The sequence below is a fragment of the Streptomyces sp. JL2001 genome (genome assembly GCF_050917515.1).
In the GTDB taxonomy this organism is placed as follows: Bacteria; Actinomycetota; Actinomycetes; order Streptomycetales; family Streptomycetaceae; genus Streptomyces.
The window spans coordinates 2,323,666-2,437,980 of record NZ_CP169421.1; the positions used below are offsets into that span (position 1 = coordinate 2,323,666).

General features: G+C 72.3%; 100 protein-coding genes, 1 pseudogene and 1 riboswitch (2 of these 102 cut by a window edge). Of the genes and pseudogenes, 27 read left to right on the forward strand and 74 right to left on the reverse strand.

Going from position 1 to position 114,315, the window contains the following annotated elements; translation table 11 throughout:
• The 6 genes from ACE1OA_RS10090 to ACE1OA_RS10115 all read left to right on the forward strand — a co-directional run.
• Positions 1-27, forward strand: the 3' portion of a protein-coding gene (locus ACE1OA_RS10090) for a DUF742 domain-containing protein (RefSeq protein WP_147979834.1). The gene continues 381 nt to the left of window position 1, outside the view; the window shows 27 of its 408 coding nt (coding positions 382-408); the start codon falls outside the window, past its left edge; it ends in the stop codon at positions 25-27.
• Positions 8-598 (forward strand): GTP-binding protein, encoded by a 591-nt coding sequence (locus ACE1OA_RS10095; RefSeq protein ID WP_147979833.1) that lies wholly within the window; start codon positions 8-10, stop codon positions 596-598. The genes ACE1OA_RS10090 and ACE1OA_RS10095 overlap by 20 nt, the downstream gene beginning before the upstream one ends.
• 341 nt (positions 599-939) lie before the next feature.
• Positions 940-4,158 (forward strand): nitrate- and nitrite sensing domain-containing protein, encoded by a 3,219-nt coding sequence (locus tag ACE1OA_RS10100; protein ID WP_432752657.1) that lies wholly within the window; start codon positions 940-942, stop codon positions 4,156-4,158.
• A 7-nt stretch (positions 4,159-4,165) separates the two neighbouring features.
• Positions 4,166-4,579, forward strand: coding sequence for a roadblock/LC7 domain-containing protein (locus tag ACE1OA_RS10105; protein ID WP_147980024.1), 414 nt, complete (start codon positions 4,166-4,168; stop codon positions 4,577-4,579).
• A 93-nt stretch (positions 4,580-4,672) separates the two neighbouring features.
• A complete protein-coding gene (locus tag ACE1OA_RS10110; RefSeq protein ID WP_356775332.1) occupies positions 4,673-5,212 on the forward strand; it encodes a DUF742 domain-containing protein in 540 nt (179 codons plus the stop codon).
• Entirely contained in the window at positions 5,193-5,774 is a 582-nt protein-coding gene (locus ACE1OA_RS10115) for a GTP-binding protein (protein ID WP_017235983.1), read from the forward strand. Before ACE1OA_RS10110 ends, ACE1OA_RS10115 begins: the two co-directional genes overlap by 20 nt.
• Positions 5,775-5,979: 205 nt before the next feature.
• Here the strand turns inward: ACE1OA_RS10115 and ACE1OA_RS10120 are convergent, their stop codons facing one another.
• From ACE1OA_RS10120 to ACE1OA_RS10135, 4 genes are all read right to left on the reverse strand, one after another.
• Entirely contained in the window at positions 5,980-6,177 is a 198-nt protein-coding gene (locus ACE1OA_RS10120) for an acyl-CoA carboxylase subunit epsilon (RefSeq protein WP_356604595.1), read from the reverse strand.
• Positions 6,178-6,191: 14 nt separating this feature from the next.
• Positions 6,192-7,775 carry an acyl-CoA carboxylase subunit beta gene (locus tag ACE1OA_RS10125; RefSeq protein ID WP_147979829.1) on the reverse strand — a complete coding sequence of 528 codons (1,584 nt, stop codon included), beginning with the start codon at positions 7,773-7,775 and terminating at the stop codon, positions 6,192-6,194.
• 143 nt (positions 7,776-7,918) lie between these two features.
• The gene (locus tag ACE1OA_RS10130; RefSeq protein ID WP_384868452.1) at positions 7,919-10,261 is read right to left on the reverse strand and encodes a polysaccharide lyase 8 family protein; all 2,343 of its coding nucleotides are present in this window, start codon (positions 10,259-10,261) and stop codon (positions 7,919-7,921) included.
• 130 nt (positions 10,262-10,391) lie between these two features.
• Positions 10,392-14,249, reverse strand: coding sequence for an endo-alpha-N-acetylgalactosaminidase family protein (locus tag ACE1OA_RS10135; protein WP_386546295.1), 3,858 nt, complete (start codon positions 14,247-14,249; stop codon positions 10,392-10,394).
• A 351-nt stretch (positions 14,250-14,600) separates the two neighbouring features.
• Between ACE1OA_RS10135 and ACE1OA_RS10140 the strand changes: the two genes are divergently transcribed.
• Complete coding sequence (locus ACE1OA_RS10140) at positions 14,601-15,218, forward strand: YceI family protein (RefSeq protein WP_356604601.1); 618 nt, start codon at positions 14,601-14,603, stop codon at positions 15,216-15,218.
• A gap of 374 nt (positions 15,219-15,592) precedes the next feature.
• The gene (locus ACE1OA_RS10145) at positions 15,593-16,258 is read left to right on the forward strand and encodes a hypothetical protein (RefSeq protein WP_432752658.1); all 666 of its coding nucleotides are present in this window, start codon (positions 15,593-15,595) and stop codon (positions 16,256-16,258) included.
• Between the two features lie 51 nt (positions 16,259-16,309).
• Here the strand turns inward: ACE1OA_RS10145 and ACE1OA_RS10150 are convergent, their stop codons facing one another.
• From ACE1OA_RS10150 to ureA, 9 genes and pseudogenes are all read right to left on the reverse strand, one after another.
• Positions 16,310-17,644: a hypothetical protein gene (locus ACE1OA_RS10150; RefSeq protein WP_432752659.1), complete on the reverse strand. Its 1,335-nt coding sequence runs from the start codon at positions 17,642-17,644 to the stop codon at positions 16,310-16,312.
• A gap of 76 nt (positions 17,645-17,720) precedes the next feature.
• Positions 17,721-20,048 (reverse strand): annotated as a pseudogene (locus tag ACE1OA_RS10155) (glycoside hydrolase family 3 protein); the annotation flags it as partial.
• Between the two features lie 50 nt (positions 20,049-20,098).
• On the reverse strand, positions 20,099-21,715 hold the full coding sequence (cimA, locus tag ACE1OA_RS10160) for a citramalate synthase (RefSeq protein ID WP_356608081.1): 1,617 nt from the start codon (positions 21,713-21,715) through the stop codon (positions 20,099-20,101).
• Between the two features lie 396 nt (positions 21,716-22,111).
• The gene (locus ACE1OA_RS10165; RefSeq protein WP_386542997.1) at positions 22,112-23,446 is read right to left on the reverse strand and encodes an MFS transporter; all 1,335 of its coding nucleotides are present in this window, start codon (positions 23,444-23,446) and stop codon (positions 22,112-22,114) included.
• Between the two features lie 75 nt (positions 23,447-23,521).
• Positions 23,522-24,067, reverse strand: a complete 546-nt coding sequence (locus ACE1OA_RS10170) for a TetR/AcrR family transcriptional regulator (RefSeq protein ID WP_356608173.1) — start codon at positions 24,065-24,067, stop codon at positions 23,522-23,524.
• Positions 24,068-24,298: 231 nt separating this feature from the next.
• Positions 24,299-24,988, reverse strand: coding sequence for an HAD family hydrolase (locus tag ACE1OA_RS10175; protein ID WP_432752660.1), 690 nt, complete (start codon positions 24,986-24,988; stop codon positions 24,299-24,301).
• Positions 24,989-25,075: 87 nt separating this feature from the next.
• On the reverse strand, positions 25,076-26,092 hold the full coding sequence (locus tag ACE1OA_RS10180; protein WP_356608087.1) for an agmatine deiminase family protein: 1,017 nt from the start codon (positions 26,090-26,092) through the stop codon (positions 25,076-25,078).
• Between the two features lie 10 nt (positions 26,093-26,102).
• Positions 26,103-27,785 carry an urease subunit alpha gene (locus ACE1OA_RS10185; RefSeq protein WP_432752661.1) on the reverse strand — a complete coding sequence of 561 codons (1,683 nt, stop codon included), beginning with the start codon at positions 27,783-27,785 and terminating at the stop codon, positions 26,103-26,105.
• A complete protein-coding gene (gene ureA / locus ACE1OA_RS10190) occupies positions 27,785-28,483 on the reverse strand; it encodes an urease subunit gamma (protein WP_356608091.1) in 699 nt (232 codons plus the stop codon). The genes ACE1OA_RS10185 and ureA overlap by 1 nt, the downstream gene beginning before the upstream one ends.
• 137 nt (positions 28,484-28,620) lie before the next feature.
• Between ureA and ACE1OA_RS10195 the strand changes: the two genes are divergently transcribed.
• Complete coding sequence (locus ACE1OA_RS10195) at positions 28,621-30,078, forward strand: cytosine permease (protein WP_432752662.1); 1,458 nt, start codon at positions 28,621-28,623, stop codon at positions 30,076-30,078.
• A 102-nt stretch (positions 30,079-30,180) separates the two neighbouring features.
• Here ACE1OA_RS10195 and ACE1OA_RS10200 read toward each other — a convergent pair whose 3' ends face one another.
• The 4 genes from ACE1OA_RS10200 to ACE1OA_RS10215 all read right to left on the reverse strand — a co-directional run bounded on the left by ACE1OA_RS10200 (position 30,181) and on the right by ACE1OA_RS10215 (position 34,319).
• Positions 30,181-31,269, reverse strand: a complete 1,089-nt coding sequence (locus ACE1OA_RS10200) for a branched-chain amino acid aminotransferase (protein WP_356608095.1) — start codon at positions 31,267-31,269, stop codon at positions 30,181-30,183.
• A 241-nt stretch (positions 31,270-31,510) separates the two neighbouring features.
• Entirely contained in the window at positions 31,511-32,551 is a 1,041-nt protein-coding gene (locus tag ACE1OA_RS10205) for a 3-isopropylmalate dehydrogenase (RefSeq protein WP_147979816.1), read from the reverse strand.
• Positions 32,552-33,084: 533 nt separating this feature from the next.
• Positions 33,085-33,216 carry a hypothetical protein gene (locus ACE1OA_RS10210; protein ID WP_261992307.1) on the reverse strand — a complete coding sequence of 44 codons (132 nt, stop codon included), beginning with the start codon at positions 33,214-33,216 and terminating at the stop codon, positions 33,085-33,087.
• A 221-nt stretch (positions 33,217-33,437) separates the two neighbouring features.
• On the reverse strand, positions 33,438-34,319 hold the full coding sequence (locus tag ACE1OA_RS10215) for a LysR family transcriptional regulator (protein ID WP_432752663.1): 882 nt from the start codon (positions 34,317-34,319) through the stop codon (positions 33,438-33,440).
• Positions 34,320-34,421: 102 nt separating this feature from the next.
• Here ACE1OA_RS10215 and ACE1OA_RS10220 point away from each other — a divergent pair, with 102 nt between their 5' ends.
• Genes ACE1OA_RS10220 through ACE1OA_RS10230 form a run of 3 tightly spaced genes read left to right on the forward strand, consistent with a single transcriptional unit; the run spans position 34,422 to position 36,550 of the window.
• The gene (locus tag ACE1OA_RS10220; protein WP_432752664.1) at positions 34,422-35,438 is read left to right on the forward strand and encodes a zinc-binding dehydrogenase; all 1,017 of its coding nucleotides are present in this window, start codon (positions 34,422-34,424) and stop codon (positions 35,436-35,438) included.
• A gap of 36 nt (positions 35,439-35,474) precedes the next feature.
• A complete protein-coding gene (locus ACE1OA_RS10225) occupies positions 35,475-35,816 on the forward strand; it encodes a PadR family transcriptional regulator (RefSeq protein WP_356608102.1) in 342 nt (113 codons plus the stop codon).
• Positions 35,813-36,550, forward strand: a complete 738-nt coding sequence (locus ACE1OA_RS10230) for a hypothetical protein (RefSeq protein ID WP_432752665.1) — start codon at positions 35,813-35,815, stop codon at positions 36,548-36,550. Before ACE1OA_RS10225 ends, ACE1OA_RS10230 begins: the two co-directional genes overlap by 4 nt.
• Positions 36,551-36,659: 109 nt before the next feature.
• Here the strand turns inward: ACE1OA_RS10230 and ACE1OA_RS10235 are convergent, their stop codons facing one another.
• Positions 36,660-37,196 carry a GNAT family N-acetyltransferase gene (locus ACE1OA_RS10235; RefSeq protein ID WP_356608106.1) on the reverse strand — a complete coding sequence of 179 codons (537 nt, stop codon included), beginning with the start codon at positions 37,194-37,196 and terminating at the stop codon, positions 36,660-36,662.
• Positions 37,197-37,309: 113 nt separating this feature from the next.
• Here ACE1OA_RS10235 and ACE1OA_RS10240 point away from each other — a divergent pair, with 113 nt between their 5' ends.
• Entirely contained in the window at positions 37,310-38,200 is an 891-nt protein-coding gene (locus ACE1OA_RS10240) for an alpha/beta fold hydrolase (protein WP_356608108.1), read from the forward strand.
• A gap of 104 nt (positions 38,201-38,304) precedes the next feature.
• Here ACE1OA_RS10240 and ACE1OA_RS10245 read toward each other — a convergent pair whose 3' ends face one another.
• The 3 genes from ACE1OA_RS10245 to ACE1OA_RS10255 form a co-directional block, all read right to left on the reverse strand.
• Complete coding sequence (locus ACE1OA_RS10245; RefSeq protein WP_356608110.1) at positions 38,305-38,541, reverse strand: hypothetical protein; 237 nt, start codon at positions 38,539-38,541, stop codon at positions 38,305-38,307.
• A gap of 135 nt (positions 38,542-38,676) precedes the next feature.
• Positions 38,677-40,317, reverse strand: coding sequence for an L-glutamate gamma-semialdehyde dehydrogenase (gene pruA, locus ACE1OA_RS10250; RefSeq protein WP_147979808.1), 1,641 nt, complete (start codon positions 40,315-40,317; stop codon positions 38,677-38,679).
• A 30-nt stretch (positions 40,318-40,347) separates the two neighbouring features.
• Entirely contained in the window at positions 40,348-41,274 is a 927-nt protein-coding gene (locus ACE1OA_RS10255; protein ID WP_356608113.1) for a proline dehydrogenase family protein, read from the reverse strand.
• 196 nt (positions 41,275-41,470) lie between these two features.
• On the opposite strand from ACE1OA_RS10255, the gene ACE1OA_RS10260 reads away from it, so the two are divergent.
• On the forward strand, positions 41,471-42,586 hold the full coding sequence (locus ACE1OA_RS10260; protein WP_356608115.1) for a PucR family transcriptional regulator: 1,116 nt from the start codon (positions 41,471-41,473) through the stop codon (positions 42,584-42,586).
• Positions 42,587-42,613: 27 nt separating this feature from the next.
• On the opposite strand, the gene ACE1OA_RS10265 is transcribed toward ACE1OA_RS10260, so the two are convergent.
• The 7 genes from ACE1OA_RS10265 to ACE1OA_RS10295 form a co-directional block, all read right to left on the reverse strand.
• Entirely contained in the window at positions 42,614-43,198 is a 585-nt protein-coding gene (locus ACE1OA_RS10265) for a TetR/AcrR family transcriptional regulator (protein WP_356608117.1), read from the reverse strand.
• 85 nt (positions 43,199-43,283) lie between these two features.
• Positions 43,284-44,873, reverse strand: coding sequence for a phosphoglycerate dehydrogenase (serA, locus tag ACE1OA_RS10270; protein ID WP_356608119.1), 1,590 nt, complete (start codon positions 44,871-44,873; stop codon positions 43,284-43,286).
• Positions 44,874-45,143: 270 nt separating this feature from the next.
• Positions 45,144-46,145: a ketol-acid reductoisomerase gene (gene ilvC / locus ACE1OA_RS10275; RefSeq protein ID WP_147979803.1), complete on the reverse strand. Its 1,002-nt coding sequence runs from the start codon at positions 46,143-46,145 to the stop codon at positions 45,144-45,146.
• A 125-nt stretch (positions 46,146-46,270) separates the two neighbouring features.
• Complete coding sequence (ilvN, locus tag ACE1OA_RS10280; RefSeq protein WP_147979802.1) at positions 46,271-46,795, reverse strand: acetolactate synthase small subunit; 525 nt, start codon at positions 46,793-46,795, stop codon at positions 46,271-46,273.
• Between the two features lie 32 nt (positions 46,796-46,827).
• Positions 46,828-48,684 (reverse strand): acetolactate synthase large subunit, encoded by a 1,857-nt coding sequence (locus ACE1OA_RS10285; protein WP_356608122.1) that lies wholly within the window; start codon positions 48,682-48,684, stop codon positions 46,828-46,830.
• 205 nt (positions 48,685-48,889) lie between these two features.
• A complete protein-coding gene (locus ACE1OA_RS10290) occupies positions 48,890-52,114 on the reverse strand; it encodes a putative bifunctional diguanylate cyclase/phosphodiesterase (RefSeq protein WP_432752666.1) in 3,225 nt (1,074 codons plus the stop codon).
• A gap of 204 nt (positions 52,115-52,318) precedes the next feature.
• A complete protein-coding gene (locus ACE1OA_RS10295; protein ID WP_356775368.1) occupies positions 52,319-53,281 on the reverse strand; it encodes a 2-hydroxyacid dehydrogenase in 963 nt (320 codons plus the stop codon).
• Between the two features lie 75 nt (positions 53,282-53,356).
• On the opposite strand from ACE1OA_RS10295, the gene ACE1OA_RS10300 reads away from it, so the two are divergent.
• The gene (locus ACE1OA_RS10300; protein WP_432752667.1) at positions 53,357-54,355 is read left to right on the forward strand and encodes an aldo/keto reductase; all 999 of its coding nucleotides are present in this window, start codon (positions 53,357-53,359) and stop codon (positions 54,353-54,355) included.
• A gap of 47 nt (positions 54,356-54,402) precedes the next feature.
• On the opposite strand, the gene ACE1OA_RS10305 is transcribed toward ACE1OA_RS10300, so the two are convergent.
• A complete protein-coding gene (locus tag ACE1OA_RS10305; RefSeq protein ID WP_432752668.1) occupies positions 54,403-54,891 on the reverse strand; it encodes a MarR family transcriptional regulator in 489 nt (162 codons plus the stop codon).
• Between the two features lie 95 nt (positions 54,892-54,986).
• Between ACE1OA_RS10305 and ACE1OA_RS10310 the strand changes: the two genes are divergently transcribed.
• From ACE1OA_RS10310 to ACE1OA_RS10320, 3 genes are all read left to right on the forward strand, one after another.
• Complete coding sequence (locus tag ACE1OA_RS10310; protein WP_384870896.1) at positions 54,987-55,370, forward strand: hypothetical protein; 384 nt, start codon at positions 54,987-54,989, stop codon at positions 55,368-55,370.
• Between the two features lie 256 nt (positions 55,371-55,626).
• The gene (locus tag ACE1OA_RS10315) at positions 55,627-56,739 is read left to right on the forward strand and encodes a PQQ-dependent sugar dehydrogenase (protein ID WP_384870894.1); all 1,113 of its coding nucleotides are present in this window, start codon (positions 55,627-55,629) and stop codon (positions 56,737-56,739) included.
• Positions 56,740-56,761: 22 nt separating this feature from the next.
• Positions 56,762-57,013 carry a DUF6191 domain-containing protein gene (locus ACE1OA_RS10320; protein ID WP_384870892.1) on the forward strand — a complete coding sequence of 84 codons (252 nt, stop codon included), beginning with the start codon at positions 56,762-56,764 and terminating at the stop codon, positions 57,011-57,013.
• 61 nt (positions 57,014-57,074) lie between these two features.
• Here ACE1OA_RS10320 and ACE1OA_RS10325 read toward each other — a convergent pair whose 3' ends face one another.
• The 5 genes from ACE1OA_RS10325 to ACE1OA_RS10345 all read right to left on the reverse strand — a co-directional run bounded on the left by ACE1OA_RS10325 (position 57,075) and on the right by ACE1OA_RS10345 (position 64,064).
• Positions 57,075-60,131, reverse strand: a complete 3,057-nt coding sequence (locus ACE1OA_RS10325) for a helix-turn-helix transcriptional regulator (protein WP_432752669.1) — start codon at positions 60,129-60,131, stop codon at positions 57,075-57,077.
• A gap of 5 nt (positions 60,132-60,136) precedes the next feature.
• The gene (locus tag ACE1OA_RS10330; protein ID WP_361315407.1) at positions 60,137-60,322 is read right to left on the reverse strand and encodes a hypothetical protein; all 186 of its coding nucleotides are present in this window, start codon (positions 60,320-60,322) and stop codon (positions 60,137-60,139) included.
• A 164-nt stretch (positions 60,323-60,486) separates the two neighbouring features.
• Positions 60,487-61,065, reverse strand: a complete 579-nt coding sequence (locus tag ACE1OA_RS10335; protein ID WP_356608141.1) for a hypothetical protein — start codon at positions 61,063-61,065, stop codon at positions 60,487-60,489.
• A 139-nt stretch (positions 61,066-61,204) separates the two neighbouring features.
• The gene (locus tag ACE1OA_RS10340) at positions 61,205-61,759 is read right to left on the reverse strand and encodes a GNAT family N-acetyltransferase (protein WP_356608143.1); all 555 of its coding nucleotides are present in this window, start codon (positions 61,757-61,759) and stop codon (positions 61,205-61,207) included.
• On the reverse strand, positions 61,737-64,064 hold the full coding sequence (locus tag ACE1OA_RS10345; protein WP_384870888.1) for an MMPL family transporter: 2,328 nt from the start codon (positions 64,062-64,064) through the stop codon (positions 61,737-61,739). The genes ACE1OA_RS10340 and ACE1OA_RS10345 overlap by 23 nt, the downstream gene beginning before the upstream one ends.
• 445 nt (positions 64,065-64,509) lie before the next feature.
• Between ACE1OA_RS10345 and ACE1OA_RS10350 the strand changes: the two genes are divergently transcribed.
• On the forward strand, positions 64,510-64,980 hold the full coding sequence (locus tag ACE1OA_RS10350; RefSeq protein ID WP_386546331.1) for a DUF4265 domain-containing protein: 471 nt from the start codon (positions 64,510-64,512) through the stop codon (positions 64,978-64,980).
• 209 nt (positions 64,981-65,189) lie between these two features.
• Here ACE1OA_RS10350 and gatB read toward each other — a convergent pair whose 3' ends face one another.
• The 9 genes from gatB to ACE1OA_RS10395 all read right to left on the reverse strand — a co-directional run bounded on the left by gatB (position 65,190) and on the right by ACE1OA_RS10395 (position 75,882).
• Positions 65,190-66,701: an Asp-tRNA(Asn)/Glu-tRNA(Gln) amidotransferase subunit GatB gene (gatB, locus tag ACE1OA_RS10355; protein WP_147979786.1), complete on the reverse strand. Its 1,512-nt coding sequence runs from the start codon at positions 66,699-66,701 to the stop codon at positions 65,190-65,192.
• Positions 66,702-66,717: 16 nt separating this feature from the next.
• Positions 66,718-66,951, reverse strand: a complete 234-nt coding sequence (locus ACE1OA_RS10360; RefSeq protein WP_163013975.1) for a hypothetical protein — start codon at positions 66,949-66,951, stop codon at positions 66,718-66,720.
• Positions 66,952-66,956: 5 nt separating this feature from the next.
• Positions 66,957-68,456: an Asp-tRNA(Asn)/Glu-tRNA(Gln) amidotransferase subunit GatA gene (gene gatA, locus ACE1OA_RS10365; RefSeq protein WP_432752670.1), complete on the reverse strand. Its 1,500-nt coding sequence runs from the start codon at positions 68,454-68,456 to the stop codon at positions 66,957-66,959.
• 5 nt (positions 68,457-68,461) lie between these two features.
• Positions 68,462-68,758, reverse strand: coding sequence for an Asp-tRNA(Asn)/Glu-tRNA(Gln) amidotransferase subunit GatC (gene gatC, locus ACE1OA_RS10370; RefSeq protein WP_015036350.1), 297 nt, complete (start codon positions 68,756-68,758; stop codon positions 68,462-68,464).
• 163 nt (positions 68,759-68,921) lie between these two features.
• Positions 68,922-71,036 carry a putative bifunctional diguanylate cyclase/phosphodiesterase gene (locus ACE1OA_RS10375; protein ID WP_356608150.1) on the reverse strand — a complete coding sequence of 705 codons (2,115 nt, stop codon included), beginning with the start codon at positions 71,034-71,036 and terminating at the stop codon, positions 68,922-68,924.
• Positions 71,037-71,273: 237 nt separating this feature from the next.
• Positions 71,274-73,454: an NAD-dependent DNA ligase LigA gene (gene ligA / locus ACE1OA_RS10380; protein ID WP_386545555.1), complete on the reverse strand. Its 2,181-nt coding sequence runs from the start codon at positions 73,452-73,454 to the stop codon at positions 71,274-71,276.
• 34 nt (positions 73,455-73,488) lie between these two features.
• Positions 73,489-74,505, reverse strand: coding sequence for a methionine synthase (locus ACE1OA_RS10385; protein ID WP_356608154.1), 1,017 nt, complete (start codon positions 74,503-74,505; stop codon positions 73,489-73,491).
• Between the two features lie 28 nt (positions 74,506-74,533).
• A complete protein-coding gene (locus ACE1OA_RS10390) occupies positions 74,534-75,232 on the reverse strand; it encodes an SDR family oxidoreductase (RefSeq protein ID WP_356608156.1) in 699 nt (232 codons plus the stop codon).
• 110 nt (positions 75,233-75,342) lie between these two features.
• On the reverse strand, positions 75,343-75,882 hold the full coding sequence (locus ACE1OA_RS10395) for a TIGR00730 family Rossman fold protein (protein WP_384870881.1): 540 nt from the start codon (positions 75,880-75,882) through the stop codon (positions 75,343-75,345).
• A 136-nt stretch (positions 75,883-76,018) separates the two neighbouring features.
• Between ACE1OA_RS10395 and ACE1OA_RS10400 the strand changes: the two genes are divergently transcribed.
• Positions 76,019-76,828, forward strand: a complete 810-nt coding sequence (locus ACE1OA_RS10400) for an alpha/beta fold hydrolase (RefSeq protein ID WP_432752671.1) — start codon at positions 76,019-76,021, stop codon at positions 76,826-76,828.
• A gap of 64 nt (positions 76,829-76,892) precedes the next feature.
• On the opposite strand, the gene mnmA is transcribed toward ACE1OA_RS10400, so the two are convergent.
• Positions 76,893-78,020 carry a tRNA 2-thiouridine(34) synthase MnmA gene (mnmA, locus tag ACE1OA_RS10405; RefSeq protein ID WP_432752672.1) on the reverse strand — a complete coding sequence of 376 codons (1,128 nt, stop codon included), beginning with the start codon at positions 78,018-78,020 and terminating at the stop codon, positions 76,893-76,895.
• A gap of 61 nt (positions 78,021-78,081) precedes the next feature.
• Between mnmA and ACE1OA_RS10410 the strand changes: the two genes are divergently transcribed.
• The gene (locus ACE1OA_RS10410) at positions 78,082-78,735 is read left to right on the forward strand and encodes an N-acetylmuramoyl-L-alanine amidase (RefSeq protein WP_432752673.1); all 654 of its coding nucleotides are present in this window, start codon (positions 78,082-78,084) and stop codon (positions 78,733-78,735) included.
• Positions 78,736-78,897: 162 nt separating this feature from the next.
• Here ACE1OA_RS10410 and ACE1OA_RS10415 read toward each other — a convergent pair whose 3' ends face one another.
• The 11 genes from ACE1OA_RS10415 to ACE1OA_RS10465 all read right to left on the reverse strand — a co-directional run bounded on the left by ACE1OA_RS10415 (position 78,898) and on the right by ACE1OA_RS10465 (position 91,250).
• Positions 78,898-80,061: a cysteine desulfurase family protein gene (locus ACE1OA_RS10415; protein WP_356608165.1), complete on the reverse strand. Its 1,164-nt coding sequence runs from the start codon at positions 80,059-80,061 to the stop codon at positions 78,898-78,900.
• A gap of 185 nt (positions 80,062-80,246) precedes the next feature.
• Positions 80,247-81,086, reverse strand: a complete 840-nt coding sequence (locus ACE1OA_RS10420) for a thioesterase family protein (RefSeq protein WP_147979772.1) — start codon at positions 81,084-81,086, stop codon at positions 80,247-80,249.
• Between the two features lie 23 nt (positions 81,087-81,109).
• The gene (locus tag ACE1OA_RS10425; RefSeq protein ID WP_356608167.1) at positions 81,110-81,784 is read right to left on the reverse strand and encodes a trimeric intracellular cation channel family protein; all 675 of its coding nucleotides are present in this window, start codon (positions 81,782-81,784) and stop codon (positions 81,110-81,112) included.
• Between the two features lie 217 nt (positions 81,785-82,001).
• Positions 82,002-83,309, reverse strand: coding sequence for a dipeptide ABC transporter ATP-binding protein (locus ACE1OA_RS10430; protein ID WP_432752674.1), 1,308 nt, complete (start codon positions 83,307-83,309; stop codon positions 82,002-82,004).
• Positions 83,306-84,427, reverse strand: coding sequence for an ABC transporter ATP-binding protein (locus ACE1OA_RS10435; RefSeq protein WP_356608171.1), 1,122 nt, complete (start codon positions 84,425-84,427; stop codon positions 83,306-83,308). The genes ACE1OA_RS10430 and ACE1OA_RS10435 overlap by 4 nt, the downstream gene beginning before the upstream one ends.
• Positions 84,424-85,422, reverse strand: a complete 999-nt coding sequence (locus ACE1OA_RS10440) for an ABC transporter permease (protein WP_356608178.1) — start codon at positions 85,420-85,422, stop codon at positions 84,424-84,426. The genes ACE1OA_RS10435 and ACE1OA_RS10440 overlap by 4 nt, the downstream gene beginning before the upstream one ends.
• A gap of 122 nt (positions 85,423-85,544) precedes the next feature.
• Positions 85,545-87,314 carry an ABC transporter substrate-binding protein gene (locus ACE1OA_RS10445; RefSeq protein ID WP_356608518.1) on the reverse strand — a complete coding sequence of 590 codons (1,770 nt, stop codon included), beginning with the start codon at positions 87,312-87,314 and terminating at the stop codon, positions 85,545-85,547.
• A gap of 118 nt (positions 87,315-87,432) precedes the next feature.
• Positions 87,433-88,434, reverse strand: a complete 1,002-nt coding sequence (locus ACE1OA_RS10450) for an ABC transporter permease (RefSeq protein ID WP_356608520.1) — start codon at positions 88,432-88,434, stop codon at positions 87,433-87,435.
• 313 nt (positions 88,435-88,747) lie between these two features.
• Complete coding sequence (locus ACE1OA_RS10455; RefSeq protein WP_356775400.1) at positions 88,748-89,536, reverse strand: enhanced serine sensitivity protein SseB C-terminal domain-containing protein; 789 nt, start codon at positions 89,534-89,536, stop codon at positions 88,748-88,750.
• Positions 89,537-89,576: 40 nt separating this feature from the next.
• Positions 89,577-90,317: an enhanced serine sensitivity protein SseB gene (locus tag ACE1OA_RS10460; protein WP_356608524.1), complete on the reverse strand. Its 741-nt coding sequence runs from the start codon at positions 90,315-90,317 to the stop codon at positions 89,577-89,579.
• Between the two features lie 261 nt (positions 90,318-90,578).
• Entirely contained in the window at positions 90,579-91,250 is a 672-nt protein-coding gene (locus tag ACE1OA_RS10465; RefSeq protein ID WP_356608526.1) for an AAA family ATPase, read from the reverse strand.
• A gap of 141 nt (positions 91,251-91,391) precedes the next feature.
• Positions 91,392-91,503, forward strand: a riboswitch (glycine riboswitch).
• 169 nt (positions 91,504-91,672) lie between these two features.
• Between ACE1OA_RS10465 and gcvT the strand changes: the two genes are divergently transcribed.
• From gcvT to ACE1OA_RS10485, 4 genes are all read left to right on the forward strand, one after another.
• Positions 91,673-92,797, forward strand: a complete 1,125-nt coding sequence (gene gcvT, locus ACE1OA_RS10470) for a glycine cleavage system aminomethyltransferase GcvT (protein ID WP_356608528.1) — start codon at positions 91,673-91,675, stop codon at positions 92,795-92,797.
• A gap of 100 nt (positions 92,798-92,897) precedes the next feature.
• Positions 92,898-93,278, forward strand: a complete 381-nt coding sequence (gene gcvH / locus ACE1OA_RS10475) for a glycine cleavage system protein GcvH (RefSeq protein ID WP_147979761.1) — start codon at positions 92,898-92,900, stop codon at positions 93,276-93,278.
• Positions 93,279-93,299: 21 nt separating this feature from the next.
• A complete protein-coding gene (gene glyA / locus ACE1OA_RS10480; RefSeq protein ID WP_356608531.1) occupies positions 93,300-94,559 on the forward strand; it encodes a serine hydroxymethyltransferase in 1,260 nt (419 codons plus the stop codon).
• A 157-nt stretch (positions 94,560-94,716) separates the two neighbouring features.
• Positions 94,717-96,102 (forward strand): L-serine ammonia-lyase, encoded by a 1,386-nt coding sequence (locus ACE1OA_RS10485; RefSeq protein WP_356608533.1) that lies wholly within the window; start codon positions 94,717-94,719, stop codon positions 96,100-96,102.
• Positions 96,103-96,238: 136 nt separating this feature from the next.
• Here the strand turns inward: ACE1OA_RS10485 and ACE1OA_RS10490 are convergent, their stop codons facing one another.
• From ACE1OA_RS10490 to ACE1OA_RS10520, 7 genes are all read right to left on the reverse strand, one after another.
• Positions 96,239-96,652, reverse strand: coding sequence for a hypothetical protein (locus ACE1OA_RS10490; RefSeq protein ID WP_432752675.1), 414 nt, complete (start codon positions 96,650-96,652; stop codon positions 96,239-96,241).
• Between the two features lie 62 nt (positions 96,653-96,714).
• Positions 96,715-97,119 (reverse strand): Imm50 family immunity protein, encoded by a 405-nt coding sequence (locus tag ACE1OA_RS10495; protein WP_386542624.1) that lies wholly within the window; start codon positions 97,117-97,119, stop codon positions 96,715-96,717.
• Positions 97,116-97,487 carry a hypothetical protein gene (locus tag ACE1OA_RS10500; RefSeq protein WP_432752676.1) on the reverse strand — a complete coding sequence of 124 codons (372 nt, stop codon included), beginning with the start codon at positions 97,485-97,487 and terminating at the stop codon, positions 97,116-97,118. The genes ACE1OA_RS10495 and ACE1OA_RS10500 overlap by 4 nt, the downstream gene beginning before the upstream one ends.
• 255 nt (positions 97,488-97,742) lie before the next feature.
• Positions 97,743-98,156, reverse strand: a complete 414-nt coding sequence (locus ACE1OA_RS10505; RefSeq protein ID WP_356608537.1) for an RNHCP domain-containing protein — start codon at positions 98,154-98,156, stop codon at positions 97,743-97,745.
• Positions 98,156-98,518, reverse strand: a complete 363-nt coding sequence (locus tag ACE1OA_RS10510) for an RNHCP domain-containing protein (protein ID WP_356608539.1) — start codon at positions 98,516-98,518, stop codon at positions 98,156-98,158. The genes ACE1OA_RS10505 and ACE1OA_RS10510 overlap by 1 nt, the downstream gene beginning before the upstream one ends.
• 227 nt (positions 98,519-98,745) lie before the next feature.
• Positions 98,746-99,657 (reverse strand): CopD family protein, encoded by a 912-nt coding sequence (locus tag ACE1OA_RS10515; RefSeq protein ID WP_432752677.1) that lies wholly within the window; start codon positions 99,655-99,657, stop codon positions 98,746-98,748.
• Between the two features lie 82 nt (positions 99,658-99,739).
• Positions 99,740-99,955, reverse strand: coding sequence for an EF-hand domain-containing protein (locus ACE1OA_RS10520; RefSeq protein ID WP_356608543.1), 216 nt, complete (start codon positions 99,953-99,955; stop codon positions 99,740-99,742).
• Positions 99,956-100,049: 94 nt separating this feature from the next.
• Here ACE1OA_RS10520 and ACE1OA_RS10525 point away from each other — a divergent pair, with 94 nt between their 5' ends.
• Positions 100,050-100,688, forward strand: coding sequence for a GNAT family N-acetyltransferase (locus ACE1OA_RS10525; RefSeq protein WP_432752678.1), 639 nt, complete (start codon positions 100,050-100,052; stop codon positions 100,686-100,688).
• A 105-nt stretch (positions 100,689-100,793) separates the two neighbouring features.
• Here the strand turns inward: ACE1OA_RS10525 and ACE1OA_RS10530 are convergent, their stop codons facing one another.
• The 6 genes from ACE1OA_RS10530 to ACE1OA_RS10555 all read right to left on the reverse strand — a co-directional run bounded on the left by ACE1OA_RS10530 (position 100,794) and on the right by ACE1OA_RS10555 (position 107,470).
• Positions 100,794-101,984, reverse strand: coding sequence for a YncE family protein (locus ACE1OA_RS10530; RefSeq protein WP_356608547.1), 1,191 nt, complete (start codon positions 101,982-101,984; stop codon positions 100,794-100,796).
• Positions 101,984-102,772, reverse strand: a complete 789-nt coding sequence (locus ACE1OA_RS10535; protein WP_384870860.1) for a polysaccharide deacetylase family protein — start codon at positions 102,770-102,772, stop codon at positions 101,984-101,986. Before ACE1OA_RS10535 ends, ACE1OA_RS10530 begins: the two co-directional genes overlap by 1 nt.
• 472 nt (positions 102,773-103,244) lie before the next feature.
• A complete protein-coding gene (locus tag ACE1OA_RS10540; protein ID WP_356608551.1) occupies positions 103,245-103,748 on the reverse strand; it encodes an ATP-binding protein in 504 nt (167 codons plus the stop codon).
• Between the two features lie 166 nt (positions 103,749-103,914).
• Positions 103,915-104,682 (reverse strand): enoyl-CoA hydratase/isomerase family protein, encoded by a 768-nt coding sequence (locus tag ACE1OA_RS10545; RefSeq protein WP_361312972.1) that lies wholly within the window; start codon positions 104,680-104,682, stop codon positions 103,915-103,917.
• Positions 104,683-104,772: 90 nt separating this feature from the next.
• Positions 104,773-106,035, reverse strand: coding sequence for a L,D-transpeptidase (locus tag ACE1OA_RS10550; protein WP_432752679.1), 1,263 nt, complete (start codon positions 106,033-106,035; stop codon positions 104,773-104,775).
• A 184-nt stretch (positions 106,036-106,219) separates the two neighbouring features.
• Positions 106,220-107,470, reverse strand: a complete 1,251-nt coding sequence (locus ACE1OA_RS10555) for a L,D-transpeptidase (protein WP_356608557.1) — start codon at positions 107,468-107,470, stop codon at positions 106,220-106,222.
• Positions 107,471-107,638: 168 nt separating this feature from the next.
• Here ACE1OA_RS10555 and glgX point away from each other — a divergent pair, with 168 nt between their 5' ends.
• Complete coding sequence (glgX, locus tag ACE1OA_RS10560; protein WP_356608607.1) at positions 107,639-109,876, forward strand: glycogen debranching protein GlgX; 2,238 nt, start codon at positions 107,639-107,641, stop codon at positions 109,874-109,876.
• 6 nt (positions 109,877-109,882) lie between these two features.
• On the opposite strand, the gene ACE1OA_RS10565 is transcribed toward glgX, so the two are convergent.
• The 6 genes from ACE1OA_RS10565 to ACE1OA_RS10590 form a co-directional block, all read right to left on the reverse strand.
• Positions 109,883-110,017: a hypothetical protein gene (locus tag ACE1OA_RS10565; RefSeq protein ID WP_386542621.1), complete on the reverse strand. Its 135-nt coding sequence runs from the start codon at positions 110,015-110,017 to the stop codon at positions 109,883-109,885.
• A gap of 298 nt (positions 110,018-110,315) precedes the next feature.
• The gene (locus tag ACE1OA_RS10570) at positions 110,316-111,287 is read right to left on the reverse strand and encodes a helix-turn-helix domain-containing protein (RefSeq protein WP_386542620.1); all 972 of its coding nucleotides are present in this window, start codon (positions 111,285-111,287) and stop codon (positions 110,316-110,318) included.
• Positions 111,288-111,315: 28 nt separating this feature from the next.
• Positions 111,316-111,960 (reverse strand): response regulator transcription factor, encoded by a 645-nt coding sequence (locus ACE1OA_RS10575; RefSeq protein ID WP_356608563.1) that lies wholly within the window; start codon positions 111,958-111,960, stop codon positions 111,316-111,318.
• Positions 111,953-113,287: a sensor histidine kinase gene (locus tag ACE1OA_RS10580; RefSeq protein ID WP_432752680.1), complete on the reverse strand. Its 1,335-nt coding sequence runs from the start codon at positions 113,285-113,287 to the stop codon at positions 111,953-111,955. Before ACE1OA_RS10580 ends, ACE1OA_RS10575 begins: the two co-directional genes overlap by 8 nt.
• Before the next feature lie 24 nt (positions 113,288-113,311).
• Positions 113,312-114,058 carry an ABC transporter permease gene (locus tag ACE1OA_RS10585; RefSeq protein ID WP_386542619.1) on the reverse strand — a complete coding sequence of 249 codons (747 nt, stop codon included), beginning with the start codon at positions 114,056-114,058 and terminating at the stop codon, positions 113,312-113,314.
• Positions 114,055-114,315: the end of an ABC transporter ATP-binding protein gene (locus ACE1OA_RS10590; RefSeq protein ID WP_432752681.1), read on the reverse strand. It continues 645 nt past the right edge of the window; the window shows 261 of its 906 coding nt (coding positions 646-906); its start codon lies off the right edge, out of view; the stop codon is at positions 114,055-114,057. Before ACE1OA_RS10590 ends, ACE1OA_RS10585 begins: the two co-directional genes overlap by 4 nt.

Genomic DNA, 114,315 nt, shown 5'->3' on the forward strand with positions numbered 1-114,315 from the left:
GTGCTCAGTGGACTTCGCAAGCTCTAGCGGGGGTGCCGGCTCTCCGAGCCGGTCGACCACCAGCGCGAAGATCGTGGTGGCGGGTGGCTTCGGCGTGGGCAAGACCACGTTCGTCGGCGCCGTCTCGGAGATCAACCCGCTGCGTACCGAGGCGGTGATGACCTCGGCGTCGGCCGGGATCGACGACCTCACGCACACCGGCGGCAAGACGACGACGACCGTCGCCATGGACTTCGGCCGTATCACCCTGGACCAGGACCTGATCCTGTACCTCTTCGGTACGCCCGGTCAGGACCGCTTCTGGTTCATGTGGGACGACCTGGTCCGCGGCGCCATCGGCGCCGTCGTCCTGGTCGACACGCGCCGGCTCGCGGACTGCTTCCCGGCCGTCGACTACTTCGAGAACTCCGGCCTGCCGTTCGTCATCGCCCTCAACGGCTTCGACGGACACCAGCCCTACCAGCCCGAGGAAGTCCGCGAGGCCCTGCAGATCGGCCCGGACACCCCGATCATCGTCACCGATGCACGCCACCGCGCGGACGCCAAGAGCGCCCTCATCACGCTGGTGGAGCATGCGCTGATGGCACGACTCAAGTAGGCGGACGTCTACGGCAGTTGTCGTAGGCCCCTGCTGGGGGCGGCCTGTGTCCTTTGACACGGTCCGCCCCCGCCCTTCATAACGTTTCGAATGAGAATTGGGCGGTCCCGGACACCCGACGCATCCGCGCGGTGCCACTGCGCTCACATGAGCCCCGCCATTTGGCGGGGCTCGCTCTTTATGCCCGATTTATCTGCGGCCTGGACCACTGAAAACCGTCCCTTCCGGCTGTTTGGTAGGGACACCGTTCACGTGCTGCAATTCATGAACTCCCGAGTAGTACGGCCCTGAACGAAACACCGGCACAACGTAGGTGCCGACGCCGAGAGGTTGTTGGTCGAGTGAGGCGAAGCAAGGAAGGCTCCGCGGAGCAGCAGGCGCGAGGCAACTTCACGCCGGCACGCACGGCGGCGCCGCCCGTCGAGGTACCCGCGACGCCCCAGGCCGCGAGCGGCACGGGCAGTTCCAGCAGGTTGTCCCCGCGTAACTGGCGGGTGCCCACGAAGCTGAACGCGATCCTCCTCATACCCGTGCTGGTCGGCCTCGTCATGGGCGGCTTCCAGGTGAAGGGGTCGATCGACACCTGGCAGGAGGCGCAGAACGCCGAGAAGACGGCGCTGATCGTGCGCGCCGCCTCGGAGTACGGCCAGGCCCTCCTCAACGAGCGTGACCTGACCGCGGCGCCCCTGCTGACGGCCAGGACGGCCGAGGACCGGCAGAGCGACGCCGTCGCGCAGGCCTACGCCGCCACCGACGAGGCGAAGGTCAAGTTCGACGAGGCCGTCAAGAACATGCCCGAGGGCGAGGGCATGGAGCGCCGCCTGGGCCTCTTCCGCACGGCGGAGCCCAAGCTGAAGGACCTGCGCAAGGTCGCGTACTCCAAGTCGCTCGACCCGGTGTTCACCCAGACCCGGTACACCGACGTCCAGCACTACCTGATGGAGTTCTCCAACGAGCTCGGTCTGGGCACCGGCAACATCACCAGCTACGGCCGGACGGTCTACGCCATCCAGCTCGCCAAGGCGGCCGAGTCGCTCCAGCGCTCGATCGGCATGCAGCTCCTGGTGCGGCCCAGCGAGGACCCCAAGATCTTCGCCGCGCAGTCGGTGGCGTTCAACTCGTACAACTACCTGGAGCAGATCGCTCTCGGCGAGTACCAGTCCGGCGGCACCCAGGCCGACGTCGACCGCCTCAAGCAGGTCATGACGCAGAAGGCCACCGAGGGCGCCAAGCGGCTCACCGAGGCGCAGCTCAGCCCGCCGGTGAAGGGCGACCCGCCGTCGGTCTACGCGGGCCTGACGGACGCGATCGGCTCGGCCAAGGACGCCGACGCGATCAAGGACCTGCGCAAGGACGACGTCACCCCCGAGACCTGGATGGGTGCGGCCACGGCGAAGTTCGACGGCTACACCGAGGTCGAGAAGGAGCTCGTCGACAAGGCCGTGGCCGAGGCCGCCGAAATCTCCGACGACGCCAAGACGGACGCGTTCGTCAACGGTGGCATCGTCGTCATCGCGCTCCTCGCCGCCTTCATCGTGGCCGGCATCATGGCCCGCCAGATGAGCCGCTCGATGCAGCAGCTGCGCACCGCCGCCTTCGGCATCGCCGAGCAGCGTCTGCCGATGCTGGTCGACCAGCTGTCGCGTACCGAGCCCGGCCGCGTCGACACCCGGGTCCAGCCGATCCCCATCGACACCCAGGACGAGATCGGCGAAGTCGCCCGCGCCTTCGACCAGGTCCACCGCGAGGCCGTCCGGCTCGCCGCCGAGCAGGCCATGCTCCGGGGCAACGTCAACGCGATCTTCACCAACCTGTCGCGGCGCAACCAGTCGCTGATCGAGGGCCAGCTGACCCTGATCACCGACCTGGAGAACAACGAGGCCGACCCGGACCAGCTGGAGAACCTCTTCCGCCTGGACCACCTGGCCACCCGTATGCGCCGCAACGGCGAGAACCTCCTGGTCCTCGCCGGCGAGGAGCCCGGCCGCCGCTGGGACCAGCCGGTCCCGCTGGTCGACGTCATGCGCGCCGCCTCCTCCGAGGTGGAGCAGTACGAGCGCATCGAGCTGGCCGGTGTCCCGGAGGCCGAGATCCACGGCCAGGCCGTGACCGACCTCGTGCACCTGCTCGCCGAGCTCCTGGAGAACGCCACCACGTTCTCCTCCCCGCAGACCAAGGTCCGCGTGACCGCGACCCGGCTGCCCGACGGCCGCGTGATGGTCGAGATCCACGACAAGGGCATCGGTCTCACGGCCGAGGACTTCGCGGACATCAACCACAAGCTGGCCAACCCGCCGACCGTGGACGCCGCCGTCTCGCAGCGCATGGGCCTGTTCGTGGTCGGCCGACTGGCCGACCGGCACGGCGTCCGGGTCCAGCTCCGCCCCTCGGGCGAGCAGGCGGGCACGACCTCGCTGGTCATGCTCCCGGACGCGATCACCCACGGTGGTGGTGGCGAGTCGCTGCCCGAGAACGACTTCACGGTCTCCCAGATCATCCCGCAGCAGGGCCAGAACGCCTTCGACCCCAGCCCGCAGCAGCCGATGCGGACCGCGGCGGAGCTCGGCTTCGACGACTCCCGCTACGAGCAGCCGGGCGAGGAGCGCCAGCTCGACCCGGTGAACCGCTCGCTCCAGCGCGAGGAGCGCCGGGCGGCCCTGGAGGCCCAGGCACAGGGTGGCGAACGCCCGCTGTTCCGGGACGAGCTCGACCCGTCGCAGCAGGGCTACGTACAGCAGGAGCACGAGCAGGGCTACGCTCCCGAGCAGGAGTACGTACAGGAGTACGCATCCGACTTCGGGCACGCTCCGGAGCACGCCGGGTACGACGGCGGGCCGGCCCAGGACGGTGGCTACGGCCAGTCCACGCAGGGCTACGACGGGTACGGCCAGCCTTCCGGCGGCTACCCCGAGCCCACCTATGCGGAAGCCGCGTACCAGGGTCAGGACCAGGGCCAGGCGCAGTACGGCAACTCCTACGACCCGCAGGCCCAGCAGGGCGAGTGGGCTGGTCAGGGTGCGTACCAGGGTGAGTACGGTCAGCAGTACGGAGCAGAAACGGAATCTGCCCCGAGCGCTCCCGAACAGGCTCCTGAGCGCGTAGGCTTCGACCGTCCGGGTTCGACCCCGAACCCGACCCCGGATGCCCCGCACGCGCTGACCGACGCCGGTCTGCCGCGCCGTGGCGGCAACGCCGCGCAGGTGCCCCAGGCCGCGCAGCAGCAGCCGCCCGCACGGGCGGCCCAGCAGAACGAAGCCGCCGGTACCGACGACTGGCGCTCGGCCAACGACGAGCGCTGGGAGCGGGCCGAGAAGCTCCGCGAGCCGAAGGCGGGCGGGGTCACCCCCTCCGGTCTTCCTCGACGGGTCCCCAAGGCCAATCTGGTCGAGGGAACGGCGGAGCAGACCCCGCAGGGCGGCCCACAGGTCTCCCGCGCCCCCGAGGACGTGCGGGGCAGGTTGAGCAACCTGCGCCGTGGCGTTCAGCAGGGACGCAACGCGGGAACGGACACGAACGGATCGGGCCTCGGCCCGGGCAGTACCTACAACCAGGAGCGTTAGTGTGAGCATGAGCCAGGCGGCGCAGAATCTGAACTGGTTGATCACCAACTTCGTGGACAACACCCCTGGGGTGTCCCACACTGTGGTGGTCTCCGCCGACGGACTCCTGCTGGCGATGTCCGAGGGCTTCCCCCGGGACCGAGCCGACCAGCTGGCGGCCGTCGCCTCCGGACTGACCTCGCTGACCGCGGGCGCGTCCCGGATCTTCGAGGGCGGTGCGGTCAACCAGACCGTCGTGGAGATGGAGCGCGGCTTCCTCTTCATCATGTCGATCTCGGACGGCTCCTCGCTGGCCGTGCTCTCGCACCCGGAGGCGGACATCGGCCTCGTGGGCTACGAGATGGCGTTGCTGGTGGACCGCGCGGGCAGTGTTCTGACACCTGACCTCCGTGCGGAGCTTCAGGGAAGTCTTCTCAACTAACAGACAGACAGTGCGTTTCGCGCCACCGCACCGTAAGGTGCGGTGGCGCGGTTCCACAGGGACATGGACCGCGAGGCAGTCGGAGGAGGAGACGTGGGAACACCCCCGGGCGGAAGTCCGTTCAATGGTTTTGGTGGTCAGCAGCCGCACGGTGATGCCGGACAGAACCACTTCAACTTTCCTTCCGCGCCCAGCAGACAGGGTGTACAGCAGCCCTATCAGCAGCCCCAGGCCCAGCCGTCGCCCGTGGGCGCGCCCGGCGCCTCCCGCGGTGCGGGCGGTTCGGGTACGCACAACCCGCTGGTGCGTCCCTACGCGATGACCGGCGGCCGTACCCGGCCGCGCTACCAGCTCGCCATCGAGGCGCTGGTCAGTACGACGGCCGATCCGGCCCGGTTGCAGGGGCAGTTGCCCGAGCACCAGCGGATCTGCCGACTGTGCTTCGAGATCAAGTCGGTCGCCGAGATCTCGGCACTTCTCTCCATTCCCCTCGGCGTTGCCCGGATCCTCGTCGCCGACCTGGCGGAGGCCGGACTTGTCGCCATCCACCAGCCCGGCGGCGACGAAGCCGCCGGCGGTCAGCCAGACGTGACACTGCTCGAAAGGGTGCTCAGTGGACTTCGCAAGCTCTAGCGGCGGCGCGGCCCGTTCAACCACCAGCGCGAAGATCGTGGTGGCGGGTGGCTTCGGCGTGGGCAAGACCACGTTCGTCGGCGCCGTCTCGGAGATCAACCCGCTGCGTACCGAGGCCGTGATGACGTCTGCGTCCGCGGGCATCGACGACCTCACGCACACCGGCGACAAGACGACGACGACCGTCGCCATGGACTTCGGCCGTATCACCCTGGACCAGGACCTGATCCTGTACCTCTTCGGTACGCCCGGTCAGGACCGCTTCTGGTTCATGTGGGACGACCTGGTACGCGGCGCCATCGGCGCCGTCGTCCTGGTCGACACCCGCCGCCTCGCCGACTGCTTCCCGGCCGTCGACTACTTCGAGAACTCCGGCCTGCCGTTCGTCATCGCCCTCAACGGCTTCGACGGACACCAGCCCTACCAGCCCGAGGAAGTCCGCGAGGCCCTCCAGATCGGCCCGGACACCCCGATCATCACCACCGACGCCCGCCACCGCGCGGACGCCAAGAGCGCCCTCATCACGCTGGTGGAGCACGCCCTGATGGCACGTCTGCGGTAACCGTCCCCCCGGGTTCCGCGAGAGGCCCCCGCAGCCGTCCGGCTGCGGGGGCCTTCGCGTGTCCCGGCCGGTCGGCGCCGGCGGGCGCGTCCGGTGGGGGCGGGCCGGGGCGGCGGGGCGCCGCGGCGGATGTCCGGCATGCCGAAGGCCCCCGTCTCCCGGAGCGGGAGGCGGGGGCCTTCGGGTCTGCGCTGTCTCTGCGCTGTCAGCCCTGCCAGGAGTGGGAGGGGCGGAAGCCCGACTGGCGCTCCAGGCGGCGCCAGCCGGCCGTGGAGCGGGCGTGGGAGGACGTCTCGGCGGGCTGGGAGGCCGCCCGGGCGAGCAGCACCGCGGTGATCGCGGCGAGCTCCTCGGGGTCGGCGTGGCCCTTCTCGACGCGGAGAAGGTTGGCAGGCGTGGTCACGTCAGTGGCTCCTCTTACTGAGGCGGGTTGCCGTGCTTGCGGGACGGCAGGTCGGCGTGCTTGGTGCGGAGCATGGCGAGAGACCTGATCAGGACCTCACGCGTCTCGGCGGGGTCGATGACGTCGTCGACCAGACCGCGCTCCGCGGCGTAGTACGGGTGCATCAGCTCGGCCTTGTACTCCTTGACCATGCGGGCCCGCATGGCCTCGGAGTCCTCGGCCTCGGCGATCTGCTTGCGGAAGATGACGTTGGCGGCACCTTCGGCGCCCATCACCGCGATTTCGTTGGTGGGCCAGGCGTACGTCAGGTCGGCGCCGATGGACTGGGAGTCCATCACGATGTATGCGCCGCCGTACGCCTTGCGCAGGATCAGCGAGATCCGGGGCACGGTCGCGTTGCAGTACGCGTAGAGCAGCTTCGCGCCGTGGCGGATGATTCCACCGTGCTCCTGGTCGACGCCCGGAAGGAAGCCGGGGACGTCCAGAAGGGTGATGATCGGGATGTTGAAAGCATCGCACATCTGGACGAAGCGGGCGGCCTTCTCGGACGCCTCGATGTCCAGGACGCCGGCCAGCGACTGGGGCTGGTTGGCGACGATGCCGACGACCTGGCCGTCCAGCCGGGCCAGGGCGCAGATGATGTTGCGGGCCCAGCGCTCGTGGATCTCCAGGTAGTCGCCCTCGTCGACGAGCTCCTCGATGACCTTGTGCATGTCGTACGGACGGTTGCCGTCGGCCGGCACCAGGTCGAGCAGGACGTCCCCGCGGCGGTCCGCCGGGTCCTCCGAGGCGACGGTCGGCGGGTTCTCGCGGTTGTTCTGCGGCAGCATCGACAGGAGGTAGCGCACCTCGGCGATGCAGGTCTCCTCGTCGTCGTAGGCGAAGTGCGCGACGCCGCTGGTCTCGGCGTGCACGTCCGCGCCGCCCAGGCCGTTCTGGGTGATCTCCTCACCGGTGACCGCCTTGACGACGTCCGGTCCGGTGATGAACATCTGCGAGGTCTCGCGGACCATGAACACGAAGTCCGTGAGGGCGGGGCTGTAGGCGGCGCCGCCGGCGCACGGGCCGAGCATGACCGAGATCTGCGGGATGACGCCCGAGGCGCGGGTGTTGCGCTGGAAGATGCCGCCGTAGCCGGCGAGCGCCGAGACGCCCTCCTGGATACGGGCGCCGGCGCCGTCGTTCAGCGAGACGAGCGGGGCGCCGGCCGCGATGGCCATGTCCATGATCTTGTGGATCTTGGTGGCGTGGGCCTCGCCCAGCGCGCCTCCGAAGATCCGGAAGTCGTGCGCGTAGACGAAGACCGTGCGGCCCTCGACCGTGCCCCAGCCGGTGATGACACCGTCGGTGTACGGCTTGCGGGCCTCCAGGCCGAAGCCGGTGGCGCGGTGCCGGCGCAGCTGCTCGACCTCGTTGAAGGAACCAGGGTCGAGCAGCAGCTCGATGCGCTCGCGAGCGGTCAGCTTGCCCTTGGCGTGCTGGGCCTCGGTCGCCCGGTCGCTCGGCCCGCGGCGCGCCTCCTCACGGAGGGCGTGCAGTTCGGCAACGCGGCCACGGGCGTCGGTCGGCTCGCTCGGGATCTGGTCCACAACGGTCATGTACCGACCCTACGAAGTCGACCAAGGAAATCCCGCCGTCGACTCCGTACAGTCTCCCGCGCCGATTCCTGGTGGGGCTGGACAGAACCATGCCCCCACCCGGCCGAGTCGACAGCCAGACACCCCTGGCGTTTGTAGGATCCTTATACAAGCAGCGTGCACTGGTGGGTGGCTCCCGCGACACCCGGCGTGATCGTCAGCCGCAGGGACCGCCCGGTGGACCGGACCGACACCGAGGGGTCGTGGCCGATCACCCGGCGGGCCGGCCCGTCCCAGACGACCTCGAAGGGCTGCCCGGTGCGGGGCGGCTCGGAGATCCGGAGGTCGAGGACCGATCGGCGCCGGCGCGCCAGCACGCTCGCGGGGGCGGTGACCGTCAGGCGCCCCACGGTACCGGCCCGCCAGAAGTTGGCGGCCGTCAGCCCCAGGGAGGGGACGGCGATCGCCTGCCGGTCCGCGGTGTTGTCCAGGACCGTCAGCCAGCGGCTGTCGGCCGCCCGTGCGGCCAGGGTGCGGCGGGAGGCCCCGGGCATCAGCAGGTACGCGTACGAGGCGTCGACCGGGTCCGTGCCGTGGTCCAGCCAGAGCGTCTGGTAGCCGCGGGTGCGGCGCTCGGTGGAGCTGGTGGTGTTGATGTCGCTCCAGGCGCCGGTCCGTTCCTCGCGCAGGGTGCGCAGTCCGGCCGTGCCCTCGGGAAGGACCCAGCCGCCGTGGCCCTCCAGGTGCGCCCACCGGTCGCCGGTGGTGAGGGGCTGGGCGCGGTCCTCGACGAGGAGGCGGTTGTCGACGACGGTCTCCACCGGGACACCGTCGGCGGCGGTGATGCCGGCCCCGAGGCAGATGACCGTGTCGGCGGCGCAGAACCAGGACTTGCGGGCCTCCAGGGTGGAGCCGAGCCCCTTGACGTGCTGCCCGACGGCGGCGAACTCGCCGTCGGTGGCTCCGCCGACCCACTGCACGGCGGGCCGGTGCGCGCCCCACTCGCCGCCCGCGCGGTCGGCGAGCCGCCGGGTGGAGACGGTCGTGCCGGGCAGGCGGTAGGGGTCGACGGTGGGCCAGAACCAGTCGGTGTACTGGGCGTCGGACCCGGCGCCCGGGCCCCACCAGTAGAGCATCCCGGCCCCGGTGTGCCAGCCGCGCGGGTTCTCGCCGTTGCCGCACTCGTAGGAGGAGACGCGCTCCGAGGCCATGGAGATGTTGGCGGCCCAGCCGGGCCGGCGGTGCACGGCGCGGTCCATGGCGGCGAAGAGGGTGTGGCCGGTGGGTTCGGGAGCGGCCGGGACGGGTGCGGCGGCGACCGCGTGGAGCCGGGCGAGGTCGGCGACGCCGAACTGGCGGGCCGTGAGGACGGGGGCGACGGTGTCCCGTTCGATCCAGCCCTTCACGCGCGCGTGCCACCGGTCCCGTTCGGCGGCGCTCGCCCCGCCGGCCAGCAGGGCGATCGCGGCGATCAGGCCCTGGCCGTGGAAGTGGTCGGAGCGCATGATCCGCCGCTCGTCGCTCTTCAGGTAACCGCGGCTGACGGCACGGCCGTTGACGCTGTCCATCATCAGGCCGTTGTAGATCAGGGGCGCGTAGGCCTTCTCGACGCTGTCGAGGATGATCTGGCGGTTCGGGTCGGTGACGGCCCACGTGGAGCCGGCGAGCAGGGTGAAGAGCCGGCCGAGTCCGTCGAGCATGACCTGCCCGTACGTGCCCGAGTAGGCGACCCAGGTGTGCTGGATGAAGGAGCCGTCGGCGTACAGGCCGTCCCCGCGGGTGACGTAGGGGAAGACGGGCGAGAGCGCGTCGCGGGCCAGGGCGGTCTTGGCGGGGGCGGCGCCGAGGATGCCGCGGAGCGCGACCGAGCGGCAGAGGTCGACGCGGTTGGCGCCGGTCGAGGTGCCGCTGTAGTCGGTGAGCACGGCGTCGGGGATGAAGTGGTCGACGGCGGCGCAGGCGGCCTCGATCCGTTCGGCGCCGAGGTGGGGGTGGAGGACCGCGACGATGTCCATGAGCAGCCGGGGGCTGCCGATCTGCCACTCCCACCAGTTGCCGTAGCGGACGGTGGCGGCGTGGTAGATCCGGGCGGAGAGGTGGTCCAGGCCGCGGACGATGTCCGCGAGGAGCCCCGTGTCGCCGGTGAGACCCGTACCGGGCTGGGCGTACGCCTGCGTCATGGTCCACAGGCGGCTGTACGACTGGGTGATGCCCGACGGCGGGTCGAAGGAGTAGCCCGGCCACAGGGAGGTGTCCGTCGGGGCCATCGAGGCGCGGAAGGTGCGGGCGAGGGCGCCGGTCTCGGCGAGGCGGGTGGCGTACGGCTCGGCGCCGGCGTCGAAGCCGGAGCCGAGCTGGATGCCGACCCAGCGCTGCCGCAGCGTCTCGGACTCCTCGGCGAGCGAGGCCGGCTCGGCGGCGCGGGCGGGGAGGGGGACCGCGAGGGTGGCGGCGGTGGCGGAGGCGGTGAGGAGGAAGGTACGTCGGGACCAGGCGGGGACGGGCACGGGGAGCCTCCCGGGGGAAGTGGTGTAGACCGGTTGCGGCCGGTCTAACACCGGCACTCCGACGCAATCAATGAGCACCGCACGGCGGGGGGAAGCGCTTTCCGCCAACTCCCGCCCCGCCGCGTCCTGCTCAGCCGGAGCAGTGGAAGCGCGCGTTCCCCCAGTCCGCGTGGTCGTTGCCGTTCCCGTCGCCGCCGTCGCCGACGACCAGGTCGACGTAGGAGGCCCCGGTGACGTCGGCCGTGAGCGACCAGGCCGGGTCGGTGGCCCTGAGGACCGGTGACTTCACCTTCTCCGCGCCGTCGGCGAGGACGCTGAACTGCACGGTGCCGCGGGTGGACTGGACGTCGTCCACGCCGACCTCGGCGGTGAAGGACCGGCAGGAACCGCCCAGGTAGTAGCGCACCGTGGCCGGGGCGTGGGTGCCGAGCCCCTTGGCGTAGGCCACTCCCCCGATCCGCAGCGGGCCGCCGTCGCCGCTGCCGGTCTCGCCGTTGGACAGGTCGCGCTCGACCGGCCCCCAGCCGTTGGCCGACGACGTCCAGTCCAGGTCGCTCGCCCAGCTGTCGGTGGTGGGCGGCGGGGGCAGCGTGCGGACGGTGGTGGTCGCGGTCAGCTTCCGGGCCTGGCCGCCGACGGTGTACGTGACCGTGGCGTCGAGCGGGTAGCCGCGGTAGGCGGCGTCGACGGGCGGGGTGACCTTCCAGGTGGCGGTGGCCTCGGCCCCCGCCGCGACCGTTCCGACGGCGACCGGGGCGGCCGGCTCGGCGGTCCAGCCGGCGGGGAGCACGAGGGTCGCGGTGACGGCGTCGACCGCGCTCGCCTCGTCGTTGCCGAAGGTGGCGGTGACCTCGTTGGCGCGGCCCGGCTCCAGGGTGTCCGGCGCGGCGATGCCGAGGGTGCCGCAGGCGGCCCGCTCGGGGGCGGGGCCCAGGTCGGTGACCGTGAAGCCGTCGAGGACGAAGTCGGCGCCGTCGGGTGCGTCGCCGCGCTTGCGCAGACCGGTCCAGGTGTCGCCGCAGCCGGCGGTCACCGTCTGGGTGAAGTGGGCGGTGGTGCGCTGCTGCCCGATCGGGGTCCGGCGGGTCTCGACGGACGGCCCGTCGCCCCGGGTGCGGTCGTAGCCGGTGACCCACTCGTAGGCGCCGGCGTGGCTCGACTGGTAGTCGTACTCCACCCGGTAGGAGTGCCCGTCCTCCATCGGGACGGTCCAGGGCGCGGTCCGGTAGACCAGGCCGCTGTTCTCGTCGTGCGACTTCAGCGACTCGGCGCCGTCGACGACGTCGTCGACGAGCTTTCCGTTCCAGCCCGCCCGGGTGTACGGGGCGTGCAGCTGGGCGATGTGGGTGCGCGGGTCGGTCGTGCCGCCGGCGTCGCCCTTGAGGAACGGCCCCCAGCCCTGGTCGACGGCCTCGAAGTCCTCGTGGACGACGGCTCCGGGCCTGGCCGCGGGGGCACCGGCGACGATCCGGACGTCGTCGATCCGGACGGCGGCGGCGCTGCCGGCCGCCGCCTCGATCCGCAGCGCCGCCGTCCCGCCGCCCGGGGCGGTGAAGGTGACCTTGGCCCGCTGGAGCCGGGTGCCGTTCCAGTCGGAGGCGGCGACCCGGTCCTCGAGGGCGGACCGGGCGACGGTGACGGACCCGCCGCCGATCGACAGCGTGGTCGGCCGGGTCTTCCCGGGCTCGACCTCGACGAGGACGGAGGCCGTGTACCGCTTGCCGGGGACGAGTCCGGTGACCTGCTGGCGGACCGAGGCGGCGGCGGCGCCGGTGAGCCGGGCGCTGTTGCGGCCCTGGCCGTCGGTGTCGCGGGCGACCGTGCCGGTGGTGGTCCAGGCCGAGAGCCGGGCGTCGTTGAACCCGGGGTCCTGGACCGGGGTGCCCTCGCCCCAGCGCGGGTCGCGCGGCTCGGGGGCGCGGTCGGGGTAGAGGACGTAGGGCTGTCCGGCGGCCGCGTCGAGGGTGATCCGCCCGTCCACGGGCCGGACGGTCCCGGTCTTCACACGGCCGTTGTCGGTCAGCCGGTAGACGGTGTACGAGCCGGTGCCGGCGACGGCCCAACTGCTGCTGCCACCCGCCTTGTTGTAGTGGTAGAGCTTCTTGCCGCCGTCCCACGGCAGAAGGTAGGACTCGCCGTCCAGGACCTTGCGGCCGTGGTCGTAGAAGGTGCGGCGGCCGTTCTCGACGGTGCCGCGGACCTCGCCGGTGAAGGTGATGTCGTTGCCGTTCCAGCGGGTGATGCGCTGCTGCTGGAGGTACTTGGCGGGCAGGTTCTTCTGCCAGACGTTCGCGGTGAAGCGGTTCCAGTCGGTCTCGCCGGTCCAGCCCTCGAAGTCCACCAGGGCGGTCTGGCCGAGGACCGGGTGGGCGTTCCAGACGTCCTTCTCGCCGTTGCGGACGAAGCGGACGATCTGCGAGTTGAGGCCCTTGTTGGTGGCGCCGCCGTAGTCCAGGTCGTTGGCCCAGTGGGACCACAGGGAGGCCCGCTCGAACTTCTCCGACCACTCGGTGGCGACGTTCCAGCCCTGGGCCTGGACGGCCTGGACGGTCTTGTCGGCGATCCAGCCGTGGGTGTAGTAGACGTCGATGTAGAGCATCGACAGGTTCGGGTCGGTCTCGTCGCGCAGCTGCTGGAAGCGGCGGGCGAGGTCACCGCTGTTGATGTCCCGGCGCTGGTCGATGTAGTAGCTCTGGTTGAGCCAGTTCCAGCCCGGCTTGGTCTTGTCGACGAGGGTCTCGCTGAAGTTCCTCGCCTCGGGGTAGGCCTCGGTGGCGTTGACGTGGACGCCGAAGCCCGCGCCCCACTTCCTCCCCTCCTTCAGCAGCTTGTTGAGGTCGGCGAGGCCGCCGGCGCGCTTGTTGTAGTTGCCGCCGTAGTCGGGGTGGGCGGAGTCGTGGCCCTCCGAGCCGTACCCCTTGAGGAGGGCGAACTGGCCGAGGCCGTCGGTGGCGAGCGAGATCCGCTTGACGTCGTCGAGGGTGCGCAGGAAGGGGTGGGTGGCGTTGCTGGCGAAGTTGAACGGGATGTGGGCGATCACCCGGTCGGGGGTGGCGTCGCTGCCGGGGGCCTTGATCCCGATGCCGCGGAAGGCGATGGCGCCGTCCTGCCAGTCGGTCCGTCCGTCGGCGTTGGCGTCGGGGGTGACGACGACCTTGGCCCAGGGCAGGCCGGCACCGCTCTCGGGCCGCGGGGCACCCTCGCCGCGGTAGGTCCACTGGCCGGACCAGACGCCGACGCGGGTCTCGGTGCCGTTCCTGCGGGCCTGGTGCCAGAAGCGGGCTCCGTCGCGGGCGGAGGCGCCGGCGGGCTTGTCGTAGCTGGAGTTGGACTCGACGGCGGCGGCGAGGGAACCCGTGTTGACCAGGGCGTAGCTGGCCCCGACGGGGTTCGCCTCGGGGGCGGTGGTGTCGGTGACCGCCGCGAAGACGTCGGCGGTCCGGGTGGAGTCGGGGTCGAGGCGGGTGAAGGCGGTCTGCGCGCCGCCGTCGGCCGATCCGACGGAGACCAGGTCGTGGCCGGGTATGTCGAGGGTCCCGACACGGAAGGCGGCGGTGTCGCGGACCGCGGTGACCTTGAAGGTGGTCGTCCGGTCGGCGACGCCGAGACTCGCGTCGATCTCGACCCCGGGCAGGTCGGGGAAGGTCAGGGTGTACGCGGCGGCGGCCGCGGTCACGACCGGGGCGCCCTGGACGCGGACGGGGTACGCCGTGCCGTTGAGGACGACCTGTGCCACCGGGGCCGTGCTGCCGAGCAGGCGGGCACCGGTCGCCCTGTCCGTGTACGACAGGACCCGCGGGAAGTCCTCGGCGACGGCGACGGACAGCCGGTCGGAGCCGATGACCAGGGCGGCCCCGGCGGCGGCCTCCGCGGCCACCGGCGCCGCCGCCGGTTCGGCGAGCGCGGGCCCGGACAGGGCGAACACGGCGGATGAAGCGGCGGCGAGAGCGCAGGCCGCACGGACTCTTCGCGACTTGGGGAGGGACATGGGGACTAGTTGGCCCGGGCGGCACGGGACCGTCAACGAGATCGCGGCACGGCGGCCCCGGCAGTCCAAGAACCGCCGTCGCTTAGTCCAAGTCCGGCCGCGGGAGGCGGGTCGCCGCCCGGGATCGCGGGGCGCCGGACCGGACGGACGGCCGGTGGTTCCGCGGTCCGGGACCGGGGGGACGGCCGGTCCGGGACCAGGCGGTCAGGCGGTCCGGGACGGGGAAGCGGAAAGAAATCCAGAATATGTTGAACTTTGAACGGAATGGGTCTACAGTCAATCTCGTTGAAGGTTCAACCGAACCGAACACAAGTGCCGCCTCCCCCGCGCACCGTCCCCAAGGAGCACGTCATGGGCATCTTCAACCGCAAGAACGACACCGCCGCCACCGCCACCGCCGTCGCCACCCTCCCCGTCGACCCGGCCCTGGCCGCGCTGACCGGCGACTACACCATCGACCCGGCCCACAGCAGCATCGGCTTCACGGTCCGCCACGCGATGGTCACCAACGTGCGCGGCTCCTTCGGCGAGCACCAGGGCACGCTGTCGCTGGACGGCTCGAACCCGGGCGCCTCCGCCGCCTCGATCGACGTCACGATCGCCTCCATCGACACGGGCATCGCCGACCGCGACGGCCACCTGAAGAGCGGCGACTTCTTCGACGCCGAGCAGTTCCCGCTGATGAGCTTCCGCTCCACCGAGGCGGCGCAGCTGGGCGGCGACAAGTACCGCGTCACCGGCGACCTGACCATCAAGGACGTCACCCGCCCGCTCTCGATCGACCTGGAGTTCAACGGCACGGCCACGGACGTCTACGGCAACGAGCGCGTCGGCTTCGAGGGCTCGGCCGAGATCCTGCGCTCCGACTGGGGCCTGACCTGGAACGCGGCCCTGGAGACCGGCGGCGTGATGGTCAGCGACAAGGTGAAGCTGAACTTCGACATCTCCGCGATCAAGAACGCCGCCTGAGCCACGCGCCCCCGCGAGGGGGCCGAGTACCCGAGCGCGCCCGCCCTCCGCAGCAGCGGAAGGGCGGGCGCTCGGCGTTCCGCCGGCCGGTCCGTCCCGGCACCCGGCCCACCCGGGCACGGCAGGGCTCCCCCGCCGCGCGAGCCGGGGCGTTGTCAGTGGCGTTGGCTAAGGGCTGTCCCGTAATCCGCGGTGGGTTGGCGCACGGCGTCGGATGCGGTGCATCGCCAGGCGGAGGGCCGCTCTCATACTGGGCGTATTCGGGCGATCCGACAACGCAGCGTGGGGGCACCCCCAGCCGAAGGCTGGGGGAGGGCCGTAGCCGGCGTCGTGCGCCCGCCGGGGATTACGGGACAGCCCTTAGCGTCCGCGCCATGGAATTCCGTATCGACAGCAGTGCGTTGACCGAAGCCGTGGCCTGGGCGTCCCGCGTCCTGCCCGCCCGTTCGCCCGTACCCGTGCTGGGCGGGCTGCTCCTGGAGGCGGCGGACGGTGGGCTGAGGATCTCCGGCCGGGACTACGAGGCCTCGGCCCGCATCGAGCTGGCGGCGGACACCGAACGGGACGGCCGGGCCCTGGCCCTGGACGCCGGCTCGATCGGTTTCGAGAGCGCGCGCACCCGCACCACCACCCGCCTGCTCGACGGGCGCCTCCCCCGCCACGACATGCTCTTCGCGCTCGGGGAGCACGCGGTCGCCGAGACGGCCCTGGCGCCGCTGACGGAGGCGGTGGGCCGGGTCGCGGTGGTCGCCGAGGGCGACAGCCCGGTCCAGCTCCGCTTCACCGAGGACGCCGTCCACCTCCGGGCGGGGTGCGAGGACGACGTGGCCTCCCAGCGCCTGCCGGCCGTCCTGGAGGGCGGCGCGGAGTCCCTGACGGTCGCCGTCAACCCCGGGTACCTGCTGGACGCGCTGCACTCCTTCGCCTCGGACTCCGTCCGCTTCCGGCTCCTCGGCCCGGGACAGCGCGCCCTGCTCACCGACGCGTCGGGCACCGCCCACCGGCACCTGCTGATGTCGGTCCGGGCGCCGCTGCTCTGAGCGGCACGGGCCGCGGCCGGGACGATCCCCGGCCGCGGCCCGGTGCCGGCGTCAGAACCCGCCGCCGCCGTCGAAGCCGCCGCCACCGCCGAAGTCGCCGCCGCCGCCGAAATCACCCGACCCGAAGTCGCCGGAGCTGAAGTCGCCGCCCGAGAAGTCACCGCCCTGGAAGTCGCCTCCGCCGTACTCGGAGGCGTAGGCCGGGGTGGCGAGCATCGAGCCGAGCATCGTGCCGACGAGGAGGCCGGGGAGCATACCGCCGAAGTAGCCGCCCGCCCAGGGGCCGTAGGCCGGGCCCGCCTCCCAGTACGGGCGGCGGACGCCGTCGGCTTCGACGGTGCGGGTCATCGGGTCCCGGCCGTCGTCCAGGCGGGCCGCGTCGGCGGCGCAGACCGGGACTTCACGGGTGGCGCCGCCGGCCGGGGTCCAGACGCGGTCCTCGGTCGAGGGGCCGTGGCGCGGGTCGAAGAAGCACGGGGACCGGCGTTCGGGCAGGGGGCGGTCCTCCCGCCGTGCGGCCAGGACGGCCAGCGAGAACCGGCCGTCCTCCAGCTGCTCGGTCACCGGCCGGACGTCGTGCGGGCGGGTGGCGGAGCCCATCAGGGACTTGGCCTTGTCGTAGGCGTCGAGGGCGCGTTCGTAGTCGCCGCGCATGGCGTCGTCGGCGCCGGGCTCGGCCGGGTGGAAGTCCAGGTGCTCCAGCTCCTCGCCGAAGGCGGTGATGTCCTCGTCGACGACCACCCGGAGCTTGTCGAGGGCCGCGCGCTCCTCGGCCTCCTTGCGGAGGCGGTTGCGCCGGGTGATCGCGTAGGCGCCGGCGCCGCCCGCGACGACGACCGCGCCGAGGGTGATCAGCCCGCCGACCGGGACGCCGTCACTCGTGCCGCCGACGCCGCTCCAGGAGGCCGGGGCGGAGCCGCGCATGGTCGGCAGGGCCTGGTCGACGAAGTTGTTCAGCTCGGTGACGGCGTCCACGCCGGGCTGGCGCACCGACGTGACGAGGTTGTCGACGGCGGCGCGGGACATGACCGCGCGGTCGGCGCCGGCGTCGAAGCCGTCGCCGAGGCGAACCGCGTAGAGGCCGGTGACGCCGGTCTCGGTGCGCAGGTTCCGCAGCAGGTTGTCGGCGGGGAACTGGTTGTTCGCGGGAAGGACCGCCACGAACAGCGCCTTGTCCGCGTCCTTGATCTTCCGGGCGAGGGCGTCCGCCTGCGCCGCGGACATCTGGTCCGCCGCGCCGGGGTCGACGTAGACCGGGCCCTGCTTCAGCGCGTCGGCGGCGTCGGGGATCCCCGTGGCCCTGGCCCCCGCGGTCGGGGCCAGGACCAGGAGCAGGAGCATGAGCAGCCCGCCGACGGCCGACAGCATGGGAATCCTCGTCCTCATATCACCTGGATTACCCCTAAAGAGGCATATTCAGACCTGCTGACCGGACAGTGTGCGGTCAGCGCGCGACGGCCCTGGTGGTGAGACCCCATCCGTACGGGAACTGCGGGTCGTAGCCGCGGTCGCCGGCGTTCAGGGGCAGCTGTTCGGCGGAGCGCGGCCAGGTCAGCGGCAGGCGCCCGGAGAAGGCCCGCCGGCCGTAGAGCACGTCGGCGACGCCGTCGCCCTCGCTGCCCGGCAGCCAGGAGGCGACCAGCGCGTCGATCTCCCCGAGCCGGTCCCCGAGGAGCTGCGGACGTCCGGAGACGACCAGCACCGCGCACCGCATCGCCGCGCAGACCCGGTCGACGGCCTTCCCGTCGTCCTCGGACAGCTCCAGGTCGTGGCCGTTGACGCCGACGTCGCCGACCCCCTCCGCGTACGGCGTCTCGCCGACGACGACCACCCCCACGTCGTGCCCGGCGGTCGGCGCCGAGGCGTCCTGGGAGTAGGTGACCCGCGCCCGCGGATCCGCCCTGCGGATGCCGTCCAGGATGGTGGTGCCCTGGATCGCCCGGCCGCCGGCGCCCTGCCAGCCGACGGTCCAGCCGCCCGCCTGGTGGGCGAGGTCGTCGGCGTTGGAGCCGGCGACGTACACCCGCTGCCCGGTCCGCAGCGGCAGCAGGCTCCCGCCGTTCTTCAGGAGGACCTGCGAGCGGGCGACGGCCTCCCGGGCCGCGGCACGGTGCTCGGCGGAGCCGATCCCGGCCAGGTGCGTGGTGTCGGCGTACGGCTTCTCGAAGAGCCCGAGCCGGAACTTCTGCTCCAGTACCCGGCCGACGGCGTCGTCGATCCGGGCGGTCGGGATCCGGCCGGCGGCGACCTCGTCGGCGACGATCCGGCCGAACTCCTTGTACGTGAGCGGGGCCATGTTCATGTCGATGCCGGCGTTGACCGCGTCCCGTACGTCGCTGACGGCGTCCCCCGGCATCTGGTCGACGGCCTCCCAGTCGCTGACGACGATGCCCCGGAACCCGAGTTCGCTCTTCAGCAGGCCGCTGATCATCTCGCCGTGCGAGTGCATCTTCACCGGTCCGCCGCGCTCCCCGGTCAGTTCGAGCGAGGAGAAGGAGGGCATGACCGAGCCCGCGCCGAGACCGATCGCCTGCCGGAACGGGGCGACGTGCACGGCCTCCAGCTCCCCCCGGTCGATCCGGGTGACGCCCTGGTCGATGAGGTACGGCGGCCGGCCGGAGCCGTAGGCGGTGCCGCCGTCGCCGACGAAGTGCTTGGCGGTGGCGAGCACCTTGTCGTTGCGGGCGAGGTCCCGGCCGTCGGCGGCGCCCTGGAGCCCCCGGACGGCGACCGCCAGCGAGGCGACGAGCTCCGGGTCCTCCCCGAAGGACTCGTAGGTGCGGCCCCAGCGCACGTCGCGCACGACGCACACGCAGGGCGCGAAGTTCCAGGCGATCCCGGTGGCCCGCACCTCCTCGGCGGTGATCGCGGCGAGTCGCTCGACGAGCGCGGGGTCCCGGGCGGCGCCGAGCCCGATGTTGTGCGGCATGACCGTGGCGCCCCGCACGAAGGAGTGTCCGTGCACGGCGTCGGTGGCCAGGAGCAGCGGGATCTGCAGCCGGGTGGCGCGCGCGTACCACTGGTAGGTGTCGGTGACCTTCCGCCAGGCCGCCGGCGGCTGCGCCGGTGAGCCCGCCGCCTCCGCCTCGTAGGTCACCGAGCCCAGGGCGTAGGAGGTGATGTCCTCGTGGGCGGCGAGGGTGTTGCGGCCGGCCTGGGTCATCTGGCCCGCCTTCTCGGCGAGCGTCATCCGCCCGAGGAGGTCGGCGACCCGCTCGCGGACGGGGAGTCCAGGGTCGAGGTACGGCAGCCCGTGCGCGTCGACGACGACCAGCGGGTCGCGTTCGGGACCCGCGGCCCCGGTGACGTCGAGGGTGACCGGGACGGTCTCGGCGACCTCGGGGGTGCGGTCGCGGACGGTGGCGACCTCGACGGTCCGTGCGGCTCCGGGCCGGCTGCCCGCGGGGAAGGTGACCGTGCCGGAGGACGCCCGGTAGTCCCGTCCGGGCCATGCGGTTCCCGGGCGGGTGACGGCGCCCGGCGCACCCGCCGCTCCGCCGCGCGCCGCCGGGCCGGGGCCGGTGGCGCGAACGGACGCGGAGGTCGTCCACCGGACCGTCACCGGATGCTCCAGGGGGCGGGCCGAGTCGACGGTGAGGCGGACGCGGGCCGTGCCCCCCTCGGCCACCGTGGTGACCGGGGAGGCGGTGACGCGCACCGGGTCCGGGGGCCGTGCGGTCGCGGGCCCGGCGGCTGTCGCTGTCGCGGTGAGGCATCCGGTGAGCACGGCGCCGGCCGCGACGGCCGCCGCCGTGCGCGTCCGCGCCGCACAGAAGGTATGACCAGTCATACCGGACATGCTGGGGTGTACCGGTCCCGGAGAACCGGTACGACGCGCGGCTACTCGGCCGGGTCGATGCCCACCCGCAGCAGTCCGTAGGTGAAGGCGTCCTCCAGGGCCTGCCAGGACGCGGCGATCACGTTCTCGCCGACGCCGACGGTCGACCACTCGCCGTTGCCGTCGCTGGTGGTGATCAGGACCCGGGTCGTGGACTCGGTGCCGTGGCGCCCCTCCAGGATGCGGACCTTGTAGTCCACCAGCTCGAACTTGGCGAGCTGCGGGTAGATCCGCTCCAGGCCGACCCGCATCGCCCGGTCGAGGGCGTTGACGGGGCCGTTGCCCTCGGCGGTGGCGACGATCCGCTCGCCCTTGGCCCAGAGCTTCACGGTGGCCTCGTTGGCGTGGGTGCCGTCGGGTCGGTCCTCGACGATCGCGCGCCAGGACTCCGTGCGGAAGTAGCGGCGGGCCCGGCCCTCCGCCTCCTCGCGGAGGAGCAGTTCGAAGGAGGCGTCCGCGGCCTCGTAGGTGTAGCCCTGGAGTTCGCGCTCCTTGACCCGCTCGACCACCCGGCCGACGAGCTCGCGGTCGCCGCCGAGGTCGACGCCCAGCTCCTTGCCCTTGAGCTCGATGGAGGCGCGTCCGGCCATGTCGGAGACGAGCATCCGCATGGTGTTGCCGACCTGCTCGGGGTCGATGTGCTGGTACAGGTCGGGGTCGACCTTGATGGCGGAGGCGTGCAGTCCGGCCTTGTGGGCGAAGGCGGAGACGCCCACGTAGGGCTGGTGGGTGGAGGGCGTCAGGTTGACGACCTCGGCGATGGCGTGGGAGATCCGGGTCATCTCGGCGAGCGCGCCCGGGGGCAGGACCGTCTTGCCGTACTTGAGCTCCAGGGCCGCGACGACCGGGAAGAGGTTGGCGTTGCCGACCCGCTCGCCGTAGCCGTTGGCGGTGCACTGGACGTGCGTGGCGCCGGCGTCGACGGCGGCCAGGGTGTTGGCGACGGCGCAGCCGGTGTCGTCCTGGGCGTGGATGCCGAGGCGGGCGCCGGTGTCGGCGATGACGGTGGCGACGACGGCCTGGATCTGGGCCGGGAGCATGCCGCCGTTGGTGTCGCAGAGGATGACGACGTCGGCGCCGGACTCGTGGGCCGCGCGGACGACGGCCTTCGCGTACTGCGGGTTGGCCTTGTAGCCGTCGAAGAAGTGCTCGCAGTCGACGAAGACCCGGCGCCCCTGGGAGCGCAGGTGCGCGACGGTGTCGCGGACCATCTCCAGGTTCTCGTCCAGGGTGGTCCGCAGGGCGAGTTCGACGTGCCGGTCGTGGGACTTGGCGACGAGCGTGATCACCGGGGCGCCGGAGTCGAGGAGGGCCTTGACCTGCGGGTCGTCGGCGGCGCTGCCTCCGGCCCGGCGGGTCGCGCCGAAGGCGACGAGCTGTGCGTGCCGGAAGTCGATCTCCTGGCGGGCACGCGCGAAGAACTCCGTGTCACGCGGGTTGGCGCCGGGCCAACCGCCCTCGATGAAGCCCACGCCGAACTCGTCGAGGTGCCGCGCGATGGTCAGCTTGTCCGCGACGGTGAGGTTGATGCCCTCGCGCTGCGCCCCGTCGCGCAGCGTGGTGTCGAAGACATGGAAGCTGTCGTCGGGACGCGGGCTCGCGTCGGTCTCCGTGGTCATGACTGTGATGGCTCCTGTCGGATGTGGCTCCGGAAGGTATGGATCCACTTGCCCCCATTTTTCACGCGCCGTCCGTCTCCGGCGACGGTGGGGCCGGAAAACGAAAAAACCCCTCGCGGGTGCGAGAGGTCTGCGCGCGGGTCTGGGGCACGGTGTCCACTGCCGCGGGGATCGAGCCACGGGTCAGCGGTCACTGCGGACCGGCGCGCTGCTGCCGATAATCATGGTGGGAGCGAGCACGCCCGCAGTCTCCCACATCGACCCCGTCCCGTGGACACGGATCTCACGATGCGGTCAGGTCGCTGGACGGCCGGGCGGACCGGGCCCGCGCGACGAGGCGCGGGGCCGTGCCGGCGCGGTCCCCCGGCCCCCGGGAGACCGCGTGCCGGCGGCGTCTCAGCGCGTGGCGGCCGGGGTCTCCGCCCGGTCGCGCGGGAGAACCGGCGCGTCGGTACGGCCGACCCGGCCCAGGTCGATGTCGCGGGTCTCGCGCATCGTCAGGTAGACGATCAGCGAGACGGCCGCGCAGCCCGCCACGTACCAGGAGTAGCCGGACTCGATCCCCGCGTCCTTGAACCACAGCGCCACGTACTCCGCGGTGCCGCCGAAGAGCGCGTTGGCGACGGCGTACGGCAGGGCCACCCCCAGGGCGCGGATGCCGGTCGGGAAGAGCTCCGCCTTCACGCACGCGTTGATCGAGGTGTAGCCGGTGACGACGACCAGCGCGAGGAGGGAGAGACCCAGCGCGGGCCAGAACGAGCCGGCGTGCCGGAGCATCGTCATGATCGGCACGGTGAGCAGTGTGGAGCCGACCGCGAAGGTGATCAGCAGCGGGCGGCGGCCGATCCGGTCGGACAGCCGTCCCGCGAGCGGCTGGAGGCAGGCGAAGACGATCAGCGCGCAGAACGAGACCAGGGTCGCGGTCTGCTTGGGCAGCCCGGCGGAGTTGGAGAGGTACTTCGTCAGGTAGGTGGTGTACGTGTAGTACGCCACGGTGCCGCCCATGGTGAGGGCGACGACGAGGAACGCCTCGCGCCGGTGGGCCCAGAGCGCCTTGATCGTGCCCTTCTCGTCGCCGGCGACGCCCTCGTCGGCGGACTCCTCGTAGACGTCGGTCTCCAGCATGTTGCGCCGCAGGTAGAAGACGACGGCCGCGCCGAGCGCCCCGATGACGAAGGGAATGCGCCAGCCCCAGCTGTGCAGGGCCTCGGCGGACATCGTGCGCTGCAGCACGATCTGCAGGCCGAGCCCGACGACCTGCCCCGCGGTCATCGACACGTACTGGAAGCTGGAGGCGAAGCCGCGGTGCTCCGGGGCGGACGCCTCGGTGAGGTACGTGGCGCTGGCCGCGTACTCGCCGCCGACCGACAGGCCCTGGAGCAGCCGGGCCACGAGGAGGACGGCCGCGCCGCCGTAGCCGGCGACCGAGTAGGTGGGGGCGACGGCGATCAGGACGGCCGACGCGGACATCAGCGTCACGGTGAGGGTGAGCGCCGCCTTGCGGCCCTTGCGGTCACCGACCCGGCCGAGCAGCCAGCCGCCGACGGGCCGCATGAAGAACCCGACGGCGAAGATGCCGGCCGTGTTCATGAGCTTGGCGGTGTCGTTCCCTTCGGGGAAGAACGCCCCCGCGAAGTAGGTCGCGAAACTCGCGTACACGAACCAGTCGAACCACTCGACCATGTTGCCGGCCGAGCCGACCCAGATCTTCTTCCAGTGCTCTCGTCCCATGGACCGGAACCGTGCCGGACGACACGGACGGGCAACAAGGGTGTAGCGCGCAACGATCGGGAGTACTTACGTGCCTTACGGTCGCACCAGCAGACTCTGTTCGACGAACTCCCGTACGTGTTCCAGGACTTGCTCGCGCCCGAAGCCGGGGATGCCGACCGCCACGTGGACGCTGAAGCCGTCGAGCAGGGCCCGCATCCGGGCGGCGAAGCGGTCGGGGTCCACGGCCCGGAACTCACCGCGGGAGATGCCCTCGGCGAGGAGCGCCACCAGGTCGCGGTGCCAGGCCCCCTCGATGGCGGCCTGCCGGGCGCGGGCGTCGTCGCCGGCTCCCTGGTACCGGTTCCAGACCTCCAGCCAGAGCGTCCAGTGCGGATCGCGCGGGCCGTCGGGCACGTACACGTCGACGTACCCGTCCAGCCGTTCGCGGGCGGTACCCGGCCGGGACAGCAGCGCGCTGCGTTCGGCGCCGAGGCGCCCCTCGCTCCACTCCAGGGTCTGCAGCAGCAGCTCGTCCTTGGTGCGGAAGTAGTAGAGGAGGTGCCCGCTGCTCATGCCGACCTCGCGCCCGAGCCCGGCCATGGTCAGCCCGTCGAGTCCGCGCGCGGCGATGGTGTCCATGGCGGCGGCGAGGACGTCCTCGCGAGGCGGGGCGGCCTGGTTGCGGCGGCGGGAGCCTGCGGGCGGGCTGGTGCGGGTCACTCGTACGTTCTACCTCATGCCCCGTCCGGCCCCACGGCCGAAGGCCTCACCAGGGACGGCGGGCGCGCTCGGGGGCGTCGTGCCGATCGGGCCGGGTCCGGCCGCGTGACCGACGCCGCCCCGGAGGGCGGGCCGCCGCCCACCGCCCCGTCACAGCAGGTCCAGCACGGCCCCGAGGGCGTCCGGCCGGCGGTCCGCGGGCAGGTGGTCGACGAAGTGGACCGAGCAGCCCAGCGCCGCCGCGCCGCCGTCGGCGACGCGGTCGTCGCCCACCATGAGGACGTCGGCGGGCGCCCGGCCGAGCGCCTCGCAGGCCGCCGCGAACAGCGCGGGATCGGGCTTCTGCACCCCGTGCTCGAAGGACAGCACGTACGCGTCGATCAGCGGGTCCACCCCGTGGTCACGGAAGAGCGGGCGCAGGTCCCAGCCGATGTTGCTGACGACGGCGACGGGCACGCCCCGTCGGCGCAGCCCGTCGAGAGTGGCCACGGTGTCCGGGTAGGGCCGCCAGGCCGCGGGTTCGAGGTGCCGGTCGTACAGCGCGTCGGCGAGCCCCGGAGCGGGCAGCCCGGCCTCCCGGGCGAGGGCGGTGTACGCGGCGCGGTGCTGCCCCGCGCTCAGGTCCCGCGCACGCCACAGCGGCTCCAGCGCGGCCGGCAGGGCGCGTGGCGAGGCCCCGCCCGGCAGGGCGCCCGCTTCCTCCAGCCGCCCTGCCAGGGCGAGGAGTTCGGTCTCCGGCAGGTCGATCCCGGAGTCGGTCACGACGGCGCGCAGCCACTCCTCGGTCGGCTCGACGCGGAAGAGGGTCCCGGAGAAGTCGAACATGACGCCCTTGATCATGAGGCCGATCCTGGCCCTGCCCCGGAGCGCGCGCAAGACCGTCCCCGGTCGCCGCCCGCTCGGCGGCGACCGCGGACGGAACCGGGATCAGACCTTCGGCTGCTGCTGGGTGATGCAGTGGATGCCGCCGCCGCCCGCGAAGACGGTGCGCGCGTCCACCAGCGTCACGGTCCGCTCGGGGAAGAGCCGGCGGAAGATGCCCGCGGCGATCTCGTCGTTCGGGTCGTCGAAACCGCACAGCACCACGCCGCCGTTGCACAGGTAGTGGTTGATGTACGAGTAGTCGACCCAGTCGCCCTCCTCGTCCTTGAGGACGGTCGGGGCCGGGACCTCGACGACCTCCAGGGCGCGGCCCTTCGCGTCCGTCTGGCGGCGGAGGATGTCCACGTACGTCCGCGAGCGCTCGTGGTCGGGGTGCGCCGGGTCCTGCTGGCTGTGGACGACCACGACGCCCGGCGCCGCGAAGGCGGCGACGATGTCGACGTGCCCCTGCGTGCCGTACAGGCCGTAGTCGCCGGCCAGGCCGTGCGGGAGCCAGATGGCCTTCGTGGTCCCGAGCCTGGCGTGGATCTCGGCCTCGACCTGCTCGCGGGTCCACTCCGGGTTGCGCCCGGCGCCGAGCTGGACCGTGTCGGTCAGCAGGACCGTGCCCTCGCCGTCGACGTGGATCGCGCCGCCCTCGTTCACCAGGGGGCTGCTCAGCACCGGCACGCCCACCAGGTCCGCCACCTGACGGGCGATCTTGGAGTCGTGCTCCCAGCGGGCCCAGTCCTGCGCGCCCCAGCCGTTGAACACCCAGTCCACGGCGGCGAGCTCGGAGCCGTCCACCACGAAGGTGGGGCCGATGTCCCGCATCCAGGCGTCGTCGAGCTCGCGTTCCACCAGTTCGACGTCCGGCCCGAGCAGCGCACGGGCGGACTCGGCGCCGCCCTGCCCGACCACCATCGTCACCGGCTCGAAGCGGCGCACGGCACGGGCCACCGCCGCCCACGCGGCGCGGGCCTCGGCGAGTTCCTCCTCGTCGGTGAAGGTGGGGTTGGGGCCCGGCCAGGCCATCCACGTGCGCTCGTGCGGGGCCCACTCGGGCGGCATACGGAAAGTCATGGTTCGGGTCCTAGAGGAAGTAGAGGCGGTTGAGGGAGACGGACTCGGCGGGTTCGGATCGGATCGGCTCACCGTCGAGGGACACGAGGCCGGTCCGGTCGTCGACGCCCACGTCGCCGACGCGGGAGTTGAGGAGCAGGTTCCGGGGGCCGATGCCCCGGGTGCCGCGGACGGCGACCCGGCGGCGGCGGGTGGGCATGGCGTCCGAGCCGAGGTCGACGGCGGCCTGGGCGACGAAGGCGACGGAGATGTCCGCGGGGGTGGCGCCGTGGGCGCCGAACAGGGGGCCGAGGACGAGGGGTTCGCAGGTGTCGGTGGCGGCGTTGGGATCACCCGTCACGCCCCACGCGGGGAAGCCGTTCTTGATGACCATCTGGGGCTTGGCGCCGAAGTACTGCGGGCGCCAGAGCACGATGTCGGCCATCTTGCCGACCTCCAGGGAGCCGATCTCGTGCGCGAGGCCGTGGGCGATCGCCGGGTTGATGGTGAGCTTGGCGATGTAGCGCAGGACGCGCGCGTTGTCGTCGTGCGCGCCGTCGCCCTCCAGGGGGCCGAGTTCCGCCTTCATCTTCCCGGCCATGGCGAAGGTCCGGCGTACGGTCTCGCCGGCCCTTCCCATGCCCTGGGCGTCCGAGGACGTGATGCCGATCGCGCCCAGGTCGTGCAGGACGTCCTCCGCCCCCATCGTCCCGGCCCGGATCCGGTCGCGCGCCATCGCGGCGTCGCCGGGCAGGTCGGTCTTCAGGTCGTGGACGGAGACGATCATCCCGTAGTGCTCGGCGACCGCGTCGCGGCCGAAGGGCAGGGTGGGGTTGGTGGAGGAGCCGATGACGTTCGGCACGCCGGCCATCTTCAGCACGTTCGGCACGTGGCCGCCGCCGCAGCCCTCGATGTGGAAGGCGTGGATCGTCCGGCCCTCCAGCACCCGCAGGGTGTCCTCCACCGACAGGCACTCGTTCAGGCCGTCGCTGTGCAGCGCGACCTGGACGTCGTGCTCCTCGGCCACCCGCAGCGCGGTGTCCAGGGCCCGGGTGTGCGCGCCCATGTCCTCGTGGACCTTGAAACCGGACGCCCCGCCCTCGGCCAGCGCCTCGACCAGCGGGGCCGGATCCGAGGACGAACCCCGTGCCAGGAAGCCGATGTTGACCGGCCACGCGTCGAAGGCGCCGAAAGCGTGCTTGAGGGCCCACGGGGAGTTGACGCCGACGCCCCAGACGGGCCCGAACTCCTGGCCGATGACCGTGGTGACGCCGCTCGCCAGCGACGCCTCCATGATCCGCGGCGAGAGCAGGTGGACATGGGTGTCGACGGCTCCGGCGGTGGCGATCAGGCCCTCGCCGGACACGATCGAGGTGCCGGTGCCGACGACGACGTCGACCCCGTCGAGGGTGTCGGCGTTGCCGGCCCGTCCGACGGCGTGGATCCGGCCCTCGCGGATGCCGATCGACACCTTGCGGATGCCCTGCACCGCGTCGATCACCAGCACGTTGCTGATCACCACGTCGCAGGTCTCGCGGACGGCCGCCGCCTTCAGGTGCAGACCGTCGCGGGCGGTCTTGCCGAAGCCCGCGAGGAACTCGTCCCCGGGCTTCTGCGAGTCCGACTCGACCCGGACGACGAGCCCGGAGTCTCCCAGGACGACCCGGTCGCCGGCGCGGGGGCCGTGCACCGACGCGTACTCGTAGGGGTCCATCACTCGCCCTCCTTCGGGGCCTCGGTGCCCAGGTAGCCGCAGGCGGCCGCCCTGCGCAGCGCCTCCTCCTTCGCGCCCGGCGCGTCCAGCGGACCGTCGACCAGACCGGCGAAACCGATCGCGACGCGGGCACCGCCGATCGGCACGAGACCGACCTCGGCCACGCCACCCGGATCGAACCGGAACGACGAACCCGCCGGCACCGCCAGCCGCATGCCGTAGGCCGCCGCACGGTCGAAGTCCAGACGCGGATTGGCCTCGAAGAAGTGGAAGTGCGAGGTGACGCTGACCGGGACGGTCGCGGTGTTGCGGACCGTCAGCGTCAGGGCGGGCGGCCGCTCCGCCTCGGTGGGCGCCGGGAGGAGGGCGCCCGGGGCGGCCTCCCCCAGCGATCCCCCGCCGATCGGGTCGGAGACGACCGCGAGCCGCGAGCCGTCGTCGAAGACGGCCTCGACGTGCACCTCGGTGACGACGTCGGCGACGCCCGGCAGGACGTCGTCCGGACCGAGGACGGACCGGGCCGCGGCGATCGCCTCGGCGAGCCGCCGGCCGTCGCGGGCCGCCTCGCAGACGGTGTCCGCGATCAGCGCGGTCGCCTCGGGGACGTTGAGCCGCAGGCCCCGCGCCCGCCTGGCCCGGGCGAGCTCGGCGGCGCCGAAGAGCAGCAGCCGGTCACGTTCGGTGGGGGTCAGTCGCACCTGGAAACACCTCCTGTTTGAACGTCACTCTAAATGCTGAAGTCCAGTCTTCCAAGCATTGACGCGACCCACTCGCGTAAGTCACATTGAGCGGCACTCAAATTCTGGCGAACGGCGCACACCACAGGGAGTCCCGCATGCCGATGGAACAGCGCGGAGTCGACACCATCCCCGAGGCGGAACGCACCAGCGGTCCCCGCGACCTCCTCTCGATCCTGCTCGGCTCGAACCTGTGCCTGGGCGTGATCGTCTTCGGTTGGCTACCGGTCTCCTTCGGTCTCGGGCTGTGGGCGTCGGTGACCTCCGTCGTCGCCGGCACGCTCGTCGGGGTGGCCGTCACGGCTCCCCTCGCGCTGGTCTCGCTGCGGACCGCGACCAACCTGTCGACCTCCAGCGGCGCCTTCTTCGGCGTCCGCGGCCGGCTGGTCGGCTCGGTGGTCGGCCTGCTGCTCTCCCTCGGCTACACCGCGCTGACGCTGTGGATCGGCGGGGACGTGATGGTCGGCACGCTCGCCCGGCTGACCGGCCTGCCGACCGGCGGCGTCGCGCACACCGTGGTGTACGCGGTGCTCGCGGCCTGCACGGCCGTCGGCGCGGTCCACGGCTACCGGCTCCTGCTACGGCTCAGCAAGGCGCTCACGGTCGGGATGACCCTGCTCCTCGCACTCGGACTCGTCGCCTACGCCGGGGACTTCACCACGGCCGCCCCTCCGGACACCCCGTACCTGCTCGGTTCGTTCTGGCCGACCTGGGTGCTGTCCGCGGTCGCGGCCGGACTCAGCGGCCCGGTCGCCTTCATCACCCTGCTCGGCGACTACACCCGCTACGTCTCCCCCGAGCGGCACAGCACGCGGACGGTCTGGCGGACCACCTGTCTGGGCCTGCTCGCCGGCCTGCTGGTCCCTCAGCTCTTCGGCACGTACACGGCGTTGGCGGCCCGCGGCGGCCTGGACTACGCGGGCCCCCTCGTCGCGGCCTCGCCCGTCTGGTACCTGGTGCCGCTGCTGCTCGCGGCGACCGCCGGCTCGGTCGGCAACGCGGGGCTGATGCTGTACTCGATGGGCCTCGACCTCGACGCGATCCTGCCCCGCGCGACGCGCGCACGGGCGACGCTGGTGGTGGCCGCCGTGGCGACGGCCTTCGTCTTCCTGGGCCACTTCGCCTCCGACGCGCAGACGGCGATGACGTCGTTCGTCCTGCTGCTGACGGCGATCGGCACGCCCTGGGCGGTGATCACCCTGATCGGCCACGCGCGGTGCGGCGGGGTGTACGACCCGGAGGCGCTCCAGGTCTACAACCGGGGAACCCGGGGCGGCGCGTACTGGTACCGGGCGGGCTGGCACCCGCGGGCCACGGCGTCCTGGGCGATCGGCGCGGCGGTGGGCCTGGCCGGGGTCTCGACCCCGCTGTACGAGGGTCCGCTGCTGGACCTGACCGGCGGGATCGACTGCAGCTTCGTGCTGTCGGGACTGGTCGGCGGGGCGCTGTACGCGGCGCTGACGCCAGGGGCGGCCGCCGTGCGGGCGCGGGCTGCCGAACGGGGACGGGACGAGGGACGGGACCGAGGACGCGACGAGGAACCCGTCGCGTCCTGAACGGGCGCCCGGGAATCGCGGGCCCCGGAAACGCGGGAAGCCCCGGGGGCGGCCGCCACGGCCGCTCCGGGGGCTTCCGCCGTCCGGGGTCCCGGACAGGTCCTAGCCCAGCTCGTGCGTCCAGCCGTGGACGTCCTCGGCCTTGCCCGTCTGGATGGCGAGGAGCGCGTCGCGCAGCTTCATCGTGACCTCGCCCGGCTGCCCGCCGGACTGCTGCCACTCGCCGCGCGCCGACTTCACCGTGCCGACCGGCGTGATCACCGCGGCCGTACCGCAGGCGAAGACCTCCGTCAGGGTGCCGTTCTCGCTGTCGGCCTGCCACTGGTCGATGGAGACACGGGTCTCCTCCGACTCGAACCCGAGGTCCTGCGCCAGGCGGAGCAGCGAGTCACGGGTGATGCCGGCCAGCAGCGAGCCGGTCAGCGTGGGGGTGACGATCTTGTTCCCGTACACGAAGTACAGGTTCATGCCGCCGAGCTCCTCGACCCACTTGTGCTCCACGGCGTCGAGGTAGGCGACCTGGTCGCAGCCCTTCGCCGCGGCCTCGGCCTGGGCGAGGAGGGAGGCGGCGTAGTTGCCGCCGGTCTTGGCGTCGCCCATGCCGCCCGGGACGGCGCGGACGCGGTCCTCGGAGAGCCAGATGGAGACCGGCTTCACGCCGCCGGGGAAGTACGGGCCCGCCGGCGAGGCGATGACGACGAAGAGGTACTCGTTGGCCGGGCGGACACCCAGGCCGACCTCGGTCGCGATCATGAAGGGACGCAGGTAGAGGGAGTCCTCGCCACCGTGCGCCGGAACCCACGCCTTGTCCTGCTGGACCAGCACGTCGCAGGCCTCGATGAAGGTCTCGACGGGCAGCTCCGGCATGGCCAGCCGCTGGGCGGACGCCTGGAACCGGCGCGCGTTGGCGTCGGGGCGGAAGGTGGCGACGGAGCCGTCGGGCCTGCGGTACGCCTTCAGGCCCTCGAAGATCTCCTGGGCGTAGTGCAGGACGTTGGTGGCCGGGTCGAGGGAGAGCGGGCCGTACGGCACGAGCTGACCGTCGTGCCAGCCACGCCCCTCGGTCCACCGGATCGTCACCATGTGGTCGGTGAAATGGCGGCCGAATCCGGGGCTGGCCAGGATCGCCTCGCGCTCCGCGTCGGACAGCGGGCTGGAGGAGGGCTTGAGCTCGATGGTGGGCGTCGTCATGAGTGCTTGTCCTTCACCGGTTGTGTGTGACGGACCGCGCTCACGCCGCTATCAGTGCTCTGCTAGGACGTCCGAGCTTTCCCGCATGCCGCGGCCCCACGTCCGATTATCGCTCGTGGGGGACGGTGCACGGAAACGGTGTGTGCGTGGTCCATGAGGGGATGGTGACACCCGACGCCCACACAGGTACAGCCGCCGGGTGCAGATGCGACCCGGCGGCTGTGAGAGAGCAGTCGGCGGGTCAGCTCGCTACGCGTACCGCGAGCGCGTCGCCGATCTCTTCCGTGGTCCGGACGGAGTCCCCGCGCTCGGTCAGGTCGGCGGCCACGGCGGCCTCGACCCGGGCCGCCTCGGCCTCGTGCCCGAGGTGGCGCAGGAGGAGCGCGACGGACAGGACCGTGGCCGTGGGGTCGGCCTTGCCCTGGCCCGCGATGTCCGGCGCGGAGCCGTGGACCGGCTCGAACATCGAGGGGAACTCGCGGCTCGGGTTGATGTTGCCCGAGGCGGCGACGCCGATGCCGCCGGAGACGGCCGCGGCGAGGTCGGTGATGATGTCGCCGAAGAGGTTGTCGGTGACGATCACGTCGAAGCGGGCCGGGTCGGTGACGAGGAAGATCGTCGCCGCGTCCACGTGCAGGTAGTCGGTGGTGACCTCGGGGAACTCCGTGGCGACCTTGTTGAAGATGTTGGTCCAGAGGTGTCCCGCGAAGGACAGGACGTTGTTCTTGTGGACCAGCGTCAGCTTCTTGCGGGGACGGGCCTGGGCGCGGGCGAAGGCGTCCCGGACCACGCGCTCGACACCGAAGGCCGTGTTCACGGAGACCTCGGTGGCGACCTCGTGCGGGGTCCCGGTGCGGATCGAACCGCCGTTGCCGGTGTACGGGCCCTCGGTGCCCTCGCGGACCACGATGAAGTCGATCTCCGGCTCGCCCTTGAGGGGGGTGGAGACGCCGGGCAGCAGCTTCGACGGACGCAGGTTGACGTGGTGGTCGAAGAGGAAGCGGAGCTTCAGCAGGAAGCCGCGCTCCAGGACGCCGGAGGGGACCGACGGGTCGCCGATCGCGCCGAGCAGGATGGCGTCGTGCTGCTTGAGGGCCTCGGCGTCCGCGTCGGTGAGGGTCTCACCGGTCGCGTGGTAGCGCCGGGCGCCGAAGTCGTACTCCTTGGTCTCCAGCTTCACGTCCTGCGGAAGGACGGCGGCGAGGACCTTGAGGCCCTGGGCCACGACCTCCTGGCCGATGCCGTCGCCGGGAATGACTGCGAGATCGATGCTGTGAGACATGTCGGCACCCTACTCCTCGTCCCAGTGCCTGACACGCTCTGTCCACGATGCGGACGGTTCGCGTCGCGCGCGAGCAGGTCCCACGGGGCGCGTGGCCGTCGGAGCGGAAGGCGGGCGGGGGCAGGGCGGCACGCCTCGGCACCCCGGAGGGCGCACGGCGGCCGGCGGGGGCTCGTGCGGTCCCCGGTGGCCGCCGGATCGGGGCGGATCGGCCATGGGAGCGGCGAAACGGAAGCACGACGACCCCGGCCGGGGCGTCCGGCCGGGTCGTGTCGAGCAGGGTCGCGCCGGCGGGTGACGCGGCACGGCGCGGGGCGCGCGGCGGCACGCCGGGGCGGTCGGAACCGGACCGCGGGGCAGGAGCACCCGGGCCCGACGCCGACGGGTCCCGGTCCCGCGCACCGGCGCGGGGCCGGGCGGGTATCGGCCGGGCCCCGGCCGGCGACCGGGTCGGGGCGGTGCGGCGCACCGGCCAGGACGGTCCTATCGGCGGCCGGTCCCGCGAGGGACCGTCACGTCGGTGAGCGGTCTCGTCAGTGACCCGTCTCGCCGCCGTTGTCGCGGCGGTCGAGGGCCCGCTGGAGGGCGGCCGCGGCGTTCTTGCGGGCGTCGTCGCTGGGGTGGGTGGCGGTGTGGCGGACACGGCGGGCGGTCTGAGTGGCCATGAGGGATCGACTCCTTGAGATCAGTGATGATCCGAGATCAGTGGTGATCGAAGGCGCCGGAGGGGGCGGGGAGCGCCGCCGCAGGGGTTACCTGCACAGGGGCATCGCGCTCTCGACCGCCATTCGCTGATGAAGCGAGACGTTCGGCTCCTACAAAGCTAGGACAGGCACCCGCATCTGTCTCCACAATTACTCGGACTTCCTACTATCTGAGACGGCGATCAGCCCGCACCGCCCCGCAGCTCCCGGATGAGCGCCCGTACCGCCAGGGATCTCGCCAGTTCAGGAGTGGTGACGTAGCCGACGGACCGGGTCGGGCGCGCCGGGCCCAGATCGGTGACCTGGACGGAGGGCGGTGCGGCCGTCAGGGACAGTTCGGGCATCACGGCCATGCCGAAACCGCTGCCCACCATCGAGAGCACCGCCCCGTCGTCCTCGGCCCGCACCGTGGCCGGCGGCAGCCAGTCCTGCGCCGCCCACCACTCCCGGGTGTACGAGGTGCAGTTCTCCACCCAGTCGACCAGCGGGAGCGAGCGCGGCGCCGGGTGTCCCGCCGGATGCACCAGCGCGTACCCCTCCTCCAGGAGCACTCCCCCGACGAGGTCCGGCGGCACGGGAGAGGTGGTCCCGATCGTCGCGATGCCGATGTCCGCCCGCCCGTCCAGGACTTCACCGGCCGTGCCGCGTCCCACCTCGCGCACGATCCGCACCTCGGGGACGATCTCGGGGTGCCCGGCGGCCAGCCGCGCCAGTACGGGCGGCAGCAGATGCAGGGCGGCGCTGCGGAAGGCGGCGATCCGCAGCCGCAGCGGTCCGGCTCCCGCGCCGTCGCCGCCGCCCGCGCCCCGCACCTCCGCCGCCATCACGTCCAGGAGCCGCAGCACCCGGCGGGCGTGGGCGAGGGCCCGCTCTCCGGCCTCCGTCGGCGTGGCGCCGGCCCGTCCCCGTACGAAGAGGACCGCCCCGAGCTTGCGTTCGCTGCCGCGCACCGAGTGCGAGACGGCGGACTGCGTCATGCCGAGATCCGCGGCGGCAGCCGAGAAGCCGCCGGCGCGCCCGACCGCCACCAGGACGCGCAGTTCGTGCGGGGCGAGGTCGGTCATCGGGGGCTCCCACCTGGACGTATGAGAAGGATTCATGGATCGGCTGGCGCCATCGACGCAACCCCCTGCCCGACCCGGCCATTCCCTCCTACGGTCTCCGCCATGACGAACGACACCATGATCACCGTCCAGCAGACCGCGCGCCCCGAGGGCTTCCCGACCCCCGCGCACTTCGCCTTCGTCGAGGCGCCCGTGCCCGCACCGGCGCCGGGCACCGCGCTCGTAGAGAACCTCCAGTGGTCCGTGGACCCGTACCACCGCGAGGCGATGGACGGTGACTTCCTGTGGACGCTGAACTCCCCCATGGAGGGGCGGACCCTCGGCCGGGTCCTGGAGTCCCGCGCCCCCGGCCTGTCCCCCGGCGACCTGGTCCTGCACCGCAAGGGCTGGCGCACCCACTCCGTGCTGGCACGGGACGAGGTGCGCCCGGTGCCGGACTTCGAGGGCGTGCCGCTCGCCGCGCACCTGAGCGTCCTGGGCGGCACGGGCCTGTCGGCGTACGTCGGCCTGACCCGGATCGCCCGGCTCCAGCCCGGCGAGGACCTGTTCGTCTCGGCGGCGGCGGGCGGGGTCGGCACCGCGGCCGGACGGTTCGCCCGGCTGCTGGGCGCGGGGCGGCTCGTCGGCAGCGCGGGCTCGGCGCGCAAGGTCGCCCACCTCACCGAACGGGTCGGCTTCGACGCGGCCTTCGACTACCACGACGGGCCCGTCACCGCACTGCTGGCGAAGGCGGCGCCGGACGGGGTGGACATCGCGCTCGACGGGGTGGGCGGCGACCATCTGGAGGCGTCGATCGACGCGCTGCGCGAGTACGGCCGGATCGCCTGGGTCGGCGCCGTCGCCCAGTACCACTCGCTCTCCGCTCCCCCGCCCGCCCCGCGCAACCTCTTCGACCTGGTGGGGAAGAGCATCCGGCTCGAAGGGTTCCTGGTGCGCGACCACATGGACGCGCAGGCGGAGTTGTACGACTTCGCGGTGCCGCACCTGCGGAGCGGGCGGCTGCCGCTGGACGTGACGGTGACGGAGGGCTTCGACCGCATCGTGGACGCGTTCCTCGGCATGCTGCACGGCGAGAACGTCGGGAAGGCGCTGGTCTCCCGATCAGGCATGGCTATCTAGGTTGTGTTCCTACCTAGTCAGTGGTGGGATGTCCCCATGGCCGCCGACCGTAGATCCAGCTGGCTCAAGGGAGTCCTCGACCTGCTCGTGCTTTCCCGCCTGACCGACGGCGAGAGCTACGGGTACGAGATCGCCAAGGCCCTCGCGGAGGCGGGGCTCGGCGAGATCAAGGGCGGGACGCTGTACCCCGTCCTGAACCGGCTGGAGGAGGCGGGCCTGGTGGAGGCCGAGTTCCGGGCCGCCGAGCGCGGGCCGGGCCGCCGTTACTACCGGCTCACCGAGCGGGGCCGCACGAGCCTCGCGGCCGAGAGCGGGGCCTGGCTGGCCTTCCACCGCTCCGTACAGACCATGCTGCGACCAGGGGGACGGACACCATGACGACGGACACCTACTTCGAGGAGCTCGCCCGGGCGCTGCGCGGCTCGGGCGTGCCCGAGGCGCAGGTCGCCGCGACGGTCGAGGACCTGCGCGGGCACCTCGCGCAGACGGGGGCGGACGCGCGGGCGGAGTTCGGTCCGGCCGCCGCCTTCGCGGCGCAGCTCGGGGGCCTGGCGCCGCCGCCCGGCGAGCCCGACGAGCGGGCGGAGCGGTGGACCTGGACCGCCGACCTCTTCAACGACCGCCGGATGCTGGAGGTCCACGGGGACCAGGGCTGGGAGGTCGAGTCGCTCGACGCGCTCGGCCGGTTCGTCTGCCGCCGCGCGCCGGGGGTGGCGCTGCGCTGGGAGTACCGGCGCGAGGTGGTCAGCGGTCGGCGGCGGGACAAGGTTCTGGGCGAACTGGAGCCCGAGGGCTGGGAGTTGTGCGGCGAGTGGCTGGTGTACGGCTACTTCAAGCGGCCGAAGGCGGCGAGTGCGGGCCCGGCGGGCGAACTGGCGGCACCGCCGGCGCCCCCGCGGGAGTGGCTGTTCCTGAGCCGTCGCGGCAAGGTGGCGCTGGTGATCTGGGGGGTCGCCGTCCTGGCGGTCCTCGGCGCGGCCCTGTCCGGGCTGGGGCTGCCCGGATACGTCATCGCGCTGTTCGGTGTGGGCTGGGCGATCTCGGCGACGTACACGGCGAAGCTGGAGTCGGAGGCGGGATACGCCCGCCGTGGCGGCTCGGCCGGGCGCTGACGACGGCGGGCCGCCGCCGGCGCCGCGCGCGTCCTGCCGATCGGGCCGGATCGGGCCGGCGGGCCGGATCGCCGAGAGCCCTGCCTGATCACCCCTTCCGCGGCACGCCTCAGAGCAGGTCGCCGTCGCGCCAGTCGAAGACGAGCGGGGCGGCGGGAGCCGGGAGCACCCCGCCCGCGGCCGGGCGGAGGAAGGTGCTGCCCTCCTCGCCCGGGAGGTCGACGACGCCGTCGGGCCCGAGGGCCTGGATCCGGCCGCTCCACACCTCCCAGCCGCGCGCCCGGTAGAGCGCGGCGCCCTCGTCGGAGGCGGACAGCGCGCCGAAGGCGTAGGCACCGTCGATCACCCGCTCCAGCTCGGCCATGACGGCGCCGCCGAGGCCCTCCCGGCGCCGGTCGGCACGGACGGCGACACCTTCGACGTATCCGACGCGGTACGAGCGGCCGTCGTGGCGGATCCGGCGCATGACGACGCTGCCGTGGGCGGCGACGCCCCGTCCGTCCTCGATCCAGGCGTGGACTCCGCCCAGGGCGTGGTCCCAGTCGTCGTCGGAGAAGTCGCCGTCGAAGGCGTCGTCGAGCATCTCCCGCACGGCGCGCAGGCGTTCGGCGCCGACGGCGTGGGTGGGTGCGGTCCTCACGGTCATGCCCTCAGTCTCCCCCCCCTCTCTCTTCTAACCTTCTAAAATTCATTGACAGGTTAGATTGACGCCTGCTTGACTCGTCTTGTCACCGGCGAACACGCTTCGAGGGGTTAGATATGGCCATCACGCTCCCGGTCCACCACCGCACCGCCATCGTCCGCGGCCACGAGATCCACTACCGCGAGGCGGGCCCGGCCGACGCGCCGGCCCTCCTGCTGCTGCACGGCTTCCCCACCAGCTCGCACATGTTCCGCGACCTGATCCCGCTGCTCGCCGACCGCTACCACCTCATCGCGCCCGACCATCTGGGCTTCGGCCGCAGCGCCGCCCCGTCGGCGAAGGAGTTCGACTACACCTTCGCCGAACTGGCCTCGCTCACGGCGGAGTTCACCGAGACCATCGGCCTCGACAGGTTCGCGCTCTACATCCAGGACTACGGCTCCCCCATCGGGCTGCGCCTCGCGCTGGCCCACCCCGAACGCGTCACCGCGATCGTCAGCCAGAACGGCAACGCGTACGACGAGGGCCTCGGCGCCGACGCCTGGGCACCGGTCCTCGCGATGATCGCCGAGCGCACCCCCGCCACCGAGGAGCCGGTCCGCGGCATCCGCTCGCTCGACGGCATCCGGTGGCAGTACGAGACGGGCGTCCCGGCCGAGTACCGCGACCTCCTCAGCCCGGACGCCTGGCACCACGACGCGGCCCTGATGGCACGGGACGGCCAGGACGACATCCAGCTGGACCTGATCGGCGACTACGGGAGCAACTTCGCGCTGTACCCCGCCTTCCAGGAGTACTTCCGCACGAGCCGGGTGCCACTGCTCGCGGTCTGGGGCGAGGGGGACGAGGTCTTCGTCCCGGCGGGGGCGCGGGCCTTCCGCCGCGACCTCCCGGACGCGGAGATCCACCTGCTGCCCACGGGCCACTTCGCCCTGGAGACCCACGCCCCGGCGATCGCCGAGCTGATCGGCGATTTCCTCGAACGGACTGTCGGACCGGCCGTATAGGGTCGAACGGCACGACGCCGAACACGGGGGTGGACATGGCGTTCGCTGACGAATGGTCCCGGATCAAGGCCGAGACGACCGCCCCCGGGACGGGGGCGGTGGGGTCAGGCCGTGGCCTTGCGGAGCTGGTCGTTCAGGGCGCCCAGCCAGGTGGTGAACTCCTCGCGGTCGGTTTTCCCGACACCGCACAGCGCCGCGACCTGGGCGTCCGTGAGGCCGCCGGGGCCGGACACGGTCAGCAGTCGGTGCAGCCGGGTCATCACGGCCGTCAGTCGCTGCGCGTCGGGATGGTCGATCACGTCCATCCCGTGGCCGGGGCCAAGCGTGGTCGAACCGGGCATGCCGCGCCTCCTCGCCTCGTCTCCCCCTCACAGCAGCGTAAGCCCGCCGCATGAGAACCGCCCCCGTCCTCGGTTGGGGGACCAAGGAGGGGGGCGGTGTCGGGGGCGGGCCTCCGCACGGAGGCCCGGGGGGCGTCAGCCCATGTGGGGGTAGCCGTACTCGGTCGGCGGGACCAGCGTCTCCTTGATGGCGCGGGTCAGCGTCCAGCGCATCAGGTTCTGCGGGGCGCCGGCCTTGTCGTTCGTGCCGGAGGCGCGGCCTCCGCCGAACGGCTGCTGGCCGACGACGGCACCGGTCGACTTGTCGTTGATGTAGAAGTTGCCCGCGGCGAAGCGGAGCTTCTCCATCGTGTGCGCGGTCGCGGCGCGGTCGCCCGAGATGACCGAGCCCGTCAGGGCGTAGTCCGAGACGGACTCCATCTGGGTCAGCATGGCGTCGTACGCGTCGGCGGAGCTGTCGTCGTACACGTGGATCGCGAGGATCGGGCCGAAGTACTCGGTCGTGAAGACCTCGTTCTCCGGGTCGGAGCACTCGATGACGGTCGGGCGGACGAAGTAGCCCTCCGCGTCGTCGTAGGTGCCGCCGGCCACGATCGTGCAGGTCTCGTCGGCCTTCGCGCGGTCGATCGCGGCCTTGTTCTTGGCGAACGAACGCTCGTCGATGACGGCGCCGATGAAGTTCGACAGGTCGGTGACGTCACCCATCTTGATGCCGTCGACCTCGGCCGCGAACTCCTCCTTGAAGCCGTCGTTCCAGATGGAGGCCGGGACGTACGCGCGCGAGGACGCCGAGCACTTCTGGCCCTGGAACTCGAAGGAGCCGCGGGTCAGCGCGGTCTTCAGGATCGCGCGGTCGGCGCTGGGGTGCGCGACGACGAAGTCCTTGCCGCCCGTCTCGCCGACGATGCGCGGGTAGGAGCGGTACTTCTCGATGTTGTTGCCGACCGTCTTCCACAGGTGCTGGAAGGTCTTGGTCGAGCCGGTGAAGTGGATGCCGGCCAGGTCGGGGTGGTTCAGGGCGACCTCGGAGACGGCGATGCCGTCACCGGTGACCAGGTTGATGACGCCCTTGGGCAGACCGGCCTCCTCCAGGAGCTCCATGAGGAGCACCGCGGAGTGGGTCTGGGTCGGGGACGGCTTCCAGATCACCACGTTGCCCATGAGGGCGGGGGCGGTGGGCAGGTTGCCCGCGATGGCCGTGAAGTTGAACGGCGTGATCGCGTAGACGAAGCCCTCCAGCGGGCGGTGGTCCAGTCGGTTCCACACGCCCGGGGAGTTCGCCGGCGGCTGCTCGGCCAGGATCTGGCGGGCGTAGGCCACGTTGAAGCGCCAGAAGTCGACGAGCTCGCACGGGGTGTCGATCTCGGCCTGCTGGACGGTCTTGGACTGGCCCAGCATCGTGGAAGCGGCCAGCGTCTCGCGCCAGGGGCCGGCGAGCAGCTCGGCGGCGCGCAGGATGATCGCGGCGCGGTCGTCGAAGGACATCGCGCGCCAGGCCGGGGCGGCGGCCAGGGCGGCGTCGATGGCCTCCTGGGCGTCCTGCTCGGTGGCGCCGGCGAAGGTGCCGATGACGGCCTTGTGGTTGTGCGGCTGCACGACGTCGACGCGCTCGCCGCCGCCCATCCGCTTGACGCCGCCGATGGTCATCGGCAGGTCGCGCGGGTTCTCGGCCAGCTCCTTGAGCTTCGTCTCCAGACGGGCGCGCTCGGGGGAACCGGGGGCGTAGCTGTGCACCGGCTCGTTGACCGGAGCGGGGACCTGGGTGACAGCGTCCATGAGTCTCGTTACTCCTTGTGAGAGGTGGGCTCAGCCCTTGGTGAGGATGGAGCGGGCGAAGAAGAGCAGGTTGGCCGGCTTCTCCGCGAGGCGGCGCATGAAGTAGCCGTACCAGTCGGTGCCGTAGGCCGTGTAGACGCGCATCCGGTGGCCCTCGGCGGCGAGACGGTTCTGCTCGTCGCTGCGGATGCCGTAGAGCATCTGGAACTCGTACTCGTCCAGCTTGCGCCCGGCCCGGCGGGCCAGCTCCTGACCGATGGAGATCAGGCGCGGGTCGTGCGAGCCGATCATCGGGTAGCCCTCGCCCTCCATCAGGATCTTCATGATCCGGACGTAGGCCTTGTCGATCTCCGACTTGTCCTGGAGGGCGACGGAGGCGGGCTCCTTGTAGGCGCCCTTGACGATGCGGACCCGCGAGCCGTCGGCGGCGAGGCGGCGGGCGTCCTCCTCGGTGCGGAAGAGGTACGCCTGGATGACGCAGCCGGTCTGCGGGAAGTCCTTCCGCAGCTCCTGGTGGATGGCGAACATCGAGTCGAGGGTGGTGTGGTCCTCGGCGTCCAGGGTGACCGTGGTGCCGATCGCGGCGGCGGCCTCGACGACGGGGCGGACGTTGGCGAGGGCGAGCTCGTGGCCGCCCTCCAGCGCCTGGCCGAACATCGAGAGCTTCACCGACATCTCGGCGCGCTCGCCGAGGCCCAGCTCCTTGAGGCGGCCGACGAGCTCCAGGTAGGCGTCGCGGGCGGCGTGGGACTGCTCGACGGTGGTGATGTCCTCACCGACGACGTCCAGGGTGACCTCCAGGCCGCGGCCCGTGATCTCCTCGACGATCGGGATGACGTGGTCGACCGTCTCGCCGGCGATGAAGCGGTCGACGACCTGCTTGGTCCCGGGGGCGGCCGACACGAAACGGCGCATCTTGTCGCTGCGCGACGCGGCGAGGATCACGGGACCCAGCACGGGGCACCTCCAGAAGGGCAGGGTGTCGAAAGAGGCTGATACCCGACCGCATGGAACGAAACGGGAACAGCACGGAGAACCACCGTGAAACCTAAGGATCGCTCCGATCCTGTGCCATCGACAGCTGTCACGCATCCGCGGACGGCATCTCAGACATTTGTATGAAGGCGGGGGCGCGGAGTGCGAGAATGTCCGCGTGAAGGGCGATTACCAGGAGCTGGTGGACGAGATCTCCGGGCTGCTCGGCGCGCCGGCCACGCTGGAGAATCGGGATTTCGGGCTGATCGCCTTCGGGGCCCACGACAGCGACGACGACAGCGCGATGGACCCGGTCCGCACGCGCTCGATCCTGACGAGGAAGTCGACCCCGGCGGTCCGCGCCTGGTTCGAGGGCTTCGGCATCACCCGGGCGACGGGCCCGGTGCGCATCCCGGCGGCACCCGACGCGGGCGTCTACCGGGACCGGATCTGCCTCCCGGTACGCCATCGGGGCGTCGTCCTCGGCTACGTCTGGCTCCTCGACGCCGAACCCGGCCCGACGCCCGCCCAGCTCACGGCGGCGATGGAGGTCGCTACCCGGATCGGCGGCCTCCTCGCGGACGAGGAGCGCGCGGGCACCGACCTGTCGCGCGAGTTCGCCGCGGTCCTGACCGCCGGGCGGGGCTGGCAGAGCGACATGGCCGTCGCGGCACTGCGGGCGGCCCTCGGGCCCAGCGCGGACGGCCTGCACACGGTCGTCTGCGTGGCCCCCTGGCAGGGCGAGGCCCCGTCGGTCCGGGCGGTGCCCGGGGCGGCGGCGGTCGCCACTCTGCCGGAGGGCGGCTCCCTCGCGGTCCTGGTCCGGCTGCGCACGGCCGAGGACCTCTCCCCCGCGGAGACCGCGGCGGACCGGCTGCGCGGCGCGGCGCCGGCCGGCATCGCGACGCCGCTGCGGGGTCTCGTGGGGCTGCCGGCGGCCTGGCACGAGGCCGTCACGGCGGCCCGCGCGGTCACGGCGCAGCCCTCGCTCGGCCCGGTCGCACGGTGGGCGGGGATCGGCCCGTACCGGCTGCTCGCGGCGCTCCCCCACCCCGAGGCCGATCCCGTCGTCGCACCCCTGCTCGCCCGTGCCCACGCCGAACTGGCGCGCACCGCGGAGGTGTTCCTGGACAACGCGGGCCAGGCGGGCCGCACGGCGGCGGCGCTCGGCGTGCACCGGCAGACCCTCTACTACCGTCTGTCCCGGGTGGAACAGCTCACCGGGCTGGACCTGGACGACGGCGAGGACCGGCTGCTCCTGCACATGTCCCTCAAGGCGGCGCGGCTCCGGTGACCTGAGCCAGGGCCGGGACCGCGGCCGTCAGCCCCGCTCGCCCATCATGATCCTGAGCCCCTCGGTCAGGTCGTCCGCCGTCGGGGCGGTCTCCGGGTCCACCACCCACTGGATCATCACGCCGGTGGCGAGCGCCTGACAGAGCAGTCCGGCGACCCGGGCCTTCTCCGGGTCGGCCTCCGGGTCCAGGCCGAGGAACGCCTCGGCCAACCCGAGGCGGCCTTCCCGCTGGGGCTCCTTGATCGCCTCGCGGAGCTTCTCGTCGTCGTCCAGGCGGGTGACGATCTCGGTCTGCAGCTTCCAGACCGGGCGGCTGGCCGCGGCCGCCGCGATGACCTGGTCCCATACCGCGTGGAAGCGCTCGTACGGGTCGGCCGACGGCTCCTCGCGGACCTCCTGGCCACCGTCCGCCGGTCCGATCCGGTTGCCCCACTCCTCGGTCAGCGCGAGGAACGCCTGCTGGAGCAGGGCGTCCTTGGAGCCGTAGTGGTAGCCGATGGAGGCCAGGTTGGTGCCCGAGGCGGCGACGATGTCGCGGGCCGTCGTGCGGGCGTAGCCCTTCTCCAGCAGGCAGCGCTTGGCGCCGTCGAGCAGATCTTCGCGGTGTCCCATAACAGCACTGTACCCGGATCATAGACGACCGTGTAAGACGCTCGTCTATGATCCGGGTACGGGTGCCGTCACGGGACGGCGCGGCTCAGATCAGGTTGACCGAGCGGGCCGAGTTCGCGCCGATGGCCGCCGAGATCTCGGTCAGCACCGTCGCGGGGACGGTGTCGTCCACGGTGAGCACGACGAGCGCCTCGCCGCCCTCCTCGGTACGCGAGACCTGCATGCCGGCGATGTTCAGACCGGCCTCGCCGAGGATCCGGCCGACGGTGCCGACGACACCCGGGCGGTCCTCGTAGCGCAGCACCACCATGTGGTCGGCGAGCGCCAGGTCCACGTCGTAGTCGCCGACCGCGACGATCTTCTGCAGGTGCTTGGGGCCGGCCAGCGTGCCGGAGACCGCGACCTCCTCGCCGCTCGCCAGGGTGCCGCGCACGGTGACCACGTTGCGGTGGTCGGGCGACTCGCTCGACGTGGTCAGCCGGACCTCGACGCCGCGCTCCTGCGCGAACAGCGGGGCGTTGACGTACGACACGGTCTCGTCGACCACGTCCTCGAACACGCCCTTGAGCGCGGAGAGTTCGAGCACCTTGACGTCGTGCTGGGTGATCTCGCCGTACACCTCGACGTCGAGCCGCGCCGCGACCTCGCCCGCGAGCGCGGTGAAGATCCGGCCGAGCTTCTCGGCGAGCGGCAGACCCGGCTTCACGTCCTCGGCGATGACGCCGCCCTGGACGTTGACCGCGTCGGGGACGAGCTCGCCGGCGAGCGCGAGGCGCACCGAACGGGCCACCGCGATGCCGGCCTTCTCCTGGGCCTCGTCGGTGGACGCGCCGAGGTGCGGGGTGCAGACGACCTGGTCCAGCTCGAAGAGCGGGGAGTCGGTGCAGGGCTCCTTCGCGTACACGTCGAGGCCGGCGCCGGCGACCCGGCCCTCCTTGAGCGCGGTGTACAGCGCCGCCTCGTCGACGATCCCGCCGCGCGCGGCGTTGACGATCCGGACGCTCGGCTTGACCTTGTGCAGGGCCTCGTCGCCGATGAGACCGAGGGTCTCCGGGGTCTTCGGCAGGTGGACGGTGATGAAGTCGGCGACCTCCAGGAGCTCGTCCAGGGCCAGCAGCTTCACCCCCATCTGGGCGGCGCGGGCCGGCTGGACGTAGGGGTCGTACGCCACGATCTTCATGCCGAAGGCGGACATCCGCTGGGCGACCAGGACGCCGATGCGGCCGAGGCCGACGACGCCGAGGGTCTTCTCGCTGAGCTCGACGCCCGTGTACTTCGACCGCTGCCACTCGCCGTTCTTCAGGGCGGTGTTGGCCTGCGGGATGTTGCGGGCGGTGGCGACGAGGAGACCGCAGGCCAGCTCGGCGGCGGTGACGATGTTGGAGGTCGGGGCGTTCACGACCATCACGCCGGCCTTGGTGGCGGCGGAGACGTCGACGTTGTCCAGACCGACGCCGGCGCGGGCGACGACACGCAGCTTCTTGGCGGCGGCGATGGCCTCCGCGTCGACCTTGGTCGCGGAACGGACCAGGATGGCGTCCACGTCGGCGATGGCCGGGATCAGCTCGGCGCGGTCCGCGCCGTTGCAGTGCCGGATCTCGAAATCCGGGCCCAGCGCGTCGACGGTGGCGGGCGACAGCTCTTCAGCGATGAGTACGACAGGTTTCGAGCTCACGTGAGTCCTCACAGATCCAGTGCGGACGGCCGTCCCGACGGCCGCAGGCGGTGGAGGGGCTTGCCGCGTGAAAGCGCACGACGCTGTGGGCCTGACGCGAATGTTGTTGAGCAGTGTAGTGGCGAGTCGGCGCTGTTCATGCGCCTCGTAGGCAGGATCACTCGTCCGTGGTTGGACGGCCTGTCCAACGATCGGGAGCGGGGCCGGACACTGTGTCGCGGCCCCGTTCCCCCCACACCCCCAGGGGGCGCGGGGGGACTCCCGGGAGGCTTACGCCTCCTCGTCGTTCACCCAGCTCATGAGCTTGCGCAGCTCCTTGCCGGTGGTCTCCAGGAGGTGGTTGGCGTCCTGGGTCTTGTACTCGTTGTACTTCTTCAGACCGCCGTGGTACTCGGCCATCCACTCCTTGGCGAAGGTGCCGTCCTGGATCTCCGCGAGGACCTTCTTCATCTCGGCCTTGGTGGCGTCCGTGATGATCCGCGGGCCGGTGACGTAGTCGCCCCACTCGGCGGTCTCGGAGACCGACCAGCGCATCTTCTCCAGGCCGCCCTCGTACATGAGGTCGACGATGAGCTTCAGCTCGTGCAGGCACTCGAAGTAGGCGATCTCCGGCTGGTAGCCGGCCTCGGTCAGGGTCTCGAAGCCCGCCTTGACCAGCGCCGCGGTGCCACCGCAGAGGACGGCCTGCTCACCGAACAGGTCGGTCTCCGTCTCCTCGGTGAAGGTCGTCTTGATGACGCCGGCGCGGGTGCCGCCGATGCCCTTGGCGTACGAGAGCGCCAGCGCGAAGGCGTTGCCGGTCGCGTCCTGCTCGACGGCGGCGATGCACGGGACGCCGCGGCCCTCCTCGTACTGGCGGCGGACCAGGTGGCCCGGGCCCTTCGGGGCGACCAGGGCGACGTCGACGCCCTCGGGCAGCTTGATGAAGCCGTAGCGGACGTTGAGGCCGTGACCGAAGAAGAGCGCGTCGCCCTCCTTCAGGTTGTCCTTGATGGACTCCTCGTAGACCTGGGCCTGGATCGGGTCCGGGGTCAGGATCATGATGAGGTCGGCCTCGGCCGCGGCCTCGGCGACGGAGACGACGCGCAGGCCCTGCTCCTCGGCCTTGGCCTTGGACTTCGAGCCCTCCTGCAGACCGACGCGGACGTCGACACCGGAGTCACGGAGGGACAGCGCGTGGGCGTGGCCCTGGCTGCCGTAACCGATCACCGCGACCTTGCGGCCCTGGATGATGGACAGGTCGGCGTCGTCGTCGTAGAACAGCTCGGCCACTGGAATCTCCTTGATGTGCTGGTGTTGCGTCCCACCGTACGGCGGGGAGCGGAAGGGAAGTCTTCGGGTCTCGCCAGGCGGACCGCCGGATGGGCCGGCGGGGACCGCCCGGCGGCCGGGGTCGGTCAGGCGCTGCGGTCGAGGGCCCGCAGGGACCGGTCCGTGATGGACCGGGAACCACGCCCTATGGCGATCGTGCCGGACTGCACGAGCTCCTTGATGCCGAACTGCTCCAGCATCTTGAGCATCGCCTCGAGCTTGTCACTCGAACCGGTGGCCTCGATGGTGACCGCCTCGGGCGAGACGTCCACGGTCTTGGCGCGGAACAGCTGGACGATCTCGACGATCTGGGACCGGGTCTCGTTGTCGGCGCGGACCTTCACCAGCACGAGCTCGCGCTGGATCGCAGCGCTGGGCTCGAGTTCGACGATCTTCAGGACGTTGACCAGCTTGTTGAGCTGCTTGGTCACCTGCTCCAGGGGCAGGTCCTCGACATTGACCACGATGGTGATGCGGGAGATGTCGGGGTGCTCGGTGACACCGACGGCGAGCGAGTCGATGTTGAAGCCGCGGCGGGAGAACAGGGCGGCGATCCTGGCCAGGATGCCGGGGGTGTTCTCCACCAGGACGGAGAGCGTGTGCCTAGTCATGTGCGTCGTACCTCTTCCTACGGCTCTTCGTCTCAGTCGTCTTCGTTGTCGCCGAAGTCGGGGCGGACGCCCCGCGCGGCCATGACCTCGTCGTTGGAGGTGCCGGCGGCGACCATCGGCCACACCTGGGCGTCCTCGTGGACGATGAAGTCGACGACGACCGGGCGGTCGTTGATGGCGTTCGCCTCGGCGATGACCTTGTCCAGGTCGGCCGGGGACTCGCAGCGCAGCGCGACACAGCCCATGGCCTCGGACAGCTTGACGAAGTCCGGGATGCGGGTGCCCTTCGAGGGCTCCAGGCCGCTCGCGTCCGGGCCGGAGTGCAGCACGGTGTTGGAGTAGCGCTGGTTGTAGAAGAGGGTCTGCCACTGGCGGACCATCCCGAGGGCGCCGTTGTTGATGATGGCGACCTTGATCGGGATGTTGTTCAGGGCGCAGGTGACCAGTTCCTGATTGGTCATCTGGAAGCAGCCGTCGCCGTCGATCGCCCACACCGGGCGGTCCGGCCGGCCGGCCTTGGCGCCCATGGCGGCGGGGACGGCGTAGCCCATGGTCCCGGCGCCGCCCGAGTTCAGCCAGGTGGCCGGCCGCTCGTAGTTGATGAAGTGCGCGGCCCACATCTGGTGCTGGCCGACGCCGGCGGCGTAGATGGTGTCGGCGGGGGCGAGTTCGCCGATGCGCTGGATGACCTGCTGCGGCGAGAGGCTGCCGTCCTCCGGCAGGTCGTAGCCGAGCGGGTAGGTCTCGCGCCAGCGGTTCAGGTCGCTCCACCAGGCGGTGTAGTCGCCCTTGACGCCGTCGCTGTACTCGGCCTGGACGGCCTGGACCAGGTCGGCGATGACCTCGCGGGCGTCACCGACGATCGGGACGTCGGCCGCGCGGTTCTTGCCGATCTCCGCCGGGTCGATGTCGGCGTGGACGATCTTGGCGAACGGGGCGAAGCTGTCCAGCTTGCCGGTGACGCGGTCGTCGAAGCGGGCTCCGAGGGCGACGATCAGGTCGGCCTTCTGCAGCGCGGTGACGGCGGTGACCGCACCGTGCATGCCCGGCATTCCCACGTGCAGCGGGTGGCTGTCGGGGAACGCGCCCAGCGCCATCAGGGTGGTGGTGACGGGGGCGCCGGTGAGCTCGGCGAGGACCTTCAGCTCGGCGGTGGCGCCGGCCTTCAGGACGCCGCCGCCGACGTACAGGACGGGCCGGCGGGCGGCGGTGATCAGCTTCGCGGCCTCGCGGATCTGCTTGGCGTGCGGCTTGGTCACCGGGCGGTAGCCGGGCAGGTCGGTCTGCGGCGGCCAGCTGAAGGTGGTCTTCGCCTGCAGGGCGTCCTTGGCGATGTCGACGAGGACCGGGCCGGGGCGGCCGGTGGAGGCGATGTGGAACGCCTCTGCGATGGTCCGCGGGATGTCCTCGGCCTTGGTGACCAGGAAGTTGTGCTTGGTGATCGGCATCGTGATGCCGCAGATGTCCGCCTCCTGGAAGGCGTCCGTGCCGATGGCCTTCGAGGCGACCTGGCCGGTGATCGCGACCAGCGGGACGGAGTCCATGTGGGCGTCGGCGATCGGGGTGACCAGGTTGGTCGCACCGGGACCCGAGGTGGCCATGCAGACGCCGACCTTGCCGGTGGCCTGCGCGTAGCCGGTCGCGGCGTGGCCCGCGCCCTGCTCGTGGCGGACCAGGATGTGGCGGACCCGCGTGGAGTCCATCATCGGGTCGTACGCGGGGAGGATGGCGCCGCCCGGAATACCGAAGACGGTGTCGGCCCCCACTTCCTCGAGAGAACGGATGAGGGACTGCGCACCCGTGACGTGCTCGACAGTGGTGGCGGTCGGTCCGCCGTTACGGGCCCGCGGCTGCGGATGGTGCCCGGTGGCCTGCTCGGTCATCAGCATTCTCTTCTCGAAGCAGAGGGTTTTTGCGAGGGTTTGGGGTGAGCCGGTGCAACAAAAAACCCCTCGTGCCGGGAGGCAAGCGAGGGGAGCGCGTCGGGAGCTTTCTCAGCGGGACCTTGATGGCCCTGCTTCAGCCGACGCGCTTTCCAAGTACGAGAATTCGGGTGCGCATGGCACTGACCCTCTCCCCGACGCACTACCAGTGTCAAGTGGGTGGGACAGGCGTCTCATTATTTGAGCGGATCGAGGGATGGTTTCCGGCCGTCGCGGCGGTCGCCACCGGCCCGCCCGCACCCCCGCTGAGCACCGGCAACGCGGATGCGCCGGGGAGCGGGTACGCGTCCCGGACGAGCGCGCGGCGCAGCCGGTACTCGTCGAGCGGGCCCGAGAAGGCCATGCCCTGGCCGTGGGTGCAGCCCATGGTGCGCAGGGCCAGTACCTGCTCGGGCACGTCCACGCCGTCGGCGACGGACTGCAGCCCGAGGTCGCCGGCGATCCGGAGCAGTCCGCTGGTGATCTTGCGCAGCCGGGCGGACTCGACGACTCCCTCGACGAGGCTCCGGTCCAGCTTCAGGACGTCCACGGGGAGGCGGCGCAGGGCGTTGATGGCCGCGTAGCCGCTGCCGAAACCGTCCAGGGCGATCCGCACGCCCAGTCGGCGCAGGGCGACCAGGCGCTGTTCCAGCTCGTCGAACGAGGTCCGCGGGTCGTTGTCCGCGAGCTCGATCATCAGCGATCCGGACGGCAGCCCGTGCCGGGTCAGCAGGGCCTCGACGGAGTCCAGGGGCAGGGAGCGGTCCAGCAGCCGTCGGGCGGAGAGCCGGATCGAGACCGGGGTGAAGTGGCCGAGCCCGGCCCGCTCGGCGGCCTGCTCGACGGCCTCCTCCAGGATCCAGCGGCCGAGCTCGGCGGTGCGTTCGCCCTCCCTGGCGTTCGCCGTGTCGGCGACCCGCAGGAACTCGGCCGGGGTGAAGAGGATGCCCTGGGCGGAGCGCCAGCGGGCCTGGGCGGCCACGGCGGTGATCCGGCCCGTGGACAGGTCCACCACCGGCTGGTGGAGCAGGGCGAACTCGCCGTCGTGCAGCGCGGTGCGCAGCCGGGCCGCGAGTTCGGTCCTGCGGACGACGTCGTCCTGCATCTGCGGGGCGTAGAGCTCGACGCGGTCCTTGCCGCCGGCCTTGGCGCGGTACATGGCGAGGTCGGCGTTGCGCAGCAGGTCCCCGGCACTGATCCCCGGCTCGGCGAAGGCGACTCCGATGGAGGCCGCGACCCGCACCTCGCGCGCACCGTCGAGTCGGTACGGCTGCGAGAGCGTGAGGCGCAGCCGGTCGGCGATCTCCTGGACCTGAGCCTCGCGGGCGGTCCGGTCCCGGCCGCCGTCGCCGAGGATGAGGGCGGCGAACTCGTCGCCGCCGAGGCGTGCGGCAGTGTCCCCGGTGCGCACGGAGTCCTGGAGCCGGCGCGCGGCCTGGACGAGGAGCTCGTCGCCCGCCTGGTGGCCGAGCCGGTCGTTGACGGCCTTGAAGCCGTCGAGGTCGATGAAGAGCACGGCGGTGCCGGGGTCGGAGGAGCGCCGTCCGGCGAGCGCGTTTCTGACCCGCTGGGTGAACAGGGCGCGGTTGGGCAGGTCGGTGAGCGGATCGTGCTCGGCGTTGTGCTGGAGCTGGGCCTGGAGCCGGACGCGTTCGGTGACGTCCCGGCTGTTGAAGAGCAGCCCGCCCTGGTGGCGGTTGACGGTGGACTCGACGTTGAGCCAGTCGCCGCGGCCGGAGCGGAAGCGGCATTCGATGCGGGTGGTGGGTTCCTCCGCGGGGGGCACGGCCAGGAAGCGGCGCACTTCGTGGACCACGCCGCCGAGGTCCTCGGGGTGGATGAGGGAGGCCAGCTCCTCGCCGATCAGGTCCTCGGCGTCCCGTCCGTAGACCCCGGACGCGGCGGGGCTGACGTAGCGGAGCACCCCGGTGGGCGCGGCGATCATGATGACGTCGCTGGACCCCTGCACGAGGGACCTGAAGTGGTTTTCCTTCTGGGCCAGTTCGTGGGTGAGGGCGATGTTGTCCAGCAGCATGATGCCCTGCCGCACGACCAGGGCGAGCACGACCGTGCAGCCGGTGAAGACGACCACGCGGTCCACTCTTCGTCCCTCGACGACGTTGTACAGGATGCCGAGCGTGCAGACGGCGGCGGCCAGGTACGGGGTGAGGGCGGCGAGGGATCCGGCGACGGGGCGGCTGGGCAGCCGCTGGCCGCGCGCGGCGGGGGCCGTGGTGTCGCGGCCGCGGCGCGCGCCCCAGGGCGCGTAGGCGAGGAGCAGGGAGCCGGCGAACCAGCCGGCGTCGAGGAGCTGGCCCGAGGTGTAGTTCTCGCGGAGCAGCGGTGAGGTGAACAGGGCGTCGCAGAGGACGGTGAGGGCGAGGGCGGCGATGGCGGTGTTGGTCGCCGAGCGGTTCACCTGGGAGCGGCGGAAGTGCAGGGCCAGCACCATGCTGACGAGGACGATGTCGAGCAGCGGATAGGCCAGGGAGAGGGCGGCGCGGGCGACGCTCTCCCCTTCGAAGTGCGTGGTGTGCGCGAGGGCGAGGCTCCAGGAGAGCGTCAGCAGGGAGCCGCCGATGAGCCAGGCGTCGAGGGCGAGGCAGACCCAGCCGGCCCGGGTGACGGGCTTCTTGGCGAGGACGAGCAGACCGACGATCGCGGGCGGCGCGAAGAGGAGGAAGAACAGGTCGGCGAAGGACGGGCTGGGCACCTCCTGGCGGAGCACGACCTCGTACCAGCCCCAGACGGCGTTGCCGACGGCGGCCATCCCGGAGGAGAAGGCGAAGAGCAGCCAGGCGGGGCGGAAGCGGTTCTCGCGCACCCGGGCGTAGAGGAAACAGGAGACGCAGGCGGCGAGCGCGGCGACGCTGAGTCCGAAGTCGCCCATGATCATGGCCAGTTCCACGGAGCCCCAGCCGAGGGCGGCGCCGGTGGCGTAACCCGCGCAGACCAGCCCGAGGGCGACCTGGGCCGCGACCGCGCCGACCCCGTTGCGGTCGGGGCCGGGCCGGGCGGGGCCCGTGCCCTCGGCTCCCGGAGCGCGGGGGGCGGGCGCGTGCGGATCCGGGCCGTGGTGGCCGGAGCCGGTCCGCGCCGTCCCGGCGGCGCCCCCGCCGGCCGGACCGCCGGCACCGGCGTCACGGGCGCCGACGCCACCGGCGCCGCCGACACCGGCCAGGGCCCGCCGGCCGAGGAGCATGCCCGTGGTGCTCATGGCGCCTCCCGGCGGGGTGTCGGGGCTCCGCTCTCCCGGTGGCCCGTCGGTGCCCGTGGGCCCGTCGGGGTCGGCGGAGCGGGTGGCCTGGCCCGGAATGGCGTGGCCGCCGCCCGTCGGGGTCGCGGGGCGTGCGAGGGTCGCCGACGGCGGCCCCGCCGCGTCGGATCGTCGGTCCATCGGCCGCACTTCACCCGCCACCCCCCTCGGTACCTGATGACCCTTCACGTTGCTCCCCGGCGTCAGCCCGTACTCGACGCAGCCCCCCGCCCTGGGGACGATACACCAGAGTCGTCACTCAGGGACAGGGTCGCTCTACTCTGCGTGACGGAATGCGGGTTCGCAGCGGGCGTATCAGGGGGCGCGCGGCGCCGGGGCGCCCGCTCAGGTGGTGAGGACCACGTTGGCCAGCGGCTCCCCCGCGGCGAACCGGCGCAGCTGGGCGGCGAGCAGCCGCTTCGCGCGGGGCATGAAGGCCGAAGTGGAACCGCCGACATGGGGGCTCACCAGCACACCGGGAGCGTGCCACAGCGGGTGGCCGGGCGGCAGCGGTTCCGGATCGGTGACGTCGAGGGCCGCCGTGATCCGGCCACTCTCCACCTCCTTGAGCAGGGCGGCCGTGTCCACCACCGGTCCGCGGGCCACGTTCACCAGCAGGGCGCCGTCCTTCATCCGGCCCAGGAAGCCGGCGTCGGCGAGGTGCCTGGTCGCGGGCGTGAGCGGAGTGGACAGCACCACCACGTCGGCCTGCGGCAGGAGCGCGGGCAGCTCGGACAGCGGGTGCACCGGGCCGCGCTCCGTGGTGCGGGCGGAGCGCGCGACGCGCACCACCCGCGCGCACTCGAACGGCGCGAGCCGGTCCTCGATGGCGGCACCGATCGACCCGTATCCCACGATGAGGACGGACTTGTCGGCGAGGGCCGGGTAGAAGCCGCCCCGCCACTCCTCGGCGTCCTGCGCGCGCACGAACCCGGGGATGCCGCGCAGCGAGGCGAGGATCAGCGCGAGGGTCAGCTCGGCCGTGCTGGCCTCGTGGACGCCCCGTGCGTTGCACAGCTCGACACCGGCCGGCAGCAGTTCGACTCCGGGTGTCACGTGGTCGATCCCGGCGGACAGCGTCTGCACGGCCCGCACCGAGGTCATCGCGGCGAGCGGCCGGACGGCGACCTCGGAACCCTTCATGTAGGGGACCACGTAGAAGGCGCAACGGGCCGGATCGGCGGGGAAGTCGGGCCCGCCGTCCCAGAAGCGGTAGGTGATTCCTGACCCGCCCGGCTCGGGCAGCCCGTCGATCTCGTCCGCCGCGAACGGAAGCCACACGTCAGGGGTGGTGTCGTCGAGTGTCATGTCCGGGAGGCTATGCGATGGATCCCGCGTTCCATTGGTTACTTTGGGGGGCGGCACAGGGAGGGGTAGCAGCGGGTGGAGCGCAGGACTATCGGGGCGGCGGCGCTCGACGTGGGTGCGGTCGGCCTGGGCTGCATGCCGATGAGCTGGGCCTACGACACCTCGCAGCAGCGGGGCGACCGCTCGCTGCGGACGGTGCACGCGGCGCTGGACGCGGGCGTGACCCTGCTCGACACCGCGGACATGTACGGGCCGTTCACCAACGAACTGCTGGTGGGGCGGGCCCTGAAGGAGCGTCGGGCGGAGGCGTTCGTGTCGACGAAGTGCGGCCTGCTCGTCGGCGACCAGCACGTCGTCGCCAACGGCCGCCCCTCGTACGTGCGTCGGGCCTGCGACGCCTCGCTGCGGCGCCTCCAGACGGATGTCATCGACCTCTACCAGCTGCACCGGGCCGATCCCGAGGTGCCCGTCGAGGACACCTGGGGCGCGATGGCCGACCTGGTCTCGGCGGGCAAGGTGCGCGCGCTCGGCCTGTGCGCGGTGGGGGCGCGGGCGTCCCGGCGCGGCGGCTCCGACCGGTACGAGGGAACGATCCGCCAACTCCAACGGATCCAGCAGGTGTTCCCGGTGAGCGCGGTGGAGGCGGAGCTGTCGGTCTGGTCGCCCGAGGCGCTGCGGCGGCTGCTGCCGTGGTGCGAGGCGCGCGGCGTCGGGTTCCTGGCCGCGATGCCGCTGGGCAACGGCTTCCTCACCGGCACGCTGACGCCGGGCGGCGGCTTCGAGCCGGACGACCCGCGGGCCCGGCATCCGCGTTTCACGGCGGAGATGATGGCCGCGAACCAGCCCGTGGTGGCCGGGCTGCGGCGGGTGGCCGCGAGACACGGCGAGGAGGTCACGCCGGCGCAGGTGGCGCTGGCGTGGACGCTGCGTCAGGGCCCGCACGTGGTACCGATCCCCGGGACGAAGCGGGAGGCCTGGGCGGTGGAGAACGCGCGGGCGGCGGAGCTGCGCCTGGCGGCGGCGGACCTGACGGAGATCGCCGGCCTGCCGGCCCCGCGGGGGTCCTGGGACTGAAGCGTGTGGCGAGAGTCCCGCCCCCGGCCGGAGGCCATGGGCTCGGCTCAGCCCCGTTCCTCTCCGCCGACCGCGGCCTCGTACGCGAGCAAGGTGTCGACGAACAGTCGCCGCTGATCCGGCGTCAGGGGGGCCAGCGCCTTGCGCCACGCGGCCGCGCCCGGAGCGAGCCAGGCGGTGATCGCGGGTTGCTGCTCGTCCGCGATGCCGATGATCCGCCGACGCCGGTCCGCCTCGTCCTCGCGCCGTTCCAGGATTCCCTTCCGGCTCAGGTCGCCCACCAGCAGGCTCACTGTCGTCGGCGCGACCTGCAGCCGGGCCGCCAGCTCGTTCACGGTCATCGGCCCGTCGAAGAGCAGGTAGGCGAGCAGCGAGAGGTGACGCGGCGCCAGCGCCAGGGACTGCATCACCTCGGGCACGGGGATCTTCTTGGCCCGGCCCACCATCCGGGGCATGAGCAGCAGCAGGGCCCTCACGGTGTCGTCGACTCCGCTGTCGCCGCTCTCCGCGGCGTCACGCCTCTCGGGCCTTGACATCGCACACCCCTCCACGTTTACCTTTGCCTTCAAAGGTATTTTGCTTTCAAAGCGAGCTTCCATCGTACGTACCGGCGTGAACGGAGTGGCCACCCATGCCGCATTTCAACGTGCACATCCGCGAAGAAGCCCTCGACGGGACGGTAGAACCGAAGCTGATCAGCGCCCTGACCGACGCCGTCGGTGCCGTCTACGGCGACGGGTTCCGCCGCCTCGTCGGGGTGGACCTGATCGGCATCCCCCGGCACCGCCGGGGCATCGGCGGCGAACCGACCGACGACGACGCGCCTCTCGTCACCCTCAGCATGCGCGAGGCCGCGTATCACCTGCCCCAGGTCCCGGACGCACCCGCCCGCCTCGTCGCCGCCACCACCGACGCCCTGGTCGACGTGCTCGGCGAGGCCGTCCGCAAGCAGGTCATCGTGACGATCGTCGGCGTCCCCGACGGCCGCACCGGAGTCGCCGGCACGGTGGCCTGACGCGCGGGCGCAGGCCGGGGTGACCCGCATCCGGCCTGCGCCCGCGCCGACCCCGAAAGCCCGCCCGGCGAAAGCCCCGGCCGGAAGCGCACGGCAACCCGGTGAACCGACCGGTCACGGCCCCGGGTCCTGCCCGGGCCCACCGTCGCCGCGCCCCGATCCGCCCTGATCCGGCCGGACGCCTCCCTCACGGGGAACCTGATCGCCGCGAGCGGTGTTCCACAGGTGGGGATCGCCGTGAGAAGGGATCGGGACCATGCGCCGAGCTGGTGTGGGAGCCGTGGCGGCAGCCGTCACGTGGGTGCTCGTGGCGGGATGCTCCTCGGAGGGGGCCGCGGGGCCCGGGCCGGAGCGCCGGCCGCCCGCGCCGTCCGGCTCGTCGGCGCAGCCGGGCACCCCGGAACAGGGGCGGGTGAGGGTGGCGAGCACGCTCACCACGGATCTCGACTCGCCCTGGGGGCTGGCCGCGCTTCCCGGCGGCGACCTGCTGGTCTCCTCGCGCGACGAGCGGACGATCACCCGTGTCGACGCCGCGACCGGACGGAGGACTCCGCTCGGAGAGGTGCCCGGGGTGGTGCCGGAAGGTGAGGGCGGGCTGCTCGGCCTGGCCTCGCGGGACGGCTGGGTGTACGCGTACTTCACGGCGGAGCGTGACAACCGCATCGTGCGGATGCGCCTCGGGGACCGGCTGGGCCCGCCCGAGGTGATCCTCTCCGGCATCCCGAAGGGGTTCGTGCACAACGGCGGCCGGATCGCCTTCGGCCCGGACGGGATGCTGTACGCCGGGACGGGCGAGACGGGGCGGACGGGCCTCGCGCAGGACCGGACGTCGCTGGGCGGGAAGATCCTGCGGATGACCCCGGAGGGCGAGCCGGCGCCGGGCAACCCCTTCCCCGGTTCGCCGGTCTACTCGTACGGGCACCGCAACGTGCAGGGCCTGACGTGGGACGAGGACGAGCGGCTGTGGGCGTCCGAGTTCGGCCAGAACACCTGGGACGAGCTCAATCTGATCGAGCCGGGGAAGAACTACGGCTGGCCGAGGGTGGAGGGCCGGGCCGGGGTGTCCGGCTTCGTGGACCCGGTGGCCCAGTGGAAGACGGAGGACGCCTCCCCGAGCGGGATCGCCTACGCCCGGGGCGCGGTCTGGATGGCCGGGCTGCGGGGCGAGCGCCTGTGGCGGATCCCGGTCCCGGCGGCGGGGGCGGAACAGTCGGGGGACCCCGAGGCGTTCCTCCGAGGTGAGTACGGGCGCCTGCGCACGGTCCTGGCGGCGGAGGGCGGCGGGCTCTGGCTGACGACCAGCGAGACCGACACCCGGGGCACGCCCGGGGCCGGCGACGACAGGATCCTCCGGCTGGAGGTCGAGTGAGGCGGCGGACACGATGTTCAACATGGCCGAGGAGTTCTTCGCACCGAGCCGCAAGCACACCGACGACGAGCGCCGGCGTCTGGCGCTGACCAGGGAGGACCTGGGCGACGGGGACCCCTCGCGGGGCCCGATAGACCTGACCTCGGGCCAGGTGACGATACGCGTCCCGGCCCCGGGTGACGCCCCGGCCGCGGACGAGCCGGCGGACCCCTCCCCGGACACCGGGGGCGGCCCGGGCGAGGCCGCACCGGGCGAGGTGCCGCGCGCCGAGTGACCGGGTTTGCCGGGCCGTACCGGGCCGCGACCCGGGAGGCGACCGGGTGCCCCGGTCCGTCCTACGGCTCCAGGAGGCGGAGGCGGTGGGCCAGTGCCGCCGCCTCCCCGCGGCCGGAGACGCCGAGCTTGGCGAGGATGTTCGAGACGTGGACGCTCGCCGTCTTCGGCGCGATGAAGAGCTCCTCGGCGATCTGCCGGTTGGTGCGGCCCGCGGCCACCAGGCGCAGGACGCCGTGCTCCCGCGGGGTCAGACCGAAGGTGTCCTCGTCGGCCTCGGGAGCGGCCGGGCCGGTGTCCGGGACGGTCAGGGAGAGGCGGCCGCGGGCGGCGAGCAGTTCCACGTCCTCGCGCAGCGGGCGGGCCCCCAACGCGACGGCGGTGGCGTGGGACTCCCGCAGCAGCGCCGCGGCCTCCTCGCGGCGGCCGCCCTCGGCCAGCAGGGCGTCGGCGAGGCGGTGCCGGGCGACGGCGAGCTGGTAGGGGCGCTCCACCGCCTCGTAGGCGGCGACGGTCTCGGCCCAGCGTTCGGCGGACAGGCGGTCCTCCGCCCGGCCCAGCTCGGCGGAGACGTGCAGGGAGTACGCCTGCCAGACCGGTGCCGCGATGGCCAGGGACCGGACGCAGCGGCGGATCAGGGCGAGCGCCCCGGGGCGGCCCTCGGCCGCGGCGGGCAGGCCGCGGGCGTCCGCCTCGGCGGTGACGGCGGCGAGCACGAGCGGCCAGCCGTAGCGCTGGGTGCCGGGCGGGAAGCCGCGTTCCGCGGCATCGGCGAACGCGGCGCGGACGTCCGCGATCCGCCCCGCGGCGGCGGCCAGCAGCAGTTGGACCTGTGACATCGGCAGGGTGTACTGCGGCATCGGGTCCTGGCTGCCGTAGCTCTGGCGGGCGACGGCCAGCTGGGCCTCGGCCGTGGCCGCTTCCCCGCGGGCGACGGCGAGCTGGGCCAGGCGCAGGGCGGCGGAGCCCCGCGGCCGGGCGCTCTGGCCCGCGTGCTCCAGCCACTCGGCCGCGCGCTGGGTCTCGTCCCACAGCCCCAGGGAGAACTGCGACTCGGCCTGGTTGGCGCGGATCCAGCCCTGGCTGTCGAGCAGACCGCGGGAGCGGGCCATCGTCAGCCCGGCCTCGGCGACCTCCAGGGCCTCCCGGGAGCGGCCGAGGGCCTCCAGGTTGGAGGCGAGGTTGACATGGGCGCGGGCCGACTCGTGGAGCAGGCCGAGCGCCGCGGTCCGGTCGCGCACCTCGTACATCGCGGCGAGCCCGCCCTCCGGGTCGCCGGCGGAGACCATGAGGGAGCCGAGGGTGAGCCGGGCGCCGAGCTCGATCGGCTCGGCCTTGACCAGCCGGGCGTACTCGACGGCTCGCTCGGCGGAGGCGAGGCTCTCGGGCCCGGGCTGGTGGACCAGCCCCCAGCCGGCGGCCACGGTGAGGACCGCGGCGTGCACGGCGGACGGGGGCAGTCCCTTGACGAGTTCCTGGGCGGTGGCGATCTCGGCCCAGCCGTCGGAGCGGCCGAGGCCGGACATGATGCGGGAGCGCTCGGTCCAGAACCACGCCTCGCGGAGCGGGTCACGGTCGCCCCCCTCCTCGCCGCCGAGGAGCCGCATGGCCATCTTGACGATCTTCAGGGCGCGTTCGCGCTCACCGCAGAGCCGGGCGGCCACGGCGGCCTCGGCCAGCAGGTCGAGGTAGCGCAGCGGGGTGGTCTCGGGGTCGCAGCCGCAGGGCGGGTATGCCTCGGCGTAGTCCATCGGGCGCAGCGAGCTGCGCACGTCGTCGGGGACGTCGTCCCACAGCTCCATGGCCCGTTCCAGCAGCCGGAGTTGTTCGGCGTACGCGCAGCGCTTGCGGGTCGCGACGGAGGCGCGGAGCACGGCGGGCAGTGCCCGGGCGGCGTCGTGCGCCTTGTACCAGTAGGAAGCGAGCCGGGTCGCCCGCTCGTCGGCGCGGACGAGCGCGGGATCGGCCTCCAGGGCTTCCGCGTAGCGCCGGTTGAGGCGGGAGCGTTCGCCGGGGAGCAGGTCGTCGCTGACGGCCTCGCGGACCAGCGAGTGACGGAAGCGGTAGCCCTCGCCGTCCGGGACGGCGAGCAGGATGTTGGCGCCGACGGCCGCGCGCAGCGCCTCGATGAGGTCGTCCTCGGCGAGTCGGCTGACGGCGGCGAGCAGGGCGTACTCGACGGTGGAGCCGCCCTCCGCGACGATCCGGGCGACCCGCTGGGCGTCGTCGGGCAGTGTCTCGACCCGGACCAGCAGCAGGTCGCGCAGCGAGTCGCTGAGGGCCGGGGAGACGCAGCCGGCCTCGCGGGAGACGACGAGTTCCTCGACGAAGAAGGCGTTGCCGTCGGAGCGGTCGAAGATCTGGTCGACCAGGGCGGCGTCGGGTTCGGCGGCGAGGATGCCGGCGAGCTGGCGGCGCACCTCGGTGCGGGTGAACCGGGAGAGTTCGATGCGGCGGATGCTCCGCAGCCGGTCCAGTTCGGCGAGGAGGGGGCGCAGGGGGTGGCGGCGGTGGATGTCGTCGGCCCGGTAGCTGGCGACGACGACGATGCGGCCGCGGCGCAGCGTGCGGAAGAGGTAGGCGAGCAGGTGCCGGGTGGAGGCGTCGGCCCAGTGCAGGTCCTCCAGGACGAGGACGATCGTCCGGTCGGCGGCGAGCCGCTCCAGGAGCCGTACGGTCAGCTCGAAGAGGCGTGCGGTGGAGTCCTCGTTGTAGGGCTCGTGGCTGCCGACGTCGCCGAGTTCGGGCAGCAGCCGGGCGAGTTCGCCCTCCTGCCCGTCGGCGGCCGCCGCGAGTTCGCCGGGCAGGCGCCGGCTCAGCGAGCGCAGGGCCGTGGAGAAGGGGGCGAAGGGCAGTCCGTCCGCGCCGATCTCGACGCAGCCTCCGAGGGCGACGGTGGCGTCGCGGGCGCAGGCCGCGTCCACGAACTCCTCGATGAGGCGCGTCTTCCCGACGCCGGCCTCGCCGCCGATCAGCAACGCCTGCGGCTCGCCCGCGTGGGCGCGGGCGAGCGCGTCGGTGAGTGTTGTCAGTTCGTCCGCTCTGCCGACGAACACCGGGCTGACTGACCTGGTCTCCACGCCGGTGAGCATCGCACAGGCGTCGGCCGTGTCACCCATACGGGTCAGGCGGCCCGGACGAAGCGGCCCCGCTCGGCGCCCACCCGCCCCTCGTCCTCGTGACGGCCGCTGCGGCGGCCGAAGCGGCGGGCTCCCCCGGCGGCCCGGGCGGCCTCGTGGGAGAGCCGAAGGGCGGCGGCCTCACGGAGCAGCTCGGCGTGGTGCATGCGGTGGATCTCGTACGCGAACATCTCGTTCTCCCCGGGGTGTCGGCATCGCTCCCTGCGATGCCTCCACTCTCGTCTCCCAGGGGGTGCGGCCACATCGGGCGACTGCCGCATGTTCGGGGCACGGGGGGCCTTAGGCGGGTCCGGGAGGATACCTAGAGGGGCCCTCGCGTGGTGGGGGACAGCCCTCAGCCGGCGGTCGGCAGACTCAGGAACAGGTCGAAGTACATGCCGGCCGACAGGAACAGCCCGATGCCGCCGAGTACGGCTCCGGCCACGGCCACGGCCCGCACCCACGCCGGCCGCTCGGGGCGGGTGAGGACGACCACGGCGGTGATCAGGGCGAGCACGGCGAAGACGCCGTTGACGAGGGCGGTGGTGTGCCAGGCGTCGCCGTAGATCTCGGAGATCTGCTGGGCCGGGGTGCCGCCCTGCGCCTTGATCTGGCCGATGAGGGTCTCGCGCTCGCTGGCGACCTTGCCCATCCAGGTGCCGGTCAGGGCGGCGAGGCCCAGGGCGGCGGAGACGACGGCCGCGGCGCCCGCACCGACGCCGGCGGCGGGGGTGAGCCCGGCGTCGTCGTCCGCCTCGTCGGCTTCATCGGCTTCATCGGCGTACGTCTCGTCGTGGTCGGCGGCCGGCTCGCGGTCCGGGCCGTCGGCGTGCTCGCGGTCCCGCTCGTCGGTCCCCTCGAGGGCCTCCGCGCTCTCGTCCGTCTGCGCGGACTCGTCGGTCACCACGGTCTCGTCGGTCTTCGAAGCGTTCATGCGGCGCACGCTAGGCGGCCCGGATGAGAGGAGTCTTAACCGGGCCGGGCGCGGGGCCGGAAGAGCCGGCCGGACGTCCCCCGGTGCACCGCCCCGGCGGACGGCCGCCGGGGCGATGCACCGGGGGACGTCCGGCCGGTCAGGCCCTGCGGGCCTTCCACTCCGGTGCGAGGACCGACCAGACCTCCATGTCGTGCCGCTTGCCGCGGTAGAGGTAGCTCTCCCGCAGCACGCCGTCCCGGGTCATCCCCAGCCGGCGGGCGACGGCGATGCTCGCCTCGTTCTCCGAGGCCGCCAGCCACTCGACGCGGTGGATCCCGCGCTCCTCGACCGCCCAGTCGATGATCACGCGGGCGGCCCGGGTGACCAGGCCGCGGCCGGCGGCGGCGGGCTCCAGCCAGCAGCCCGCCTCGGCGGTGCCACCGGCCAGGTCCATGGTCCGGAAGAGCACCCCGCCGACGAGGCGGCCGTCGGCCCAGATGCCGTAGAGGCGGCCCGTGTCGTTCGCGGCCTTCTCGGCGTACGTCCGGAGGTAGGCGCGGGTCGAGTCCAGGTCGGCGACGAAGTCCGGCAGTGCGATGTAGCGGCCGACGAACTCCCGGCCGCGGTCCATGTGGGCGAGGAGTTCGGGGGCCTGCCAGGGCTCCAGCGGACGCAGCTCGGCGCCGTCGTCACCCAGTGATATCGCGAACATCCTCGTTCTCCTCCGCGGTCGGGACCGTCACGCGTTGCGAGGGGATCTTCGCACGCGGGCCGTCCGCGCCGGCAGCGTCCCGGGGTCCCTCGACGAGGCCGGCGGGCACGTCCAGCTCCCGGACGTCCGCCTCGCGCGCGTCCGCGGCCGCGCGGCACTCCGGCGGCTCGATGCTGATCCGGGGCATCCGGCGGTCCAGCCAGCGCGGCAGCCACCAGTTCGCGCCGCCGAGCATGTGCATGAGCGCGGGCACGAGAAGGGTGCGCAGGACGAAGGCGTCCAGGGCGACGGCCGCCGCGAGGCCGATGCCGAACATCGCGATGACGCGGTCCCCGCTGAGGACGAACGCCAGGAAGACGGAGATCATGATGACCGCGGCGGAGTTGATCACCCGGCTGGTCTCGGCGAGGCCGACGCGGACCGCCCGCCGGTTGTCACCGGTCTCCAGCCACTCCTCGTACATCCGGCTGACCAGGAAGACCTGGTAGTCCATGGAGAGCCCGAAGAGCACGGACACCATGATCACCGGCAGGAACGGTTCGATCGGGCCCGCGCTGCCGAGGCCGATGAGGTCGCTGCCCCAGCCCCACTGGAAGATCGCGACGACCACGCCGAACGCGGAGGCGACGGCCGCGACGTTCATCAGCGCGGCCTTCAGCGGGATGCCGACCGACCGGAAGGCGAGCAGGAGGAGCAGACAGCCGAGCGCGATCACGACGCCCACGAAGAGCGGCAGCTTGCCGACGATGATCTCGGCGAAGTCGTCGTACGACGCGGTGACGCCGCCCACGTGCACGTCCAGCGAGGTGCCGTTCTCGGCGGCCGGCAGGACGTCCTGGCGCAGCCGGTCGACGAGGTCGCTGGTGGCCTTCGACTGGGGGGAGGAGTCCGGTACGACGGTCAGGACCGCGGTGTCGCCGGCGCTGTTGTAGGTGATCGGCGAGACCGACTCGACGCCGCGGGTGTGGGCCAGCTTCGCCGGGAGGTCGCCGAGGGCGACCCGGTCGTCGGCGCCGTCGATCCCGGCGACGAGGGTGAGGGGTCCGTTGACGCCGGGGCCGAACCCGTCGGCGAGCAGGTCGTACGCCTTGCGGGTGGTGGCCGTTCCGGGGTTGTTGCCCTGGTCGGACGTGCCGAGGTGGAGCGAGAAGGTCGGCAGCGCCAGGATCAGCATGACGACGGCGGCGACGGCGCCGAGCAGCTTCGGGTGCCGCTCGACGAAGGCGGACCAGCGGGCCGCGAAGCCGGTGGGGAGCTCGGGCTGGGGGCCGTGCTCGGCCAGCTGCCGGCGTTCGCGCCTGCTGAGCGCCCGCATGCCGATGAAGGAGAGCAGCGCCGGGAGCAGGGTGACGGAGGCGGCGACCGTGAGGACGACGGTGAGCGAGGCGGCGATGGCGACGCCGTTGAGGAAGCCGAGCCGCAGGATCAGCATGCCGAGCAGCGCGATGCAGACGGTGGCGCCGGCGAAGACGACCGCGCGGCCCGTGGTGGCGACCGCGATCCGGGCGGCCTCCGCGACGGGGAGGCCGCGTTTGAGGCCCTTGCGGTGTCTGGTGACGATGAAGAGCGCGTAGTCGATGCCGACGCCGAGGCCGATGAGCATGCCCAGCATGGGGGCGAAGTCGGCGACCGTCATCACGTGACCGAGCAGGACGATGCCGGAGTACGCGGTGCCGACGCTGACCAGGGCCGTGGCGATGGGCAGTACGGAGGCGGCCAGGGAGCCGAAGGCGAGGAAGAGGACGACGGCCGCGACGACGACGCCGACCGCCTCGGCGACATGGCCGCCGGGGGCCTCGGTGAGGGCGACGGCGGTGCCGCCGAGCTCGACCTGGACGCCGTCGCCGGCGGCCTGCCGGGCGGTGTCGACGAGGGCCTGGGCCTGTGTCTCCGGGATGTCGTCGGCCTGGGCGCGGAAGGCGACCGTGGCGTAGGCGGTCCGGCCGTCCTCGCTGATCTGCGCCTGGGCGCCGGGGCTCTGGCCGTAGGGGGAGGTGACCGCGGCGATGCCGGGCAGCTCGGCGACCTCGTCGAGCATGCCGGTCATCCGCTGTTCGACGGCGGAGGCGCGGACGCTGCCCTTGTCCGTATGCCAGACGATGGTGTCGCTGTCGCCGCCCGCGCCCGGGAATCCCGCGTCGAGGAGGGCGGTGGCGCGGCCGGACTCGGTCCCGGGGACCTCGTAGTCGTTGGAGTACGCGCTGCCCGCGAGCGACGCCCCGGCGACGGTGCCGCCGAGGGCGACGAGCCAGAGCAGGACGGCGACGAGGCGGTGCTTGATGCACCACCGTGCGATAGCGGCCAACGGACGTGCTCCCTGGGTGGTTCGTGGATCTTTGACCGGGAACAGCCCGCAAAGAACGCATGGACCTACGTCAGGCCACTGTCGCAGCCTTACGTGATCGTTTGCCCCTTTCGTGTCGTTACTCACAGCGGCGCGGCGGAGGTCCGGACTTTCGGCCCGGGACCCCTCGGACCTCGGTGTACGCGACCCGGAGCTCGGTGTGCCCGGGCCCCGGCTCCCCCGCCCTGCGGCCCGGCCACCCCGGCCCGGGCCACCCCGGCCCACTCGGCTCGGGCCTCCGCACGCCGCCGCCGGGGTCAGCCGGAGACGCTCGGGCGGGCGTTCTCGACGTGGCCCATTCAGGCGCCTACGGAGGACGGTGAGGTGGTGAACGTCCAAGAGGACAGTCGCTCCGTCCAGGCGATTTCCGGCCGACCGGATCGGGGGCGTACGGGATCCTGAGGGCATGACCGACGGACGCATCAAGATCTGGTTCCGCTTCGTGCCGCGGGAGGGATGGCTGCCCCAGGACACCGAAGGGCTGTGGGCGACCCCGGTGGGCCCCGACACGGCCCGTGTGGACAACGTGCCGTTCCTGCAGGACGGGGTGGCCCAGGACGACGTCGTCCGCTTCACCACGGACGCGGACGGCACCCGTTGGGCGGCCGAACGCGTGACGGCCTCCGGGAACTGCACCCTGCGGCTGCTTCCGGTCGCCGACGGCCCGCTCGGCCGCAGTGCGCGGGCGGTGCACGAACGCCTGTCCCCCTTCGGTCTGGGGGGAGAGGCGTTCAGCGGGGAGTTCCCCCTCGTCGCCCTCAACGTCCCGGCAGACGCGCCGTTCACCGAGATCAAGGAACTGCTCGTCCAGGGCACCCGGAAAGGGTGGTGGCACTGGGAGATGGGGTGCGTGACGGAGCGCTGGCAGGCGGCCTGACCCCGACCCGCCGGCTCGCCGATCGCGCCGGGACCGCCGCACCGGGACCGGCACCGGGACCGCCACCGGCACCCGGCGCCCAGGGGCCGAGGACCGGTGCCGCGCCGTCGGATGCCGATCCGCGGGCGGGAGGGCGCGGTACACGAAGGCGGCCCGCACCGGAGAGTCCGGTGCGGGCCGCCTTCGTACGGGACCGGCTGTCGAGGGGCTCAGCCCTCGGTGACGCCCAGGCGCTCCAGGATGAGCTCCTTCACGCGCGCCGCGTCCGCCTGGCCGCGGGTCGCCTTCATGACCGCGCCGACCAGCGCGCCGACCGCCGCGACCTTGCCGCCGCGGATCTTGTCGGCGATGCCCGCGTTGCCCGCGATGGCCTCGTCGACGGCCGTGCCGAGCGCGCCCTCGTCGGAGACGACCTTCAGGCCGCGCTTCTCGACGACCTCGTCCGGGCCGCCCTCGCCCGCGAGGACGCCCTCGATGACCTGACGGGCCAGCTTGTCGGTGAGGTCGCCGGAGGCCACCAGTTCGGTCACCCGGGCGACCTGCGCCGGGGTGATCGCCAGCTCGTCCAGGGCCTTGCCCGACTCGTTGGCGGAACGGGCCAGTTCGCCCATCCACCACTTGCGGGCCTGGTCCGCGGGGGCACCCGCGTCCGTGGTCGCGACGATCAGGTCGACCGCGCCGGCGTTGAGGATCGACTGCATGTCGTGCTCGGAGACGCCCCACTCCTCGCGCAGCCGGTTGCGGCGCACGCGCGGCAGTTCGGGCAGCTCGGCACGCAGCTCCTCGACCCAGGCCCGGGCCGGGGCGACGGGGACGAGGTCGGGCTCCGGGAAGTACCGGTAGTCCTCGGCGTTGTCCTTGATCCGGCCGGACGTCGTGCTGCCGTCGTCCTCGTGGAAGTGCCGGGTCTCCTGCACGATCGTGCCGCCGGAGGTCAGCACGGCCGCGTGGCGCTGGATCTCGAAGCGCGCCGCCCGCTCCACGGAACGGAGCGAGTTGACGTTCTTCGTCTCCGAGCGGGTGCCGAAGGTCTTGGTGCCGTTGGGGCGCAGCGACAGGTTCACGTCGCAGCGCATCTGGCCCTTGTCCATCCGCGCCTCGGAGACGCCCAGCGCGCGGATCAGCTCGCGCAGCTCGGCGACGTAGGCCTTGGCGACCTCGGGAGCGCGCTCACCCGCGCCCTCGATCGGCTTGGTGACGATCTCGATGAGCGGGATGCCGGCCCGGTTGTAGTCGAGCAGCGAGTGCGAGGCGCCGTGGATGCGGCCGGTCGCGCCGCCGATGTGCGTCGACTTGCCGGTGTCCTCCTCCATGTGGGCGCGCTCGATCTCCACGCGGAAGATCTCGCCGTCCTCCAGCTGGACGTCCAGATAGCCGTTGAAGGCGATCGGCTCGTCATACTGCGAGGTCTGGAAGTTCTTCGGCATGTCCGGATAGAAGTAGTTCTTCCGGGCGAAGCGGCACCACTCGGCGATCTCGCAGTTCAGCGCGAGACCGATCTTGATGGCGGACTCGACGCCGATCGCGTTGACGACCGGGAGCGAGCCGGGCAGGCCGAGACAGGTCGGGCAGGTCTGCGAGTTGGGCTCGGCGCCCAGCTCGGTCGAGCAGCCGCAGAACATCTTCGTCTTCGTGCCCAGTTCGACATGGACCTCCAGGCCCATGACGGGGTCGTACGCAGCGAGGGCCGCGTCGTACGACAGCAGTTCGGTGACGGTCACAGTGAGACTTTCCCTCTCAGCCCAGCAGGACGTCGTCGTCGCCCAGGCGCTTGAGCTCCCGGTACAGGATCGCCAGGCCGGTCGCGATGGCGGCCGCGGACACCGCGGCGTCGAGCAGCCGCAGGACGTCGTTGTCGTTACGGGCCAGCTTGGCCTGCTTGGCGACGCTGACCGCGCCGAAGGCGGTGGTGGCCAGCGAGACGTACAGACCGGTCTTGGACTTCTTGAAGTTCTTGGCCTTCTTTGCCATGGCACTCACAGCGACGGAGCCTCCTCAAGCAGCGGGTGACCCCACTTTTCCACGAAGGCGGCCTCGACGGCCGCGCCGACCTTGTACAGCCGGTCGTCCTTCATGGCGGGGGCGATGATCTGCAGTCCGACCGGGAGGCCGTCCTCCGGCGCGAGGCCGCAGGGCAGCGACATGGCGGCGTTGCCCGCCAGGTTGGTCGGGATGGTGCACAGGTCCGCGAGGTACATCGCCATCGGGTCGTCGGCGCGCTCGCCGATCGGGAAGGCGGTGGTGGGGGTCGTCGGGGAGACGATCACGTCCACCTCCTCGAAGGCCTTCTCGAACTCGCGGGTGATGAGGGTGCGGACCTTCTGGGCCGAGCCGTAGTACGCGTCGTAGTAGCCGGAGCTGAGGGCGTACGTGCCGAGGATGACGCGGCGCTTGACCTCGTCGCCGAAGCCGGCCTCACGGGTGAGGGCGGTGACGTCCTCGGCGGACCGCGTGCCGTCGTCGCCGACCCGCAGGCCGTAGCGCATGGCGTCGAAGCGGGCCAGGTTCGAGGAGCACTCGGACGGCGCGATCAGGTAGTACGCCGACAGGGCCAGGTCGAAGGTCGGGCAGTCCAGCTCGACGATCTCGGCGCCCAGCTCCTTGAGGAGCGCGACGGACTCGTCGAAGCGCTGCACGACACCGGCCTGGTAGCCCTCGCCGCGGAACTGCTTGACCACACCGACGCGCATGCCGGCGACGGAGCCGTTGCGCGCGGCCTCGACGACCGGCGGGACCGGGGCGTCGATGGAGGTGGAGTCGAGCGGGTCGTGGCCGGCGATGGCCTCGTGCAGGAGCGCCGCGTCCAGGACCGTGCGGGCGCAGGGGCCGCCCTGGTCGAGGGAGGACGAGAAGGCCACCATGCCGTAGCGGGAGACCGCGCCGTAGGTCGGCTTGACGCCGACGGTGCCGGTGACGGCGGCGGGCTGGCGGATGGAGCCGCCGGTGTCCGTGCCGATGGCGAGCGGGGCCTCGTACGAGGCGAGGGCCGCGGAGGAACCGCCGCCGGAGCCGCCGGGGATCCGGGTGAGGTCCCAGGGGTTGCCGGTGGGGCCGTAGGCGCTGTTCTCGGTGGAGGACCCCATGGCGAACTCGTCCATGTTGGTCTTGCCGAGGATGACGACGTCGGCGGCCTTGAGGTTCTTCACCAGGGTCGCGTCGTACGGCGGGATCCAGCCTTCGAGGATCTTCGAACCGACGGTCGTCGGGATGCCGACGGTGGTGAAGATGTCCTTGAGGGCCAGCGGGACGCCGGCCAGCGGGCCGAGCTTCTCGCCCCTGGCCCGCTTCTCGTCGACGGCGCGGGCCTGCGCGAGCGCGCCCTCGCGGTCGACGTGCAGGAAGGCGTGGACCTTCTCGTCGACGGCCTCGATGCGGGCCAGGTGGGCTTCGGTCACCTCGACGGCGGTGAGCTCGCCGGAGGCGATCTTCTGCGCGATCCCGGCGGCCGTGAGCTTGATGATGTGGGTGTCCGTCATGGTGATCAGTCCTCCCCCAGGATCTGCGGCACCTTGAAACGCTGCTGCTCCTGGGCCGGGGCGCCGGAGAGCGCCTGCTCGGGGGTGAGCGACGGACGGACCTCGTCCGCGCGCATGACATTGGTCAGCGGCAGCGGGTGGGAGGTCGGCGGAACGTCTTGGTCGGCGACCTCGGAGACGCGGGCGACCGCGCCGATGATGTCGTCGAGCTGACCGGCGAAGTGATCGAGCTCTTCGCCCTTCAGCTCCAGACGCGCCAGCCGTGCGAGGTGTGCGACCTCCTCGCGCGTGATGCCAGGCATGCAGCGATCCTCAGGGGTGAGTGTGTGTGGTTTGGGCCCAATCCTATGGGGCGTGGGCGTCCGACCGTTAAACGGTCGCCTCCGGCACCCCGGGACGGCGGCCCGTCCCGCCCCCGCGCCCCTCACCGCACGCCGGGCCGGGAGCGCGCGTCCCGGCCCCGCGCTACTGCACCACGTGCCCCGAGGGCTGGTCGACCTCCAGTGCCGCCGCCTCCTCGGAGGGCCGGCGCCAGCCGTGTTCGCCGCGGGCGCGCAGCCAGGCGGTGGTCTCGGCCGGCGGCATCGCCGCCGCGACCAGCCAGCCCTGGACGGCGTCGCAGCCCAGGTCCCGCAGCCGCTCCCAGGTCTCGTCGTCCTCGACGCCCTCGGCGACGACGAGCAGGCCCAGCGAGTGCGCCAGGTCCAGGGTGCAGCGCACGATCTCGGCGTCCTCGGTGTCGACGGCCAGCCGGGCCACGAAGGAGCGGTCGATCTTCAGTTCGCTCACCGGGAGGCGCCGCAGGTGGACCAGCGAGGAGTAGCCGGTGCCGAAGTCGTCCAGGGACATCTTCACGCCGTGTCCGGTCAGCCCCGCCAGCGTGTCGGCGGCCCGCTGCGGGTCCTCCAGGAGCACGTGCTCGGTTATCTCCAGCTGGAGCGCGCCGGCCGGGACCCCGTGCCGGGCGAGCCGGGCCGCGACCGCGCCCGCGAAGCCGGGCGTGTGGACGTCCCGGGGGGAGACGTTGACCGCGACGGGCACGTTCAGGCCCTGCGCGCGCCACCGGGCGACCTGCGCGAGCGCGGTCTCCAGGACGTACTCGGTGAGGTGCGGCATCAGGCCCGACGACTCGGCGATCGCGATGAACTCGTCCGGGGGGACGCGCCCGCGTTCCGGGTGCACCCAGCGGACCAGCGCCTCCAGGCCGGCCACCTGCCCGTCGAAGCGGACCTTGGGCTGGTAGTGCAGTTCGACCTCGCGGGCGTCCAGCGCGCGGCGCAGGTCGCCGAGGAGCCCGAGCCGGTCGGGGGTGTTGGAGTCGCGCTTGGACTCGTACACCTCCACACCGGTCCGGTCCCGCTTCGCCTGGTACATGGCCACGTCGGCGCGGCGCAGCAGGCCCTCGGCGTCCAGGGCGTGGTCCGGGAAGACCGCGACGCCCGCGCTGGCCTCCAGGACCAGGGTGAGCCCGTCCAGGTCCAGCGGCGAGGACAGCTCGGCGACCAGGTGGCGGGCGACGCGCTGGGCGCTCGTGGTGGAGTCGGCGATGGGCAGGAGCACGGCGAACTCGTCGCCGCCGAGCCGCGCGGCCTCCGCCCCGCGCGGCAGGGCGAGCTTGAGCCGCTCCGCGATCTGGAGCAGCAGCCGGTCTCCGGCGAGGTGCCCCAGGGTGTCGTTGACCGAGCGGAAGCGGTCGAGGTCGATCAGGACGAGGGCGGCGCGCGCCCCTTCCCCCTCGGCCGCCTCCAGCGCGGTCCAGGTCCGCTCCAGGAGCCACTGCCGGTTGGGCAGCCCGGTCAGCGGGTCGCGCAGCTGCTCCTCGGCCCGGGCGCGGGCGATCCACAGGGTGGAGTCGAGGGCGATGAGGGGGACGGCGAAGAGCGGCAGCAGCACCGGCAGGGAGGCGGCCACGACGCAGATCAGCGGGGCGATGCCGAGCAGGGCGACCGCGACGAGTCCCTGCCGGATCAGGGCCGTCCGGGTGGCGGTGGGCAGCGAGGCGCCCTGGGGCGCGTGGGCGTACCAGAGCAGGAGCCGGGTCACGACGAGGTAGGCGCCCGCGGACAGCACGACCTCCGGGATGTCTCCGATCGTCCAGTCGAGTGGCTGCCAGGGCCGCTCGACGGACGGCGTGTCCCCGAAGGCGGCCAGCACGAGGGCGGCCGCGCCGATGCCCAGGACGTCGGCGGCGCCGTGCAGCAGGCCCTGCCGCCAGCGGTGGCGGCGGGCGGCGCCGACGAGCACGACGACGGTCATCGCGACGAGTCCGGCGGGCACCCAGCCGTACAGCAGGAGGACCGCGAGGGTGAGGGCGGCGCCGGAGCCGGTGCCGCCCCACCAGCGGTCGCGGCCGAGGGCGACCAGGTGTCCGACGATGAGTCCGGTGAGGATCGCGAGGCACCAGCCCGCGGTGTCGCCGGGGAACAGGCCGTGACCGGTGCTCAGGGCCTCGTAGAGGCCGACCGCGAGCACGACGGCGGCAAGGGCCACCACGGCTCCGGGCAGGCCGGGGGTGATGCCCGCGAAGACCGCGCGGCCATGCGGCCGTGAGACCGGGGCGGCACTCTCGCTCGGTTTCATTCGTCCCTCTCACAGCCGGCGGTGCCGTTGCAACGCGATGGGCCGTTGTCTTGCCACCACGACCGACGGAGCCCAACGCGGCCGTGCACGACAGACGCACGTCACAACAGTAGGCCGCGGAGGGCTCCGACGGGCAGCGCTCTCCATGTCTTGCCCGAATGCGACCCGGCCACCCCTAACGATCTGGTATGCGCCGAACGGGTGACGATCCGGGGGTGGGACAGGAGGGACGGAGGGCTACCCGGCGGCCGGAACCGCCGCCTCCCGGGCCGCGTCGGGACCCTGCTCCAGCAGGACCGCGAACCCGTCCTCGTCCAGAACCGGAACCTTCAGCTGCATCGCCTTGTCGTACTTGGAACCCGGGTTGTCCCCCACGACGACGAAGTCGGTCTTCTTCGAAACGGAACCGGTCACCTTCGCTCCGCGGCTCTGCAGCGACTCTTTTGCGCCATCCCTGGTGAAGTTCTGCAGGGTGCCGGTCACGACCACCGTCATCCCCTCCAGCGGACGCGGCCCCTGCTCCTCGTCGGCGCCCTCGTCCTCCAGACGGACGCCGGCCGCCCGCCACTTGCGCACGATCTCGCGGTGCCAGTCCTCGGCGAACCACTGCTTCACCGCTGCCGCGATGATCCCGCCGACCCCGTCGACGGCCGCCAGCTCCTCCTCGGTGGCCTGCTCGATCCGCTCCAGAGAGCGGAACTCGCGGGCGAGGGCCGCGGCCGCGACCGGGCCCACGTGACGGATCGACAGCCCGTTGATGAACCGCGCCAGGGGCCGCTCCTTGGCCGCGGCGATGTTCTCCAGCATCGACAGCGCGTTCTTCCGCGGCTCGCCGTTCTGGTTGGCGAAGACGAGGGCGGTCTTCTCCTCACCTGTCTTCGGGTCCCGCTTGGGCAGTCCGCTGTCCGGGTCCAGGACGTACGCCCGGATGGGCAGGAGCCGCTCGATCGTCAGGTCGAAGAGGTCGCCCTCGTCGACCAGCGGCGCGGCGGTGGGCTCCAGCGGCCGGGTGAGCGCGGCGGCGGCGACCGCGCCGAACTTCTCGATGTCCAGGCATTCGCGGCCGGCGAGGAACGCGACGCGCTCGCGCAGCTGGGCCGGACAGGTCCGGGCGTTGGGGCAGCGGAGGTCGATGTCGCCCTCCTTCATCGGCTTCAGCGGCGTCCCGCACTCGGGGCACTCGGCCGGCATCACGAACTCCCGCTCGGTGCCGTCCCGCAGGTCGGCGACCGGCCCGAGGATCTCCGGGATGACGTCGCCGGCCTTGCGCAGCACCACGGTGTCGCCGATGAGGACGCCCTTGGCCTTCACCACCTCCTGGTTGTGGAGCGTGGCGAACTCGACCTCGGAGCCGGCGACCGTGACCGGCTCCACCTGCGCGTACGGCGTGACCCGGCCGGTCCGGCCGACGCCGACCTTGATGTCGACGAGCTTGGTGTTGACCTCCTCCGGCGCGTACTTCCAGGCGATCGCCCACCGCGGGGCGCGCGCCGTGGAGCCGAGCCGCCCCTGGAGCGGGATCTCGTCCAGCTTGACGACGACCCCGTCGATCTCGTGCTCCACGGAGTGCCGGTTCTCGCCGAAGTACGCGATGAACTCCCGTACGCCGTCCAGCGAGTCGACCACCTTGTTGTGCCGGGCGGTCGGCAGGCCCCACTCGCGCAGCAGCTCGTAGGCGTGGCTGAGGCAGTCGATGTCGAAGCCCTCGCGGGCGCCGATGCCGTGCACCACCATGTGCAGCGGGCGGGTGGCCGTGACCTTGGGGTCCTTCTGGCGCAGCGAACCGGCGGCGGCGTTGCGCGGGTTGGCGAAGGGCTTGTCGCCGGCCTCCACGAGGCGGGCGTTGAGTCCCTCGAAGGCCTCCATCGGGAAGTAGACCTCGCCGCGGATCTCGACGAGATCGGGGATGCGGTCGCCGCGCAGCCGGTCCGGGATGTCGGCGATGGTGCGGACGTTGGGCGTGATGTCCTCACCGGAGCGGCCGTCGCCGCGGGTCGCCGCCCGGGTCAGCCGCCCGTGCTCGTAGGTCAGGTTGACCGCGAGGCCGTCGACCTTCAGCTCGCACAGGAAGTGGTACGCGGAGGTGCCGACCTCGCGCGCGAGCCGCTCGGCCCAGGCGGCGAGTTCGAGGTCGTCGAAGGCGTTGTCGAGCGAGAGCATGCGCTCGCGGTGCTCGACGGAGGTGAACTCCGTCTCGTACGCTCCCGCGACCTTCTGCGTCGGCGAGTCGGGCGTCCGCAGCTCCGGGTACTCCTCCTCCAGGGCCTCCAGGGCGCGCAGGAGCCGGTCGAACTCGCCGTCGCTGATGACCGGCTGGTCCTTCACGTAGTACCGGAAGCGGTGCGCCTCGACCTGCTCGGCCAGGTCGGCGTGCTTCTCCCGTGCCTCGGCGGGCAGGGCCCCCTGTTCGACTGCCACCGTTACTCGTCCTCCCGTTTGCCTCGAAAACCCGTCACTCAGGGTTGTCCGCGAGCGATCTCGCCGCCCGGGCGCTGTGGGCGAGCGCCGCCCGGGCGTACGCCGGCGAAGCACCCGCGAGCCCGCACGTGGGGGTGACCACGACGGAATCGGCCAGAGTCCCCGGATTCAGCCCCAGTCTGCGCCACAGCGTCCTGACACCCATGACGCTACCGCCCGGGTCGGACAATGGGGCGTCGGTGGACGGCACCACGCCAGCGAAGAGGACGGTTCCGGACTCCACCGCCTCACCGATCGGCTCCTCGTCACGCTCCGTGAGGAGCGAGAAGTCGAACGAGACGCCGGAGACGCCGGCGCGCCGCAGCAGGGCGAACGGCACGTCCGGGGCACACGAGTGGACGACGACGGGGCCGTCGTGGACCGCGATCACCTCGCGCAGGGCGCTCTCGACGACCTGCCGGTCGACGGCCCGGTAGGTGCGGTAGCCGCTGGCGGTGCGGACCTGTCCCCGCAGGACGGCGGTCAGGGAGGGCTCGTCGAGCTGAAGGACGGGACGGGCGCCCGGCACCCGCCGGCGCAGCTCCGCCAGGTGGCCGCGCAGGCCCTCGGCGAGGGAGCCGACCAGGTCCCGGCAGGCCCCGGGGTCGCCCAGCGCGGCCTCGCCGCCGCGCAGTTCCAGCGCGGCGGCGAGCGTCCAGGGACCGACGGCCTGGACCTTGAGCGGGCCCTCGTATCCCTGGGTGAACTCCTCCAGGGCGTCGAGGTCCTCGCCGAGCCAGGACCGGGCGCGCCGGGTGTCGCGCCCGGGCCGGTCGCTGACCCGCCACCCGCTGGGCTCCACGTGCGCGTACATCTCGACGAGCAGCCCGATGGTCCGCCCGATCATGTCGGCGCCCGGCCCGCGGGCGGGCAGCTCGGCCAGGAAGGGGAAGTCCTCGAAGGATCCGGCGACGGTCTTGGCGGCCTCCCGGGCGTCCCCGCCGGGCATGGACCCGACGCCGGTGGCGGGGCCCCAGATGAAGGGGGTCTTCTCGTCGTTCGTGTCGCTCACCCGGGAAGCGTACGCGCGACAGCCCGGGCTACCGACCCGGCCGGACCGTCAGGTCGTTGATCTCGGCGTCACGGGGCAGGTCGACGGCGGTGAGAATGGCCGTCGCGACGGACTCGGGGTCGATCCACCTCGACGGGTCGTACTCCTTGCCCTCCTGCTGGTGGACCTTGGCCTGCATGGGGCTCGCGGTCCGCCCCGGGTAGACCGAGGTCACCCGCACCCCGTGGGCGTGCTCCTCGTGACGCAGCGAGTCGGCCAGCGCCTTCAGCCCGTGCTTGGAGGCCGCGTAGGCGCCCCATTCGGCGTGGGCGTTGAGCCCGGCACCGGAGTTGACGAAGACGACGTGTCCCTTCGAGACCCGCAGCTGCGGCAGGAAGTGCCGGGTGAGCTCGGCCGGGGCGACGAGGTTGACGTTGAGCTGGTGGTGCCAGGTCTTCGGGGTGAGCTCGCCGACCGGGCCGAGGTCGACGACGCCCGCGACGTGCAGGAGCGTGTCGACCCGTTCGGGCAGGGTCTGGTGGGAGAACGCCCAGGAGAGCCGGTCGGGGTCGGCGAGGTCCCCGACGAGCGTCCGCGCGCCGGGGAACGCGGCGGCCAGCTCCTTGGCCCGTCCCGCGTCGCGCGCGTGCAGCACGAGCTCGTCCCCGCGGGCGTGCAGCCGCCGGGCGACGGCCGCGCCGATGCCGGAGCCGGCTCCGGTGATCACATGAGTAGCCATGGGAGCCATGCTCGCATCCCGGTCACGACGAGGCGCCGGGGGCGGGTGAACCGGCGGACCAGACGTCGGAGCGGACGTGGGGGCCCTCAGTCGCTTCGCGGACGCATCGGCGTGCGCACTCAGCGGATGCGGGCGGACTCCTCCAGGTACGCGAGCGCCGCGACGCCGTCGTCCGCGAAGAAGACCAGTTCGGTCAGCGGCAGCGGCAGGAAGCCCTCGTCCTCCATGCGACGGAACTGCGTCTTCAGGCCGTCGTAGAAGCCGGCCGTGTTCAGCAGGACCACCGGCTTGGTGTGCTTGCCGTGCTTGCGCAGCTCCAGCACCTCGGTGGCCTCGTCCAGGGTGCCGGTGCCGCCGACCATGACCACGACGGCGTCGGACTTGGCGAGGAGCAGCGCCTTCCGCTCCCCGAGGTCCCGGGCGACGACCATCTCGTCCGCGTTCGCGCGGGCGGTGGCGGCGAGGAAGTCGACCGAGACGCCGACGAGCCGGCCACCCGCCTCCTGCACGCCGTCGGCGACCACCTTCATCAGGCCGACGTCGGATCCGCCCCACACGAGCGTGTGCCCGCCCTTGCCGAGCAGCGTGGCGAACTCGCGCGCCGGGCCGGTGTAGCGCTCGTCGAGGTCGGCGGCGGAGAGGAAGACGCAGATGTTCATGGCTCCACCGTAGGGGGTGGTCCGGGGGCCGCGGGACCGCCCGGAACGACCGCCCGGAACGGCCGCCCGGAGAACTTCCCGGTGAATCTCCCCCGCACACCGATGAGTTCCGCACGCGGCCCCGGTCATCACTGGCATGGACGAGGCGAACAGCACGCTGAGCAGGGTCCGGGGACGGGTCACGTCGGCGGACGGCACACGGATCGCGTACGAGCGGTACGGCGACGGGCCGCCGGTGATCCTGGTCGGCGGGGCCCTCGGCACCGCCGAGGCCGAGCGGCCGCTGGCCGGGCTCCTCGCGTCGCGCTTCTCGGTGGTCGCCTACGACCGCCGGGGCCGCGGCGGGAGCGGCGACACCGGCCCGTACGCGGTGGGGCGGGAGATCGACGACCTGGCGGCGGTGGTCGACGAGGTGGGCGGTGACGTCACCGTGCACGGCACCTCGTCGGGTGGCGCGCTGGCACTGGCGGCCGCGGCGGCCGGGCTGCCGATCGCCCGGCTCTCGGTCTTCGAGCCGCCGTACGCGACCGGCGCCGAGACGCGGGCGGCCTTCGCCGCGCGCGGCCGGCGGCTGGTCGCGCTGCTCGACGAAGGGCGGCGCGACGAGGCGCTGGAGCTGTTCCTGTCCGACGCGGCGGCACCGGAGGCGCCGGCCGGGCTGCGCGGGTCGGTCCGGTGGCCACTGCTGGCGGAAGTGGCCCACACCCTCGCGTACGACCACGCGGTCCTCGGTGACGGGGTGGTGCCGGACGCCCTGCTGGGGTCGGTCGACGCGCCCGTGCTGGTCGTCGACGGCGGGTTCAGCCCGGCCTGGACGCGCGAGGCGGCGCAGGCCGTCGCGGCGGCGCTCCCCCGTGGCCGGCACCGCACGCTGACGGGCCAGACCCAGCTGGTGGCGCCGCACGTCCTCGCGCCGGTGCTGGAGGAGTTCTTCGTCGAGGAGTGAGGCCGGGGCCGGCCCCGGTGCCGCGCCGGCGCCCGTCCTGGCGGAGCCGGCCGAACCGGCCGACTCAGACCGTGGCGTCGGCCGCGCGCCGGACCGTCGTCGCGATCGTCGCCGAACCGACCACGCGCGTGCCGTCGTAGAGCACGATCGCCTGTCCCGGGGCCACGCCCCGGACCGCCTCGTCGAAGGTGACGTGCAGCGTGCCGTCCGCCAGCTCCGCCGTCACCCCGGTCTCGCCGCCGTGGGCGCGCAGCTGAGCCGTGTAGCGGCCGGAGGCCGCCGGCGCCGTGCCGCACCAGCGCGGCTTGATCGCCGTCAGGGCCGTCACGTCGAGCGCCTCCACCGGGCCGACGGTGACGGTGTTGTTCACCGGCGAGATGTCCAGCACGTAGCGCGGCTTGCCGTCCGGCGCGGGGTGGCCGATCCGCAGCCCCTTGCGCTGGCCGATCGTGAAGCCGTACGCGCCCACGTGCGTGCCGAGCTTCCGGCCCGCCTCGTCCACGATGTCGCCCTCGGCCGTCCCGAGCCGGGAGGCGAGGAAGCCCTGGGTGTCGCCGTCGGCGATGAAGCAGATGTCGTGGCTGTCGGGCTTCTTCGCCACGGCGAGGCCGCGCCGCTCCGCCTCCGCCCGGATCTCGTCCTTGGTGGTCAGGGTGTCGCCCAGCGGGAACATCGCGTGGGCGAGCTGCTTCTCGTCGAGGACGCCGAGGACGTACGACTGGTCCTTGGCCATGTCGGACGCCCGGTGCAGCTCGCGGGTGCCGTCCTCGTTCAGGACGACCGTCGCGTAGTGGCCGGTGCAGACCGCGTCGAAGCCGAGGGCGAGCGCCTTGTCGAGCAGCGCCGCGAACTTGATCTTCTCGTTGCAGCGCAGGCAGGGGTTGGGGGTGCGGCCCGCCTCGTACTCCGCGACGAAGTCGTCGACCACGTCCTCGCGGAAGCGCTCGGCGAGGTCCCAGACGTAGAAGGGGATGCCGATGACGTCCGCCGCCCGGCGGGCGTCGCGCGAGTCCTCGATGGTGCAGCAGCCGCGCGCGCCGGTGCGGAAGGACTGCGGGTTCGCCGAGAGGGCCAGGTGTACCCCGGTCACGTCGTGCCCGGCTTCGGCGGCCCGGGCGGCGGCGACGGCGGAGTCCACGCCGCCCGACATGGCGGCCAGGACACGGAGGGGACGGGGAGGAGTCGTAGTCATAGCCCCACCAGGGTACGGGGCTCCGGGAACCGTGGTCGCCTGAGTATGCGTTGACGATCACATGGGGAGTGAAAAGGCCAAGAGGGGGGTCGGGCGGCGCGCCGTGCTGCTCGGCGGGGGTGCCGCGCTGCTGGGCACGGCCGTGCTGGCCCGTGAGGAACTGCAGCGCGCCTGGTGGCGGCTGCCGGGGACGCAGCGGAAGCGGGTGGAGGGAGAGCTCGACCACAAGGGCGCGGAGTGGACGGCGGCGGCGCGGGCGAACTGGCGGCGGGCCGACCGGCCGGACGACTACGTGATCGACCGTGTGGTGATCCATGTCGTCCAGGGCAGCTACTCCGGTGCCCTGAAGGTCTTCAAGAACCCGGCGCACGGCGCCGCCACGCACTACGTGGTGCGCAAGGACGGGCACGTCGCGCAGATGATCCGCGAGCTCGACGTGGCCTTCCACGCCGGCAACCGGGACATGAACGAGCGGAGCGTCGGCATCGAGCACGAGGGCTTCGTCGACCGGCCGCGGGACTTCACGGCGGCCATGTACGCGGGGTCCGCCCGGCTGACCGCCGGGATATGCGCCCGCCACGGGATCCCCGTGGACCGGGAGCACATCATCGGGCACGTCGAGGTCGAGGGCACGGACCACACCGACCCCGGCCCCCACTGGGACTGGCCCCGCTACATGAAGCTGGTGGCGGCGGAGGCCGGGAAGCTGGGCTGAGCCCGGCGGTACGGGCCGGCCGGCGGACTCGGGGCCGTTCGCCGGTACGGGCCGGCGGCCGGACTCGGATCGCCGGCCCGCGGACGCCGGCCGGACCCTGGACGGTCCGGTTCGCGAGCGGGCTCGGATGAGTCCACCGGTACGTGCCCGTTCGCGAGCGACTCAGGTGAGTCCGGCGCTGCGGGCCCGTTCGACGGCCGGGCCGATCGCCGCGGCGACCGCCGCCACGTCCTCCTTGGTGGAGGTGTGGCCGAGACTGAAGCGCAGGGTGCCGCGCGCCAGGTCCGGGTCGGTGCCGGTGGCGAGGAGGACGTGGCTAGGCTGGGCGATGCCGGCGGTGCAGGCCGATCCCGTGGAGCACTCGATGCCCTGGGCGTCGAGCAGCAGGAGCAGGGAGTCGCCCTCGCAGCCGGGGAAGCTGAAGTGGGCGTTGGCGGGCAGCCGGTCGACCGGGTCGCCGCCGAGGACGGCGTCGGGGACGGCGGCGCGTACGGCGTCGACCAGGTCGTCGCGCAGGCCGCCGACCTCCCGGGCGAACTCCTCGCGCCGCTCGGCCGCGAGCCGGCCGGCGACGGCGAACGCGGCGATCGCGGGGACGTCGAGGGTGCCGGAGCGCACGTGCCGCTCCTGGCCACCGCCGTGCAGGACGGGGACGGGGCTGTACTCGCGGCCGAGGAGCAGGGCGCCGATGCCGTAGGGGCCACCGATCTTGTGTCCGGAGACGGTCATGGCGGCGAGTCCGGAGGCCGCGAAGTCGACCGGAATCTGACCGAACGCCTGCACCGCGTCGGAGTGCAGGGGTACGCCGAACTCGGCTGCGACGTCGGCGAGTTCCCGGACCGGCATGATCGTGCCGATCTCGTTGTTCGCCCACATGACGGTGGCGAGCGCGACGCTCTCGGGGTCGCGGGCGAGGGCCTCGCGCAGATCGTCGGGGTGGACGCGGCCGTACCGGTCGACGGGGAGGTACTCGACGGTCGCGCCCTCGTGGGTGGCGAGCCAGTCGACGGCGTCCAGGACGGCGTGGTGCTCGACGGGACCGCACAGGACACGGGTGCGCCGGGGGTCGGCGTCACGGCGGGCCCAGTACAGGCCCTTGACGGCGAGGTTGTCGGCCTCGGTGCCGCCGGAGGTGAAGACGACCTCGCTGGGCCGGGCGCCGAGGGCGGCGGCGAGCGTCTCCCGCGCCTCCTCGACGGTGCGGCGGGCCCGTCGCCCTGCGGCGTGCAACGAGGAGGCGTTGCCCGTGACGGCGAGTTGGGCGGTCATCGCCTCGATCGCCTCGGGGAGCATCGGCGTGGTGGCGGCGTGGTCGAGGTAAGCCATGGTGGGTCGATTCTACGAGGCCGTTCCTGCTCCTCGGGCGCCTGGCCTGTTCGCGCCTCCGGCCGCGCGGGGCGGCCGTCCGGCCGGTCCCCTCTCGGCCGACGCCGGGAGCGCCCCCGCCTTCCGGTACGCGGTGCGTACGGGAGGCCGCGAGGCGCTCTCGGTGACGTGGTTCGTTCGCCGGCCTAGCCGCGCGGGGCGCGGGCCAGCTGGCGGGACTGGGCGACGAGGCGGTCGGCGCTGTCCCAGACCTCCGCGTCCTCCTCCAGGAAGCCGCCGGCGAGGTTGCGGGTGGTGATGGCGACCCGCAGCGGGCCCGGGGCGGGGCGGCAGCGGATGTGGGTGGTCAGCTCGACCGTGGGGGTCCAGCCCTTGAGGCCCAGCTCGAACGAGGTCGGCGGCATCGCGTCGACGGTGAGCAGCAGGGACAGCGCGTCGGGCTCGCGGCCGTCGGCGAGGCCGAACCAGCCGCGCATCTCGCCCTTGCCGGAGGGCGCGCCGACGGCCCAGCCGACGGTGGCCGGGTCGAGGCGGATGTCGAGGCGGTCGGTGATGGCGGAGGAACCGGGGATCTCGGGCCGGGGGCCGTCCGAGGCGCCGAAGCACTGCTCGATGGGCGCCAGGGCCGGGGGGCGCGCGGCGGTGCGGACGTCGTCCGGGAGCGCGTCGAGGTCGCCGTACGAGGCGAGGACGCGGATGCGCTCGATCTCGGTGCCGTCGGCGTCGTACTGGTAGAGCGAGGCCTGTCCGGTGGAGAGGGTGCGTCCGGTGCGGACCGTCTCGGTGCGGATCACCGCGGGGCCCGGCACGGACGGGGTGAGGTAGTGCGCCGAGATGGTGAACGGGTCCGGGTGCGGCAGGTGCTCACCGAGCGCTCGGCCGAGCAGCGAGAGCAGGTAGCCGCCGTTGACGGCGGAGATGATCGTCCAGCCGGCGGACAGGTCGGCGTCGTAGATGCCGGGGGCGCGCAGGGTGACGGCGGTGTCGCGGTCGAACTCGCTCGTCGTCTCGATGCTCGTGCTCATGCCTTCGACGGTACAACAGAAGATTACTGAGCGGTAGCTTTTTCGGATTCCTCGCGGGCGGACGACCGGCGGTTCCAGGCGCGTGGCGCGCGCCAGTGGTAGCGCATGGCGAGCAGGCGCAGGACGAAGGCCGTGATCACGGCGGCGGCGCTGGTGAAGGCGTTGAGGGCGTCGAAGCGGAGGCAGACGGCGACCATCGTGGCGCCGACCATCGCGGGCACGGCATAGAGGTCGCGGTCCCAGCGCAGCAGGGAGGGGACCTCGTTGGCGAGCACGTCCCGCAGCACGCCGCCGCCGACGGCGGTGGCCAGGCCCAGCGCCGCGGAGGAGGTGAGGCCGAGGCCGTAGTCGTACGCCTTGGTGGTGCCGGTGACGCAGAAGAGCCCGAGACCGGCGGCGTCGAAGACGTTGACGGCGGTCTGGGTGCGCTCGACCTCGGGGTGGAGGAAGAAGACGAGCGCGGCCGCCACGAGCGGCATCAGGAAGTAGCCGAGATCGGCGAACGCCGCGGGCACGGCGCCGATGATCAGGTCGCGCAGCAGACCTCCGCCGAGCGCGGTGACCTCGGCGAGGACGGCGATGCCGAAGACGTCGAAGTTCTTCCGGACGGCGAGGAGGGCGCCGGAGATCGCGAAGACGAAGATGCCGACGAGGTCGAGCGCGTGTTGAACAGAGGGGTTGAACAGTTCGTGGAGCACCGCCCAATTGTGCCGGTCGGGGGTGCGTGGTCCGACGGACGGCACCGGCGGGCGCGGCCGCGGGCCGGGCGGACTCCCCCGCCCCGCCCGGTGACGTGCCCGGCCCGGGGGGCGCCGCACCGCCGCCCCACGACCGCGAAGGGCCCCGCGCCGGACGGCGCGGGGCCCTTCGTACGAGAACGCGTGGCTCCCTGCCCCGTCGTCGCGGGGCACCGCGTCACTTCGCCGACGCGTCGCCTTCGGCGGGGGTGTCCTCCGACTCGGCGGACGCCTCGGCGGGCGCGTCCTCCTCGGCGGGCGCGGACGCCTCCGTCTTCGCGGGGGCCTCCTCGGACTCGGCCTCGGACACCGCGGCCTCGGACACCTCGGGCTCCGCGACCTCGGGCTTCGACGGCGCGGACGCCGCCTTCTCCGTCTTCGCGAGGACCTCCGCCGGTGCCTCCGGCTCGGGCGCCTCCGCCTCCGCCTTCTTCACCGTGTCCTTCGACACCTCGACCGACTCCCGCGCCGCCGGGATCGTCAGACCCTCGGCGTTCTCCGGGTGGTGGCACGCCACGCGCTGGCCCGGGCGCAGCTCCAGGAGCGGGGGCTCCTCGGTCTTGCAGAGGCTCGTCGCCTTCCAGCAGCGGGTGTGGAAGCGGCAGCCCGGCGGCGGGGCGATCGGCGACGGGACGTCGCCGGTCAGCAGGATCCGCTCGCTCTTCTGCCCGCGGCGCCGGGGGTCCGGCACCGGGACGGCCGACATCAGGGCCTTGGTGTACGGGTGCATCGGCGACTCGTACAGGCTCTTGCGGTCGGCGAGCTCCACGACCTTGCCCAGGTACATCACCGCGATGCGGTCCGAGACGTGCCGGATGACCGACAGGTCGTGGGCGATGATCACGTACGTGAGGCCCAGTTCCTGCTGGAGGTCGTCCAGGAGGTTGACCACCTGCGCCTGGATGGAGACGTCCAGGGCCGAGACGGGCTCGTCGGCGACGACCAGCTTCGGCTTCAGGGCGAGCGCGCGGGCGATGCCGATGCGCTGGCGCTGACCGCCGGAGAACTCGTGCGGGTAGCGGTTGTAGTGCTCCGGGTTGAGGCCGACCAGGCCCAGCAGGCGCTGGACCTCCTTCTTGACCCCGCCCTCCGGCTCCACGCCCTGGAGCTTGAAGGGCGCCGAGACGATCGAGCCGACCGTGTGCCTCGGGTTCAGCGAGCCGTACGGGTCCTGGAAGATCATCTGGATGTCGCGGCGCAGCGGGCGCATGCCGGCCACACCGAGGTGCGAGATGTCCTTGCCCTGGAACTCGATCGAGCCGCCGGTCGGTTCGAGCAGCCGGGTGATCAGCCGGCCCATCGTCGACTTGCCGCAGCCGGACTCGCCGACCACGCCGAGGGTCTCACCCGGCAGCACCTCGAAGTCGATGCCGTCGACCGCCTTGACCGCCCCGACCTGGCGCTGCAGCAGCCCCTTCTTGATCGGGAAGTGCTTCACCAGGCCGGTGACCTTGAGCAGGGGCTCGGTGCTCTTGTTGTCGCTCACAGCTTCGGCGCAATCTCTTCGGTCCAGATCCGGGTCCGCTCCTCCTGCGGCATGTGGCAGGCGGAGTAGTGACGGCCGTGGCCCTCACCGACCGTCGCCAGCCGCAGCTCGGGGCGCTCCGTGCGCGTGATGCCGCCCTTGGGCACATCCGCGTACGGGCATCGCGGGTTGAACGCGCAGCCGCTCGGAACGTTGATCAGGCTGGGCGGGTTGCCCTTGACCGGGATGAGCCGGTCGGTCTGGTCCCGGTCGATGCGGGGCATGGAGCCCAGCAGGCCCCAGGTGTAGGGGTGCTGCGGCTCGTAGAAGACGTCCTCGGCCGATCCGCGCTCCACGCACCGCCCGCCGTACATCACCAGGATGTCGTCGGCGATCTCGGCGACGACGCCGAGGTCGTGGGTGATGATGATGACCGCGGAGCCGAACTCCTTCTGCAGGTCCCGGATCAGGTCGAGGATCTGCGCCTGCACGGTCACGTCGAGCGCGGTGGTCGGCTCGTCCGCGATGAGCAGCTCGGGGTTGTTGACCAGCGCCATCGCGATCATCGCGCGCTGGCGCATACCGCCGGAGAACTCGTGCGGGTAGCTGTCGAACCGCCGCGCGGGCTCGGGGATGCCGACCCGGTCGAGGAGTTCGACGGCCCGCTTGCGGGCGGTCTTCTTGTCGACCGGGTGGTGGACGCGGTACGCCTCCACGATCTGGTGGCCGACCGTGTAGTACGGGTGCATGGCCGACAGCGGATCCTGGAAGATCATCGCCATGTCGCGGCCGCGCAGCTTGCGCACGGACTCGGGATCGGCCGAGAGGAGCTCCTGGCCGTTGAGCCAGACCTCGCCGGAGATCCGGGCCTTCTGCCGGCCGTACTGGCCGACCGTGTGCAGGCCCATGATGCCGAGCGAGGTGACCGACTTGCCGGAGCCGGACTCGCCCACGATGCCGAGGGTCTTGCCCTTCTCCAGCTGGAAGGTGAGGCCGTCCACGGACTTGACGAGGCCGTCGTCGGTCGGGAAGTGGATCTTGAGGTCGCGTACGTCCAGGAAGGCGTCGGACGGCGCGGACTGTCCGGACCTGACCGGCTCGCCGAGGGCGGCGCCGGTCTTCGTCAGATTGTCCGTCATGCGAGCCTCACTCGGGGGTCGATCACCGCGTACAACAGGTCCACGACGAGGTTGGCGACGACCACGCAGGCCGCGGTGATGAGCGTGACCGCCAGGATCAGCGGCAGGTCGCGCTCGCTCACACCCTTGATCGCCAGCCCGCCGAGGCCGTGGAGGCTGAACGCGGTCTCGGTCAGGATCGCGCCGCCGACGAGGGCGCCGAGGTCCATGCCGAAGATGGTCAGGATGGGGGTCATGGTGGAGCGCATCGCGTGCTTGCCGAGCACGACCGGCTCGGGCAGACCCTTGGCCCGGGCGGTACGGATGTAGTCCTCGTTGAGGACCTCCAGCATGGTGGCGCGGGTGAGTCGCGCGTACATCGCCGCGTACAGGAAGGCGAGGGTCACCCACGGCAGCAGCAGGCCGCCGAACCAGCCGCCGAAGGACTCGCTGATCGGTACGTACGAGGCGTTGACCCAGCCCAGCTGCGTGCGGAAGACGAGCATCGCCAGCATGGCGGTGAAGAAGATGGGGAGCGAGACACCGGCGAGAGCGGTGATCATCGCGACACGGTCGATGACGGTGCCCCGCTTGAGCGCGGAGACCACGCCCGTGGTGACACCCATGAGCAGCCAGAGCACGGCCGCGCCGAGGACCATGGAGAGGGTGACGGGGAAGGCGTCGACCAGCATGGTCGAGACGTCCTGCTCCGTGCGGAAGGAGTAGCCGAAGCAGGGCGCGGCACAGTGGATCGTGTCGCCGCCACCGGTGTAGTCGCGGCCGACGAAGATCCCGGAGACGAAGTGCCAGAACTGCACCAGGATCGGCTCGTCCAGGCCCAGCTTCTGGCGGATTCCTTCGATGGAGGCCGGATCCGCCTGCTTGCCGACGAACATCGCGGCAGGGTCGCTGCCGGTCATCTTGGGGATGAGGAAGAAGATGCTGAGCGTCACCAGGGTGACGACGAGCAGCATCGCGACGACGGCGAAGAGCCGTCGGACTATGTATGCAAGCATGCGGTCGGCCGGTCGGCGGCTGGGGAACCCGATCGGGTTCCCCAGCCGCCGGCCACGGCCATCACCTGCCCTTCGGACCTAGCGGCGGGTGCGCCGTTGGAGCGAGTTGATGGAGACGGGGCTTACTTGACGACGCCGAGCGACGCGTAGTCGTAGCGGCCGTTGTAGGCGTCGGCCGTGTAGACGTTGGTCAGTCGCGAGGAACGCCAGATGATGTTCTTCTCGTGGGTGAAGGGCAGGTAGACCGCGGCCTCCGAGACCTTCGTGTTGATCTGCTTGTAGAGCTCGCCGGCCTTGGCCGGGTCCGTCTCCTTCAGCGCCTGGTCGAACAGGCCGTTGATGGCCGGGTCGTTCAGCTCCGAGAAGTTGTTGTTGCCGCTCTGCAGGATGAAGCGACCGTCGACCAGCGGCTGCAGGAAGCCCTGGCCGGACGGGAAGTCGGCGCCCCAGCCCATGATGATGATGCCGTAGCCCTTGTCCTTGACGACCTTCGGCGAACCGATGATGCCGGACGTCTGGGCGCCGTCGAACTGGTCGATCTGGGCGTCGATGCCGACGGCCTTCAGCGACTGCTGGAGGGACTCGGCGGTCGCGATCTCGATCTTCTTGTTGTTGCGGACCGCGATCGTGGTCTTGAAGCCGTTCGGCTTACCGCACTTGGCCAGGGCCTCCTTGGCCTTGGCGAGGTCCGGCTTGCCGGCGAGCTTGCCGTACGGGTCGGCGGCCGGGTCGGCACCCTTGATCGCCGGCGGCAGCATGTTGGTGGCGATGTCGCCACCGGCCTGCGGGCCGCCACGGGCGGTCTGGAGGGACTTGGAGTCGGCCGCGTAGATGATCGCCTTGCGGCACTCGACGTTGTCGATGACCGTCTGCGGGAAGACCGCGTAGCGGATGAAGCCCGTCTGCGGGTTGTCCGCGTTCTCCTTGTGCTGCTGGAGCACCTTGGCGCGGGCCGAGGCGCCGACACCCGTCGCGTTGATGTCGAGGTCGTACTCGCCCTCGATCAGACGGTTGTCCATGTCGTCGGCGTTCGTGGTGAACGTGACGCTGATCTTGTCCGGCAGGGCCTTGCGGATGCCGTCGGACTTCGCGTCCCACTTGTCGTTGCGGACGAGCAGGATGGACTTGTTGGGCTTGTACTCCTGCCACTTGTACGGGCCGGAGGAGAACGGCTTCAGGCCGTACTGCGCCTTGGTGTCCTTGTCCTGGCGGACCGGGGAGGCGGCGGGCATGGCCAGCATCTGCAGGAAGTCACCGTTGGCGACCGGCAGCTTGAAGACGATGGTCTTGTCGTCCGGCGTCTCGATGGCCTTCAGGCCGAGCTTGTCGGCGGAGGTGTCCTTGTACGGGCCCTTGTACTCGCCCTTGGGGTCGAGGACCTGCTGCAGGTAGATCGGGCCGCCGGAGATGACGTCCTGGGCCCAGATGCGCTCGATGCCGTACTTGATGTCCTTGGAGGTGATCGGCTTGCCGTCCTCCCAGGTCACCCCGTCCTTCAGCGTGAAGGTGTAGGTCAGGCCGTCGGCCGAGACCTTGCCGGCGTCGGTGGCGAGGTCGGGGACCAGCTCGGTGGAGGCGGCGCCCGGCTCGGCCTTGAAGGTGACGAGCTGACGCGTGTAGTAGCGCGCGAAGTCCCACACGAAGCCGTAGTAACCGCGCTGCGGGTCCCACGAGTCGGCCTCCTGCGAGCCGATGAACTTGAGCGTCCCGCCCTTCTTGTCGGAGGCGTTGGCGACCTTGTTCACGCCGGCGTTGAAGCCGGGCGCGCCGGCCTTGCCCTTGCTGCCGCCGTCGCCGTTGCCGCCGCCACAGGCCGTGGTGACGACCATCGTGGCCGCGGCGAGCAGCGCGCCCGCGGCGATTCTGCGCCTCTGAGAGCTGTTCAGAGTCATGGTCTCGCAACCTCCGGAATAATGGCGGCCGTTACGGCGGTCCGCCGGTGGGACATGCCTCCTGTCGACAGCGGCAGGGGCTGGTCTGGGGCTGGTCTTGCGGTGTCGCGACGTTCGGTCAGCGGGAGCTCTTCGGGTCGAGCGCGTCGCGCACGCCGTCGCCGAAGAGGTTGAACGCCAGAACGGTGATGAAGATGGCGAGGCCGGGGATCACCATGAACAGGGGATCCGACTCGTAGGTCGAGATGGCCGCCGACAGCATCTGCCCCCAGGAAGCGGTGGGAGGCTTCACGCCCGCACCGAGGAAGCTGAGGGCCGCTTCGGTGAGGATGTTGGTGGGGATCATCAGGGTCGCGTAGACCGTGATCGGGGCGATCAGGTTGGGCAGCAGTTCCCTGCGGAGGATGTAGAAGCGGCCCGCGCCGAGGCTCTGCGCCGCCTCGACGTACTCGCGGTTGCGCAGGGTGAGGGTCTGGCCGCGGACGATGCGGCCGACGTAGGGCCAGCCGAAGAAGCCGATGACGAGGACCAGTGCGGCGATGCGGACGCCCGAACCGTCCAGGCCCAGCAGCGAGTTCGGCAGCACCGAGACCAGGGCGATGGTGAAGAGCAGCTGCGGGAAGGCGAGCATGACGTCCATGACGCGGCTGAGGGCGGCGTCGATCCAGCCGCCGAAGTAGCCGGCGATGATGCCGAGGACGGTGCCGAGCAGGACCGCGAAGACCGCCGCGAGGAAGGCGACGAGCAGCGAGATCCGGGCGCCGTAGACGATGCGGCTGAAGACGTCGCGGCCGTTGACCGGCTCGACCCCGAAGAGGAAGTCGGAGCTGATGCCGCCGTAGGAGCCGATCGGGGTACCGAAGAGCGGGTCGATCTGGTCCTCGTGGAACTGGTCCGGCGGGTGGCCGAGGAGGCCCACGATCAGCGGAGCGCAGATGGCCACCAGGATCAGGAACAGCACGACGAATCCGCCGGTGAGGGCGAGCTTGTCACGCTTCAGCCTGGTCCAGGCGATCTGCCAGGGAGAGCGGCCCTCGATCACCTTGGCCGGGAGGTCGGACACGGCGTCGACGGGAACCGTCGACTCGGCCGCACTCGTCTCGTGCAGTGGTGCCGTCATCGTGGTGAGGACCCCTCTCGGCCGCCGGTAGCCGGCCCTTGCCCGCCGCGGGTAGCGGCTTGGTGGAACAAACTCCTCGGGCGCAGGCCAGGAAGGCCGAACGCCCGGTGTTCCGGGGAGTCTTCAATGGGTTCGCGATCACCCGCCAGACCTGACGGGGAATGTTTGCTCAAACGTGATGCGGTCCTACGCCTTCCGTTATCCGGACGCAGTGATCGCGTGAGCGGACCATCTCGGCCGCTATTCGACCAGAACGGACATGTCCCCCAACTGCAACGGTGTCGGATGCAATTGGGGTGACGGAAGGGACGTATCAGTACGCTCGGGGCGCAGCGGGAGGGTAGCCGTAACCGGGGGCGTGCGGGGCGGGGGCTGCGTGCGCCTCGCGGTCGTAGAACGGGCGGGCATTGGCCCGCAGCCACATCGTCACCGGGTCGTGATCGTCGGACATGGCGACGGTCGAGACCGGCAGTCCGTCGGGCACGGCGGAGATCGACTGGCGCATCATCGCCCGCACCGTCTCCACCGAGGCCGCGGAGGTGTCGTAGAGGTCGAGACCGATGGCCAGGTAGGGGGAGCCCAGCGCGGGCTGGACCCAGGCGCGGCGCAGCGACCGCACGGACGGGGTGCGGTGCGCGTTCTGGGTCAGCAGGGCGTAGAACTGCGGGATCTCCAGCGCGGGCTCGGACAGTCGCAGGGGTCCCGCGGGCATGCGTTCCAGGCCGGTGGCGATCCGCCGGAGGTCGGCCCACGGGATGCCGACGCCGCCGCCGGGGTCGTGCGGGTTCAGCCAGATGCCCCAGCGGTCGGGGTAGAGCGCGCGGGCGATGTCGCGGCCGGTGACGACCTCGTGGGCCCGGTTCCAGCCGGAGGCGGCGAGCTCCTGCGCGGAGGTCACGCAGGGGGCGTAGCCGAGGGCGTCGATCTCCATCTTCCCGTACTGGGCGTCCGGGGAGCCGGCCTGGCCCTGCCAGAGCAGCATCCAGACGTTGCCGTCGGCCAGGGCGTGCAGCAGCTGCTCGTACGCGTCGTAGCGTCCGGGTGTCACCTGGCGCAGCATGTGCTCGACCTGTCCGGCCGCAGCGGTGCCTGACGCGCTCACCGTGGGTCCCGCCCCTCTTTCGTCCACCGAATCTGCTTCATCACGCGGAGGCCCGCTGGTAGAACGGGCGCACCCGCTCCAGCATCCAGTCCCCCACCGGGTCCTGCGCAACGTCCAGCAGGATGAGATTGACCGGCCAGGCCACCTCGACCCGGCCGAGTGCGCGGCCGAGCGCGTCCAGGGGCGCGTTGCGGTCGACGCCGTCCCAGGTGGCGAGCTGGACGCCGACGAAGAGGGCGGGTTCGGTGCCCTCGACGCTGGCCAGGGCGCGCCGGGCGGTGACGACGACCCCGGTGGCGTCGAACTCGGCGGCCGCGGCGGAGAGGAAGTCGACCGGGTCGTCCTGCCAGTCGGGCTCGAAGAGGCGGACCCGGCCGCCGGTCGCGGGGCCGTCCAGCGAGGTGCGGCCGACCCGGCAGAGTTCGGCCACGGCGGGCGGGGGCAGCGGGGCGCCGACGGTGCCGCCGGGGTTCACGGCGATGCCGAGCTGCGGCGGCAGGCCGCGGGCGAACTCCCGGGCCGGGGCGACGGTGAAGGACATGTGGCTGCCGACACAGGCGAGGAACTGCTGCTCGGAGCTGAAGACGGGGACGTACGGGAGGCCGTCGATCTCCATCGTGGGCAGGTCGAGGTCGGTGCTGTCGGGGCCGCCGCCGTTCGGCAGGGGCACCCAGATCGGGCTCCGTCCGAGCACCTCGACGAGCCGGCCCCCGGCAGCGGGGTTGCCCAGTGAGGCGGCCAGCACCTCTTCGAGCTCGTTGCCCGGCCACGTAACGTCCACGGTTCTCGGTTCCCCTTCTCGCGCGAAGTCGTCACGCGCCCTCGGGGCAGAACCCTAACGCCGCCCTGACCTCGCCGTGGCCAGATACGCACGGAGCACCTCGGTCCGTATCCCCGTGCGCGCGCGTCGCCGCCGGTCCGCGGCCCCTCCGCGCGGCTCCTTACGGCCAGCCGCGCACGGTGCCGGGCCGGAATCCGCCGGGCCCGGGGCGTCCGTCCCCCCTCGCCCCCCCTGCGAATCCGTGGTGGATCCGCCGGGCTCTCAGTCCGCGTCGCGGAAGGCGATCCGGCGCAGCGCGTCGGCCGCGTCCCGGTCGAGGAGGGTCGCCGAGGCGCACCCCGGGGGCAGGCGGCCCGACTCCACGGCGCGCAGCAGGCGGCCGACGGCCCGGCGGTGCCGGGCGAAGGCGTAGCCGGAGACCCCGCGGCCCCGCTCGCGCTGGCCCTCGCGGGCGGCGGCGGGGGTGACGTCGAGCATGATCAGGTGCAGGGCGCGCCCTCTTCGGCGGGCCTCGCGGGCGAGCCAGGCGCGCACCCAGGACTGGGTGCCGCAGTCGTGCACGATCACGCTCCGGCCGGCACGCAGGTCCCGCCGCAGTCCGGCGTAGTGGGCGGCGCGGACCAGCGGGCGGTAGACGGCGTAGGGCAGGAAGCGCGGCATGAGCGCCTCCCAGCGCTCCCGGGCGTCCTGCGAGTCGACTCCCCGGCCCTCGGCCGCGCGGGCCATCAGGGTCGACTTCCCGCTGCCGGGCAGCCCGGAGACCACGACCAGGTCACCGGCGGCGAAGGTCAGCGCCCGCGGCCCGCGGCCGGCCCGCTCGCGCAGGTCCCGCAGCAGGGGCGCGGCCTTGGTGCGCCGGCGGGTCCTGGCCCGGGCGCGTCCGGCCGGCAGTCCGGTGTCGGCCGCATAGGCGCCGGTCCGCTGGAACGTCATCGCTACTCCCCCTGTCGGGCCCTTGGGGAGCCCTTGCCCAAGAAGTGTAAAGAAGCGGTAATGCGGCACAAGCGATTTGCCGATGAGACCCCGCGTGCAATGATGTGCGCGCCAAGCGCACACAACCGCATATCGGCCGCTCGAATCCGCGCGGGAGAGTCCTGGACAGGCTGTAGCACTGCTGTAGCAGTCCGGGCGCCGAAGGAGCAAGACCCTCCCTTGAATCTCTCAGGCCCCGTACCGCGTGGATGAGGCAGATCTGAAAAGCGAACCGCCCCGGCAGCACCGGCGCGGCTCCACCCAAGGTGCAAGCCGAGGATGCCCTCGGTGAACCTCTCAGGTTCCATGACAGATGGGGAGGATGTCCTCACCCGTCATGCATGTCGTGCCCTGCACGCCCCCTGGGACTTGGGAGCCACCCCATGAGCAACGCCCCCCGCCTGACCGCCCTCGATGCCCTGCATCGTTCGCTGGGCGCGACCATGACCGACTTCGCCGGCTGGGACATGCCGCTGCGGTACGCCAGCGAGCGCGACGAGCACAACGCCGTCCGCACCAAGGCCGGTCTCTTCGACCTCTCCCACATGGGCGAGATCACGGTCACCGGTCCGCAGGCCGTCGAGCTGCTCGACCACGCGCTCGTCGGCAACATCTCGACCGTGGGCCTCGGCCGCGCCCGCTACACGATGATCTGCCAGGAGGACGGCGGCATCCTCGACGACCTGATCGTGTACCGGCTCCAGGAGCAGGAGTACATGGTCGTCGCCAACGCCTCCAACGCGCAGATCGTGCTCGACGCCCTCACCGAGCGCGCGGCCGGCTTCGACGCCGAGGTCCGCGACGACCGCGACGCGTACGCGCTGATCGCCGTGCAGGGCCCGGAGTCCCCCGGCATCCTGAAGTCCCTCACCGACGCCGACCTGGACGGCCTGAAGTACTACGCCGGCCTGCCGGGCACGGTCGCCGGGGTCCCCGCGCTGATCGCCCGTACCGGCTACACCGGCGAGGACGGCTTCGAGCTGTTCCTGAAGCCCGAGCACGCCGAGGGCGTGTGGCGGGCGCTGACCGAGGCGGGCGCCCCGGTCGGCCTGATCCCCTGTGGCCTGTCCTGCCGCGACACGCTCCGCCTGGAGGCGGGCATGCCGCTGTACGGGCACGAGCTGACCACCTCGCTGACCCCGTTCGACGCCGGTCTGGGCCGGGTCGTGAAGTTCGAGAAGACGACGAACGACGGCTCCTTCGTCGGCCGCAAGGCGCTGGAGGCCGCCGCCGAGCGCGCCGCCACCAACCCGCCCCGCAAGCTCGTCGGCCTGATCGCCGAGGGCCGCCGGGTCCCGCGGGCCGGCATGCAGGTCGTCGTGGACGGCCAGGTCGTCGGCGAGGTCACCTCGGGTGCCCCGTCCCCGACCCTCGGAAAGCCGATCGCCATGGCGTACGTGGACGCGGCGCACGCCGAGCCCGGCACGCAGGGTGTAGGTGTGGACATCCGCGGCACCCACGAGCCGTACGAGGTCGTCGCGCTGCCGTTCTACAAGCGCGAGAAGTGACGTTCCCCCGGGCCGCCGGCGCCCGGGTCCATCTCACTTCGCGTCTCATCTGGCAAGACCCACGTTCATCAGCACTCCCCCGATCCAGGAGAATCAGGTCATGAGCAACCCCCAGCAGCTGCGTTACACCAAGGAGCACGAGTGGCTGTCGGACGCCGAGGAGGGCGTCTCGACGGTGGGCATCACGGAGTTCGCGGCCAACGCGCTCGGTGACGTCGTCTACGCCCAGCTTCCCGAGGTCGGCGACACGGTCACCGCGGGCGAGACCTGCGGCGAGCTGGAGTCGACGAAGTCCGTCAGCGACCTGTACTCCCCGGTCACCGGCGAGGTCGTCGCCGCCAACCAGGACGTCGTGGACGACCCGTCCCTGGTGAACACCGCTCCGTTCGAGGGTGGCTGGCTGTTCAAGGTACGCGTCGCCGAGGAGCCGAAGGACCTGCTCTCCGCCGACGAGTACGCCGAGTTCTCCGCCGGGAACTGAGACCCCTTAGGGATCGATTTCATGTCGCTTCTGAACACCCCTCTCCACGAGCTGGACCCCGACGTCGCCGCCGCTGTCGACGCCGAGCTCCACCGCCAGCAGTCCACCCTCGAGATGATCGCCTCGGAGAACTTCGCTCCGGTCGCGGTCATGGAGGCCCAGGGCTCCGTCCTCACCAACAAGTACGCCGAGGGCTACCCGGGCCGCCGCTACTACGGCGGCTGCGAGCACGTCGACGTGGCCGAGCAGATCGCGATCGACCGGATCAAGGACCTGTTCGGCGCCGAGTACGCCAACGTGCAGCCGCACTCCGGCGCCTCCGCCAACCAGGCCGCCCTCTTCGCGATCGCCCAGCCGGGCGACACGATCCTCGGCCTTGACCTGGCGCACGGCGGCCACCTCACCCACGGCATGCGCCTGAACTTCTCCGGCAAGCAGTTCAACGTGGTCGCGTACCACGTGGACGAGGCCGGCCTGGTCGACATGGCCGAGGTCGAGCGGCTCGCCAAGGAGCACCGCCCCAAGGTGATCATCGCGGGCTGGTCCGCCTACCCGCGCCAGCTGGACTTCGCCGAGTTCCGCCGGATCGCCGACGAGGTCGAGGCGTACCTGTGGGTCGACATGGCCCACTTCGCGGGCCTCGTCGCGGCGGGTCTGCACCCGAACCCGGTCGAGCACGCGGACGTGGTGACCTCCACCACGCACAAGACGCTCGGCGGCCCGCGCGGCGGCATCATCCTGGCGAAGAAGGAGTTCGCCAAGAAGCTGAACTCCTCGGTCTTCCCCGGCTTCCAGGGCGGCCCGCTGGAGCACGTGATCGCGGCCAAGGCCGTCTCCTTCAAGATCGCGGCCTCGGAGGAGTTCAAGGAGCGCCAGCAGCGCACGCTGGACGGCGCCCGGATCCTGGCCGAGCGCCTGGTCCAGGACGACGTCACCGCGCACGGTGTCTCCGTCCTCTCCGGCGGCACGGACGTGCACCTGGTCCTGGTCGACCTGCGCAACTCCGAGCTGGACGGCCAGCAGGCCGAGGACCGTCTCCACGAGGTCGGCATCACGGTCAACCGGAACGCGATCCCGAACGACCCGCGTCCGCCGATGGTCACCTCGGGTCTGCGCATCGGCACGCCGGCGCTCGCGACCCGCGGCTTCGGCGACGAGGACTTCCGTGAGGTGGCCGACATCATCGCGGAGACCCTGAAGCCCGGCTTCGACGCCGTGGCGCTGAAGGCCCGGGTGACCGCGCTCGCGGACAAGCACCCGCTGTACCCCGGCCTGAAGTAGTTTCGTACCCTTTTGTTCGTACGAATCTCCGGGGCACCGCGCACACTGGACTGTGAGCGCGGTGCCCCGACCCGTGTGCCTCCCGCGCGCGATGTACCTGCTCTGTTCTGCACCACCCCGGCAGACAACGGCGTCTACCACCCACAAGGAGTCCCCCGTGGCCATCTCGGTCTTCGACCTGTTCTCGATCGGCATCGGGCCGTCCAGCTCCCACACGGTGGGCCCGATGCGCGCCGCCCGGATGTTCGCGCGCCGCCTGAAGAACGAGGGTCTGCTCGCCCACACCGCCGCGATACGGGCCGAGCTGTACGGCTCGCTGGGAGCGACCGGCCACGGCCACGGCACCCCGAAGGCGGTCCTGCTGGGCCTGGAGGGCGACTCACCGCGGACGGTCGACGTGGAGACGGCGGACGACCAGGTCGAGCGGATCAAGTCGAGCGGCCGGATCAACCTCCTCGGCGCGCACGAGATCCCCTTCGACTTCGACGAGGACCTGGTCCTGCACCGCCGCAAGGCGCTCCCGTACCACGCCAACGGCATGACGATCTTCGCCTACGACGCCGAGGGCGCGCCGGTCCTGGAGAAGACGTACTACTCCGTCGGCGGCGGCTTCGTGGTGGACGAGGACGCGGTCCAGGGCGAGAACCCGATCGTGCCGGACGACACCGTCCTGAAGTACCCCTTCCGCACCGGTGACGAGCTGCTGCGGCTGGCCCGGGAGACCGGCCTGTCGATCTCCGCGCTCATGCTGGAGAACGAGAAGGCCTGGCGCACCGAGGAGGAGATCCGGACGGGTCTCCTGGAGATCTGGCGGGTCATGCAGGCCTGCGTCTCGCGCGGCATGTCCCGCGAGGGCATCCTGCCCGGCGGCCTGAAGGTCCGCCGCCGCGCCGCGAACACGGCCCGCAAGCTCCGCTCCGAGGGCGACCCGGCGGCGCTCGCGATGGAGTGGATCACGCTGTACGCGATGGCCGTGAACGAGGAGAACGCGGCCGGCGGCCGGGTGGTCACCGCCCCGACGAACGGCGCGGCGGGCATCATCCCGGCGGTCCTGCACTACTACATCAACTTCGCGGCCCGCGGCTCCTCGCAGGAGGAGAAGGACGACGACGTGGTCCGCTTCCTCCTCGCGGCGGGCGCGGTCGGCATGCTGTTCAAGGAGAACGCCTCGATCTCCGGCGCCGAGGTCGGCTGCCAGGGCGAGGTCGGCTCGGCCTGCTCGATGGCGGCCGGCGCGCTGGCGGAGGTGCTGGGCGGCTCCCCCGAGCAGGTGGAGAACGCGGCCGAGATCGGCATGGAGCACAACCTGGGCCTGACCTGCGACCCGGTCGGCGGCCTGGTCCAGATCCCGTGCATCGAGCGCAACGGCATGGCGGCGGTCAAGGCCGTCACGGCGGCCCGCATGGCGCTGCGGGGCGACGGCAACCACCTGGTCTCCCTGGACAAGGTCATCAAGACGATGAAGGAGACCGGCGCGGACATGTCGGTCAAGTACAAGGAGACGGCGCGCGGCGGCCTCGCGGTGAACATCATCGAGTGCTGAGGCGGTGGGCCCTGTGACCAGGGTGTTTTCGCCTTGCTAGCCGAAGGGCCCGGAACCGTGGAGACGGTTCCGGGCCCTCGGGCGTTTCCCCCGCCCGCGCCGACGAGCGGCCCGCCCCGGCCCCGGTCACGACGGCTCAGTCCCGGTGCGAACTCTCCCGCGCAGCGGTGAGCTCGCCCAGGGTGCGCATGATTCCGTCGAGGTCCTCCAGGGCCCGAGCGCAGAACTCCTGATCCCGGGCCGCCTCCGCCACGCGTTCGTCGAAGGCCGGCGACGCCGCCGGGTTCGGGCCGTCTCCCAGGATGCGCGCCGGGGCGAGGAGCCAGTTCCGTCGGGACGCGTCCACGCGCCAGTCCACCTGGGTCGGCGTCGTCCGGACGGCCTCCTCGACGGTCCGGAGCTTCTCGGGCCCCGGCCGGGCGAACCGCCAGCCGGCATAGGGCACGTGAAGGCGTCCGTGGTCCGGGTGAGGCCCCGCGCTGAGCTTGAACCACTCGAGGACCCCCATACGGCTGAGGGTCTCGCCCGCCAGGTGGAAGCGAGTCGGCATGAGTCCGATGACCTTTCTCGTCGTCGCCCGGTCGTCGTAGCCCGCTGAGCCGCCTTTGCTCCTTACGCCGAACCGGCCGCTCCTCCCGTCCTGTAGCCGGAAATCTGTGCGATGTACACGACAGCAGCGGATGCCTGAAGCTGGACCGAATCCGAGCAGATCTCCACTGCCACCCCGTCTCCGCTGCTCAGGACGATGTCTACTACCGGGTCCGATGTGAATCCGGTCAGCGAAACTGTTCGTACGCCTGCAAGCGCCATCGTCACCTGGACGGTGTCGAAACCCTGAACCGACCATTTCTTCGGCGGTGTCTCCGGATAGGACGGCATGTCGAAACGTAGCGTCAGCAGCGGGCCCTCTCTGCTGAAGTCGACTGCGTGGAGGGGCACGGATGCGAGCTCTGGCGGGTGCCCACCGTAGATCTTCTCGATCCCCACAGGGTTGGTGAGAAGTGAGGTCCAGCTCATCGTCGCTTCCCCTCCTCCCGCGCGACCGCGAACCGCGCCGGCGCCTCCTCGCCCGAGAAGGCACAGATCCGCCGCACGCCGCTGACATCCGCGGTCCACAGGCTCCCGTGCTCGTCGAACGGCACCAGCACCGCGGTACGGCGGAGTTCGCCGAGCAACTGCGCAAACTCCCGCCGCGCGCCGGCCGCCCCGTCTGCCGGCCGCGTGTCCGGCGCGTTCGGTGCTGTTGCCACCGGCACCGACAGAGTCGGCTTCGAACTCGGCTCCGACCGTGGATCCGACGGGGTGGCCGGATCCCTCGCAGCCGCCGGATCGACCAGCCGCGCGATGCGTCGAGGCGTGGACACGTCGTCCCCGTTGTCTGTCACTCGGACCATGCTGTCACGTGATCATTCCCAGGAGCAACGAAGAACTTCGACGTTGAGCGACGCCTGATCGGCGGAATTCCACCGGACCGAGCCACTTGCGCTGTGGCTGACGGGAGCTCATCTCGGCGCCCACCGGGCGCCCCGCCCCACTCGACGGGAGGGCAAGGCGCCCCGCGTCGTCCCTGCGTCCTCTCCGAGGCGCGCAGGCCCCGCCCGGGCGGTCGTCGCGGGCAGGTGCGACCGCCCGGACCGGGCCTACAGCGTGAGCAGCGCCTCCCGGACCGGGGGGCCGAGGTCCGTCAGGGGGCGGACCGCGAGGCGGAGCAGGGCGAGGGGGTTGTCGTCGCCCGCGATGCGGTTCGCGCTCAGCTCGCCGCAGGACAGGCACGAGTGGATGATCATCCACTCGCCGTCCGTCCGGACGGACATGCTCAGCGCCGCCATCCGCCCCCGGCACTCCGCCGCCCGGTCGCCCGGTATCCGCCGGTCGACGTGGAGGCTGGTGAGACAGTGCGGACAGTGGTTGCGGTGGGCGGTGCCCGGTGCGGCCAGCGGGACGTCGAGCCGGCAGCCGACGCAGCGGAAGGCGTCGCCGGCCTCGCCGCCCCGGCCGTGCAGGACGTCCTTGCGCCGCTGGGGACGGCGTCCGGAGCCCGTGCGGCGCGCCATCACAGCTCCCCGAAGACTTCGAGGGGGAACGGCGGCTGGGCCAGCGGCCGGACGGCCATGCGCATCAGGATGAGCTGGTTGTCGTCCGGGCAGACCGGGCTGGAGGTCAGTTCGTCGCAGCGGGTGCAGCGGTGGATGACCATCCAGTCGCCCGTCCTCAGCACGGCGATGGAGATCGGCGACATCCGCGACCGGCAGTCGGAGGGGCCGCCCTCGACGTGGTCCTGGACGTGCTGGGAGTGCAGACAGCTCGGGCAGTGGTTGCGGGGGACGCCGTCCGGGCCCAGCGCGGCGACGGTCAGGCCGCAGCGTACGCAGGCGAAGGTGGCGGTCCGCTGGATGTTCGGGGAAATGGATGACACTCGGGGTGACTCCTGGCTGAAGGCGTGACGCGTGGACAGCAGGAGGAGGCCGAGCGGGTCCTCGGGGACGAGGTCAGCGGCGAGGAGCGCTCGGCTCGGTCCGGGTCATAGATCACTCTTTCGGGGCCGACGGGCCCAGGTCGGTACGGCAGCGGTCGGGACGGCGCGACGGTACCGGGGCGGGCGCGGCCGGGGCCACCGGTTTTCGGGCGGGCCTGGCCCGGGGGTCACGCCGGGCTGAGCCAGTGCGGGTCCGGCACCACCGTGAGGACGGCGGAGACGAGCACGACGGCGGCGAGCACGCCGAGTTCCGTCCGAGCCGGTGTCCGCGCGTCCCCGCCCCGCAGCATCCGGCGCCGTGCCGTCAGCGCGAGCAGGCTGGCCAGCCCGACCAGACCCAGTTTGACCAGCAGCACCCTGCCGTACGCCGTACCCAGGACGAGGTCCGGCGGCAGGCGGCGCAGGGCCGAGCAGGTGCCGGTGACCACGAGCGCGGCGTAGAGCCAGGCCGCCGTGCGGGCGTAGCGCGCGAGGACGGCGCGCCCGCCGCCGCGCAGCCGCATGGTCCGCAGCACGTGCAGCAGAGCGCCGAACCAGAGCGAGGCGGCGGTCAGGTGCACCACGGTGAGGGCGGCGCCGATCGCCGGGCCGGTCGCCTCGGGGTGGGCGCGCAGCGCCTCGGCGAGGACGGCGACGCCGAGGGGGCCGAGCGCGAGGGCGGGCCGGCGGCCGGTGGCGCAGAGGGCGGCGAGGACGAAGGCGTTGGCCGTGACGAGCAGCAGCCGTCCTTCGCGCATGCCGTACACGGTCGTGAGGCCGAGGCCGCTGACGGCGGAGAACAGCAGCAGGAGGCCGGCCGTGGCGGCGGCGCCGAGCAGGGCGGCGGCCGGGGACCAGCAGCGTGGCAGGGGGCCTTCGCCGGCGATCCGGGCACCGGCGAGTTCGCCGAGGTGGATCGCGAACGCGGCGAGGACGAACAGCCTCAGCAGGGTGGTGGTGCCCGCCGCGGGGATGCGGAGCTCGCCGGTGCCCGCCTGCGCCAGGGCGGCGCCGAGAACGGCGAGCGCGAGCCCGGCGAGCGCGGCGAGCGTCGCCGCGGTCACGCGGGCCGGGGTGACCACGGGTCCGGGGGGCGTCACCGGACGATCGTCACCGAGGGCCGGACGGGCGGCAACTCAACGGCGTACGCACGTGGAGCGGCGCCCGTCCTCGCCCGGCGGCTCAGGCCTTGTTGAGGTGGGCCCAGAACTCGTCCCAGGACAGCTTTCCGTCGCCGTTGGCGTCACGCTGGTTGATGAGGGCCTCGGCGACCGTCTCGGTGACGTGGAAGTCACCCAGCTGCGCCATGACGCTCTTGTACTCCGTGGCGGTGATGAGGCCGTCCCCGTCCACGTCGAACCGCTCGAATGCCTTGCGTGCCGACTCGATGTCCGCCACTGTTTCCGCCCCTTCTCGGTGCTTCTCTGACGGGGGTCAGATTAACCGGCCGCCGGGCGGCCTCCGCCCTCGCCCCATACCGGATCATGGAGGTATGAGCAGCGACGTGGCAGACGTACTGGCCGATGCGGCGCGCGGGGTGTTCCCGGCGCCGGACGGGTCGACGGCCGTGGTCCCCCCGCCCGACCCGCGGGACGCCGGGGTCCTCGCCTTCACCGCTCATTCGGTGGTCTTCACGGACGAGGACCCGGAGTGGGTGCGGGCGGAGCTGGCGGCGACTCCGGGGGATCCGCTGGCCGCGTCGATGAACCCGCGGTTCCTGGCCGCGCTGCTCACGCGCACGGGCCGGCACATGAACACCATCGACCTGCTGACGGTCGCCGACGCCCTCCCCGGCGCACCGGGGCTGCCGCTGCGGGCGATCGAGGACCCGGACCATCCGCGGGTGGTGCGGGCGAGGAAGTACCGGGACGACGTCCGGGTGTGGGCGGCGGACGGCGGGGTCCTGATCCTGGGCCGGGGCGTGGCCGGCCGCTGGGAGGCGGCGATCGAGGTCGACGAGGAGGTCCGCCACCGCGGCCTCGGACGAGCCCTGGCGCGGGCCGCCCGGCATCTGACGCCGGACGGGGTCGTCTGGGCCCAGCAGTCGCCGGGCAACGCCCGCAGCGTCCGGGCGTTCCAGGCGGCGGGTTACCGTCCGGTGGGCTCGGAGGCGTTGCTGATCGCCGGCTGAGGCCCGGCGTCGCCGCCGCGCCCCGCGAAGACCGGTTCCCCGGGGAGGGGTCCGCGGCGGGGGCGGGCCCGGGAGGTCCGGGGCCGCCCTCTCCGCCGCGGCCTCTCAGCGGAAGACGCCGGTGTGCCCCAGGGAGTAGCGGCCCGGCTGGGGGTAGACGGCCAGGCCGTGGGGGCCTCCGCCGACCGGGATGCGGGCGAGCTGCTTTCCGGTGCGGGTGTCGATCGCGTAGACCTCGGAGTCGTAACGGCCCGACAGCCAGAGCACCTTGCCGTCCGCGGAGACACCGCCCATGTCCGGGGATCCGCCGTCCGGCAGCCACCACTTCTTGGTCAGCCTGTTCTGCCCGAAGTCGAAGACGGAGACGGAGCCCTCGCCGCGGTTGGGCACGTACATCTCCTTGGAGTCGCGGGAGACGTAGAGGCCGTGGGCGCCCTTGCCGGTGGGCAGGAGGGTCGGCTGGGTGAAGGCGTCGCCGTCCAGGACCCACATGCCGTGGGCCATCATGTCGGCGATGTAGAAGGTCCTGCCGTCCGGGGAGATCTTCACGTCCTGGGGCATCGCGCCCTGGAAGGGCAGCTTCTGCTGTCCGATGACCTCCATCTTCTCCGTGTCGACCTTCAGCAGTTCGCCGGAGAACTCGCAGGAGACGACGAAGTACCGCCCGTCGGCGGAGAAGTCGGCGTGGTTGACGCCGTAGCAGGACACCGGGACGGTCTTCCTCTTCTCCATCGTGTGCGGGTCGCGGAAGACGAGTTCGCGGTCGAGGGAGGCCATGACGACGGCGTACCGGCCGTTGGGCGTGAAGTAGAGGTTGTACGGGTCGTGGACCTCGACCGGCTTGCCGGCGACACCGGTGGCCGGGTCGATCGGGGTGAGGGTGTGGCCGCGGTTGTTGTTGACCCAGAGGGTCTTCAGGTCCCAGGAGGGGACGACGTGCTGCGGCTGGACGCCGACCGGGATCGTCTCGACGACCTTGTAGGTCGCCGGGTCGATGACGGAGACCGTGTTGGAGTTGGTGTTGGGCACGTAGACCCGGCTGGGGAAGTCCTTGACCACCGGCGAGAGCCGGTTCGGCCGGTCGGCGGCGTAGACGTCCTGGGCGTCGAGGACCGGCGGCATGCCCGGGAGCCCGGCCGGGGCGGTCTTCTTCGGTGCGGCCGGGGGTGGGGCGGCCTCCTTGCGGGGCCCGCCGTGGGCTTCCTCCGACGTCTTGCCGGGGGTGCCGCAGCCGGCGAGCGCGGCCAGCAGGGCGGCGGCGAGGAGGCACGTCGATCGTGTGGTGAGAGGCGGCATCAGGTCAGCAGCTCCGTGGTCGTCACCGCACGCAGGCCGCGGCGGTCGAGGTCGGCGAGGAGTCCCGGCAGCGCGGCGACGGTGTCCGCGTAGCCGAAGTGGAGGCTCACCACGGATCCGTTGCGGATCCGCCCGGCGACCTGCGCGACGACGGCGGCGGCACCGGGCGAGGTGAAGTCGAGGGAGTCGACGTCGTACGACAGGACGTGCGGGTAGCCGGCCCGGCGGGCGGCCCGCTGGACGGCCGGGGCGGCGTGCCGGGTGCGGGAGGGGCGGAACCAGGTGCCGACGGAGCCGGTGAGCCGCCGCAGCCGCTCGGCGCAGGCGGCGATCTCGCCGTATGCCTGCTGCTCGGTCATCGCGTTGACGTCGAGGTGGCGCTGGGTGTGGTTGCCGAGGTCGTGGCCGCCGTCGAGGATCCGCCGGGCCATGTCGGGATGCCGGTCGAGCCATTCGCCGACGGCGAGGACGGTGACGCGGGCGCCGGCCCTCTCGGCCTCGGCGAGCAGGGAGCGTGCGACGGCGGGGTCGCCCTGCCCGTGGAACGTGAGGGCGACCCGGGGACGGTCGCGGGGGCCGGTGGCGATCTCGGCGGGCAGTCCCGGGAAGCGGCGGGGCGCGGGGGCGGCGGCGGGCGCGGCGGCGGGGCTCCGGCCGGGGGCCGAGGGCTCGGGGGACCCGGAGGGCTCGGGGCGGGGGGCGTCCGTACCGCAGGCGGTGGTGAGCGCTCCCGTGAGGGCGACGGCCGCACCCGCCCGCAGCGCGCCGCGGCGGTCGGTCAGATGCACGGGACCATTTAAGTGGCGTTCTGTCCGAATTATTACGATTAGGCCAATTCAGGACGTTTGCAGGTCGCGATCATGACCAGCCCGAACCGTGTCGCTCATGGAAACAACCGATGAACGCCATACTTATTCATCATTTACAAGGTGAGTGCTCAGCATCACCAACGATTCACCGTCGAAACGTCCCCATAGTGCCCGTTTTATCCGGGTAAGGACTTTTGGCGGTACGGCTCCCCGTCTGCCATAGTCGGGGACACGACCCCCATTGACCCGGGCCAGGTCGCCTCAGCCGCCGTGGATACACACCCCTCCGATCCACGGCGCTCCTCACAGAAGCCCCCACGCGCCCCACCACGGCGGCCGGGGGCTTTTGTGCGTCCGGGGGGCGGCCACACCCGCGGCGGCAGAGGCGGCCGACGGGGCGCCGGCCGGAGCGGGGACAGCGGCCGGAGCGGGGACAGCGGCCGGAGCGGGGTCAGCGGTCGGAGACGCGCATCTCGAACCAGGTGGTCTTGCCGCGCGGCTGCAGGTCCACGCCCCAGCGGTCGGAGAGCTTGTCGACCAGGAAGAGCCCGCGGCCGCTGACGTCCAGCTCGTGCACGGGCATGAGGCACGGCAGCCCGCGCGAGGGGTCGCGCACCTCGATCCGGATCCAGCCGCGGCGGCGCAGCAGGCGAAGCCCGAAGACGCGCGCGCCGGTGTGCCGGACGGCGTTGCCGACGAGCTCGGAGACGAGGAGGACGGCGTGCTCGGCGATCTGCGGGGTCAGCCCCCAGTGACGCAGGACGACGCACTGCGTGAGCCTGCGGGCGATGGCGGCGGACTCGGGACGGGACGGCAGCCGGACATCCTCCTCGGCCGGATTGCCGTACAACTCCATTGCCTTCAGGGCCCGTTCGTCCTCGACGGCCGGGACCCACCGAGCGGCGGTCGCACCCCCGTGCTGCCGCGGTTGTTCCGTACCCTCCAGGCCCGCCATGCCCCCCATCATGGCCGGACCGGGCCCGGCGCGGGGGCCGTTCCGGCGTAATCGCCCGTCCGGAATCGACAATGACGGGGATTCCGATCGGCATATGCCAGGGGCAGGCCGGGGCGCATGGGGGGCGCGCGAAGCATGTGTGCCGCGCGCCCCCACCCGGCCGGACTCAGACGAACTTCGCCTTGCCCGGGCCCTCTTCGACGAAGCTGCGCATGCCGCGCTCGCGGTCCTCGGTCGCGAAGAGGCCGGCGAACCAGGTGCGCTCGATGGCCAGGCCGGTGTCGATGTCCGCCTCCAGGCCCTGGTCGATCGACTCCTTGGCGGCGCGCAGCGCGATCGCCGGACCCTGGGCGAGCTTCGCGGCCCAGGCGTACGCCTGCTCGTAGACCTCGGCGGCCGGGACGACGCGGTCGACCAGACCGAGTCCGAGCGCCTCGTCCGCCTTGACCATCCGGCCGGTGAAGATGAGGTCCTTGGCCTTCGAGGGGCCGATGAGACGGGACAGCCGCTGGGTGCCGCCCGCGCCCGGGATCAGGCCGAGCAGGATCTCGGGCTGGCCGAGCTTGGCGTTGTCAGCGGCGATCCGGTAGTCGGCGCACAGGGCCAGCTCGCAGCCGCCGCCCAGGGCGTAGCCGGTGATGGCGGCGACGACCGGCTTGGGGATGCGGGCGATCGCGGTGAAGGAGTCCTGGAGGGCACGGGACCGCTTGACCATGGCCGCGTGGTCCATGACCTGCATCTCCTTGATGTCCGCACCGGCCGCGAACACCTTCTCGCCGCCGTACAGCACCACGGCCCGCACGTCGTCGCGGTCGGTCGCCTCCTGGGCGAGCTCGCGCAGCCGGTCCTGGGTGGCGATGTCCAGGGCGTTCATCGGAGGGCGGTCGAGGCGGATGACACCGACGCCTTCGGCGACTTCGAGGTTCACAGTCATGGAGGGAAGGTTAGCGGCCGTTAACGACGCGGGACCCGGTGCCGTTGGTCACAGCACCGGGTCCCGCGGTCGGCTGACGCCGTCGGTGGACTACGCGGTCCACTCCGACCAGGCCAGGTTCCAGCCGTTGAGGCCGTTCTCCGGCTGGATCTGCTTGTCCTTCGAGTTCTTCACGATCACGACGTCGCCGATGATCGAGCTGTCGAAGAACCAGGCCGCCGGCGTGGAGCTGTCGCCCGCGCCGCGCGCGTCGCGCAGTCCGACGCAGCCGTGGCTGACGTTGGCCGAGCCGAAGGTGCCGGCCGAGGCCCAGTAGTTGCCGTGGACGAAGGTGCCCGAGGTGGACAGGCGCATCGCGTGCGGCACGTCCTTGATGTCGTACTCGCCGCCGAAACCGACGGTGGCACCGTTCATCCGGGTCACCTTGTACTTCTCGCTGATGACCATCTGACCGTTGTACGTGGTCGTCGACGGGGCGCCGGCGGTGATCGGCAGGGTCTTGATGATCCGGCCGTCGCGCTCGACCTTCATCGTCTTGGCGCTGGCGTCGACCGTGGACACCTGACGGCGGCCGATGGTGAAGGTGATCTTCTTCTTCTGCTTGCCGTAGACGCCCGGGCGGCCCTCGACACCGTCGAGGTTGAACTCGACGGTCACCTTGGTGCCCGCGGCCCAGTACTTCTCCGGGCGGAAGTCCAGCCGGTCGTTCCCGAACCAGTGGCCCTCGATCTCCACCGCCGGCTCGGCCGTCACCTTGACGGCCTTCTCGACGGCCTCGGGGTTGGTGATGCCCCGGGTGAAGTTGATCGAGACCGGCATGCCGACGCCGACGGTCGAGCCGTCCTCGGGCGTGTAGTGGCCGATGAAGGTGTTCTTGGGGACCAGCGTGGTGAAGGAGGTGTCCTTCGCCGACTCGCGGCCCTCGGAGTCCTTCGCGACGGCGTGGACCTTGTACTGGGTCGAGGCGGCCAGGTGGCCGACCGGCTGCCAGCTGGCACCGTCGGCGGCGATCTTGCCCTCGACCTCGGTGCCCTTGGAGTCGGCGACCGTCACGGTGGTCAGCTTGCCCCACTCCGCCGTCACCTTGAGGACACCGCTGGTGGCGACCGCGTCGGCGCCGTCCTTCGGAACGATCGTCACGACCGCCTGCGAGGCCGCGTTCCCCTGCTTGCCACCGCCCTGCGAGCCCGCGTCCTCCCCGCCCTTGCCGCCGGCGGGGTCACCGCCGCCGCACGCCGTCAGCGCGAGCAGCAACGCCCCCACCGCCAGCGCCTGCAGGCGTCCCCCACGCCGCCGGGCCGGCGGCCGTCCCGCGGTTCCGGCCGATGCCCCCGATATCGGCTGCCCGTTCAATGGTCGTCTCCCCTCGCACGGCCTGGCCACGCCACGCCCGCACCCCCGCGCGCATCGTTCCGCGCGCACGGCGCTAGATAACCACACCGTCGGACACGAAAGATCCTCGTGAATGTCACCGTTCAGTCCCAGTTGCACCTGGAGGACCGTAAGGAAGACGCAGGTCGGCGAGGGGAGACGTGGCTCAGCGCAGGGTGGAGCCGGCCCTCCACTCCGCCCAGTCCATGTTCCATCCGCCCAGGCCGTTGTCGGGAGCCACCTTCCGGTCACGGGAGTTGACCACCTCGACCACGTCGCCGATCAGCGTCCGGTCGAAGAACCAGCCCGCCGGGGAGTCGGGGCTGCCGCCCTTGTCGTCCCGCAGGCCCACACAGCCGTGGCTCACGTTGGCCGAACCGAAGGTGGACTCGTCGGCCCAGTAGTTGCCGTGCAGGAAGGTGCCGGAGTCGGTGAGCCGGATCGCGTGCGGCACGTCCTTGATGTCGTACTCGCCGCCGAAGCCGACCGTCCGGCCGTCCATCCGCGTCACGTCGTACAGCTCCGTGACCACCATCTTCCCGTTGTAGGTCGTGGTCTTCGGCGCCCCCGCCGTGATGGGCACCGTCGCCAGCACCCCGCCGTCCCGGCGCACCACCATGGTGTGCTCGGCCGCGTCGACCACGGAGACCTGGGACCGCCCGATCGTGAAGCCGACCGTCTTGTCCTGGATCCCGTACACCCCCGGCGCGCCCTCGACGTCGCGCAGGCGCAGGTCGACGGTCACCTCGGTGCCGGGCTTCCAGTACTCGGCGGGCCGGAAGTCGAGACGCTCCTTGCCGAACCAGTGCCCGACCACCTCCACCGGCGGGTCGGAGGTGATGCGGATGGCCCGCTCGACCGCCTGCCGGTTCTCGACCGGCCGGTTGAAGCCGAAGGAGACGATCATCCCGGTGCCGACCGTGGACCGGTTCTCCGGCTTGAAGTAGCCGATGAAGCGCCGCTCGGGGACGACCGTGGTGAAGGTGGTGTGCCGGGCCGAGCGCCGGCCCTGCCCGTCGACCGCCACCGCGTCCACGCTGTACTTGGCGGACAGGGCGAGCCGGGCACCGCTGCTGGGCCGCCAGCGCTGCCCGTCCGCGCTGATCTCACCGGGCACCTCCGCCCGCTGGGCGTCCTCGACCTGAACGACACTCACCCGTTCGAGCCGGCCGCCGTCCACCCTCACCTCGATGGGCCCGTCCGCCGGTACGGCCCGGCTGCCGTCCTCCGGGCTGATCCGGATGACGTCACCGGGCGCCCGCGCCTTCCCCGGCACGGACACGCCGGTGCCCCCACCGCCGCCTCCACCACCGCCGTCGCCGTCCGTCTCGGTGCAGCCCACCAGCCCGGCCACCAGTCCTGCCGCCGCCAGGGCGAGCACCGCACCGGCCCTCGCCCGCTTCAGTACGTGTTTCACACCCGGCCCAACGACGGCCACCCTCCAGGGGAAACGTGCGTGCGGGTCATGTTGGGAGTGCGGCACTTCGGGCAGAACAGGTGGGAGGACCACGTGCGGGAAGCGGCGGCCGGGACGCCGCACGCCTTCTCGGACACGGGGCCCGACGAGCCGCGGGAGGCCGGACAGGTGTCGAGCGCAGCCGAGCAGGAGGCGGTACGGGACGGGGCGCGCGCCGAAGCGCGGCCCGCTGCCGTCGTGGAACGGCGCGGGCCGTCGGTGTGGCCGGGCACACCGACGCCCCTGGGGGCCCGCTGCCGGGTCGGCCCGGACGGGGTGGCGGGCACGAACTTCGCCCTGTGGGCCGGCGGGGCGGAGGCCGTCGAGCTCTGTCTCTTCGACGCCGACGGCACCGAACGGCGGCTGCCGCTGACCGAGCTCACCCACGAGATCTGGCACGGCTTCGTGCCCGGGGTGGGCGCGGGCCAGCGGTACGGCTACCGGGTGCACGGCCGCTGGGACCCGTGGACGGGTGCCCGCTGGAACCCCGCGAAGCTGCTCCTGGACCCGTATGCGCGGGCGGTGGACGGCGACTTCGCGCTGCCGCCCGAGGTCTACGGGCACGTACGGGACTGGCCCCAGCAGCAGGTGGCCGACACCGTGCGGGACGAACGCGACTCTGCGCCGCACGTGCCGAAGGGGGTCGTCGTCCACGACGACGGTCCCGACGACGAGTGGCGGGACGACCGCAGGCCCAAGACCCCGTGGCCGGACTCGGTCATCTACGAGCTGCACGTGAAGGGCTTCACCCGGCTCCATCCGGGCATCCCGGAGAAGCTGCGGGGCACCTACGCCGGGCTGGCGCACCCGGCCGCGATCGAGCACCTCGTCCGGCTGGGGGTGACGGCGGTCGAGCTGCTGCCGGTGCACCAGTTCGCGCACGAGGACCATCTGCTGAGACGCGGGCTGCGGAACTACTGGGGCTACAACTCCATCGGCTACTTCGCCCCGCACGCGGGCTACTCGTCCTCCGGGTCGGCGGGCGGGCAGGTCGGCGAGTTCAAACGGATGGTGCGGGCGCTGCACGAGGCCGGCATCGAGGTCATCCTCGACGTGGTCTACAACCACACCGCGGAGGCCGGCGAGCTCGGCCCGACACTGTCGCTGAAGGGCATCGACAACCGCGGCTACTACCGGCTCCAGTCCGACGCCCGCCGCTACGCCGACTACACCGGCTGCGGCAACACCCTGCACGTCGTGCAGCCGCAGGTGCTGCGGCTGATCACCGACTCGCTGCGGTACTGGGTGACGGAGATGGGGGTCGACGGCTTCCGCTTCGACCTGGCGGCGGCGCTCGCCCGCTCCATGCACGACGTCGACATGCTGTCCCCGTTCCTCGCGGTCATCGCCCAGGACCCGGTGCTGCGCCGGGTCAAGCTCATCGCGGAACCCTGGGACGTGGGGAACGGCGGCTACCAGGTCGGCGCCTTCCCGCCGCTGTGGACGGAGTGGAACGACCGCTACCGCGACGCCGTGCGCGACTTCTGGCGCGGCGCCCTGCCGGACGTCCGCGACCTCGGCTACCGGCTGTCCGGATCCAGCGACCTGTACGCCTGGGGCGGGCGCCGGCCGTACGCGTCCGTCAACTTCATCACGGCCCACGACGGCTTCACGCTGCGCGACCTGGTGACGTACGAGCACAAGCACAACGAGGCGAACGGTGAGGGCAACCGGGACGGCACGAACGACAACCGGGCCTGGAACTGCGGGACCGAGGGCGAGACGGACGACCCGGAGACCAACGCCCTGCGGCTGCGTCAGCTGCGCAACCTGCTGACGACCCTGCTGCTGTCGACCGGGGTGCCGATGCTGGTCGCGGGCGACGAGATGGGCCGTACGCAGGGCGGCAACAACAACGCCTACTGCCAGGACAACGAGACGAGCTGGCTGGACTGGTCGCTGCCGGAGGACCCCGGGCGGCGGGGGCTCCTCGACCTGACCCGCCGGCTGCTCGCCCTGCGCCACCGCCATCCGGTGCTGCGCCGCCGCGCCTTCTTCTCCGGACGCCCGCAGGCCGCGGACGGGCTGCGGGACCTGGCCTGGTTCACCGTGGACGGCGAGGAGATGACCGAGGGCGACTGGTACGCCCCGGCCGCCACGCTCGGCCTGTACCTGTCGGGCCGCGACATCCCTGGCCGGGACGCGCGGGGCGCCCAGGTCACCGACGACAGCTTCCTGGCGATCCTGCACGCCGGGACCCGCCCGGTGGACTACCTCCTGCCGGGTCCGCCGTGGGCGGAGTCGTACGAGCTGGTCCTGGACACCTCCCTGGACGACCAGACCCGCGCCCCGGGCACGGTGCACCGGGGCGGCGAGCGGGTGCGGGTGGAGGGCAGGTCGGTGGTGCTGCTGCGGGTCGGGGCGTGAGGCGGGTCAGGACCCGGCGGTGGTGACGTAGCAGGTGAAGTCGCCGGAGACGCGGTTGTCGCCGGCGGGGGTGTGGCCGATCTCGACGGTGGGATCGCCGTCGACGAGGAAGGAGTTCCGGGGCTCGCCCGCGCGGTCCACTGCGCCGGCGCCTTGCCGAACACCGAGCGGCACCGGGCGCGCGCCTCGGTGAAGCCGTCTTCGACGCTCGGCTCGGCGCGGGCCACGACACGGCCGCCGCCCCCGTACCGGCCACCGCGGCGCGACGGCGGTGGCCGGTACGGGGGTGGGGTGGTGCTTCCCCCTGCGGGCCGGGAGCCGGTCCGCACGCCTGGGGCACCCGCACGCGAACCGCTCGACCGTCCCCCGTGGACGGACCGCGTGCCCGACCAGTGTGGGCGGCCGCGTCCGCCGACGTCGTTGGCCGGGAGCGCACACCTCATTGACGCTGGGCGCACTCCCGGTACTCGCTCGGCGAACAGCCGTAGGCGGCCCGGAACGCGCGGCTGAAGGCGGCGGGGTGGCGGAAACCCCAGCGGGCCGCGATGTCGTGGACCGGGGTCCGCCGCCGGCCCGGATCGGCGAGGTCGCGGCGGGCGCGGTCCAGCCGCCGGTCGCGGATCCAGCCGGAGACGGTGACCCCCTGCTCCTGGCAGAGGCGGTGCAGGTAGCGCACCGAGATGTGGTGGGCGGCGGCGATCGTGCGCGGGCTGAGGTCGGGGTCGGCGAGGTGCCGGTGCACGAAGTCCTGGACGCGCAGGAAGAGGGCCCGGCGGCGGCTCTCCGGCTCGGGCGCCGCCCACGCGTCCAGCCGCTGGGCGGCGGTCCCGGCCAGCAGGTCGAGGAGCACGGTCGTCAGGCGGGGCGCGTCGGACGGGCCGAAGGAGGCGCCGTCGGTGGCGAGGCGGACCAGGAACTGGGCCAGCATCGCGCCGAAGCCGGAGTCCGCGGCCATCCGCAGGGCGACGAGCCGTTCGGCCTCGCGCGGGGGCAGCGGCAGCAGCGCCTTGGGGAACTGGGCGACGATGTGCCCGAGCCGGCCGTCGTCGATCCGCGTCACGCCGTGGAAGGGCCGCGAGGAGTCGTAGACCAGCAGGTCCCCCGCGGTCAGGGCGGTGTCCCGGCCCGCCTGGGACAGCCACATCTCGCCGCTGAGGGTCAGCGAGAGCTGGAAGTAGCCGGGGTCGGCGCGGCTGATCAGCCGCCTGGTGCGGTCGATCGTCATCGGCGGGTACCGCATCGCGGTGACCTGGACGGCTCCCAGGTCGAGGAGGTGCGCCTCGGCGTGGAAGTCGGCCGCGTGGTCGCTGTGCATGACGGTCGGGATGAGGGCCGCGGCCGTCATGTCGTGCCACCGGCCGAAGCGCTCGGCCCGGTCCAGTGCGTCGGTGCTGAAGTGGTGGACGTCCATGACTCCCCCGAGTCGCGTCGCACGTCGGTCAGTTGCGGCCCAGGATTCCTCGGTCGTACGCCACGGCCACCGCGGCCGCCCGGTCCTTGGCCCCCAACTTGCCATAGATGTGCGTCAGATGGGTCTTCACGGTGGCTTCGCTGATGAAGAGTTCGGCGGCGATCTCCCGGTTGGAGGTGCCCTTGGCGACGAGTTCGAGCACCTCCCGTTCCCGTCCGGAGAGGGTCTCGTCGACGGGGGCGACGGGGGTGCGGACCCGGGAGATCAGCCGGGAGGCGACGGCCGGCGAGAGGACGGTGCGGCCCTCCGCGGCGGCTCGGACGGCGGCGAACAGCTCGTCGCGCGGCGCGTCCTTGAGGAGGTAGCCGGTGGCGCCCGCCTCGATCGCGGGGAGGGTGTCCGTGTCGGTGTCGTACGTGGTGAGGACCAGGACCCGGGCGCGGGATCCGCGCGCGGCGAGGGCGGCGATGGCGTCCACGCCGTTGCCGCCGGGCATCCGCAGGTCCATCAGGACGACGTCGGGGTCGAGGCGCAGGGCGAGCTCGACGGCCTCGACCCCGCCGGACGCCTCGCCGAGGACGTCGAAGCCGGGGGCGGCGGTGAACATGCCGCGCAGGCCGTCGCGGACGACGGGGTGGTCGTCGGCGATGAGGAGGGTGATGGTGTCAGCCATGGCGCACCAACGGTACGCGGGCGGAGAGCGCGGTCCCCTCGCCGGGACGGGTCTCCAACGACAGTGATCCGGCCAGGCGTTCGGTGCGGGCGCGCATCCCGTCCAGTCCGAAGCCGCCCGTCCCGCCGCGGGCGGGCAGGGCCGCCGGGTCGAAGCCCCGCCCGTCGTCGCGTACGTCGAGGGTGATCTCGTCGCCCATGTAGGAGAGGGTGACGCCGGCCCGGGAGGCGGCGGAGTGGCGTTCGGCGTTGGCGAGGGCCTCCTGGGCGATCCGCAGCAGGGTGGCGGCGACCTCCTCGTGCAGGGGTTCCTCGGTGCCGGTGACGGTGAATCGGGTGGTGATGCCGGTGCGTTCGGACCAGCCGGCGACGGTCTTCCTCAGCGCCTCGGGGAGCGGGTCGTGTTCCAGGGCGACCGGTCCGAGGTTCTGCACGGAGCGGCGTGCCTCGCCGAGACTCTGCCGTGCCAGGTCGGCGGCGCGCTGGAGGTGGACGCGGGCGACGTCCGGGTCGGGTGCGGCGGTGACGACCTGGAGCTGGGTGATGATGCCGGCGAGTCCCTGGGCGATGGTGTCGTGGATCTCGGCGGCCAGCCTGCGCCGCTCGTCGGCGACCCCCGCCTCGCGGGCCTGGAGCAGCAACTGGGCCTGGAGGGCGGCGTTCTCGGCCAGGGCCTGTTCCAGACGGGCGTTGGTCCGGGCGAGTTCGGTGATGGTGGCGGCGCGTTCGGCGGCCTTCTCGGCCTCCTTCGCCCCGAGGTGGGCGAAGACCAGGACGAGGCAGGCGTTGAGCGCGAACAGTCCTCCGAAAGCGACCCAGTTGAGGAGGGAGGCCGGCGGCAGGCCGCCGGACTGGGAGCCGGCCATGATGACGGCGGTGGCGAGGAACCCCGCCCGGTGCAGCCGGTGGGGCAGCAGGTGGGCGGCGTCGAAGTAGCCGATGCAGGCGTAGACCGCGAAGAAGGGGTTGAGCCAGGTCAGCGCGAACGCGAGGGCGGTGCGCAGCACGAAGTACCCGAGGGAGGCGGCACCGGGGACGACCGCCGGGGCGGCGGCGTCGGCTTCGGGTGACTGCGCGGCGGGCGCCTCGGCCGGGGCGGCGGGGCCGGCCGCTCCGGGGCCCACGGCGCGGCCGGCACGCCGCCGGTGGGCGTCCCAGCCGAGCTGGAGGACCGCGGCGGCGGCGACGAGCACGGCGGCCGCGGCCGCCTCCGTACCGCTCATGATGGCCTCGGCCGCGGCCCCGGAGAGGGCCGTGGCCACCGCCAGCAGGCCGTACGGGCCCCAGCGGAAGAACTGCTGCCAGCGTTCCTCGACCGTCGTCGGCATCACCGCTCCCTCCCCCGCCACCCGTCACTCCCAGCGGAACCGGCGGACCGCCGTGGCGATCAGCGCGACCGTCCACAGGGCCATGACCCCGAGCGCGGCGCCGCCGGGCCCGCCGCCGGCCGTCGCGGCGTCGAGCGCCTGAGAGGCGGCCCCGTACGGGGTGAACTGGACGATCCGTTGCAGGGTATCCGGCATGGCCTGGACGGGGACCCAGACGCCGGCCGTGAACATCGTCGGGAAGAAGACGACCGAGCCGATCGCCGTGGCGACCTTCTGGTTCCGCGAGACCGCGCAGACGGCGGTGCCGAGGGCGAGGCCGCACGCGACGGCCGACAGGAGCGCGAGGGCGTAGCCGGCCGGGTTCTCCGGCAGCCGGACGCCGAAGGCGAGCCGGCCGACCGCGATGACGAGGAGGGCGGAGACGAGCGCGGCGACGGCGTGCAGCACGATCTGGGCGGTCAGGAGCGCCCCGGGGCGGACCGGGGTGGTGGACATCCGGCGCAGGACGCCGCGTTCGCGGTAGCCGGCGAGTACCGGCGGCATGGCCTGGAGGCCCGACATGATCAGGGCGAAGAGGACGGAGACGGGGACGTAGAGGTCGATGACGCGGCGGCCGCCGAGGTCGGCGGACGCCTCCCGGAAGGAGGGGATCAGGCCGAGGATGACCAGCAGGACGGTGGGCGAGACCATCACCCAGAACAGCGCGCCGGGTTCGCGGGAGAACAGCCGGGCCTCGGTCTTCAGCACCATGGTGGTGGCGTGGGCGCTCATCGGTCGTCGGCTCCTGTCAGGTCGAGGAAGGCGTCGTCGAGGGTGGCGTCGGCGACGCGCAGCTGGTGGGCCGTGACGGCGCGGCGGGCGAGCAGCGAGACGAAGGCGGCGACGGTGGCCTCGGTGCCGCTCACGACGGTCCGGCCGTCGCGGGTCTCCACGGTGGCGACCTGCGGCAGGGCGTGGAGCTCGGCGGGGTCGAGCGGGGTCTCGGCGGCGAAGGAGATCTCCTTCGAGACGGCGGCCCGGCCGATCAG

Coding starts and splice junctions, on each gene's coding strand:
- ACE1OA_RS10185 (WP_432752661.1), bottom strand. CDS start 27,785: ATGGACCCCTACGAGTACGCGTCGGTGCACGGCCCCCGCGCCGGCGAC.
- gcvH (WP_147979761.1), top strand. CDS start 92,898: ATGAGCAACCCCCAGCAGCTGCGTTACACCAAGGAGCACGAGTGGCTG.
- ACE1OA_RS10420 (WP_147979772.1), bottom strand. CDS start 81,086: ATGAGCACGAGCATCGAGACGACGAGCGAGTTCGACCGCGACACCGCC.
- ACE1OA_RS10465 (WP_356608526.1), bottom strand. CDS start 91,250: ATGACGTTCCAGCGGACCGGCGCCTATGCGGCCGACACCGGACTGCCG.
- ACE1OA_RS10490 (WP_432752675.1), bottom strand. CDS start 96,652: ATGCCGACTCGCTTCCACCTGGCGGGCGAGACCCTCAGCCGTATGGGG.
- ACE1OA_RS10540 (WP_356608551.1), bottom strand. CDS start 103,748: ATGGCGGGCCTGGAGGGTACGGAACAACCGCGGCAGCACGGGGGTGCG.
- ACE1OA_RS10240 (WP_356608108.1), top strand. CDS start 37,310: ATGGCCATCACGCTCCCGGTCCACCACCGCACCGCCATCGTCCGCGGC.
- ACE1OA_RS10220 (WP_432752664.1), top strand. CDS start 34,422: ATGACGAACGACACCATGATCACCGTCCAGCAGACCGCGCGCCCCGAG.
- ACE1OA_RS10495 (WP_386542624.1), bottom strand. CDS start 97,119: ATGAGCTGGACCTCACTTCTCACCAACCCTGTGGGGATCGAGAAGATC.
- glyA (WP_356608531.1), top strand. CDS start 93,300: ATGTCGCTTCTGAACACCCCTCTCCACGAGCTGGACCCCGACGTCGCC.
- ACE1OA_RS10245 (WP_356608110.1), bottom strand. CDS start 38,541: ATGCCCGGTTCGACCACGCTTGGCCCCGGCCACGGGATGGACGTGATC.
- ACE1OA_RS10205 (WP_147979816.1), bottom strand. CDS start 32,551: ATGTCTCACAGCATCGATCTCGCAGTCATTCCCGGCGACGGCATCGGC.
- ACE1OA_RS10575 (WP_356608563.1), bottom strand. CDS start 111,960: ATGGCTGACACCATCACCCTCCTCATCGCCGACGACCACCCCGTCGTC.
- ACE1OA_RS10235 (WP_356608106.1), bottom strand. CDS start 37,196: ATGACCGTGAGGACCGCACCCACCCACGCCGTCGGCGCCGAACGCCTG.
- ACE1OA_RS10410 (WP_432752673.1), top strand. CDS start 78,082: ATGGGGAGTGAAAAGGCCAAGAGGGGGGTCGGGCGGCGCGCCGTGCTG.
- ACE1OA_RS10350 (WP_386546331.1), top strand. CDS start 64,510: ATGACCGACGGACGCATCAAGATCTGGTTCCGCTTCGTGCCGCGGGAG.
- ACE1OA_RS10335 (WP_356608141.1), bottom strand. CDS start 61,065: ATGAACGCTTCGAAGACCGACGAGACCGTGGTGACCGACGAGTCCGCG.
- ACE1OA_RS10125 (WP_147979829.1), bottom strand. CDS start 7,775: ATGACCGTTGTGGACCAGATCCCGAGCGAGCCGACCGACGCCCGTGGC.
- ACE1OA_RS10400 (WP_432752671.1), top strand. CDS start 76,019: ATGGACGAGGCGAACAGCACGCTGAGCAGGGTCCGGGGACGGGTCACG.
- ACE1OA_RS10330 (WP_361315407.1), bottom strand. CDS start 60,322: ATGTTCGCGTACGAGATCCACCGCATGCACCACGCCGAGCTGCTCCGT.
- ACE1OA_RS10395 (WP_384870881.1), bottom strand. CDS start 75,882: ATGAACATCTGCGTCTTCCTCTCCGCCGCCGACCTCGACGAGCGCTAC.
- ACE1OA_RS10320 (WP_384870892.1), top strand. CDS start 56,762: ATGGCCGAGGAGTTCTTCGCACCGAGCCGCAAGCACACCGACGACGAG.
- ACE1OA_RS10585 (WP_386542619.1), bottom strand. CDS start 114,058: ATGAGCGCCCACGCCACCACCATGGTGCTGAAGACCGAGGCCCGGCTG.
- ACE1OA_RS10310 (WP_384870896.1), top strand. CDS start 54,987: ATGCCGCATTTCAACGTGCACATCCGCGAAGAAGCCCTCGACGGGACG.
- ACE1OA_RS10150 (WP_432752659.1), bottom strand. CDS start 17,644: ATGAGGACGAGGATTCCCATGCTGTCGGCCGTCGGCGGGCTGCTCATG.
- mnmA (WP_432752672.1), bottom strand. CDS start 78,020: ATGACTACGACTCCTCCCCGTCCCCTCCGTGTCCTGGCCGCCATGTCG.
- ACE1OA_RS10145 (WP_432752658.1), top strand. CDS start 15,593: ATGGAATTCCGTATCGACAGCAGTGCGTTGACCGAAGCCGTGGCCTGG.
- ACE1OA_RS10505 (WP_356608537.1), bottom strand. CDS start 98,156: ATGGCGCGCCGCACGGGCTCCGGACGCCGTCCCCAGCGGCGCAAGGAC.
- ACE1OA_RS10435 (WP_356608171.1), bottom strand. CDS start 84,427: ATGACGGACAATCTGACGAAGACCGGCGCCGCCCTCGGCGAGCCGGTC.
- gcvT (WP_356608528.1), top strand. CDS start 91,673: ATGAGCAACGCCCCCCGCCTGACCGCCCTCGATGCCCTGCATCGTTCG.
- ACE1OA_RS10195 (WP_432752662.1), top strand. CDS start 28,621: ATGCCGATGGAACAGCGCGGAGTCGACACCATCCCCGAGGCGGAACGC.
- ACE1OA_RS10180 (WP_356608087.1), bottom strand. CDS start 26,092: ATGACTTTCCGTATGCCGCCCGAGTGGGCCCCGCACGAGCGCACGTGG.
- gatC (WP_015036350.1), bottom strand. CDS start 68,758: ATGCCTGGCATCACGCGCGAGGAGGTCGCACACCTCGCACGGCTGGCG.
- ACE1OA_RS10580 (WP_432752680.1), bottom strand. CDS start 113,287: ATGCCGACGACGGTCGAGGAACGCTGGCAGCAGTTCTTCCGCTGGGGC.
- ACE1OA_RS10375 (WP_356608150.1), bottom strand. CDS start 71,036: ATGAAACCGAGCGAGAGTGCCGCCCCGGTCTCACGGCCGCATGGCCGC.
- pruA (WP_147979808.1), bottom strand. CDS start 40,317: ATGGACGCTGTCACCCAGGTCCCCGCTCCGGTCAACGAGCCGGTGCAC.
- ACE1OA_RS10390 (WP_356608156.1), bottom strand. CDS start 75,232: ATGGCTCCCATGGCTACTCATGTGATCACCGGAGCCGGCTCCGGCATC.
- ACE1OA_RS10285 (WP_356608122.1), bottom strand. CDS start 48,684: ATGCTGATGACCGAGCAGGCCACCGGGCACCATCCGCAGCCGCGGGCC.
- ACE1OA_RS10135 (WP_386546295.1), bottom strand. CDS start 14,249: ATGTCCCTCCCCAAGTCGCGAAGAGTCCGTGCGGCCTGCGCTCTCGCC.
- ACE1OA_RS10175 (WP_432752660.1), bottom strand. CDS start 24,988: ATGATCAAGGGCGTCATGTTCGACTTCTCCGGGACCCTCTTCCGCGTC.
- ACE1OA_RS10225 (WP_356608102.1), top strand. CDS start 35,475: ATGGCCGCCGACCGTAGATCCAGCTGGCTCAAGGGAGTCCTCGACCTG.
- cimA (WP_356608081.1), bottom strand. CDS start 21,715: ATGACCACGGAGACCGACGCGAGCCCGCGTCCCGACGACAGCTTCCAT.
- ACE1OA_RS10215 (WP_432752663.1), bottom strand. CDS start 34,319: ATGACCGACCTCGCCCCGCACGAACTGCGCGTCCTGGTGGCGGTCGGG.
- ACE1OA_RS10340 (WP_356608143.1), bottom strand. CDS start 61,759: ATGTTCGCGATATCACTGGGTGACGACGGCGCCGAGCTGCGTCCGCTG.
- ACE1OA_RS10530 (WP_356608547.1), bottom strand. CDS start 101,984: ATGCCGCCTCTCACCACACGATCGACGTGCCTCCTCGCCGCCGCCCTG.
- ACE1OA_RS10200 (WP_356608095.1), bottom strand. CDS start 31,269: ATGACGACGCCCACCATCGAGCTCAAGCCCTCCTCCAGCCCGCTGTCC.
- ACE1OA_RS10230 (WP_432752665.1), top strand. CDS start 35,813: ATGACGACGGACACCTACTTCGAGGAGCTCGCCCGGGCGCTGCGCGGC.
- ACE1OA_RS10570 (WP_386542620.1), bottom strand. CDS start 111,287: ATGGACGTCCACCACTTCAGCACCGACGCACTGGACCGGGCCGAGCGC.
- ACE1OA_RS10450 (WP_356608520.1), bottom strand. CDS start 88,434: ATGACGGCACCACTGCACGAGACGAGTGCGGCCGAGTCGACGGTTCCC.
- ACE1OA_RS10140 (WP_356604601.1), top strand. CDS start 14,601: ATGGGCATCTTCAACCGCAAGAACGACACCGCCGCCACCGCCACCGCC.
- gatA (WP_432752670.1), bottom strand. CDS start 68,456: ATGACGGACACCCACATCATCAAGCTCACGGCCGCCGGGATCGCGCAG.
- ACE1OA_RS10210 (WP_261992307.1), bottom strand. CDS start 33,216: ATGGCCACTCAGACCGCCCGCCGTGTCCGCCACACCGCCACCCACCCC.
- ACE1OA_RS10105 (WP_147980024.1), top strand. CDS start 4,166: ATGAGCCAGGCGGCGCAGAATCTGAACTGGTTGATCACCAACTTCGTG.
- ACE1OA_RS10440 (WP_356608178.1), bottom strand. CDS start 85,422: ATGCTTGCATACATAGTCCGACGGCTCTTCGCCGTCGTCGCGATGCTG.
- ACE1OA_RS10445 (WP_356608518.1), bottom strand. CDS start 87,314: ATGACTCTGAACAGCTCTCAGAGGCGCAGAATCGCCGCGGGCGCGCTG.
- ACE1OA_RS10545 (WP_361312972.1), bottom strand. CDS start 104,682: ATGACTGTGAACCTCGAAGTCGCCGAAGGCGTCGGTGTCATCCGCCTC.
- ACE1OA_RS10290 (WP_432752666.1), bottom strand. CDS start 52,114: ATGGACCGACGATCCGACGCGGCGGGGCCGCCGTCGGCGACCCTCGCA.
- ACE1OA_RS10165 (WP_386542997.1), bottom strand. CDS start 23,446: ATGGGACGAGAGCACTGGAAGAAGATCTGGGTCGGCTCGGCCGGCAAC.
- ACE1OA_RS10315 (WP_384870894.1), top strand. CDS start 55,627: ATGCGCCGAGCTGGTGTGGGAGCCGTGGCGGCAGCCGTCACGTGGGTG.
- ACE1OA_RS10415 (WP_356608165.1), bottom strand. CDS start 80,061: ATGGCTTACCTCGACCACGCCGCCACCACGCCGATGCTCCCCGAGGCG.
- ACE1OA_RS10360 (WP_163013975.1), bottom strand. CDS start 66,951: ATGGCAAAGAAGGCCAAGAACTTCAAGAAGTCCAAGACCGGTCTGTAC.
- ACE1OA_RS10325 (WP_432752669.1), bottom strand. CDS start 60,131: ATGGGTGACACGGCCGACGCCTGTGCGATGCTCACCGGCGTGGAGACC.
- ACE1OA_RS10170 (WP_356608173.1), bottom strand. CDS start 24,067: ATGGACACCATCGCCGCGCGCGGACTCGACGGGCTGACCATGGCCGGG.
- ilvN (WP_147979802.1), bottom strand. CDS start 46,795: ATGACTAGGCACACGCTCTCCGTCCTGGTGGAGAACACCCCCGGCATC.
- ACE1OA_RS10525 (WP_432752678.1), top strand. CDS start 100,050: ATGAGCAGCGACGTGGCAGACGTACTGGCCGATGCGGCGCGCGGGGTG.
- ACE1OA_RS10265 (WP_356608117.1), bottom strand. CDS start 43,198: ATGGGACACCGCGAAGATCTGCTCGACGGCGCCAAGCGCTGCCTGCTG.
- ACE1OA_RS10295 (WP_356775368.1), bottom strand. CDS start 53,281: ATGACACTCGACGACACCACCCCTGACGTGTGGCTTCCGTTCGCGGCG.
- ACE1OA_RS10305 (WP_432752668.1), bottom strand. CDS start 54,891: ATGTCAAGGCCCGAGAGGCGTGACGCCGCGGAGAGCGGCGACAGCGGA.